Genomic DNA, 115343 nt, shown 5'->3' with positions numbered 1-115343 from the left:
ATCAGCTCGTGCTGCGGCTCGTCGGGGGAGCCAGGCCGGCCGCGCCAGGTGACGAAGAGCAGGACCGGGAGCCGAAGGGTGTGGCACAGCGAGGTCAGCGGGTTGACGGCGTTGCCGAGTCCGGAATTCTGCAATATCACCACCGGCGTGCGCCCGGCGAGCCGCGCACCAGCGGCCACGGCCACCGCCTCGCCCTCATTCGCGGCGATGAGGTACTCCTGCGGATACCGGTCCTGAAGACAGCTGATGACCGGGCCGAGGTACGAGCAGGGCACGCCGGTGAACGGCCCGAATCCACGCTCGCGCACCAGGTCGACCACGGTCGGCGCGTCGAGGCCGAGAACCGTGGGTGCGCTCATCGCTGCGCCGCCCGCTCGGAGCCGACCGGCGTGAGGTCCTCCTCGTGCCCGGTCTCGTAGGCGGCGATGAAGCGGGCCTCGTTCCGCTTCTGCTCGCTCATCCCCTGAAGCTCGAAGACGGTGGCGAGCGGTGCGATCCGCTCCTCGAGCCCAGTGGTGCGACCGTCCTTGAGGATGGTCCTGAAGGTGTTGCTGACTGCGGTGATCCCGGCTCGCAGGCCGTGGTTGGCGTAGATGACCATCTTGGCCCCCGCAGCGCCGAGTTCGTCGGCCGTGATGGTGTGGTAGGTGGTCGGCACGACCACCACGGGCGTGGGCTGCTGCCACGAGTTGAGGAACTCCAGCACCGGCTCCGGCGAGTCGCTCTTCGCGTGGATCAACACCGCGTCGGCGCCGGCCTGGACGTATGCCTCACCGCGCCGCAGGGCTTCGTCCATGCCCTGCCCGGCGATGAGCGCCTCGATCCGCGCGATCACCACGAAGTCCGGGTCGCGCTGAGCTTCCTTGGCTGCGGCCAGCTTGCCGCAGAACTCGCCGATGGGGGCGAGCTCCTGTCGGCCGGGGATGAAGCTGTTGACCTTCGGGAAACGCTTGTCCTCGATCGATATGCCGGCGATGCCGGCTGCCTCGTAACGGCGGACCATGTTCATCACGTTGTGCGCGTTGCCGTAGCCGGCGTCGGCGTCGGCGATGACGGGGGCGTTGACGGTCGCCGCCATCGACCCGGCCACCGAGAGCAGTTCGCTCATCGTGAGGATGTCGGTGTCCGGTACGCCCTGCGATGCCGAGATCTCCAGACCGCTCGACCAGACGCCGTCGAAACCGGCCCGTTCGGCGAGGCGTGCGCCCAGCGGATTGTGGGCGCCAACGATCCGTACCACACCCGGGCGTTCCAGGAGAGCGCGAAGGCGGGCGGCACCGCCAAGGCCGCCGTAGCCGGCCCTGCCGCCGTTCTGGTGATCGATCCCTACTGTTTCATTCATAACGGTTCTCCCGCTGCGCGAGTTATCGAAGAGGGGCCGCAACGACATTGTGAGTCGACGCGCGACGAGCAATGCCCGGACGATTATCTGTGACCGACCGCGAAGGACTACAGGGGCTGAAACCTTGCGTTCGCATCACATGGCCCGATCGTGGGATCTTTCGGGTTCGGTCGATGGGAGAGCCGCTGGGTCCTTGCCTGGCGAGAGCTTACGACCAGTCACCCCACCGGGAAAACGAGAACAAGGCCCCACGCCATCAGGTCTTAAGTGAGGGTTTAGCAGAACCCCAGCACAGCACGTAGGAGTGACTTAAGGCCGTTGTGTAAATATGACCGAGGAGCCGCTTCACAGGGTTTATCCGGGCGGTGGCAGGCGATTGAAGGGATGGCGATGTTCGACCAAATAGTGGAGCGATTGCACGACCCGGCCGTGTATTCCATACCGGCAGTGGCCCTGCTGATCCTGATCGAACTGGTGGCCATCAAGTTCAGCGACGACGAGGAACTGACGGGCTACGACCTGAAGGACCACGCCGCCAGCATCACGACCGGACTGGGAGCGCTGGGGTGGTCCACCCTCATGCGTGTCGTGGCGCTGGCGCTGTACGTGCCGGTCTACGAGTACGTGGCGCCCTTCCACATGTCGCCGTCCTTCTGGGGCACCTGGGTGGTGCTGTTCTTCGGGGTGGACTTCCTCCTCTACTGGAATCACCGGGCGTCCCACGCGGTCCGGTTGATCTGGGCGGGGCACCAGGTCCACCACTCCAGCCGGTACTTCAACCTCTCCACGGCACTGCGCCGAAAGTGGGCGCAGTGGTTCGAGAAGATGATCTGGCTGCCGCTTCCGCTGCTCGGGGTGCACCCGGCGCTCGTCTTCGCCACGCAGTCCGTCCACCTCCTTTACGGGCTCTTCGCCCACACCGAGAAGATCCGCAAGCTCCCCAGGCCGATCGAGTTCCTCCTGGTGACGCCGTCGCATCACCGCGTCCACCACGGCATCGAGCCGGAGTACCTCGACAAGAACTTCTCCAGCATCCTGATCATCTGGGACCGGATGTTCGGCACCTTCCAGCCCGAACTTCGACGGCCCACCTATGGGCTGACGAAGCAGATCGATACGTACAACATCTGGAAGATCCAGGTGCACGAGTTCGCCAACATGATCCGGGACGTCCGTCAGGCGCGCACCTGGCGCCACCGCCTCGGCTACGTCTTCGGCCCCCCGGGGTGGCGCCCCAGCGAGACGCGACGGAACGCCGTGGCCCCGTCCGCCTCCGGTACGGCAACGCTGGCCGACTGACCCCGCCCCGGCAGACCTCGTTCGTCACGGCATGACGCAGCACAAGACTCAGGGGGACCGATGTTCCGTTCGATGTTGAGGGCCGTACTCGCCCTGCTCCTACGCCTGGTGTTCCGGCCGCGCATCAGCGGCCTCGGGAACATCCCGGCCTCCGGTCCCTGCATCATTGCGGCCAACCATCTCTCCTTCTGCGACCACGTTCTGATCTCCCTCATGGCCAACCGCCCCGTCTGGTTCATCGGGAAGGCCGAGCGGCTCGACGGCACGGGGCTGCGGCACCGCCTGCGCGTCAAGCTCCTCTTCACCCTCGGCTTCGTCCCGGTGAAGCGTGACGGTGGAGCGGGTGGCGTGGACGCCCTCAAGCGTGCCGAAGAGGTGCTGCGTGAAGGACGCATCTTCGGGATCCACCCCGAGGGCACCCGCTCTCCCGACGGGCGCGTCTACCGCGGCCGTGCCGGGGTGGGCTGGCTGGCGCTCGCTACCGGCGCGCCGGTGATCCCCTGCGGCCTGGCCGGAACCGACCGCGTGCAGCCGCTGGGCAGGCTGATGTGGCGCGTCACTCGGTTCGACATGCACTTCGGCTCGCCCATGACCTTCCCCGAGTTCGCCGGGCGCGAGGGTGACTACAAGGTCCGCCGGCTGGTCACCGACTCCGTCATGGAACAGGTGCACACGCTCGCCGGCCTCGACTACGTGCACCGGTACGCCCCCAGGAGCACGCCCGCCGCCGAAGCGATCGCGGGCGGCTGATGGACATGGAGGTCTTCGTCACCGGCCTCGGTGCCATCAGCTGCCTCGGCGACGGCCCCGAGGCCTTTTGGAAGGGCCTGCAGGCCGGCCGGAGCAGCCCCACGCCAGTGGAGTCGCTGGCCGGACATGTCCGCGCTCCCCTCGCCTACCAGGTCCCGCCCGGCACGGACGCATCGGCGCACGCCGAGGACGACGCCACCTGGGGCCGAGCATCGAGGTTCGCCCTGCACGCCGCCCGCCAGGCGGTCGTGGACGCGGGCCTGACCGACGAAGAGGTCGCCGGAATGGCCGTGGTCATCGCCACCGCCATAGGGATGTGCGAGGAACGTGAGGACGCCTTCCGCGCGGGTGTGCCCGATGACGCGGTATGGACGTCGTCCTTCTCCGTCGCCTCGGCTGTCGGCGGTGCGCTGGGCTCCTTCGGGGCGAACATCAGCGTGAGCAACGCCTGCGCCGCCAGCGGCTACGCCCTGAGCGTCGCGATGGACCTCATCCGGCGCGGTGAGGCGGAGACCGTGCTCGTCGGCGGGGCCGAAGGAAGCGCCGGTGTACCGATCGCCGCCTTCAATCGGCTGGGAGCGATCGATCCGGACGGCTGCCGTCCCTTCGAAGCCGACCGCAAGGGGACCGTCTTCGGCGAGGGCGCGGCCATGCTCGTCGTGCAGTCCGCTCGGGCGGCGGCGCGCCGCCGTAGCTACGGCAGGCTGTCCGGCACCGCGTGGAGTTGCGACGCTTACCACACGACCGCGCCCGACCCGGGCCGCCGCCAGTGGCTGCGTGCGGCGCGTGAGGCGATGCGGGACGCGGGGTGCGGGCCCGAGACGATCGGCTGCGTGATCCCGCACGGCACCGGGACCCAGCAGAACGACCTGCTGGAGTCGGAGACGCTGCGCGAAGTGCTGGGGCAGCAGTGCGATACCACGCCGCTGTTCAGCCTCAAGGCCTACATCGGGCACACAGCCGGTGCCGCGGCCGCCTTCAGCGCGGTCTCCGCGGCCCTCGTCCTGTGGCATGGGCAGGTGCCGCCGAACATCGCCCTGGCGCGGCAGGACCCGGCGTGCGACGTGTGGCTTCCGCAGGGCGGCCCGACGCCGCTGCCCCGGCCCGGTGTGCTGATCAATTCCTACGCCTTCGGAGGCAGCAACGTGTCGCTCGTGCTCGACGGAGGAGTCCCGTGATCGCGCGGCCCCAGGTCGCCGAGGCGGCGGTGAGCGGCGTCGGGGTCACCGAGCCGCCCGTCGGCATCGCGCCCGGTGAGGCCTGGTTCGACCACAGATCGCAGTTGGGCCCGCGCGGCTACAAATACCTGCCCGAGGCATGCCAGTACCTGCTGGCGGCGGCCAGGGCGGCGGTCGCGGGCAGCGACGGCCTGCTGGAGCGGTGCCCCGAGGAGCGGCGCGGCGCCGTGGTCGGGACGAACAGCGCCGTGGCGGAGTTGCACTCCGTCATCGACCGGACGACTCGGACCGAGGGGGCTGACTTCATCAGCCCCATGACGGCGCCCTTCTTCTCGGTGAATCTGGTCGGCGCCCGGCTCTCCACCGAGCACCTGCTCAAGGGCTTCAACCTGACAGTCACCTCACCACGAGTGGCCGGCGTGGAGGCGCTGCACCTGGCGGCCCACGAAGTGGCGGGCGGGCGGGCGGAGGTCGTACTCGCCGGCGCGACCGAGGCGCCGGATCCCTATGCCGCGGATGCGCTGCCCGAAACCGGCGCCGCCGTCCTCGTACTGCGCCCTCGCGCATCGGCCGGACCGGGGACGACGCTGTTGCGGTCGTGCCTGCTGTTCCTGCCGCCGCGTGCGCTGTCGACGGCCGCAGGCCGCGAGCGGGCGGAGCGGATCGTGGTCTCGGCCCTCGACGCCGTCACGGCGGGGCTCGACGGGGACGACGCGATCGACGTCCGCCTGGTGGCGGACGGATCGCCGGTCGCACGGGCCGTCTCGGACGCGGTCCGCGGTCGGAGGGGGCCTGACGTGCCGCCGGCGACGGAAGTACCGCGCGCCGGGTCACTGCAGGCCGTGGCACTGCTCGCCGAGGGCGTCCGGTCCGGTTGCGGGCGAGCCCGGCTGGTGGTCACAGCGGCCAGGGAAGGCAACGTCGCCATCGCCATGACGACCACCAAGCCGCAGCCCGGCCAACTACCGCACGTCGGCTGAAGGTTGAGGGCGTACCGCCCTTAGCGCCGCAGGGCGGACCGCCCGAACATACCGTCCCGCGGCACCCCATCACGCAGCACACGATATGAGAAAGAGAGACGACATGGTGCAGCAATCCCTCGCACTGGACATCGAGGACCTCCGCGAGACGATCGCGAACATCCTCGATATCGACACCGCCGAGGTGACCGACGACGCCGACTTCGTCGAAGAGCTGGACATGGACTCCCTGCTGGCACTGGAGATCCTGGTCTCCCTGGAGCGCAAGTACCAGGTCAAGATCGGGGAGGAGCACATGAAGGAGGTCCGCTCCCTGCGGAGCACCTACAGCCTGCTCGCGGCCAAGCTCGAAAGCGCTTGAGCCATGGCTGAGGACACCACCCGTGTCGCCGTCGTCACCGGCGGGTCCCGAGGCATCGGACGGGCCGTGGTGGAACGGCTGCTGGCCGACGGCTACCACGTCAGCTACTGCTTCCAGACGGCGTCGAACGCGGCCGCGGAGATGGAGAGCCTTGCCAAGGAGCACGGTGTCCGGGTGTCGGCCGCCCGGGTCGACGTGGCCGACGGGGCGGCGGTACGCGCGTACCTGAGGCAGACCGAGGAAACCCTGGGGCCGATCGACGTCCTGGTTTCCAACGCCGGGGTCATCCGTGACGCTCCGCTGCTGAGGATGGAGGCGGACGACTGGCACACCGTCATCCAGACGAACCTGACGGGTACCTACAACGTGTGCCGCGCGGCGATCTTCGAGTTCATGAAGCGGGGTACCGGCAGCATCGTCACCATCTCCTCGGTGACGGGCGTGTACGGCAATGCGGCGCAGACGAACTACGCCGCGTCAAAGGCCGGGATCATCGGGTTCACCAAGTCGCTGGCCAAGGAGGTGGGCCGGTTCGGCGTGCGCGCCAATGTCGTGGCGCCCGGATTCATCGCGACGGACATGACCGACTCGGTGAGCGAGGCGGTTCGCGACAGCACGGTGAAGAAGATCCCGGTCGGGAGACTGGGGACCGCGCAGGAGGTGGCGGAGGCCGTGGCGTTCCTGGCGTCGCCCCGCTCCTCGTACATCACCGGGCACGTACTGCACGTCGACGGCGGAATCCCCGACTGACGTATGGCAAAGGGCCCGCGGCCTCACGGCACGCGGGCCCTTTGCCATATGGGTCAGCCCTGCTCCTTCGCCTTCGCCGCGTAGACGGGCACGTACTCCTGGCCGGAGACCTCTGCGATGCGCTGGGTGATCAGGTCGGAGACGGCCCTGCGGGCACGGGCGTCACCGGCGGAACCCTCGTACGCGGACAGGTCGACGGGCTTGCCGAAGGTGACCTTGACCTTGGCCGGACGGGGAAGTGCGCGCCCGGGCGGCAGGACGCGGTCGGTGCCGCTCATGGCCACCGGCACCACGGGCGCGCCGGATGTGAGAGCCAGCCATGCCACGCCTGTCTTGGCCCGGTAGAGCCGGCCGTCCGGGGAGCGTGTGCCCTCGGGGTAGATGCAGAAGACGCCGCCGTCCTTCACCACCCGAAGACACGCGTCAAGCGAGGCCACGGCCGCCCGTTGGTTCTCGCGGTCGACCGGAACCTGCCCGCTGCCCTGCATGAAGGACGAGACGATCCGCATCGGCCAGGGGCCTCCCGCAAAGTACTCCGACTTCGCCATGAAGGTCACCTGCCGGTCCAGCACCAGCGGCAGGAATGTGGAGTCGACGATGGACAGGTGGTTGGACGCGAGTATGACGCCGTTCGACCGCGGCATGTTCTCCAGGCCCACGGCTTCGAGTCGTACGGCGGTACGCAGTACCGGTCCGGTCAGCCGCTTCAGGTGCTCATAAATCATCGCCTTGTTCCTCTATGACTCGTCTGATCTGCGCGGCACTCGCTCCGCGGCGGCTCACAGCCGGTACCACCGCCGTGAGCCGCCGCTTGCGCGCCGTGACAGCGCACTTACCCTTCGTCCACCGCCGAACGGCGGACTCTACCCGTAGTCGAAGGTGTCGGGATCGGGTCCTCGCCGCTGACCGGTGTCGAGCGAGGTGATTCTGGCCATCTCGTGTTCATCCAGGGAAAAGTCGAAGACGTCGAAGTTCTCCTTGATCCTGGTGGCCGCGGAGGATCTGGGGATCACGAGGTTGCCGAGTTGCAGATGCCAGCGGATCACCACCTGTGCCGGCGAGCGCCCGTGTGCCCGGCCGATCTCGCCCAGTACCGGCAGGTCGAGCAGGCCCTGCCCTGAACCGAGCGGGCTCCAGGCCTGTGTGGCGATGCCGTGCGCGGCGTGGAACTCACGCAGCTGCGCCTGCTGGAAGCCGGGGTGCAGCTCGACCTGGTTGACGGCGGGGATGATGTCGCAGCAGTCCATGAGCCGGCGGAGCTGGCCGGCCGTGAAGTTGGAGACGCCGATCGCGCGTATCCGTCCCTCGGCGTGGAGCTTCTCCAGGACACGCCAGGTCTCCAGGTACCGGTCCCGCAGCGGAAGCGGCCAGTGGATGAGGTAGATGTCGACCCGGTCCATGCCAAGCCGTTCGAGGCTGGCATCGAAGGCCCGCAGCGCCTCGTCGGTGCCGTGGTCGCTGTTCCAGAGCTTGGTCGTGACGACGATCTCGTCGCGCGCAATGCCGGACGCGGCCACGGCGGCGCCGACGCCGCGTTCGTTGCGATAGCTGGTAGCGGTGTCGATGCCGCGATACCCGGCCTCCAGCGCGGTGCCCACGACGGACTCGGCGTCACCGTCCGGGATCTGCCACATGCCCAGACCGAGTCGGGGAACGTCCAGACCCTGGTTGAGGGTCACGGTGGGCTTCACGCACCGGCCTCCAGCCCGAGGTCCACGGGCAGCGAATAGCAGCCATGGAGATGGGTCGTGGTCCGGAACCGGATCTCCTCTTCCGGGATGGCCAGCTTCATGTTCGGGTAGCGCGTGACGAGTTCCTCCAGGACCACTTCGAGCTCGAGCTTGGCGAGGGTCGCCCCCAGGCACACGTGGATCCCGTGGCCGAAGGCGAGGTGCCGCGGCGTCCGGGGCCGGTCGAGGTCGATGGTGTCCGGATCGGCGAACGCGGTCCCGTCCCAGTTGGCTGCCTGGACCGAGGCGATGACGCCCTCGCCCGCCCGGATCGTGACCCCGCCCAGTTCGATGTCCTCGAGCGCCGCCCTCCTCGGCGAGTCCCGGGCGATCGAGTGGTAGCGCAGCAACTCATCCACCAGAGCCGGGATGACGGACAGGTCGTTGCGCGCCCGCTCCGCGAGGTCCGGGCGCTGGATCAGCGTCAGAGCGCTGAGCTCGATCATGTGCGCGGTGGTGGAGAACCCGGCGAACAGCAGCAGTGCCACGAACGACACCAACTCCATGTCGCTCATGTCCGGGTTCTCGGTGATCAGTTTGCTCAGCAGGTTGTCGTCCGCCTGGGCGCGCTTGTCCGCGATCAGCTTTGTCACGGCGGACAGCAGTTCGAGCTTGGCCTGGTCGCGCTCGCTCGACTCCAGGTCGTCGTGGGCGAGAACGAGGCGGATGTTCCGCTCGAAGTCGGCCAGGTCGTCGGCGGGCACGCCGAGCAGCAGACTGATCGCCAGAGCCGGGATGGGGGTGGCGAACTCGGTGACAAGGTCGACGGGTTGGGGCAGCGCCTCGATGGCGGCACAACGCTCAAGGGTGATGCGCTCGATGTCAGGGCGGAGCCGGCGGATGCGCCGGGGGGTGAACTCGCCCGAGACCGGCGCGCGCAGCCGGGTGTGCACCGGTGGATCGGCGTGCGTCATGCTCATCGGCAGGTCGGTGCCTCCCGGCAGGTTCCACCGCGGAAAGCCATCAGCTTTCGGGTTGGCGCTGAATCCCGGGTGGGTGAGGACCTCCCGTACGAGTTCGTAGCTCGTAGCGAGCCAGGCCGGCTCACCGTCGGGGAGCACCACCCGCGTCAGCGGAGCGGTTTCCCGAAGCGACGCCACCGACTCCGGCGGGGCGTAGGGACACCCTGAGGGCGCTCCCTGCGGCAGTCGCGGAAGGTCGGTCGGGCCGGCGCCCATGTCGATCGTCATTAGCCTCACCTTGAGTTCTGGCCGCCGCCGAGGGGACGGCACACGCGGTGACGCGGGCCGACGGCCGCGGCAGCCGTGCTTTCCGTAGATACCTGCCGGTTCACCACGTGACCACCGTGGCGCAGGCCGCGGTCCCCCCGCCGAGTCCGGCGATCATCACGCGGTCGCCCCTCGTGATGCGTCCCGCTCCGGCTTCGATGGCGAGCGTCAAGGGGATCGTGGCGGCACCGGTGTTGCCGAACCGGTCCGCCGTCACCGCGACCTTGTCCATGGGCACATCGAGCCACTTGGCGCAGAACTCCACCATCCGGCCGCTGCCTTGGTGAAATACGAACCGGTCTATGTCCGCCAGCGCCACGCCGGCCTCGTCGCACGCCTGGGCCGCCACCGGTGGGAGTGCGGACTCCGCCCAGGCAACGACCCCCCGCCCGTCCATCTCGAACCGGTCCGCCAGGGGGTCGTGCGTGTGCCGGAGCGGCAGGTTGCTGCCGCCGCCGCGTACGCGCACCAGGTTCACGTGCTCGGCCTGACACCTCGCCACCACGCTGACCCCCTCGGAGTCGGCGGGCAGGGCGTCGAGGATGACCGCGCCCGCCCCGTCGCCGAAGAGGCTCACGGTCCTGCGATCCCGCGGGTTGAGGATGGTCGAGTACTTGTCGGCGCCGATGAGGGCCACCGGTCCGCGCCTGCGCCATCCGTCGGCAGCGCCCAGGCCGTAGAGGAACCCGGCGCACACCCCGTTGACGTCGAAGGCCGGTATGTCCGACAGCTTGAGTTCGGCGAGGACGAACGCCGCTGTGGGCGGCTGCGGCTGGTCTGGGGTCGAGGTGCAGACGATGACGGCGGCCAGGTCGCTGCCGTGAAGTCCGGCGTCCTCCAGGGCCATGGCGAGAGCCCGGGCCGCCATCGTGGAGGTCGGCTCTCCAACGTCGGCGTACCGGCGCTCCTCCACCCCGGTGCGCCCGGTGATCCACTCCGGGGTCACGTCGCACCATCGTGAGACCGTCTCATTGTCGATGCGCCGATCGGGCACGTACCAGCCCAGCCCGACGCCACCCAGTTTCCCCGGCCTTGTCTTCATCGGTATGCCTCGTAGACTTTCCGTAGAGTGCGGGCGGTGATCCGGCGTCCGGCGACCTCCGGTCCCGCGAGATCCGGAGGCGCGGCGGAACGGGAGCGTGACCTCGGCAGGCTGCGCACGACTGCTGCGGCCTGGACTTCGGCGCACGCGACCGCCGAGTCACCGCAGCGGAAGCGGTTGAGCAGGTACAACCCCGGCGACCCTGGTGCCTCCAGGGACAAGCCGAGCCGGCGCCGACTGAGCGTGTCGCGCACACCGGCGGGCAGGTGCGGGGAGGCGTCCTGGAACCCCGTCGCCGCGATAACCGCGTCAAACGTGCCTTCGGTGCCGTCGGCGAAGCGGACGGAGTCCTGTTCGAGGGCAACGACCCCGGCGCGCGTGTGCAGACGGCCGTGGCTGATATGGGGGAGAAAGTGGTCGCTCAACACCGGCGTCGAAACGGCGAGCGGGCTCTTCGGGGCCTCCAGTCCGAAGGACTCGTAGGAGCCCACCACGCGGCGGACGACCGACTCCCCCACTCTGGCGATCACGCGGCCCAGCAGCGGGGCGTGGCTCAACCCGCCACCCGAGTGGTCGATCGGCTTGCCCAGCAGCACCTTGGGCAGGTACCACTTCGGGGTCCTGATGCTGATCTCCACCCGCGATGCGGCGGCGATGAGCTCGCACGCGATGTCCACGGCCGAGGCGCCGTTGCCGATGACGAGGACTCTCTTCCCGCGGTACGGCTCGGCGTTCTTGTACTCGGCGGAATGGCTGAGCGCGTACGTCGGTTCGGCCGCACGCGGCACGTCGGGCCACACGGCGTCGACGTTGTGGCCGGTGGCGTCGACGACGGCGTCGAACTCCTCCTCCGCCTCGGCTCCGGCAAGGTCATGCCACCGCACGAGCCAGCCACCGCCCTCCTGGGCGGACACCGAGTCGACTCGGCACTCCCAGTGGCGCTGCGTGCCCTGACACTCGGCGGCCACTTGGGCGAGGTAGGCCGAGTAGAGCGAGTGGTGGACGAAGTGCACCGACGGCTCGGCCGGGATCGCCGTGTCGGTGAAGGCGCTGCGCTGCCGTGAGGTGTTGAGGAACAGCGCGTCGTACACACGGCTCCGCTTGGAGGTGGTGTTCCACAGGCCGCCGGCCTCGGGGTCCTCCGACACCCAGTGCACGGACCACTCCGGAAGGTGCCGTGAGATTTCCCGGACGGCCGCGATGCCGAAGATCCCGGAGCCGATCACGCAGACCTTCACAGGCTCGGCTTTCCCGCGGACTCCGGTGCGGCGAACATCGGCGAACCCTTCCGGGACCGATACAGCCGCTTGGCGAAGTCGTAAGCCGGAACCTCGATGTACCGGTAGATCGGCACCGACAGGAGAATCACGAGACCGAAGTAGGCGATCATGATCAGCACCTTCCACGCCGGCTCGCCGAGCGAGGACGTCGGGACCCCGAACAGGGACGACAACCAGCGCATGACGAACGGCTCGGACGGCAGGACCACCAGGAGCTGGATCGCGTACATGCCGTAGGACAGCTTCCCCAGCCCCACGAAGACCTTGCCGCGCAGCAGCGACCAGCGGCCCGCGAGATCGGCCTGCGCCAGGGCGACCACCAGGAAGGGCAGCGCGACGAAGCCCACCGCCGTCCGCTGGAGCGGACCATCACTGTACGTACCGATCACATAGGCGACGGCGCACCAGGCCCACGCCCATCTCTGCCGGATGGTCGGAAGCACGCCCCGGTTGAGGAGGATGCAGCACACCATCCCGACGAGGAACTCGAGGAAGCGGTAGGGCGGGAAGGGCAGGGTGAGCCAGTAGACCAGGTCGCCGCCCTGGGACCCGGTGCTGAAGTACTCCAGGTGGCCGCCCGACGTCTTCACCGTGAAGTAGTGCATCACGTACAGCGGCAGCGCGAACTCGAGGAAGACGGCGGCACCGAGGACCCAGTACAGGGCCCGCGAGGTCAGACGCTGCACGACGAACAGCGCGAGCGGGAACAGGAGATAGAAGAAGGCTTCGGTGCTCAGCGACCAGGTGACCGGGTTGACGCCGGTGTAGATCTCCTGGAAGGGGACCCACGACTGCAGCAGTGTCAGGTGCAGGATGATGTTTTCCGCGGTGATCGGCATCCCGAGCACCACGATGGCACCGATGGCCAGCGCGGTCGTAACGAAGTAGACCGGATACAGCTTCCCGACGCGCTTGGCGCAGAAGTTGGCGAGGCTCGTCCCCTCACGTGTGGTGAGGGCCAGGACGAAGCCGCTGAGGATGAAGAAGCTGCCCACCGCGAAGTTCCCGCTCATGGTGAGGAAGCGGGGGCGCGTCAGCGGGGCGAACTCCAGGCCGCCCGTCGGGCCGAAGACGAACTGGAAGGTCGTGAAGTGAAAGCCGAACACCAGGATCGCGGCCAGGCCACGCAGCCCGGTCAATGAGTCCAGCAGCGGCGGTGCGTGCGGTCGCCGGGCAGGACGCGATTCGGCCGTCGCCTCTGCAGAGGTCAGCATATTCACCCACGTATCTCTATCGGTTGTCTCTCGTGCGCCGGCGATCGCGCGCCCGGTACAGCACGTGGCTGATGAGTCGCGACGACACGCTCCCACGCCGGGCGACCACTATGACCAATGATTCGGGACTGTTTCAAGGCGCCCGGGCTTGGCTTTATCGGCCTTCTTGGTCGGCTTTAGTGAGAGGCGTAGTCTGCCATTAGTCCGGTCTTTCGAGGCCTTCCCGCCTTGCCGTCGTCCGGGCTTCAAAGGCCGCTGCGGCAAGGCTCCGACGCAGGCCGTGGCGGACGACGCCATGCCTGGTAGGCGGCTCGTCCCGGCCGTGGAAGGCGCTCAAAGCGCTGCACGGCCGGTCGCAAAAGCGTGAGTCATAGGAAGGCTTATCACAGCTTTTAGTGCGGCGTGATAATTTTCTTTCAAGGCATTGCGGATAAGTGGCTGCGGGGTCGTCTGGAGTCGCCGCGAGACGGAAGCCCAATGAATCTGTGAACCAGGAAAAATGGAGGGGCAGGACGACAGTGTCTGGACGGCATGAGACTCCGGGGAAAAGAGACAGAAATCAGCGGAAGGGGCTGCGGACTTTTTCTATCCCCGCACTTCCGAGAATCCGCCCGGAGCGCCGCATGAGCTGGATCGTCACCGGTGTGGAGTCCCTGCGCCCCACGCGCCGGTTGGAGCAGGCCGTGGCTGCGGCGCCGCTCGTACTCCGCGCGCCTCTGTGCTCCGCAGTGGCGGCCTGATGGGTACCCAGCACGGGGAGGGTTCCTGGATCCGCCGCAATGCCGGGCCGTACGCGGACGAGGTCCTCGTTCGCAGGACACGGCAGGCGTCGGCAGGCGAGCCCGTTCGCGTTCTGGCGCTGCACGGGCTGGCCGGGACCGACACCGTATGGCGCGACTGCGCGCGGATCGCAGCGCCCGAAGTCGAGTTCTGGGCGGCGCTCATGCCCTGGGGAGCCGCCGGCAAGGAGACCTGGAGTCACCGCGGCGATCCGGCCGCGTGGATCGGACAGGCACTGGACGCGGTGCCTGGTGGGGTGGACGTGCTGATCGCACACTCCTTCTCCACCGGGCTCGCCCTGGAGTTCGTGGCCGCCATGGACCGCGTGGTGCGTCCCGCAGCAGTCGTGGTCGTCGCACCGTTCCACCGACGCAGTCCGGAGGACTTCGCCTGGCACACCGCGACCCACTACCTGAACTCGTACCACGGCTTCCTCGACGAATGCCTGCGCGTCGGCTCCCGGCGCCCCCTCGACGACGACATACGTCGCGACATGGCGCTGCGTGTCCGTGACCGTGTGGGAGCGTACGGCTTTCTGCGCTTCTTCGACACCTACCTGCGCAGTCCCTTCCTGGACACGGAAGCCCTCGATCTGCCGGTGCTCGTCGTGGCCGGTGACGGGGATCCGTTCGCGCCACTGGACGACGCACGCGGGCTCGCCGCGGCACTGCCCCACGCACGGTTGCGCGTCTTCCAGGACTGCGGCCACCTGCCGATGGAGGAGCAGCCGCAGAGGTTCGCCGACGCCGTGGACGACCTGATCCGCGAGACATTCCCTTCCGCAGGGGGAGACGGCCGGCAAGGCGCCGCGGAAGGCGGCCGGCCCGAGGGCATTCGCCCGGCACACAGTGAGAGGTACACATGTTGACTTCGACCAAGGGCACTTGGTGTCTGATTCTCGGCGCGTCGAGCGGGATGGGTCGGGCCACCGCGCTGGCGATGGCGCAAGAGGGCGCGAACATCTTCGGCGTGCACTTCGACTCCGCGGCCCGGCTGGAAGCGATCGACGAACTCACTGATGAGCTACGTGAGTTGGGGGCCGAGGTCTCCTTCCACAACGCCAACGCCGCCAGCAGGACGACGCGGGCGGAGCTGGTGGAGAAGCTGACGGAGGTCACCGGCGGCGCCGGTGTGCGGGTAGTGCTTCACTCCCTTGCCTTCGGTAGCCTCCTGCCGTTCATCCCGAGCAACGGCGAGCCGAGCGTCATCACCGCCCGCCAGATGGACATGACCAGCGACGTGATGGCGCACAGCCTCGTCTACTGGGTCAGGGACCTCCACACCGCGGGGCTGCTGCAACGGGGCGCCAAGGTCTTCACCCTGACCAGCCACGGTGACAACCGGGTCATCTCGCACTACGGAGCCGTGTCGGCGGCCAAGTCCGCACTCGTCTCGCATGTGCGGCAGCTGGCGGTCGAACTCGCCCCTTCCGGCATCGCGGTCAACGCGCTACGGGCGGGCGTCACCCAGACGCCCGCGCTGGAGCGCATCCCCGGTTGCGACGACCTGATCCAGCGGGCCACGCAGGCCAATCCGCACGGCCGGGCCACCGTCCCGGAGGACATCGCCGAAGCCGTCGTGCTGCTGTCGGCGAGCGACTCGTCGTGGCTCACCGGAAACGTCATCAGCGTGGACGGCGGCGAAGGGCTGGTCTAGGAGGACGAGGGCCACCACACGAGGGGAACCACAGAAATTGGTTGCACACGGGCAGTCCGCAGCGGTCGTAGTGACAGGGGTCGGCGCCCTCACGCCGATCGGCACCACGGCCGGGGAGTTTTGGCAGGCGGCGGTGAAGGGGACGGTCGGCACCGGACCCATCACGCTGTGCGACGTCACCGGCTTTCCCCACCGGATGGGGGGTGAGGTCGAGGGGTTCGGCGACGCGCGATCGGCCCTTCCGCGCAGCACACAGCTGGCCGTCGCCGCGAGCCTGGCAGCGGCCGCCGATGCAGGTGTGCGGCCGTGGGCCTCGGACCCGGCCCGCGCCGGCGTCTGCATGGGTACCCTGCTCGGCAATCGCGCGGCGGTGGAGGCGGGCGTCATGCGGTTCCACCGCGGTGTGCCGCCGTCCGGCACGGGCGGACTGGACTCGGCCCCCCCGTTGGTGGACCTCGCCGACGCCGTATCCCGGGAACTGGGCTTCACGGGTCCGAGCTCGGTGGTCAGCAGCGCCTGTGCCTCCGGGAACAGCGCGCTGGCGTACGCCGCCGACACCATCAGGGCCAACCGTGCCGATCTCGTGATCGCCGGCGGTGTGGACGAGATGTCGTCCGCGCTCCTCATGCTGTTCACCAGCCTGCGATCGCTCGCGCCGGACGTGGCCCGGCCGTTCGACCGCAACCGTGCGGGATTGCTCGTAGCCGAGGGCTCGGCCGCGCTGGTGCTGGAGTCGTACGAACACGCCCGCCGCCGCGGTGCACGCATCTACGCGGAGCTCGCCGGCTGGTCCAGTGCCTCCGACGCCTACCACATGACTGCGCCACACCCCGAGGGGCGCGGTGCGCGGCGCTCGATGGAGCGGGCTCTGGCGCAGGCCGGCGTCCCGGTCGACCAGGTCGACTACATCAGCGCGCACGGCACGGGCACTCCGTCCAACGACCGGGTCGAAGCCCGCGCGATCCGGGATGTCTTCGGTGCCCGTACCCCAGCGGTCTCGTCTCTGAAAGGGGCGCTCGGGCACGCCCAGGGCGCAGCGAGCGCCATCGAGGCGGTCGGCTGCGTACTGGCGATCCGTGACGGGGTGATCCCGCCGACGGCCAACCTGGCCGACGTGGACCCGGAGTGCGCAATGGACCTCGTGTCCGTCGAGGCCCGTGAGGCGCGCGTCGACGTGGCCGTCAACAACGCCTTCGGATTCGGTGGCAACACAGGGTGCACCGTCTTCACCCGACTCGGTACCAGGAGGGCTCGATGACCCGTTCCGTGGCCATCACCGGAATGGCTGTCGCCGGCTCGCTGGGTGCCGGACTGGACGCGACGTGGGAGGCTCTGCTCGGCGGCAGCACGGCCGTCACCACCACGACCTACGGCGACGGCCCCTTCCGCGGGGCCGGCTTCGCCGCGGTTCTTTCCTCCGATCTGCCGGAGGTACCGGCGTTCGAGAGAAAACGGCTCCGCGCGCTGAGCCGGGAATCCCTGCTCGTCTCCCGGGTAGGGGCGCTCGCCTGGCGGGATGCCGGCTTCGACGTCGGCGGTGCGCCGATGCCGGCCGACGTGGGCGTCGTCCTCGGGACCACCACCGCCGGCCTCGACGACTATCTGCGGGTGCTGCACGACGGCGTGACCTACGGCCCGGCACTCGTGAGTCCGTCATCCGGCCCCCAAGCGAGTCTCAACGCCGTGGCCTCCGAACTCTCGGTCTCCGCACGGGCGGAGGGCAGCATTGTGACGGTCACCGCAGGACGCTGCTCGGGCAGCCACGCGTTGGCCGTGGGTGCCGATCAGGTGCTTACGGGCGCGGCGGAGGTCGTTCTCGTCGCCGCTGTCGAAACTCTGGACCCCACAGCCGTCCGGGTGGACCGGCCGGGGCCGGGGCCTTTCTCCGCGGAGCGCGGCGACGCCGTGCCGGGCGAGGCCGTAGTCGTGCTGGTGCTCGAAAGCCTCCGCAGGGTGCGCGACCGCGGTGCGCGGGTGCTTGCCGAGGTGTCGGGCTGGAGCACGGTCAGAGGCGACTCCGGGCAGGACACGGCGATGCGTGCCGCGCTCGCGGCGCTACGAGAGGCTGGGCTCGACGCCGACGACATCGGCCTCGTCTGCTCCTCGGCCACGGGCGGCCCAGGCGTCGACGGTCCGGAAGCGCGCGCCCTGCACGAGCTGATGGGCCCGTCCGTTCCCGTCTTCAGCCCCTTCGGGGTGCTCGGCGACTGTGCGGGCGCCAGCGGCCTGGTGCAGCTCGTGCTGACGGCGCGCGCTCTGGAGGCCGGCCTGGCGCCGCCGACCGGCGGGTTCACCCGATGGGATCCGTGCTTGCCAACGATCGGCGTCGCTGCTCGGACGCAGAAGCTGCGTCCCGCTCCCGCACTGGTGCTCACCACCGATGCCGGGGGTCAGGCGGCGGCCCTGGTGCTCCATCCCCCAGCGGCCGGGGGCGGGGCGTGAACACGTGCTGCGCACGCCGAATCATCTGAACCGGCTCATGGAATCGAACAGGAAACCTTGAATGGACATATCCGGAACACCGCTGGCGCGGTCCTGGGGCGTGGGAATTCGGGCGGTCGGCGGATATCTCCCCGAAAAGGTGGTCAGCAATACCGACCTGGAGGAAATCCTCCTCACCCGGGACGACTGGATCAGGGAAAACATCGGCGTGGAGACCCGCCGGATGGCCGCCGAGGACGAGTGGACCTCGGACCTCGGGGCCGCCGCGTTCAAGGACGCGTGCGCCCGGGCGGGCGTCAGCCCGTCCGAGGTGGATCTCGTCATCTGCGGAACCTACACACCGGACAACATGGCACCGCCCACGGCGATGCGGGTGATCGAGAAGGTCGGCGCGCACGGAGCCACCGGCTTCGACATCAACAGCGGAGCCTGCCCTGGAGGAGTGTTCGCGCTGGACGTCGGCGCCAAGTACCTCGCCTCCGGGGAGTACCGCCGGGTCGCCGTAGTGCTCGCCGACGTCAACACCCGGACCATGGACTGGAAGGACCCAGGCCCGGCAGTGATCTTCGGCGACGGCGCGGCCTGCTACCTGCTGGAGCGCTGCCGTCCCGACCGAGGGGTGGGCCCCACGCTGCTGCACAGCGACCCGTCCCGCTACGAGGCGGTCTGGGTGGCGCGCGAGAAGCGGACGCTGCGCGACGGCCGCCGGCTGACCAGTGCCTTCGGCGACAACTTCGCCACGCTCTCGGGCAAGGCCGTGCACGACTTCGCGGTCGGTGAAGTGCCCAAGATCATTCAGGAGCTGCTCGCGCGGGCAGGACAGGACGTGTCGGACGTCGGCCTGTTCGCCCTGCACCAGGCCAACCTCTACATCGTCCGCGGCATCATGGCCGCCCTTGGCGTACCGGACGACCGCACGGTCACCAACGTCCAGAAGTACGGCAACACTTCGGGTGCCAGCGTTCCGTTGGTACTGCGGGAGGCGGATGACCTCGGCCGGCTCTCCCCGGGTGACCAGGTGGTGCTCGCCGCGTTCGGTTCGGGCCTGAGTATCGGCGCGGCGCTGGTCCGCTGGTGTGGGCCTGCGGACTTCGAGGGGGTGGCGACCGCGTGAACACCCGACTGTCAGAACACGGTTCGGCGTTCCGGGGAGCCCTGACGGGTCTGCTCGGCATCGGCACCTACCTGCCGTCGCGGCAGGTCACCAACGAGATGATCTGCGAGCGGATCGAGACTTCGGACGAGTGGATTCGCAGCCGCTCCGGGATCCGGTTCCGCTACTGGGCCGAGCCGACGGAGACGGTGGAGTTCATGGCCGCCACGGCCGCCGAGCGGGCCTTGGAACACGCCGGGATCGCCGCCTCCGAGGTTGGTTGCGTGATCGTGTCCACCGTCTCCCACCTGCACCAGTTCCCCTCACTTGCGGCCGGTGTCGCGCACCGGATCGGCGCCGCCGCACCGGGCGCATTCGACATCTCGGCCGGATGCGCCGGCTTCTGCTACGGGCTGTCGCTGGCGTCCGACATGGTGGCCGCGGGGAGCGCCCGGTACGTACTGGTGATCGCCGTGGAGCGGCTCTCCGAACTGCTCGACCAGGAGGACAGCGGCACCGCATTCCTCTTCGGTGACGGAGCAGGCGCCGCCGTGGTCGGCCCCTGCGACCAGCCGGGTGTGGGCCCGGTGGTCTGGGGTTCCGACGGCTCGCACAAGGAGACCATCCGGCAGAGCCACTCCTGGGCGGCGCTGCGCGACGCGCCCGCCCCCGAGTGGCCAGTGATCACCATGGACGGCCGGGAGGTGTTCCGGTGGGCCGCGTATCAGCTCGGCCCCATCGCCGCCCAGACGTTGGAGCAGGCCGGTGTGACCGTCCGGGACCTCGACTCCTTCATCCCGCACCAGGCCAACATGCGGATCATCGATGAACTGGTCAAAGAGCTCGGGATCCCCGACCACGTGGCGGTGGCCCGCAGCGTCGAGATCCACGGCAACACCTCCGCGGTGTCGATTCCGCTCGCCATCCAGGAGCTGCTCGCCTCGGGCAAAGCCAGGCCGGGCGGGCTCGCCCTGCTGCTTTCCTTCGGCACCGGCCTCGTCTGGGGCGGTCAGGTCGTCCGACTGCCACCGGCGCCCACCGGACCGCCCGTACAGGCCACCACCGCGCCGGCCCATCCGACCAAGGAGAACTGATCATGACCGTTGTTCAGAGCGACACCCTGCAGGTCCTCAAGGAAATCCTCGACGAGGTCGCCGGTGTTCCGGCCGAGGACGTCACGCTGGAGAGCTCGTTCATCGACGACCTGGGCATGGACTCGCTGGCCATCGTCTCGCTGTTCGTCCTGATCCAGCGCCGCCTCGGCACCGATGTGCCCAACGCCGTCTTCGACCGTCTCACCACCGTCGGAGAGACCGTCGCCTACCTCGAGCACGGTGAGACTCCGGCCTGACCGGCCACCCTCCGTCCCGACTCAGAGAGCCGGAAAGGCAGTTCATGCATCTCATGGTCAGGCCGACCAGAAAGCCGCTGCGCGGCGAGCTGCTGGTCCCCACCTCCAAGTACCACGTGCACCGCGCGCTGATCCTCGCCTCGCTCGCCGAAGGCACCAGCCGGATCAAGGGCGTCTCGGACGCCCGCCACGTGCAGTACACCGTCCGCCTGCTGCGCGACCTCGGTACCCGGATCAGCGTCGAGGGCGACACGTACGTGGTGCAGGGCGGCCGCTACCGGCCGCGTCGGCAGACCGTCTCGGCCGGCAGCTCCGGCACCACGCTGTACCTCATGCTCGGCCTCGCCTCACTGGCGGAGTCCCCGGTCACCGTGACCGGACAGAAGTACTTCCGCCGCAGGCCGGTCGGACCGCTGCTCGACGCGCTGCGCCGGCTGGGGGTCGAACTGGACTCGGCCGACGGCTGCCCGCCCGTCCATCTGACCCCGGGCCGGCCCACCGGAGGCCGGGTGGTGATACCCGGCACGCTGTCGCAGTGGATCTCGGGGCTGCTCCTGCTCGCCCCCTTCGCCTCCGGCCCCACCGTCGTGGAGGTGTCCGGCGAGCTGAACGAGCGCCCGTACGTGGAGCTGACGGTGGCCATGATGCGCCGCTTCGGTCTCCAGGTGACCGTGTCCGACGACTGGCGGCGGTTCGACATCGCTCCCGGACAGAGCGCCCGGCCGACCGACTTGACGCTTCCGCCGGACCTCGGCTCCGCCGCGTTCGGGATCGCGGCCGCCGCCATCCACCCCTCCGACGTACTGCTGCGCGGGATCACACGGCTCGACGGCGACCCGGCCGACCACCCGGAGATCGGTTTCCTCGACGTCGTCCGGCGCATGGGGGTGCCGATGACGGTCGAGGGAGAGGCCGACGGTGTCCGCATCCGCCACGACGGCATCCGGCTGCGCGGCACGACCGTGGACTGCCGGGAAGTCCCGGACATGCTCCCGGTGCTCTGCACCCTGGCCGGCCTGGCCGACGGGGAGACGGTCTTCGAGCACATCGGGCACGTTCGGTTGAAGGAGTCCGACCGGGTCGCCGCGATGCTCCAGCTGAACGCCATGGGCGCGGACCTCACTGTCGAGGGTGACCGGCTGCGCGTGCGTGGGGTCATCGCCTTCAGAGGCGCGCGCGTCTCCTCGTACAACGACCACCGGATCCTGATGTCGCTCGCCCTGGCCGGCACGAAGGCACACGGTGTCACCACCCTCACCTACCCGAACGCCTACCAGATCTCGTACCCGGGATTCCTGGAAGACCTGACCGGCCTGGGGCTGCGGCTGTCCGTCGAGCCGGGCCCTGCTGCCACTCCGCCCGCCTCGCTTCCCGAGCAGCTGCGCCACTGGGCCGAGCACCGACCGGACGGCACCGCCCTGGTGGATGTGCGGGACGGGTACGACGCCGAGATAACCTGGCGAGAGCTCGATGAGCGGGTCGATCGCGCGGCCGCAACCCTGCTGGCCCTCGGCGTGCAGCCCGGCGAAGCGGTCGCGTATCAGCTTCCCAACTGGCACGAGTTCGTGGAAATCTCGCTCGCCACCCTGCGAATCGGCGCCGTCTGCTGCCCGCTCATGCCCATCCTCCGGCAGCGGGAGATGGCCTTCGCGCTGCGCCGCTCCGGTGCGCGCGTCCTGCTGATCGCGGACAGGTTCAGGAACCGGGACCACCGGGGGGAAACCGCGTCCTGGTTCGCCGAGGACCCGGTAGGCCGGGCCCAGGTCCGTCATGTGGCCGTGGTTTCGGCCGACGGGGGAGTGGTGGAACTCCCCGCCGACGACGCGGGACTGACCTGGTCCGACTGGGGCGCCGCGACAGCCGCCACGCCCGTCGACACCGGGGCGCTCGCCGCACGGCAGCCGGCTCCCGACGCCCTGGCGCAGTTGCTCTTCACCTCAGGGACCACTGGTGAGCCGAAGGGTGTCCTGCATCGGCACGACACCCTCGGTCACGCCGTCCGGCTGCAGGCCGAACGGCTCGGACTGGACGACCGCGACGTGGTCTTCATTCCGTCGCCGCTGGCACACCAGACGGGTTTCCTCTACGGGATGTGGCTGGCTGTCACCCTTGGGGTGCCCCAGTTGGTCCAGGCGCACTGGAACCCGGGCACCGCCCTGCAGGCGGTCGTCAAACACGGAGCCACCTTCGTCCAGGCGGCGACGCCGTTCCTGGCCGACCTGCTCAAAGAGGTCGAGGCGGGGGGCCGGGCCCCGGAGACGCTGCGGACGATCGTCGTGGCCGGAGCAGCCCTGCCGCGGAGCCTGGCCGAGCGGGCCACCACCGTCCTCGGCACCACGGTCTGTGGCGCCTTCGGCACCACGGAGACCTGTTTGGGATCGCTCTCCGCGCCGAACGATCCACCCGAGAAGGTGTGGGGCACCGACGGCCGTGCCATGCCCGGGGTGGGGCTCAGGGTGACCGACGACGCGGGAGGGACGCTGCCGGTCGGGCGTGAGGGCAACTTCGAGGTCCGATCCCCGACCTGTTTCGTGGGCTACCTGGACCGTCCCGACCTGACGGCCGAAGCCTGGACGAGCGACGGCTGGTACCGCACCGGGGACCTCGCCGTCATCGATTCCGGCGGCTACGTCCGAATCACCGGCCGGGTCAAGGACGTGATCAACCGTGGTGGGGAGAAGGTCCCCGTCGCTGAGATCGAGGAACTGCTGCATCAGCATCCGTCGGTGGACGAGGTCGCGGTCGTCGGCACACCGGACGAGCGGCTCGGCGAACGCGCCTGCGCTTTCGCGGCGCTCGTCGACGGCGCAGACCTCGACCTGGAGGCGATGCGCAAGTACCTGGACTACCACCAGGTCTCCAAGCACTACTGGCCGGAACGTCTCGAGCTGGTCGACCGGCTGCCTCGCAATCCGGCCGGCAAGGTCCAGAAGTTCGTTCTCAGGCAGCGGGCCGAGGCCCTCTGCCCGGCACCACTCGAGGAGCAGAAGGCATGAGCATCACCGACGTCGCACCGGCGGAGCCGGGCATCGCACCGGCCGAGTTCGAGCAACTGAGGGCCGAAGTCGCCACATACGTTGCAGGACCCGCCGAGGAGTGGGCCCACCGGATCGAGAGCACGGGTACGGTCCCCGAGGAACTCTGGACCGAGCTGCGTGAGCGCGGCTACCTGTCGCTTGCCGCTCCCTGCGAGTACGGCGGGCGTGGCCTGTCTTTCCCGCAGTGGATGGACGTGATGGAACTGTTCTCCCGCTGCCATGGCTCCCTGCGCATGGTGGTGCACGTGGTCAACGGGACCTGGCGGGCCATGGACCAGTTCGCCACCCCTGAACAGCGCGAGCGGTTCGTTCTGCCTTCCGTCGCCGGCCGGCTCAAGGTCGCCTTCACGCTGACCGAGCCGAACGCCGGATCCGGCGCCGACATCCGTTCCAGCGTCGTCCGGGAAGGCGACACGTACTACCTGACCGGCACCAAGCACCTCATCACCTTCGGCGTGCGGTGCGACTACTGGCTGCTGGCCGCGAGGCTGGCCGGCAGCACCGGACACGAGGGCACCGTCGCCCTCATGGTGCCGCGGGACGCGGCTGGGGTGACCGTCGAGGACACCTCACAGACCATGGGGGTCACCGGCACGGACCACGCCCGCCTGACCTTCGACCGGACGCCGGTCCCGGTGGCGAACAGGCTCGGTGCTGAAGGGGACGGCCTGGCCGTCGCGTTGGGCGGATTCCTGACACCTTCACGAATCTCGGTGGCGATGAGCTGCGTGGGGCTGGCCCGCCGCGCCCAGGAGCTGGCGCTGGAGTACGCCCGGAACCGGGTGACCTTCGGCCGGCCGCTGACCTCACGGCAGGCGCTCCAGTTCATGCTGGCAGAGAACGAGGCGGACATCGAGGCGGCGAAGCAGCTCACCCTGCACGCGGCTCGCCGCTGGGAGGCCGGGGCAGACGACGCCGCGATGCTCTCGTCGATGGCCAAGTTGACGGCGGTCGACATGCTCGGGCGGGTCACCGACAAGGCCCTGCAGGTGCACGGCGGTTCCGGTTACTGGAAGTCCAGCCCGATCGAGCGGGTCTACCGGGACGCCCGAGCTCAGCGCTTCGAGGAAGGCACCAACGAGATCCAGAAGGCCGTTGTCTTCCGCGAGCTCCTGAACCGTACGGAGGCAGACCGATGAACGCGCGGGAGAAGAAGTCCCAGGACCATGTGGCGCTGATCACCGGCGCCTCTCGAGGCATCGGGCGGGCGCTCGCGCTCACCCTCGGCCGGGACGGCGCCACAGTGGTGGTGAACTACAAGAAGAACGCCGACCTCGCCGAGAAGACAGTGGCCGAACTGGAGGAGGCGGGTGGCCGGGGCCTGGCGGTACAGGCCGACGTCGAGACGGTCGAGGGCGTGGAGAGTCTCTTCGCCACGGTGAAGAAGGAGTTCGGGCGGCTCGACTACTTCGTCTCCAATGCCGCGGCCGGCGTCTTCAAGAAAATCCTCGACCTGGAGCCGCACCATCTGGACCGTACTCACGCCATGAACCTGCGGTCCTTCGTGCTGGGTGCGCAGCAGGCGGTCCGGCTGATGGACGAAGGCGGGCGGATCGTGGCCCTGTCGAGCTACGGCAGCATCCGCGCCTACCCGACGTACGCCGCCCTCGGTTCGATGAAGGCCGCCATTGAGTCCTGGGTCCGTTACATGGCCGTTGAGTTCGCCCCGTACGGCATCAATGTGAACGCCGTCAACGGTGGCCTGATCGACTCCGACTCCCTGGAGTTCTTCTACGGGGTGCCGGGGATGGCGGACATGGCCACGGTGCTCGAACGCATCCCGAAGGGACGGCCCGGCTCGGTCCAGGAGGTGGCCGACACCATCGCCTTCCTCCTCTCGCCGGGGGCCGAGTACATCACGGGCCAGACCTTGGCGGTGGACGGCGGGCTGAGCGTGGTCGCCCCGCCGTTCTTCGCCGACACCTCGGCGCCGCTCATCCTGGGCGAGCGACCCACAGACAAGGGGTAGGTGCTGGAAGGCGTCTTCCGCCCGTGCCCAGGGGGCCGGCTGCGGGTCGCCCACCGCATGGACCGCGGTACCGGTGGGCCGTACCAGCCGAGCTTCACCGGCAAGGGGCCCAGTGGCCGACCAGCGTGCGGAACCTGGCGCCGCTGCCGCAGGGGGTCCTGCTGCGGGTCGCCGACGGGGGGAAGCGGCTCGCCCTGACCGACCCGGTGGTGGTCGCGGCCGGGCGCTCACACGCTCACCGGTGAACGCGCTCCGTCCGGTGCTGAAACGTGGCGAGCGTCGCGCACCGATCGTCGGGCGGCGCAGCCGACTCCCACGGCCTTGACGCGGGGCGCGCGGCGGAAAAGGCGTGCGCAGGGCGTTCGGCAGCCCGCTTGCCAGCCGGGGATCCGCTTCGTCCGTCTGTGCCGCGACCTCGTCCGCGAGCAACTCCACGTGACGGAAGAGGTCGACATCTCGGTCGGCTTCCGGCCGCACACCACTCATCTTCACCCGGTGCCGCCGAACAGGGGCGCCACCGCTACCACACCAACCTTCATGGGGGGGTCCACATGGACCTTGCTGTAAACGTGCTGGACGCCCAGTCGGTGATCACGGCGTTCGGGCTCATAGGCATCCTGGCCATCATCTTCATCGAGACCGGACTGCTGATGGGCTTCTTTCTGCCCGGCGACTCGCTGCTCTTCCTCGCCGGGGTCGGTGCCTCGGGAGCGGCGGCAGAGGTCTTCGGCCGCCCCGACTTCCACCTCTCGCTGCCCGCGCTGTTGATCGGGGCGCCCGTGGCTGCGGTCTGTGGCGCACAACTCGGTCACCTGATGGGCGCGCGGCTCGGACCCAAGCTGTTCGCACGCCCCAACTCGCGCATGTTCAAGCAGGCTCACGTCGTGCAGGCAGAGGCGTACTTCAGCCGGTACGGCGCCGGGAAGGCCATCGTGCTCGCCCGCTTCGTGCCGATCGTGCGCACCTTCCTCAACCCCGTGGCCGGACTTCTGGGCGTGCGGGGAGGCACCTTCTTCGTGTGGAACGTGATCGGCGGAATCGTGTGGACGGTGGGGATCATCCTGCTCGGCTACCGACTCGGCCACTCGCTCGAGGGCAGCATCGACGACTACATGCTCCCGGTGATCGCGCTGATCATGATCGTCTCGTTCTCGCCCGTGCTGATCGAGGTGATCCGTTCTCGCCGAGCCGCTCGCTGACGCACCACCAGACGCCTGGCCAACCATGTGCCGACCAGGGGTGATTCCAGGCCGCGCAGCGGCCGATCACACCTGGGTGACAGCGCCACTCCACGAGCAGGAGTGGCGCTTTCGCCTGCTCGTCGAGCCGGCCCAGGCCGCCTCGAACGATCCGTCGAGATCGCCGACCACCTGGCCCACGCACCCGTCGCCACGAGCGTCGAGTAGCTGTCACCACCTCCATCGACCGCGGTGTGCTGCGTGCGCAGCGGGTGGACATCGCACGCCGCACAGGCACTCGGTGGCTTCTGATGAGACGTCCGCTCTCCTCGGAGCGCACCAGGGTTTTGATGTGTCGTGTGTGGGCGCCGGACGGACGGCTTACATCACCTCCCTCCCCGCACAGACCGACGCGCGACGACCGGCTCAACCAGCGTGGCGGCTTGGCCTGAACGCCTGAGCCGTCGGCCACGCTCGCCGGCGCGCCTTCCTCGCCGCCATGGATCCATGAGGGGTCGCCCAGTCCGAACTTCTCGGGCCGGGCGATCTCCGCTGTGCGAAGTACATGGATCAGTTCGCCACTTCCATGGTGCGGGACGCTCTCGAGGGGAGCCGCCACCCCGGCAGCGCGGCCAGGGCGGCGATCGCGGCCAGAACGAGCAGCGTGTGCCCCAGTCCGAAGGAGGCCGCCGGGCTCGAGGCCGTTGCCGGCACCCCGCCGTAGGAGGGCTTCACCACCATCATGGTTGCGGCGACGGTGATACCGAGGGTCGGCCCGATGTTCATCGCCGTCTGCTTGAGTCCGCCGACGACCCCGGCGTAGCCGGCAGGCGCATCGCCGACGACGGTGCCGGTGGCGGTGACCATCACGGTGGCGAACCCCGCGCCGAGCACGGCGAAGGAGAGGCCGGTGATCCACCACGTGCCCGCCGATTCGATCTGGACCAGACCCACGATGCCGAAGGCGACGAGGAGCGTACCTGTGATCGCGCAGCGGCGTGCACCGTAGCGGCTCAACGCCCCGGCGGCGGCAGGGGCACCGACGACCATCAGTACGGTCATCGGAAGCACCCGCAGTCCGGCCGCGAACGGGTCGAGCCCGAGGACGTCTTGGAGGGAGAACGTGCTCACGAACAGGGCGCCGAACATGCCGCTGGTGGTGAGGAGCAGGATCACCATGGACGCCGTCACGGGTACGGACCGCAGCACGGCAGGGGGCACGATCGGGTTCGCGGTGCGGCGTTCGTGCATGACGAGGGCGACGGCAAATCCCGCGGTGGCGACGAACCCCAGGAGCGTCGACGATGAGCTCCACCCGCCGCGGGGAATGGCGCCAATGGTGTGGACGAAAACCGTGAGCATGGCCGCGAGCAGGGCCGAACCCAGCAGATCGAGCCGTTGGCGATCGCGGCCGGACGGCGCCGGAACCCGGACGAACAGGATGAAGACAGCGATCACCATCGCGATGGGCACGTTCACTGTGAACACCGCACGCCAACCGAAATGGGCGACGAGGAAGCCGCCGAGGACCGGACCGGTGGCCGCGGCCACCCCGATCGAACTGGTGCGGATGGCGACCGGCGTGTTGAGCTTGTCCGCCGGGTAGGCGAGTCTCAGCAGGGCGAGCGTTGCCGGTTGCAGGAGGGCGCCGAACACGCCCTGCAGGGCGCGCATTCCGATCACCCAGCCGATGTCGGGGGCGAGCATGATGCCGCCTGAAGTGGCCCCGAAGCCCAGCACGCCGAAGAGCAGCAGCCGCTTGTGCCCGTACCGGTCACCGAGGCGTCCGGCGATGACGAGGAGCGCTGCCACTGCGAGCATGTAGCCGGTGCTGGTCCACTGGACTTGCTCGACACTGGAGCCGAAGTCGCGTTGCAGCTCGGGCTGCGCCACGGTCAGCACCGTTCCGTCAAGTGCGACGATCATCGCGCCGGCGACACTCACTACGAGTGCGAGGCGCTGCCGTACGGTCTCGGTCAAGGGTTCACCGGTCCAAGGTGGGTGTCCGTGGCGGCAGCGACGAGCGTGTGGAGCACGTCGCTCTCGGCACCGCCGGTCCCGGCGGTGCCGAGAGCCAGGGGCAGGCTGCCCCAGGCCCACAGCTGGGCGATGCCGTGCAGCTGGGACCAGAGCAGCCCAGCCGCGACGGCAGGCGGGGGCATGTCCCTCGTCGTGCCGAGGGGGCGCGTCCCCTTCTCCTCCTCGCGGTGCCGGGCAACGAGTTCGACGATGATCCCGAAGAGTGGCAGGGTCAGCTCCCGCAGCCGAGGCTCGTCCGATGTATGCCGCCGGCTGTCGAGCAGGTCGTGGCGGAGCAGGAGTTCGAACATGCCGCGGCATTCCAGCGCGTACCCGATGTACGACTTGCCGAGCGTCTCCAACTGGCCACGCGCTGACGGAATGCCCCTCGTCACGGCGGCGAACCGGTCCTTGAGGTCCGCGAGGCCTCGGTGGGCGATGGCGGAGAGCAGGGCATGGTGAGTCGGGAAGTACCGGCGCGGCGCGCCATGCGACACCTCCGCCCGGCGGGCGATCTCCCGAAGCCCTAACGAGCTCGTCCCCTCGGTCATCACAAGGTCCACCCCGACATCGATGAGCCGATCCCGGAGGGAGGTCTGACGTTCCATGGACAGTTTCTACATCACAGGCGTAGACAGTGTCTACCGGCGAGGGTTCCCGAGTTCGCGACCAACCCCAATGTCGTCAGGCCCTGCGGCGGTTCTCATCATGCAGGGGTGACGCGGCGGTGGAATCAACTCCCGGAGCAAGCCGCTTCTCCCCTCGGATCTCCTCCAGCAGCTCCGTCACAGCGCCCATGATCCGTTCGCTGGCCTGGCGCAGCACCGGCGTCGTAAGTTCGGCGCCGTGGAAGTCGGAAAGGTCGACGGGAGGTCCCGCGGCGACGACCAACGTGGGGCGCGGCAGCAGACGCCGCCTGCCGTTGCCATAAGGGGGAAGGATCTTGTGCGCACCCCACTGCGCCACCGGGATGACCGGCGCTCCGGTGCTCAACGCCAGCCTGGCCGCACCGGTTTTGGGCCGCCCCGGCCATAGATCGGGGTCGGAGGTGAGGGTTCCCTCCGGGTAGATGGCCACGCATCGCCCGCCTTCGAGCGCTGCGACGGCAGCGTGCAGCGCGTCCGCCGCTCGGTGGCTGTTGCGCTCCACGGGGATCTGACCGGTGGCCCGCAGGAAGGCTCCGACCACCGGCACCCTGAAGACCGAGGACTTGACCAGGAATCTGGGCGGCAAGCCGTTCTTGTACTGGAAGTGTCCATAGGCGAACGGATCCACGTGTGATATGTGGTTGATCGCTACGATGTATCCGCCCTGACCGGGGAGATGGTGGGCACCCCGCCATTCCCTGCGTGCGACAAGCCGCAAGAGCGTACGCACGATCACGGCGCCGAACGCATACGTACGACCGGGTCCGGCCTCGGCTGAAGTCGACGACGAGCCTTTTCTCCGCATGGACCCGTTCTACACGAGGACTAATGTCGGTCAGCACGAAATAAGCGGGGCTTTAGCGGCACGCTCCCAGCCGGTTAAGTCGACGTGCTTCAAAGAGGGCTGTCCAGCCCTGGGTCTTTGACACTGATCGCGGTGTGAAACTAGGACTTCTCACGGGAGCCGAGGTCTGACTGGGCCCGGAAGCCGAGGTCGACGGGCTGACCGATCAGACTCGCTCCGTCCTGCCCGCTGATGAGCGTGCGCGCCGGACCAGACGACGATCGGAAGCAGCACGGCGTCGTCATCGAGCGGGCTGCGCTTCGACCTGAGCCGCACCGATGGACTCATCGTCTGCGTGGTGTCCGATGGGCTGCTGTGTGGCGTGGACCTCGAGTGGTGTGGGGTACGCAATGGCTGGAAGCTGCTTGACGTCTGGGTACTCAAGAAGGCCTATACGAAAGCGTCGACCACTCCAGCCAGGAGTTCGTTCGGATGACCGAAACCAGCCCGCCAAAAGGTGAAGAGTCCCATGAAAGTCGTCGAACGTCCTGCCGCCGGCGATGCTGTGAAAGCACTGCTCGATGAGGCCTGGAGAGGTAGTGGGCGTGCGGCACTCGTCGTTGGCGCACCAGGAATGGGAAAAACCAGTCTGCTCGAGGTCGTGCACCGGCACGCGAAGGAGACCGGGGCGCTGGTACTCGGTGCGCTGGCCTCGCGAGCCGAGCGAGGTGTACCGATGGGCGTGGTCCGGCAGCTGTTCGGCACCGCGCACTGGAATCTGAAGCCTCGGCAGCCGGAGCGGCTCACCAAGTTCGTCGACGCTGCTGCGCGGCTGCAGGTCGACGCCGAATGGGCAGGCTGGGCCGAGATGCCACGAGACGCGGCCGAAGAAGCACACGGCGTGATCCAAGAGCTGATCGAGCTGGGCCCGCTGGTTCTGACCGTGGACGATGTGCACAACGCGGACCATCCCTCTTTGCAGTGCCTGCTCTACCTGGTGAGGAGGGTCGCGCCGAGCAGAATGCTGCTGGTCCTCGCCGGCCGGATGGGCAGCGGGCACACCATGTCGCAGCTGTTCGCGGAATTCGTGAGAAATCCGGCCTGTACGCTGATCCGGCTTGCCCCGCTGTCCGACAGTGCCCCACTGCTCGGGGACGGGCCGGGTGCGGTGCCGAGCCGGACCATGGGCGAGGCCTGGTTGCGCGAAGCCGGTGGTAGCCCACTGTTGTTGCACGCCCTGGCCTCCGACCGTAGGGGTGTGGGCCAGAAGTCACAGCGAGCGGGAGAGACGTTCCGTCTCGCCGTGCAGTATCTACTGGACCAGCTCTCCGAAGCCGAGTTGGAAACCGCCAAGGCGCTCGCGATACTTGGCTGCGAGGCAACACCGAGCCGGCTCGACCGGCTGACCCGGAGCACGTCCGGAGCGAGCGCTTCTCACTGCACCACGCTGGAAGAGCTGGGTCTCGTGAAGGAATTCCGTTACCGCAGTTCCGCAGCGGCCGCGGTGGCACTGGACCGGATGTCGCCCACGGAGCGTGCCGCCGCTCACCGCCGTGCCGCCCGGGTCGTACACGACGACGGTGCCCATGCCTCTGTCGTGGCCCGGCATCTGATAGCGGGCGGGCCCGAAGGCGGTGCGTGGGGCCGGGACGTGCTGCGCCGCGCCGCCCAGCAGGAACTGGGCAACGGCGCCCCGCACGAGGCAATATCCTGGTTGCGCGCGGCCGAGGCCTACCCCGAGGCAGTGGAGCGGGCCAATGTGCAGGTCGAACTGCTCAGTGCAGAATGGGAATTGAATCCAGCAGCGGCTCACCGTCATTTGGACCCGCTGCTCAACGAGCACCGGCGGGGCAACCTCACTCCGCACAATTCGGTCCGCCTCGTTGCCTATCTGATGTGGCACGGACGCCCCGCGGAGGCTGCCGAGATCCTGACCGATCTGGGACAGCGGACCGACGAGTTCCCCATGGGCCTGCGCATGCGTCTGGAGAGCGGCCTCGCCTGGTTCCGGCACGTCTACCCTCTCGACAGCGATGCGTGGTACAGGCCGGACGAGGACGTCTCCGAGCGCCACCGCGCCGCAGCCTTGCACGACCCGACGCTTGCGCCCTCCGTCTCCGCGATGGCGATGCTCCTGCACCGGCAACCGCACCACGCTCTCGAGCGACAGCTGCTGCAGTTCCCCCGTCGGTCTCATACTGCGCGCGCGGTACTCGCCGCGGCCAGTGCTGCCCTGGACTTACAGCGCGGTCAGTACACGCTCGCCCTCGCCGGGGTGGATCAGGCTCTCTCGCTGATCCCGCCGGATGCCTGGGGTATCACCGTGGGCGTCCCGCTCGCTGCGAAGATCCTCTCCTGCACCGCATTGGGCGACGGTGACGGCGCCGCCGCGTGTGCGCAACTCCCGGTCCCTGACGCGATGTTCGAAACTCTGCCGGGTGCGCACTACCTCTATGCCCGCGGCACCCACCACCTACAGGAGGGGCGCCGCCACGCCGGACTCGGCGACCTCTATGCCTGCCGCGACCTGCTTGCGCACTGGCGAGTCGACCTCTCGGACTTGATCCCCTGGCGATCCGCCCTCGCCGCAGTGGACCGGAAGCCCGGTCGCAGCCGGGAGGGGGGCGACGTGCCGGCCCCGAAACCCTCCGCCAGGAGCACCACGGCCTCCATCACCGAAGCTGAGCGCCGGGTGGCCACGCTCGCCATGCACGGCTCCACCAACCGTGAGATCGCCGTCCACTTACACCTGACGGTCAGCACGGTGGAACAACATCTCACCAGGGTCTACCGCAAATTGGGAATAAGCGGACGCCTCGACCTGTCTGCCGCCCTGAGAATGTAACCGCCAGGCAAAATATCCCCCAAGGCTCCCCTAAACGTCCTTCAAGCGTCCCGGACTCACAGTTCCAGGTACCCCTTAGGGGGTGATCAGGGTAGGGGTTGTCTGGGATGGGACCCGCGTGAAGGATCGAGAGTCGAGCGCTCGTCAAGGCAGCTGAAGAGAAAACGGGGAGTCAGCAAACATGACGCTGTATTTCCAGGTACTCGGCCCACTCGAGGCCCGCAGGAATGCCGAGAGCATCACACCGCAGCCGACGAAGATCCGTGCACTGACCGCCCTGCTCTGCGTCAAGGCCGGGTCCGTGGTGTCACGTGATTTCCTCCTCGACGCGCTGTGGGCCGAGCACCCGCCACGCACCGCCCGTACCGCTCTGCAGGTCTACATCTCAAGGCTGCGCAAGCACCTGGACGTGCACGGCGGTTTCGCCCATCGGCTGGTGACGAAGCCGCACGGCTACGTGCTCGAACTGAAACCAGAGGAACTGGATCTGCACCGGTTCGAGCTGTACGTCGGCCAGGCCAAGGCAGCGCAGGCCATGGGGCACGAGGTGGAGGCCCTGCGCTGTTGGCAGGCCGCGTGCGCCCTGTGGCGGGGGCCCGCTCTGGCCGACCTTCGAGGGCTGCCGATCTTCGACAACCTGGCGCGGCAGTTGGACGAACGGCGGCTCAACGCGCTCGAGCAGCGGATCGCGCTCGAGGTGTTGCTGGGCCACGGCAACGGAATCATCGGCGAGCTGTACGGACTGGTGGCCGAGTACCCGCTGTGGGAGAACCTGCACTGCCAACTGATGATCGCGCTCTACCGCAACGGCCGCGTGGCGGAAGCATTGCAGGTCTACCAGAAAATCCGTGAGTCCCTCGTACGGGAACTGGGCCTGGAGCCCGGCGAACAGATTCGGCGCTTGCACGGCTCGGTCCTGGCCCGTGACCCGAGGCTGGGATCACGGTACCTGGATGCCCGGGCCGCCTAGCAGACCGCCACAGGACGCCGTACCGCGCGCCGGCCTCTCCATCGCGCCGACCGATTGGTCCCACGGAGAGAAACAGCGCGGTCCGGCGCCTCGCCGATGGGCTCTGATGCGGACCTCACCCTGTCCACGCCCGGCGGGAGTTAGCTGCGCTTTAGCGGAGCGTTTGTCGACGAACCTAGGGTGACCGCTATGACCCGCCTCATCGATCTCACGTCAGACGCAGCCGAGTTCAACGCGGATCCCTACCCGCTCTACGCCAAACTTCGCGCGCAGGGTCCCGTGCATCGCGTGCGGAGCGAGGCCGGTGAACAGTGGCTCGTCGTCGGGTACGAGGCGGCCAAGGAAGCCCTCACCGACCCCAGGTTCCGCAAGAACCGGCCCCGTCCGAGCGCCACGGACAGCGGGATCTCGCCCATCGACAAGAACCTGCTGGAAACCGACCCTCCGGACCACACCCGACTGCGGAAGCTTGTCACCCGGGAGTTCACCGGACGGCGCATCGCCGCCCTCGAACCACGGATCCAGGAGCTGACGGACGAGCTGGTGGACGAGCTGACGGCGAAGTCCGCAGGGCGAGCCGATCTCGTGGACGCGCTGGCCTTCCCGCTGCCGATGACGGTCATCTGCGAACTGCTCGGCGTCCCCGATCTGGACCGGGACGCCTTCCGCGGCTGGTCCAACGACTTCGTCGCCCCTGAGGGCCCGGACTCGATGACGAAGGCGATCCATGCGATCGAGGCCTATCTGATCGAGCTGATCGCCGCCAAGGCCAAGACGCCGGGTGACGACCTGATGAGCGCGCTGATCAGGACCCGTGACGAGGAGGGCGACCGGCTCTCGCGCGACGAACTGATCGCCATGGCCTTCCTGTTGCTGGTCGCGGGGCAGGAGACCACAGCGAACCTGATATCCGGAGGGCTGCTCTGCTTGCTCCGCCACCCCGACCAACTTGCGGCACTGCGAGCCGATATGCGCCTGTTGGACAGCGCCATCGAGGAGATACTGCGCTACGAAGGACCGGTGGAGAACTCCACCTTCCGTTACACCGCCACCGACACCTCTTTCCGGGGCACCGTGATCCCCGCGGACTCGACGGTGCGGGTGGTGTTCGCGTCCGCCGACCGGGACCCGGCCAAGTTCGCCGCGCCTGACACCTTCGACATCCGGCGGTCCACTCAGGGACACCTGGCCTTCGGCCACGGGGTGCACTACTGCATCGGCGCACCACTGGGCCGGCTCGAGGCCAAGGTCGCCATCGGTACACTCCTGCGCCGATGCCCGAAGCTGGCACTGGACACCGCCCCGGAAGCACTGGAGTGGCGCCCCGGACTGCTCATCCGCGGAGTGCGCAGGCTCCCCGTCCGCTGGTGATCACCGCAGACGCAACAGTTTGAGCGTCCGCATCACCCGTACCATGAGCTCCTCGTAGCGTTCGCCCTGGAATTGCACCGGACCAAGGGCGAACGGGCCCATGGGCACCAACCGTTGCTCGGCCACGGTCTGCGGCTCGGTGAAGCGGAGGATGCCTTCCGACGAGTGCCGTGCCCCGACCCCGGAATCGCCGCGGCCGCCCATAGGGGCGTCCACGCTGCCGAAAGCGGAGCCGTATGCCTCGTTGATGTTGACCTGGCCAGTGCGCAGCCGGGCGGCGAGGCCACGCGCACGGGCGGGACGGCGCGTCCACAAGGAGACGTTGAGTCCGTACGCGGTGTCATTGACCAAGTGGGCAGGGTCGCCGGTGAACACGTGCACGGCGACCACCGGGCCGAAGGTCTCCTCGGCGTACAGGCGCATCTCCGGTGTGACCCCGGACAGCACCGTGGGCTCGTAGAAGAGGTCGTGCGACCGGCCCCCGGTCAGGACGGTGGCGCCCTTGGCCACGGCGTCCTCGACATGCGCTTCGACCTTGGCGAGCTGATCAGCGGAGATCAACGGGCCGATGTCGCGGCCCAAGGTCAGCTCGCCGGCGCGGTCGACGAACGCCTTCAGGAAGTGGTCCGCCACATCGGCATGTGCGTATATCCGCTCGATCGACATGCACAGCTGCCCCGTGGAGGTGAAGCAGCCGCGGACAGCGCCCTCCACCGCACGTTCCAGGTTCGCGTCGTCGAGGACGACAAGCGCGTTCTTGCCGCCCAGTTCGAGGGAGCACCCCACGAGACGCTCGCCGGCCCGGCGGCCGACCTCGCGACCGGTGCGGGTCGATCCGGTGAAACAGACGTAGTCCGCTTGGTCCACCAGCGCCGCGCCGACGACAGGGCCATCACCGGTCACCAGCTGCCATGCCTGCTCGGGCAGGCCGGCCTCGACCATGAGGTCGCGGATCCAGCGAGTGGTTCCGGCAGTGCGGCTGTCCGGCTTGGTGACCAGCGAGTTTCCTGCGGCGAGCGCAGGGAGGGCATCGCTGACGACGAGCGCCAAAGGGTAGTTCCAGGGGACGATCTGGCCCACGACACCGACCGGATGGCGTAGTTCCGTGGTGCGGGTGAGTACCGGCACCACGCCGCGGCGCCTGCGCGGGCGCAGCTGATGAGGGGCTCGGCGTCCGTAGTAGCGGGCCACGACAGAGGCAGCCAGCACCTCCTCTACCGCGTGCGGGCGCACTTTCCCGGTCTCCTGGCGAACCAGTGCCAGGATCTCCTCTCTGCGCGTGAGCAAGAGGTCGTGGAAGCGGAGCAGCACCGCGGCGCGACGTCGCGCTGAGGTTCGGGCCCACCCGGGCTGGGCGGCGCGTGCTCGGTCGAATGCCTGGATCACGTCCATGGCACGGCACGTTAGCGGCGCGAGCGCCTCGTGGCTTCCCCCGATGCCCCCGGCTTCAGTCGGGCTTTAGCAGCTGTTTTGTCCTGACGCCTAGCATCGCGGTTCGGTGTGCGACACATCCCCAGGAGGCTTTGAGTGAGCATCGCGATCGTGGGAATGGCGGGCCGATTCCCAGGGGCACCCGACCTTGAATCGTTCTGGGATCTGCTGGACCACGGCCGCGACGCCATCACCCCGGTACCCGCCGACCGCTGGGACCCGGACGAGGTCGCCGACCCCACGAAGGAGATTCAGGCTGTCGGCGGATTTCTGGCCGACGTCGACCTCTTCGACGCCGGCTTCTTCGGTATTTCCCCGCGCGAGGCTGAGGTTCTCGACCCGCAGCAGCGGCTGCTCCTCGAAACGGTCTGGCGCGCCTTGGAGGACGCCGACACTCCGGCGGCCACGCTGCGCGGCACCCGTACCGGAGTCTACATCGGTGGCCTGTGGCACGATCACGAGTTGCTGCGGAAGGACCGAGGCGCCCCGCCCACCCAGCACTCCATCGTCGGCAACTCTCTCGACATCCTCTCCTCCCGTATCTCGTACACCCTGGGGCTGACCGGACCAAGCCTCACCATCGAGTCCAGCTGCTCCTCCTCGCTGGTCGCGCTGCACCAGGCGTGCCAGGCGATCCGCTCGGGAGAGGTGGACGCGGCCATCGTCGGTGGCTCCAATCTGATGCTCACTCCCGAAGTGACGGTGGGACTGACCCACTTCGGCGGTCTCTCGCCCACCGGGCGCTGCCACGCCTTCGGGGCGGGAGCCGATGGCTTCGTGCGCGGCGAAGGGGTAGCCGTTGTCTATCTGAAGGCCGCGGACCGCGCGGCCCGGGACCGAGACCGGATCCGGGCGGTCGTATGCGCCAGCGCCGTCAACAACGACGGCGGCGGCGACAGCTTGGTCACCCCCAATCCAGCGGCCCAGATGGACCTGTTGCGCCGCGTCTACGGCCCCGACGGCATCGATCCCGCCTCGGTCGCCTACGTGGAGGCGCACGGCACCGGCACTGTGCGCGGCGATTCCGCCGAGGCGTCCGCCCTGGGCGAAGTGCTCGGCTCCGCCCTCCCCACCCGGCCTCTGCGCATCGGATCGGTCAAGACCAACATCGGACATCTGGAGGCTGCCGCAGGCCTCGCCGGTATCGTCAAAGCGGTCCTCGCGTTGGAGCACGCGCGGGTTCCACGCAGTCTGCACGCCGACGAACTCAGCCCGTCGATCGACTTCGACGGCCTCAACCTGGAGGTCGTACGGGAAGCGCTGGCACTGCGGCCCGGCGACCGGATCGGCGTCAACTCCTTCGGCTGGGGCGGAACCAACGCGCACGTGGTGGTGGAGCTGGGGGATTCGGTGGCGTTCGCGCCCGATGACGTACCCGTGACCGCCGACGAGGTCTTCGTCGTGCCGCTGAGCGGGCATACCCCGCAAGGACTCGACGCGCGCACGGCCGCGGTACGGCACCTCGTGGCCGGCGGGGCTGACGCGCGTGCGGTGGGACAGAAGCTCGGGCACCACCGGGACCATTTCGCCGAGCGGCGCGCACTCGTGGGGCGTGAGCTGCGTGAAGTCGCCGCGGGCCGGGCCCGTGAAGTCGGCAAGGTCGCTTTCGTGTTTCCAGGGCAGGGCGCCCAATGGGCTGGCATGGGTGCCGAGTTGTACGGGGCAGAGGACGCCTTCACCGACACCCTTGATCGCTGCGCCGAGGCGCTCGGCGCCCATGTGCCGTGGGACGTCCGTGATTTGGTGACGGGACGTGAGCCGCTGACCGGTGTGGAGCGTGTGCAGCCGGCGCTGTGGGCCATGTCCGTCTCGCTCGCCGCTGCCTGGGCGCGGGCCGGCGTCCGTCCCGATGTAGTGGTCGGTCACAGCCAGGGCGAGATCGCCGCCGCCACCGTCGCAGGAGCGCTGTCCATCGAAGACGGCGCACTCGCCGTGACCCGGCGCAGCGCGTCGCTGCGCAAGGTCGCCGGGCACGGCCGGATGCTGGCGGTGGACCTCGACGCCGACAGCGCGCTCGCGGCTCTCGCGGGCTTCGAGGGCCTGGTGGAACTGGCGGTGGAGAACGGGCCGCGTTCCTGCGTGCTGGCCGGAGAGAGCGACCCCGTCCTCCTGTTGAAGGAGATCCTGGAGGCGGAGGACGTCTTCTGCCGTTTGGTGGACGTGGACTACGGCTCGCACAGCCCGCAGATGGACCCCATCCTCGATGAAATCCGCACCGCCCTGGCCCCGGTCTCACCCCGGGAGGGGCACACCCCGCTGCTTTCCACCGTGGACCTGCGGTGGAAGACGGGCGATGAGCTGGACGCCACCCATTGGGCCGCCAACTTGCGCAGCCGGGTCCGGTTCGCCGAGGCGGTACGCCTGCTGCTGGACAACGGCGTGACCCATGTGGTCGAGATCAGCCCACACCCTGGCCTCGGCACAGCGCTGCGTCAGCTCGGCGACGAGCGGGACGATCCGCCTGTGGTCTTGGGTACGCTGCGCCGCGACGAAGGTTCGCCCGAGCATCTGGCCGCGGCCTTCGGTGCGGCATACGTCTCGGGGCTGCCCGCCTACGGGCTCGCCGGCACGGGCCGTCCCGTCGAGGGCCTGCCTCCCTACCCCTTCCAGCGCGAGCGCTACGCCTTCGCCGCGGGACGCACCGCAAGCCGCGGCCGACTGGAGCTGGCGCTGAGGCCCTCCACCGCGAACGGCCGGTGGGAGGGCGCGCTGGAGCTGTCCCTCGCCGGCCACCCATGGCTCGCTGATCACCGGCTGCACGACGTCGCCGTCTTCCCTGGCGGCGGCCAGCTGGCTCTTCTGCAACACGCGTTGCGCGAGCGTACGGACGGCCCCATAACCATCCGCGACGTCCGGCTGATGGAAGCGCTGCCGCTCACCGACGAACCCGTACGTCTCGCCGCGATCTGGCAACCGGGGGCGGGTCCGCATGGAACGGCCGCAGTGGCCTCCGGCGGGGAGACGGGCTGGACGGTGCACTGCCAGGCCGTGGCCTCTTGGGACAAGAAGGCGGAACTCCCGCTGTTTCCTGTGCACCTGGCCGCCTCAGGCAGATCGGTCGATGCCTCGGACTTCTATCGCCGCTGTGCCTCCCGCGGTCTGCCGTACGGCCCCGCCTTCCAGACGGTCAACGAGGCACGGCTGGGGGACGGCGAGGCGCTGGTCAGCGTGGCGCTGCCGGCCGGCAGCCGGTCGGGGCGGCTCGCCGGAGCCGTGCACCCCGTGCTGTGGGACGGCGTGCTTCAGGCTGCGCTGGTGGTGACCGAGGGCCCCTGTCTGCCGGTCGCGGTGGCGACCGCCGTTCTGCCGGCCCAGGTGCCAGACCGGCTTCTCGTCCACGCCCGGCGAGGCGAACACGGTGTGGACATCGCAGTGTTCACCGAGGACGGGATACCGCTCGGACGTCTGGACGGAGTGGTGCTCGCCGGATTGCCGCAGAGCGCGGGACAGACGGGCGACGCGGACCGGTTGGTGTTCCGCACGGTCATGGAGGCCCAGGAGCGCACGCCCGGTCAGCCCGGGTCGGTGTACTGGCACGGTGATCCGGCACGACTGCCAGGGCCGGTGCCCGAGGGCGTGGCACTCGACCGGGCCGACGTGATTGTCTTCATCGCCCCTGATGATGCCCGCGATGGATTGGCCGAACTGGCCAGTCTCGTACGCCGCACGCTCGCAGCGAACCCAGCCGCACGGCTGGCAGTCGTGGCGCGGGAGGCCGGCCCCTACGAAGGGTTCGTCTCCGTGGTGCAGGCCGAGCATCCCCAGTTGGGAGCGCGCCTGATCACCGGAGAGTTCGACGCCGACGAGCTGGCCGCGACCGACGACCGCGTTGCGCTGCACGACGGGCAACGGCTGGTCGGACGGCGAACGCGCGGGGGCGGCCCCACACTGCCGCCTGCCACCCGAAGCGGCGGTGAGCGGCCGTTCCGGCTCACTGTTGCCCGTCCCGGTAGTTTCGAGACGCTTGCTGCGCGGCCCCTGGAGACGACGACACCGCGGGCCGGTCAGGTCACCGTCCGCACCTCGGCCTCAGCCCTCAACTTCATCGATGTGATGAAGGCCCTCGGCGTCTACCCGGACGCCTCATGGGACCGTTCGCTCCTGGGGCTGGAGTGCGCCGGCGTGGTCACCGCCGTCGGGGCCGACGTGACCGGTATCGCCCCTGGCGACCAGGTGGTGGCCTGCGCGTTCGGGGCGCTCGGCTCCGAGGTGACCGCGGACGCACGGCACGTGGTACCCGTGCCCGAAGGGCTGACCGACGCGCAGGCGGCAGCGCTGCCCATGGTGCTGGTCACCGCCTGGTACGCGCTGATCGACCGGGCCCGGCTCAGCCCGGGCGAGACCGTCCTCGTGCACTCCGCCACCGGCGGGCTCGGGCTGGCCGCGCTCCAGGTGGCACGCAGGGCAGGTGCCGAGGTCATCGCCACCGCCGGCACAGAGGAGAAGCGGGCCTACCTGCGCGGCCTCGGCATCCGACACGTCTTCGACTCGCGCTCACTCGACTGGGCGGGGCAGGTGCGCGAGGCGACGGGCGGGCGAGGTGTGGACGTTGTGCTCAACTCGCTGTCCGGCGCCGCCCTTACGCTGGGCCTCGATGTGCTGGCCGAAGACGGTCGCTTCATCGAGGTCGGCAAGCGGGACATCTACGCCGAGAGCACGATCGGGCTCGGCGCCTTCCGCAAGGCGGTCACCGTGTCCGCGGTGGACATCGCCGGGCTGCTGCGTCGCCACCCCGAGCGGTTCGCAAGCGTCCTGGGGACCGTATGGCGTCTGCTGGCGGCCGGCGAATTCACGCCGCTGCCGGTGCGGGAGTTCCGCTTCGCGGACGCCGAGGGAGCGTTCCGCACGATGGCCCGCGGCGAGCACATCGGCAAACTGGTGATCACGTCGTCACCAGTGGAGGTGGCTCCCGAGCCACTGCCCGGTGACCGGTTCCGCCCGGGCGGCACCTATCTGATCACCGGAGGGCTCGGCGCCCTCGGTCTCTCTCTGTCCGAACACCTCGCCGCCCATGGCGCCGGCGCGCTTGCCCTCCTCAGCCGCGGCGGGCCGAGGAGTCCTGAGGACATGGCCCGTATCGATGCCATTCGGCGCGGCGGCACCCAGGTGGAGATCTGGTCCGCGGACGTCGCGGATCCGGTCCGGATGCGTGTGGTGCTGGACGAGATCCGCTCCGGGCTGCCGCCGCTGCGCGGTGTCTTCCACGCCGCGGGAGTGCTCGCCGACGCCACCCTGGCCAACGTGGACTCCGCCCTGATCGACCGGGCGCTGCGCCCCAAGGCAGACGGGGCCCGGGTACTGCACGAGCTCACCGCGGCGGACGGACTCGACCTGTTCGTCTTGTTCTCCTCGGCCGCCGCCTACGTCGGTACCGCGGGTCAGGCGGCCTATGCGGCGGCCAACTCCGCCCTGGACTCGCTCGCCCGCGAACGCCGTGCCGCCGGCCTGCCCGCGCTGAGCGTCCAATGGGGCCCGGTTTCCGGGGGCGGACTGGCCGCGGAGGGGTCTGACCGGCTCGCAGCGCGTGGACTGGGATCCATCACGCCCGCAGAGTGCTGGAGCGCCCTCCATCGGTTCCTCGCAGCCGATGAGGACGTGGTCGGCTGCCTCGCACTGGACCCTGCGCGCTGGTTGGAGATGTATCCGGCTGCTGCGGCTCTGCCGAGCTGGCAGCCACTCGCCGCCACCGGAGCCGCCACAGTGCCGGCCGGGCCGGGCAACCTCTCGGCCGAGCAGGTCGCTGCCCTCACCCGTGACGAGGCGGCGCTGGTGCTCCGGCTCGCCCCTGAGAAGATCACTCCCGATGTGCCACTGCGCTCGCTCGGCATGGACTCCCTGATGTCCCTGGAGCTGCGCTCCCGGCTGGAGACGGCTCTGGGACTGCGGCTCAGCCCGACCCTGCTGTGGAAGCACGGGACGCTGGCGCGGCTGGTACCCGCGCTCACCGCGCTGGTCGGCGCGAACGACTGAGCGGACTCGACCGCCTGACGTACGGTTGGGCGTACGTCAGGCGGTCGGCCGATGCATCAGGAGAGCGGCTGCAGACTGAAGGGGCGGCGCTGCCAGGGATAGCCGGGTACCGTCACCACCATGCGGCCCGGGTGCGGTTCGGGCAGGGCGTCGTCATCGGTCAGCGGCTGGACACGGGCATCCGGCACACCGGCAGCGAGCGCCCGCAGCGCCTCGCGGGCTTGTGCGGGAGTGCCGGCCTTGGCCCACACGGCCTTGCGCAGCCGAGTGCGGCCGCGAGTCACGGTACTGGCGAAGGCCGCGAAGGCCGCGTCGTCATCCGGGAGCGCGGCGGCGTAGCGGTCGGCCAGCGCCCGCAGGGCCTCGTCCGTATGGGCCGAGACCAGGAACCCGTCCGTCGGCTCCACTCTCCGGGCCGCCGGCACCGGGCCTGAGAGGAGCGCATGTGCGTTGGTGCCGCTCATGCCGAACGAGCTGACCGCCGCGAGGCGCCCCGCCGCGGCGTCCAGGGGCACGGCGGAACGCGGTACCACGAAACCCCCGCGCTCCTCGATCCGCGGGTTGAGCTTGCCGAAACCGCCTTGCGGCGGCACCGTGGAGTGCTCGAGCACCAGCAACACTTTGAGCAGGCCGAGCACCCCGGCGGCCGCCTCGGTGTGCCCGATGACGGACTTGACCGAGCCGACATGCCAGGTGCGGTTCCCGCCCAGCGCCTCTGCTGCGGCGGACAGTTCGATCGGATCGCCGAGCGCCGTCCCGGTCCCGTGCGCCTCCAGGTAGCCGACGTCGGAGCAGGTACGGCCGGAAGTGGCCAAGACCGACTCGATCAGCCGGCGCTGAGCATCGACATCTGGCGCGGTGAAGCCGGTGGAGTTGCCGTCATGGTTGATGCCGACTCCTTCGATGACGCCGAGCACCCGGTCACCGTCGCGTTCCGCGTCGGGAAGGCGCTTGAGGATCAGCATCCCGCACCCTTCCCCGCGAACGAACCCGTTGGCGCTCGCGTCGAAGGGGCGGCAACGGCCGTCGGGAGACAGTGCCGAAGTGCGGCTGATGTCCATGGTGGAGCGCGGGCCGAGAATCAGATTGACGCCGCCGGCCAGCGCCACGTCGCAGTCGCCGGCGGTGAGCGCGCGGGCGGCCTGGTGGATGGCGACCAGTGAGGAAGAGCACGCCGTGTCGATCGCAAGCGCGGGCCCGCCCAGGCCCAGGGTGTGCGCGAGGCGTCCCGCAGCGAAGCAGTGCCCGTTGCCGATCAGCCAGGACGGGCTCGGGTCCTCCTCAGCCCAGGACCGGTGGTCCTGACCGGTGATGCCGACGTATACGCCGGCTGACCCGGCAACCGTCTCAGGCGGAATCGCAGCGTCCTCGAAAGCCTCCCAGGCCACTTCGAGCAGCAGCCGGTGCTGCGGATCCAGGTTCCGTGCCTCCCTCGGTGAGATGCCGAAGAAGTCCGCGTCAAAAGCGAGTGCGTCGGTCAGGTACCCGCCGCGTTCGGCCGGTCCCGGCTTCGGCCGGTCTGCGGGATAGTTCCCGGTCAGGTCATCCGCAGCCATCAGGGCCGCCCAGTAGCCCGCCCGGTCCTTGATGCCACCGGGCGCGCGCAGCGCCGCCCCCACCACGGCGATGCGCCGGGTGCCACGGGCCGCGTTCAACTCGGCGCGCAGTGAGCGGATGGTCTCCATCGCCCGGCGGAGCGGGCCGGCGCTGTCCTCAGGCATGGTTGAGCCTTTCTTCGTACGGGAGCTGAACAGACCCCACGGCGACCGCGGCACGGTATCCAGGCGGGGCCACCAGGTCGTGCACCGGCTCTCGCAGCGTGCACACCGTGTCGAGCAGAGCGGGAAAGCCCTCGCCTCGGACCTTGAGGATTGCCTCCTTGCGAGCCCACAGACGGGTGAAGCGGGCGGCTGTGGGCCGCTGTTGCCAGTATGCGAGTTCCCCCGGGGTAAGGCAGGATGTGGCCAGTTCGGGAAGGTTGCGGCGCGACCGGACACGCTCCACGTCCACACCGATCGGGGTTTCCCAGGAGAACGCGAGCACGGCCACCGCGTCCGAATGGCTCCAGCTGACGAACAGTTCGCGGCCGTCGCAGGAGGCATGCGGTTTTCCATTGCTGTCCGGCCGCACCGTCACCGGCCGGCCGCCACATGCGCGTACGAGAGATTCCTGGACCCAGGCTCGGGTCTGCGACCTGACATGCCGCTTCTGCGCCTGCGGCATCCGGCCCGCGCAGTCGTCTGCGAACCGTGCGAACCGGACCGTGGAGTCAGCGGCCCCGGAACTCAGGGGTCTCTCCCGCCAGCAACGCACCGATCCCGGCGCGCAGGTCCGCGGAGACGGCGCCGTCGGCGAAGAGGGCGTGTTCGGCGACGAGATGCTCCTCCAAGGGTGTATGCAGTGCGATATCCAGCAGGCGCTTCGCGCTGCGGGCAGTGTGCGGGGCCACGCGGGACAGCGTTTGGAGTCGGCGCAACGCGTGCTCTCGCAGTTCCTCCGGGGGAACGACCTCGGTGACCAGGCCCAGTTCGGCGGCGCGTGGCGCGCGCAGAATGGGCTGTTCCAGGAGAAGCTCCACGGCACGGCCGTGCCCGACCAAGCGGGGCAGGAACCAGGACATACCTCCGTCGGTGGAGGCGCCCAGCGCGCCGTAGGCGATGTGGAGCGCCGCGCGACGTGAGGCGATCCGCAGATCGCAGGCGAGGGCGAGGGACATGCCGGCCCCTGCAGCCTGTCCGTTGACGGCGGCGACAACGGGGCAGGGAAGCGCCCTGATGTTGCGGATCGCCGCTGCCAGCAGGTCGGTCAGCTCATAGCTGTACGCACGCGAGTCGACTGCCGGATCGTTCAGCCGCTCGTTCATCTCCCGCAGATCACCGCCGCGGGAGAAGTCCCGACCTGCGCCGGTGACGAGCACTCCCTTGCGCCCGGACAGTTCCTTCGTCTTCGCCGCCAGTTCCGTCAGGAGGGCATGGTTCATCGCGTTGCCCGCATCAGGGCGGTTCAGCGTCAGGATTGCGTTGTCGCCCGATTTCCCGATGTCCTCCACGAGCACCAGAGGGTCCATCACAGCACCCTGAGCAATTTGTCGGCGTTCTCGTAGCCGGCACGGAAGCATGCCTCGATGGACGCACCGCGGCGGTAGTCGCCTGTCAGCTCCAGCTTGTCCAGACTGTTCACGGCCCGGTCGATGCGAGCGAGCCGTGCGCTGTGGTGACGGCTGTAGCCGCAGTAGGCATGCTCCCAGCGCTTCACGACCATGGCGATCCGCCGGGCGCCCACCCGGCCGGTCTGCTTGCCGAGCTGGGCCTCGGCGAGCTCGATCAGCTCTTCATCGGAACGTTCAGCGGCGCGGTGAGCCCGACCCGAGAAGGTGTAGCGCACGATGTGGCGGTCACTGACACCGTAGGCGCCGATGTTGCTCAACGGTGAACCGGCCGGCTGCACGAACGCGCGTTCCCGCGCCCCGAAGGCCGGGCGGTCGTACTCGGCGAGGATCACGGCGGCCGGGAAATAGCGGACTCCGCGCAGCTCTTCCGCCAGACCCTGAGCCGCAGGATCCAGGAGTGAGGCGGCCGCGTGCGCGGGCAGAGCGACGACCACCGCGTCGTGCTGCCCGCGCAGGGCCTCCAGGTCCGTGACCCGCGTGCCGCCGCGGAAGGAGACGTACTTCCCGAACTGTTCGAAGAGTTCCCCGAAACCGCTGCTGAGCTGCTCGAAGGTATCCATCACCATGCCGAGATGGGTGCCGAAGCACTCCAGGTGCACCTCATCGTCCTCAGCGCCGTTCATCCGCACCGTCAACGACCGGATCAGCTTTTTGCGCAGGGTCGGACCGAAGTACTCGGCGAGGGTGGGGTCGCCGTGCTTCGCGGCCATAGCCGTCAGGCCGGGTCCTCCGAGGAAGCGGTTCTCGTCCCGGGTACGGACCGCCCGCACGACCCTCAGGCCGCGGCCCAAGTCCCGGGCAGGGATGTCCTTCAGCAGGTGAAAGAGCGAAGAGAGCTTCCTGGTGGAATCGATGGTCCGGTCCCGGCCACCGTCGCTGCGGGTAGAGTTGATGCCGAAGAACTCCCAGTCGGTACAACCCAGTTCGGCGGCAAACGAGCGGAATGCGGAATACTTCCGCCCGATGTTCTTGCCTCCTGCGGTCAGCATGCGGTCGCCCAGTTGCACACTGGCCGAACGACCGCCGAGCCGGTCCTGCTCGTCGTAGAGCGAGACCATGTGGCCGGCCCGCTGCAGTCGCCAAGCCGCAGCCATTCCCGACCAGCCTCCGCCGATCACCGCTATGTCCGCTGCCATGTCAGCCGCCTCCTTCGAGCGTCTTGCCGGTCCAGTCCTCGATGTGTGCGGCGAGTGCCTCACTGTGCCGGACCCAGCGGAAGTGATCCAGCCTCTTGCCCCCGGCCATGTCGTCCGTGAATGTCCAGCGGTCCACGGTCGCGGCGGGGAGTTTGCCGAGCAGGTGTTGCACGGCTCCGGGCGGAGCAAGCACATCGTGCTCCACATCGATGGCGAGCACCGGAAGCTCGAGGCCCGCCAGCGCCGCCTCGTAGTCGATGTCGCTGTTTTCCAGGCGGTAGCGGCCGCTGCGCCCCTGGCGGGCCCAGTCACGCATCACACCTGGATACTGGCGCCCTCCGAAGCCCAGCTTGTCTCCCGGCCAGTGGCCGAGCAGGGTGGCGGCGACGGCGAAGAGCTGACCGCCGACCAGATTCCGGACCCCGTGCAGGGCACCGAAGCCGCGCCACCACACCGAGCCCGAGGCAACAAGCACCACGGCGCGCACGCCGTCCATCGGGACCGCGGCCGCTGCGAGCAGGGCGACTTGACCGCCGAGACTGTGCCCGACGAGTACGACGGGCGCCTGTGGAAGTTCGGTGCGCAGGGCCCTGACGGCAGCAGGGAGATCGTCCTCGGCCAGTTCGCGATAGCCCGCGCCCACCCCGCGGCGAGGCCGCGGAGTCGACTCGCCCTGGCCTCTCAGGTCGAGTACGGCGGCGTGCAGCCCGGTGGCGTGCAGCCGCTTCGCGAGCGGCCCGTAGAAGGCACCCCGCGCTCCCATCGCCGGCACCACGAGCGCCACCGGGGCATCGACACGATCGCCGCGCCACAGTTTCAGCACGAGTTGCGCACCGCCCGTCGACGGGACACTGACAGTGATCTCCCTCATCCTCGCCTCACTTCATGAGCTTGGGATACAGGTCGTCGTTCTCCTTGATGAACGTCGTCTGCTCGTTGATCCCGAAGCGGTCCTCCCTGTCGAAGTCCTCCTTCGCCTCCGTGAGGTGTTCGATGAGGACCTCGCCCTCGGTGTTGAGTGCGTGGCGCAGGTAGTCCGTCTGCAGATTGCCGTGCCAGATGACACCGAGCTTGGTGACGCGGAAGTGATCGCCTTCGTCCTCGACGGTGCCGTTCTCCAGGTGCCCGTCGATGACGTTCAGCACCCGCTCGAAGACCTCCGAATCGACCTTCTCCCCGAAGTCGCCGAGCAGCGACTTGTCGAGGTGCTTGTAGCGCGGGAACATGACCATGATCCGGTCGAGTACGCCCTCGTACCCGATGGACTGAAGGGTCTCGGTGGAGGCACCGTGCTCGTCGACGTTCTTCTGCCAGTCGTCGACCTTCTCCGGGTTGATGGACACCATGTCCTTGACGTTGCCGCGGGCCGCGCAGCCGATGCCGATGATGTCCTGCCGTGCACAGTGCGCGGTCTGGTACTGGCTCCGCTCATTGCGCTTGGACCAGGTCTCCGCGATCGTGTTGTGGTAGCCCTTCTCGGACAGGAAGTCGTAGAGGTGCTCACGCATCGCCAGCAACTGCCACGGGCTGCCCGGCTGGGCGACCCGCCCGTCCAGGATCATCTTGTGCAGCGGCCGATAGGGCAGGTAGATCGTCGTGAACAGGTCGATCTCGGTGGGGTCGTAGCTGTCCACCAACTCGGTCAGCTCGTCCTGGAAGCCGAACAGCGACTGCCCGGGCAGGTCGTACATCATGTCGACGCACGTGTCGGCCTTGTAGTTGAGATCCCGCATCCGGTCGAAGATCGCATCGACGTCCTCGCGGGTGTCCAGGCGGCCGATCTTGCGGTGGATCTCCGGGTTGAGGGTCTCCACGCCGAACGTGATGCGGTCCCAGCCCTGGTCCCTGAGCACTTCGAGCAGGCCGGGCCGACGCAGAGTGCGGGGCTCGCCAGTGAAGCTCTTCTCGATGGAGTCGTAGTTCGGTATGACCTTGGCGAGGTGTGAGCTGAGCCGCTCGATGGCCGAGGTGGGCAGCGTCGACGGGCTTCCGCCGCCGATGTAGATGCCGGTGAACTTGCGCGCCTGGACATACGGCTGGCGCATGTACCAGTCGATTTCCTTGATCAGGTAGTCCGTGTACTTCTCCAGCCGCTCCGAGTCCTGCTTGGGGTAGTGAAAGCGGTTGAAGTTGCAGTAGTGGCAGAAGCTTTTGCAGTACGGGACGTGGATGTACATCATGATCTCGTCGTTGAGATTGCCGCCCGGATCCTGCAGGCCGGCGATGTTCTCGACGACCTTCTCCCGCGGGACCTGGTCCCAGTCCATGGTCGCGAAGAGCGGAACGACGTAGTGCGACGCGGTGATCACACCGTCGAACGGCACGGGCTTGGACGGGTTGTCACCCAGGTAATAGGGCTCAGCAGGCACGGTCACTCCTCAATCGGTGATGATCTTGCCGGTGGCGATGATCTCCTCGCCCTGCACGATCTCCAGGGCGACAGAGTCTTCGCGGGGGGTGACCCGATAGGTCACCGGGGTTCCGAACTCGGCGAACCTTTCGAATGCGAAGGTGTATGAGGTGATGGTCCTGGCGCCGGGAAACGCGGCCAACGCGGCCTGGCGGGCGCCTTCCCCGAGAAGCATCGCGGGGTAGTGGTCGAGTTCGTGGTCGAAGAAGACCGGGTCGTGGACATTGGCATCAAGACGGGCTGTCAGTTCCGTGCCCTCACGGCGCAGATCGCTGATCACGACGTTGCGCGGGTCGGTACGACCGACCTCGGCCGGACTCGGCCGCACGCCACCCGGGCTGACCACTGCCGGTCCGGCGCCCTCGCGCAGTGCTCGGTAGGAGGCCTGCTCGACCAGCATCAGCGTCCCGCTGAACTCGGCGGCGGGAACACCTTTCAGCCGGCATGTCACGGAGGCTCGCAGCTGTCGGAGCGTTCCGTCCGGGCGTCTCTTCGCTTTGTGCACCACCAACTCGACGAGCACGTCCTCGCTCGCAGGACCCGCGGTCATGGCCTTTCTGTCGAGGACCGCGATCTTCATGAGACCGATGACGAACTGGCGGTCCAGCGGTACACCCATCAGCTGATGCGCGATCGCCTCGGAGGACTGCCGTGCGACTTCGCCGAGCAGCAGAAGGTCGTGCCACGCCTCGGGTCCGTCGCAAGGGACGTCGTTGTAGAGCCGGTGCGTGCGAGGCAGTTGTGCCATGGCGAGCAGCCGCCCGTCCTGCTCGGCGACGCTGGTGACGAACACCTGTTCCACGGCCCGCTTGTGTACCCAGGAGCACGGAACGGTGCGTTCCGTGTTCAGCACGGCGTGCCCCCCTTCAGGACGAGAACCGCGTTATGGCCGCCGAAGCCGAAGGACGTGGACAGGGCGACCGGCTTTTCCAGCGCACACGCCTTCAACACGTGGCGGACGCCGTCGAGCTGCGGGTCCGGATCGGCAAGGCCCACCGTCGGCGGCACCACCCGATGGCGCAGCGCCTGCACTGCGGCGACCGCCTCCACGGCGCCCGCGGCACCCAGCAGATGTCCGATCGATGCCTTCGTCGAGGACATCGGGATACGGCTCAGCTCGTCTCCGAGTACGGACGCCATCGCCGTGGCCTCCGCCAGGTCGTTCAGTACCGTGCCGGTACCGTGAGCGTTGATGTAGCCGATGTCGCTCGGTGCCAGTCCCGCGTCGTCGAGCGCCTTGCGCACCGCAAGGGCCGCGGTGGTCCCGGAGGGCTCCGGCGCCGTGACGTGGTGGGCGTCGGTGGTGGAGCCGTAGCCGACGAGCTCGGCAAGCACCGTGGCGCCGCGGCGCTCAGCCGACTCCAGGTCCTCCAGGACCAGGATCCCGGCTCCCTCGCCCATGATGAAGCCGTCGCGGTCCTTGGCGAACGGTGTGGACGTACCGGTCGGCGAGAGCGCTCCCGCGTTCAGAAACGCGGCATGCATGAATTCCGAAAGCCCGGCCTCGGTGCCGCCAACCACCGCGGCGTCAGCCTCGCCGGCGCGGATCAGCCGTACCCCGGAGCCGATAGCCTGGGCCCCCGCGGCGCAGGCCGACATCACTGTCCAACTCTCGCCCCGGAAACCGTACTTCAACGAGAGCTGTGCCGGAGTGGCGTTGGCCATCATCATCGGGATGGTCAGCCCCGACACCGCGTCCGGACCGTCCTCGCGCAGGACGTCCAGCTGAGTCCTGAGGGTGTGGAAGCCGCCGATCCCGGTGCCGACGACACACGCCACTCGCCCTCCGTCGTATGGCATCTGCTCGGTCCACCCCGCCTGTGCCATCGCTTCCTGGCAGGCGGCCATGGCCAGTTGGGTACAACGATCGGTCCGGCGCTTCTCCTTGCGGTTGAGCGCATGCTCGGGCACGAATTCACGGCAGCGCCCCACACCGTCGGCCAGCCCACTGTGACCGGCGACCACCCTGGCGTGCAGGACGTCCGCACCGTTACCGAGTGCCGTCACCGCACCGGTTCCGGTGACGGCGATACGGCGGCTCACTTAGCTCCGGCGACAGCGCAGATGACGTCCAGCGCCTCACCCACGGACTTCACATCGTCCAGATCCTTGGGGCGAAGCTTGATCTGGAACTCTTTGCTCACCGACTGGCCAAGGTCCACCAGGTCCAGGGAATCGATCTCCAGCTCGTCGAATGTGGCGTCCGTGTGGATCTCGTCCCGCTCGGCGCCGCAGTCCACCAGGGTCTCGACGACGAACCGCTCGACTTGGTCGCGCGTGGGCTGCGCAGGCACATGGACCTCCTACTGTGGAAGGTGATTGACCAGTGCATACAAGCAGGGCGGTCTAAAGGCTGAATTACCGACCACTAAATTCCGCCGCCCCTCCCACGGCACCGATCCACCGCGTGACAGTCGTGCCGTAGACGATGACATGCGAGGAAGTTCCCGCTGACCTGGGATGATGGGAGCGCCTACGTCATCGTCAGTCACACAGGGCAAGGCGCGACGGCCGTGGCTTCCAGGTGGGTCACTCGATATGCGTCTCGTCATCCGAGGGTGCGCGGCGCTCCCAGGCCGTGAGGCGTGGTCCGCGGAAGCGATGCCGGGGACCGCACAGTCCGCCTGCGGACGCCGTCCGGAACAACCGGCCGGAACGAGCTGCCGTCGAGTACGCCCAGGACGTGCTGGAGGTGTGCGAGGCGCTCGATCCGGCTGTCGCGCCGCCCTTCCCGAGGCCGCACTTGCGCAGCGGGCTTCCGTGACGCACGGCACCCCCGCGCGGCTGACCGGCGGGACACGCGGAGCCGAACACAGAACACAGGGCTCTACCGGCACGCCGGTAGAGCCCTCATTGCGTGCCGCCCGCTCCCGGCGCGGTGGTGCGTCAGTGGTCCGAGTAGCTGAAGTCGCCCACGGTCCAGGCGCTGACGTCCTCGATCGCGATGCGGTACATCCCGCCCGTCTCCGGGATCCCCACCGTGCCCTGCAGGATCCGCGCGACGTGGAAGTGCAGATGTGTGGGCGGCCCGTCCTTCTTCGCGGGGGTGTCGAAGACGGCGGAGAAATCGCCCAGGTGCGCGGAGTCCGTCAGCACCTCCGACACCCTCTGCCGCCATACGGCTTCGGGAGCCAGGCGGCCGGTGATGACAGCACCACCGGTGACCACTGTCAGGGACATCTGATTGCTTTGCCCGGACTCCACGAGGGCAGCGATGTCAACGATCAGATCGTCAGGCTTCGGCATGAGAGCGAATTCTATGCGTCGTCCCGTCCGGGCGCTCGGGCAGTGGCACCACTGGTCCGGACAGGCGCACACGGATCGCCCGGTGCCGTACTCCGGGGCAGGGGGGCATATGCGCGGCGACTGCGTCATCGGCGACCATCCCGGTCCTGGTGAGAGCTGCCCGTGACAGCTTCTTCGGAGGCGCAGCAGGTGTGGGTGCCCCGGACTGCCGGGCGGAAGAGACCGCACGGGCGATGGATCATGCCGTCCCACTCTCCGGGTACCGTGAAGGCATGAGCCATCCGCACCCCGAACTGAAAGCCGCCCCGCCCCTTCCCAAGGGAGGGCTGCGGGTCATCGCCCTGGGCGGTCTGGGTGAGATCGGCCGCAACATGACCGTCTTCGAGCACGCCGGCAAGTTGCTCATCGTGGACTGCGGCGTGCTGTTCCCCGAGGAGACGCAGCCCGGTGTGGATGTGATCCTGCCGGACTTCACCTCCATCCGGGACCGGCTGGACGATGTCGTGGCCGTGGTACTCACCCACGGCCACGAGGACCACATCGGCGGCGTGCCGTATTTGTTGCGCGAGCGGTCCGACATTCCCGTTGTCGGCTCCAAGCTGACACTGGCGTTCCTGGAGGCCAAGCTCAAGGAGCACGGCATCCGGCCGCGCACCGTTCGGGTGCGGGAGGGCGACCGGCGCGGTTTCGGGCCCTTCGACTGTGAGTTCGTGGCGGTCAACCACTCCATCCCCGACAGCCTCGCGGTCGCGATCCGCACCCAGGCCGGGATGGTGCTGCACACCGGCGACTTCAAGATGGACCAGTTCCCCCTCGACGACCGCATCACCGATCTGCGCGCCTTCGCCCGCCTCGGCGAGGAGGGCGTGGACCTGTTCCTCACCGACTCCACCAATGCCGAAGTACCCGGCTTCACCACCTCCGAGCGTGAGCTGAACCCGGCGATCGAGCAGGTGATGCGCACCGCGCCGCGTCGGGTCATCGTCTCCAGCTTCGCCAGCCATGTGCACCGCATCCAGCAGGTCCTGGACGCCGCCCACCAGCACGGCCGCAAGGTCGCCTTCGTCGGCCGGTCGATGGTCCGCAACATGGGCATCGCCCGTGATCTGGGCTATCTGAAGGTCCCCTCCGGTCTGGTCGTGAGCACGAAGGAGCTGGAGAAGCTCCCGGACCACAAGGTGACCTTGGTGTGCACCGGCTCGCAGGGCGAACCGATGGCCGCGCTGTCGCGGATGGCCAACCGCGACCACATGATCCGCATTGGCGAGGGCGACACCGTCCTGCTCGCCAGCTCCCTCATCCCCGGCAACGAGAACGCCATCTACCGGGTGATCAACGGACTCACCCGGTGGGGTGCCCACGTGGTGCACAAGGGCAACGCCAAGGTGCACGTCTCAGGGCACGCGAGCGCCGGCGAACTCGTCTACTGCTACAACATCGTCAAACCGCGCAACGTCATGCCGGTGCACGGTGAATGGCGCCACCTGCGGGCCAACGGCGACCTCGCCATCCGTACCGGCGTCGACCCCGACCGGGTCGTCATCGCCGAGGACGGCGTCGTCGTCGACCTCGTCGGCGGGCGCGCGTCCATCACCGGCAAGGTCCCCGCCGGCAACGTCTACGTGGACGGCATGGCAGTCGGCGGCGCCACCGAAGCGTCCCTCAAGGACCGCCTCACCCTCGCGGAGGAAGGCGTCGTCACGGTGGTGGCGATCGTCGACGCGGACACCGGTACCCTCACCGAGGCCCCCGACTTCCTGGCACGCGGCTTCGTCCATGACGACGCCACCTTCGAACCGGTCATCCCCGTCATCGAGAAGGCCCTGGGCACCGCGGCCGAGGAAGGCGTCGGGGACGCGCGGCAGCTCGAACAGCTCATCGCCCGTGCCGTGGCGAACTGGGCGTTCCGCACCCACCGCCGCAAGCCCCTCATCATCCCCGTCGTCATCGACGCCTGAGCCACAGCCCGCCCGGGTCGGCTACCGGGCCCTGACCAGCACACCGACCGAATGTGTCACTCACCGACCGGGAAATGAAGCTCTCCTCAGCCTCGGGGCGGTGGTGTCAGCCGAAGCGCCACTGCTGGTTGGTGCCGCCGTTGCAGTCCCACAGTGTGACCGGTGCGCCGTTGGCGGTGGAGGCACCGGCCACATCCAGGCACAGGCCTGACCGGACGCCGGTGATGGTGCCGTTGGGGTTGAGGTTCCATTGCTGGTTGGTGCCGCCGTTGCAGTCCCAGATCGCGACTTTCGCACCGGCCGCGGTGCCGGTCGCGTCGAGGCACTTCGCACCGCCGTAGACGGTGAGCTGCTTGGCCGGCGTACTGGTCCAGGACTGGTTCGTCTGGCCGTTGCAGTCCCAGATCTGCGTCTGGGCGCCATTGGTCTGCGTAAAGCCGGGGACGTCCAGGCACTTGCCCGAACCGGTGGCGTGGACAGGACCTGTGGTGCCTCCGGAGCCGCCCGAGCCGTCGAGTCCGAAGAAGGCAATGGCCCGGGCCGCCATACCGCTGGAGGGCAGGGCGTGTCCCACACCCTGGACGCTGATCGCCTCGACCGGTGCCTGTGCGGTGGTGGAGCCGTAGCGGGTGCGGGTCCAGCCGGTCTGCGGGGAGTCGGTGCGGGCCGGTGTCCGGCTCACCCCGAGCACATCGGTCCACTGCTTGATCTCTTCACCGAAGTTCGCGTAGTGCAGCGCTTCGTCCTCGGTGCCGTGCCACAGCTGCATCCGCGGCCGCGGGCCGGTGTACCCGGGGTAGGCGGCCCGGACGAGGTCGCCCCACGCCTGCGGGGTCCTGGTGATCTGGCCGGTGGCGCAGGCGCTGTTCCAGCCGGAGCCGTCGGTGGTGGCGAAACAGCCGAACGGCACGCCCATGAACGCCGCACCCGCCTTGAACAAGTCGGGGTACGCGCCGAGCATGACATTGGTCGTCATCGCGCCGGACGAGGCACCGGTGACGTAGACCCGGTCGGCGTCGGCGTTCATGTTCCGCACGGTGTACCGGACCATCGAGGCGATGCTCATGGGATCACTGCCCCCGTCATGCTTGAGCGCCTGGGGCGAGGAGACGTCGAAGCACTGCCCGCTGACGTTCGCGTCCGGGTAGACGACGATGAACCCGTACTGGTCGGCAAGGCGGGCGAACTCCGTGCCGGAGTGGAAGGCGGGCCCCGTGCCGGTGCAATAGTGCACCGCCACCAGCACCGCCGGGCGTGCCGGGGCGCTGTCGGGCACGTAGGTGTACATCCGCAGGTTGCCCGGGTTGCTGCCGAAGTCCGTCACCTCCTTCAGTGACGCGGCCGACGCGGCCGACGCGGTGGTGGCAGAGCTGCCCGTCAGTACGAGCGCCGCGATCAGCGGCGAGATCCCCAAAAGCAGGGCGGCCAGCACATCCTTGACGGTTCTCTTCCTGGACTTCGGGGACATGACGCTGTCCTTCCTGGATCCGGCGCGGCCGGGATCGGCCCGGTCCGGCGGTGGGTCGCTCCGGGCTCTGGCATCAGGCCCGGCGGATATGGGCGAGGGCGGCCGGCTCTGACGAGGGCCCGGGACGCCGCACCGCGTCGTGGCGGCGGTGAAGTGAACACGCTCCTGGCCGGCGTGTGCCCCGTCGACGCTCAGGCGATCGAAGGCGGGCGTGAGCTGGTGCAGGGATCCCATCTTTCCGGCGAGGCGGAGCCGCGACGGAGGGTTGTCGACGCGCTTCGGCAGGCGTCGTCGCGGCCGCGCAACGACGGTGGTGGGTGCGGCGCGTGGGCAGACGCATGAGATTCCCCCGAGGTGGCCGGAGAAGGAAAGTGAAGCGCTTCGATGCTCGTCAGAGGTCCGGGGCAGTGTCAAGAGATCGCCCTCGATGCGTTGAGCAGAGCGCAGGGGCGCGGTTGTTGCATCTTTGAGTAATCTTCGAGTGCGCCCTTGTGTGCTCTCAGGCCCTCACTTAACCTCCCAGCAACGTCGAAGCGCTTCGACGGTGCATCACGCAGCAGTAATGGGATGTCTGCTTTCAGCTCTGCCGATTCCGGTCACGACACCGCAGCCGACGGCCCTCCGCCGGGTGTCCTGATGCGCCAAGAAGGGTTGACGCGATGACGCCGAATGCCGCCTCCGCCTGCTCCGGACCAAAGCCGCAAAGGCTTCCTCGTCCCCACGGCGTTCGCCACCGCAGCGGTGGAGGCGGGCCGGCACGGCGCCGCTCGTGTTCGGCGATCCGCACGCCGAGCGGATCGCCGTGACGCACCGCACCCCGATGCCCGCCGGGCGGCGGTCGGCCCGCTGGACAACAATCACTCGCCGAAGAGAAGGAACTCCATGAAAAAGTCCCGCATCCTCCCCCTGGTCACGCTCGTCTCCGCCGTGCTCGGGCTGACAGCGGCAGGTGTGACCCCCGCCTCCGCCGCCCCCGACACGCCTTTGCGGGTCATGCCGTTGGGCGACTCCATCACCTGGGGTGTGGGAAGCAGTACGGGCAACGGCTACCGGGCGGCGTTGTGGGACAGACTCGCTGCGGACGGCCACCCGCTGGACTTCGTGGGCACCGGACGGGCCGGTTCGATGTCCGATCCCGACAACGAGGGCCACTCGGGGTACCGCATCGACCAGATCGCCGCACTCGCCGACGCCTCGCTCACCCGCTACCGGCCCAATGTCGTCACGCTGCACATCGGCACCAACGACCTCCAGGGGGCCTCCGAGGTCGACACCGCCATCGCCCGGCTGAAGTCGCTGGTCAACCAGATCACCGCCGACGTCCCCGACGCCACGGTCCTCGTCGCCTCCCTGGTCGTGTCGACCAGCAGCTCCGAGGAGCGGTTCCGGGGCGCGTACAACCAGGCCACCCGCCAGATCGTCAGCGACGCACAAGCGGCGGGCAAACACGTCGCCCACGTCGACATGAGCAGCCTCACCACGGCCGACCTGGCCGACCCCCTGCACCCCAACGACTCGGGCTACCAGAAGATGGCCGACGCCTTCCACCGGGGCGTCCGGGCCGCGGACAGCGCCGGATGGCTGAAGAACCCCGCCCCAGCCCCCGCACGCGTGCAGTCCGGCATCGCCGGCAAGTGCATGGACGTCAAAGGCGCCGCCACAGCCGACGGGACCGCCGTCCAGACGTGGAGCTGTGGCGGCGGTGCCAACCAGTTGTGGTCCGCCTACACCGACGGCACGCTGCGCTCCATGGGCAAGTGCCTCGACGCCGCCGGCTATGGCACCGCGAACGGAACCAAGGTGCAGCTCTGGTCCTGTCACGGCGGCGCCAACCAGGTATGGCAGCCCTACAACGGCGGCTACCGAAACCCCGCTTCGGGCCGCTGCCTCGACGTTCCGGGCTCCTCCACGGCCGACGCCACGCAACTCCACCTGTGGGACTGCAACGGCGGCTCCAACCAGAAGTGGACCACTCTGACCGCCGGATGACCCCCTGCTCCGGGGATCTGGGCAACCCTTTGCGCAGCCTGTGACCACAAGGAATCGGATCCGGCCAGTTCGGTGGCCGGTATCCGGATTTCCGTGTGTACAGCATGCAAGGAGAACGCCTCCCCATGAACCACCTCACGGACGGTGGGCGCCGTGGGCGTCACCGCCGCCGTCGGACCGCCACTGGTCTGGTGCTCGGTGTGCCCGCCGTCCTCGTGCCGTACCTCCTGTTCGCGCAGGAGGACTCGCAGGCCGCGACGGTCGACGGCGATGCCTGCTACCGGCTGGTTTCCGTGCGCAGCGGCAAGGTGCTGGACGTCGACGGCTTCTCCACCGCCGACGGCACCCGCATCCAGCAGTGGCCCGACGAGAACACCGCCAACCAGCAGTGGAGGCTGCGGCCCACCGGTGACGGCTACTACGAGCTGGTGAACCGCAACAGCGGCAAGGTGCTGGGCATAGCGGGCAATTCAAAAGCCCGCTCGGTGTGGATCGCCGGCAGCACCAAGGGGCTGCTGCACTCCACCGACGGCGGTCGCACCTTCACCACGCTCAAGACGGTGCGGTCCGCCTCCGCCCTCGGCTTCGGCAAGGCCAAGCCGGGCGCCCGCTACCAGGCCCTGTACCTGATCGGCACCGTCAAGGACGTCACGGGCGTCTTCCGCTCCACCGACAAGGGCGCCACCTGGCTCCGCGTCAACGACAAGGCCCATCAGTGGGGCGCCATCGGCGGCGTCATCACCGGCGATCCCGACGCCTATGGCCGCGTCTACGTCGGCACCAACGGACGCGGCCTGCAGTACGGCGACCCGTCCTGACCTCGACACCCGAGCGGGGCCGCGGGCGCTACCGCCTGCGGCCCCGCGATGGCTGGCGTATTCCGTGGACCTCGGATCAGCGTCGCAGAGTGAGAAGACCCGGCCGGTACGGCAGTTTCAGGTAGTCCGTGCCGTCCGAGGCGGGGGTCCTGCCCTGGTAGAGGAACTGCAGGTTGCAGGGGTCGACGGTCATGGTCTGGTCGGCGTTGGTGCGCACCAGGTCACCGTGGCTGATGTCGTTGGTCCAGGTGGCACCGCTGTTGGCCTTGCCGGCGAAGGGACTGCTCTCGCTGCCGGCCTGCACGGTCCACGGGCCGTTCAGGCTGGAGGCGGTGAAGGAGCGGAAATAGCGGCCGTTCGCGCCCATCGCTTCGACGATCATCAGGTACTGGTTCTGGCCCTTGACCTTGTAGACCTCCGGCGCCTCGAACAGCTTCTCCTTCGTGTCGCTCATGACCGTGGTGTACGACGAGCCGAAGCTGCCCGGGAAGTTCCCGATCGGCATCGTCGACTTGTAGATCTTGCCGTTGTCGTCGGCGAAGAACATGTACATGTTCTGGTCGTCGGCGATCATGGTCGGGTCGATCGGGCCGCTTTCGGGGAGGCCGCCGGTGAACAGCGGCTGCGGGGCGGACCAGCCGTTGGGGTTGGTGGGGTCGCTGGACGTGCGGTAGGTGAAGGGCCAGGCGGTACCCCACCCGTTGGACGTCAGCACCCAGATGTTCTTGGGCGCGAAGTAGAACAGTTTGGGCGCCACCGCCAAGCCCGGGCTCATCCCGGTCTGGGTGGCCGTCGCCATGTCCGACCAGTTCGTGAAGGGACGGAACGCCATCGTGCCCCACGACGACCCGTCGGAGGTGGTCGCGTAGACCAGCTGCTTGCCGTTGTACGGCACGGTGGTGAAGTCCTTCAGCGCGACCCAGCCGTTCGACGGCTGAGCCAACGGGCCGGTCGAGGTCCACCGGTACGCCGACGGAAGAGCACACGTGTCGCCCGGCGGCGCGGACAGACCCGTCCACTTCTGGTTGCTGCCGCCGTTGCAGTTCCAGAGCTGCACCGCCGTGCCGTTGCCCGTGGCGCCGCCGCTGACGTCCAGGCAGAGCCCGGACTCCACTCCGACGATCGTGCCGTCGGAGTTCACCCGCCACTGCTGGTTCGCATCGCCGTGGCAGGCCCAGATCTGCACCCGCGTACCGGCCGTGGTGGCGTGGCCGGGCACATCCAGGCACTTGGTGCCGTACACGGTCAGCCGGCCGTCGTCCGTCAGTGTCCACTGCTGGTTGGTCCCGCCCGTGCAGTCCCAGATCTGCAGATTCGTGCCGTCCGTCTGGCCGGCGTTCGGCACGTCGAGACACCGGCCGGAACCGGTGCCGCGCAACGCGCCGCTGGTGGCCGCCTGAGCCGGGTTGGCGACGAGTGTCGCCGCCGCAGCGACCAGGGCCGCGAGCACCACAGACAGATGCCTGAGGCTTGAACCACGTCTGCGCATGGGGATCTCATTCCTTGAGTGAGCGGTGTTCGAGATGACGAACAATGGTCGAAGTGTCGCGCGGGGGAGTGGGGAGAGTGATCACAATGTGCTTCCCCTGGAGGCGTCAGTTCCGCACGATGCGCCAGCGGTTGTCGGCGGTGCCGTCGTCCGGATCCTGCACCGCGAACGCGCCGACGGCGGCGGAGTTGTTCGCGATGGCGAGCAACTTGCCACTGTGCACGTTGCGGATCTTGTAGGAGCCGTCGCCCTGGTCGAGCAGCGTCCAACGATGGTCGGCGGTGCCGTTGTCCGCCCACTGCAGGACGGTCGCGCCGTCCGCCGTGGACATGTCCTGGACACCGAGCACCTTGCCGCTGTGGGCGTTGCGGAAGCGGAACCCGTTTCCGTCGGGGATCATGTGCCAGTCGTGGTCGGCGGTCCCCGAGTCGTTCCACTGGAGAGCGCGGCCACCGTCGGCCGTGGACATGTTCTGAATGCCCAGCACGAGACCGCTGCCCACGTTGGCGAGACGGACGGTGCCGGTACCGCCGGTGTTCCAGTAGACGGTGTAGTTGTGGCCGTGCGCGTCGTGGAACGGGCCCAGGGCGACGGTGGATCCGTTGGCGGTGGCGGTGAAGGCGAGCGATGTGCCGCCGGTCCGTCTGATCGAGGAAGGGTCGAGCCTCGGAAGGGAGTTGAGCGCGGAGTCGCCGTAGTTGCCGGAAAGGACCACCGGGCCGTAGGTGATCGCGGCGACGTTCGCGTCGTCGTTCGCCGCTCGCATGACGACCCGCATGGGCAGACGGACGGTGACCGTGTCGCCGGAGGTCCAGGAGCGGGTCAAGGTGGCGTAGCCGCCGGGCGTGGTGGTGATGTTCTGCGCCGCGCCGTTGACGCTGACGGTGGCCCCGGAGGTCCAGCTCGGGATGCGTATGCGCATCGCCCAGGTTCCGCCGGCGTCCCCGGTGACCCGCAGGGCCGTGGTGTCGCTCACGGGATAGGCCGTCGTCTGGGTGACGGTGATGCCGCGCTCCGGCCAGGTGAGCACCGAGGGCACGAACAGGTTCACGATCAGCGTGGTGTCACTGTGGAAGTAGATCGAGTCCATCAGCCTGGTGTGCATCTCCAGGCCGGTGCCCTGGCAGCACCAGAAGGTGCCGTAGTCGGTGCTCCAGGTGCCGCCGCCCCACGCCGGGCCGACACCGCGCCGGCCTCCAGGATCGAGCGGGGTGAAGTAGGTGACGTGGCCGTGGTCGTCTGCCGGGTTCTGCTGGCCGATCATCTGGTTCAGCCACGCCTGCTCGTAGTAGTCGAACAGGGCGGCCCGATTCGGGTCCAGCGCGAACAGCTCCCGGGTGAGGGTGAGCATGTTGAAGGTGTTGCAGCTTTCGCACGTGTCCTTGTTCAGGTAGCCGGCGATGGCGTTCGGGGCGCGGAAGTGCTCCGCCTGGCTGTTGCCGCCGATGGCATAAGTGTGGTTGCCGACGCAGAAGTTCCAGGCATGGGTGGCGATGTCCCGGTACCGAGGGGTGCCGGTGGCCTTGAACTCCCGGGCGGCCCCGATCCACTTGGGCACCTGCGTGTTGGCGTGCAGTCCGCTGAGCCGGTCCTGGCCGGCCGCCAGAGGGTCGAGCACCGCGGCGTGATCGAACCGTTGGGCGACGGTGAGCCACCGCGCCTCGCCCGTCTGCTGATAGAGATCGGTCAGCACCGTGTTCATGCCGCCGAACTCCGTCTGCAGCATGGCCTGCATCTGCTGACCGCTCAGCCGGCCGGTGCGCCGGTCGACCCACCCCGCCAAGGAGAGCAGGACGTCACGGGCTTGTGTGCTGCCGATGAGGCGCCACACGTCCAGCAGGCCGGCCAGGGTCTTGTGGATGGTGTAGTACGGCACGTTGCCGTTGCTCAGGGTGCGCTGCTCGAGGGCGGTGAAGTCGGACTCGGGGTAGCCGGAGAGATACCCGGCGCCGAAACCGGCGGCACTGTTGTTGGCCTGGCACGCGGCCAACTCCGCGACCATATGGGTTGCCTTGTCCCGGCAGACGGTGTCCCCGGTGACCGCGTAGAGCTGTGCCCACGCGGTGAGGAAGTGCCCCTGGGCGTGAGTGCGGAAGGGGAACGTCGGCGCGTCCCAACCGCCGTTCGCCGTCGCGCCGTTGGTGGACAGGCGGTGATTGGCGCGGAAGTTGTACAGCAGCCGGTCGACATCGACGAACCGAAGGTAGTTGCGCGTTCGGTCCTGGTTGTCCAGCCAGCGGCTCGCGGTCAGCCGGACCTGGCCGAGGGCGAAGGGATGCGCGGACACCCCGATATCGGGCCTCGCGGGAGGGGCGGCCGCTCGGGCAGGCGCTGCGCCGGTGAAGGAACCGGTGGCAGCGGCGGCGGCCGTGGCCCCGGCTGCTTGCAGGAGACGCCGTCTGCTGACGGAGGAAGACATCTCGCACCCTTCGGTGGGGGGAAGGTGACTGCTTGGTCTTCGGTGCGTGCGCTCACAGGTCGGGTGGTCGGTCGGTCGGGTGCGACGCCGTCACGTGCTCATGCGTCGGGGTCTCGGTTCGATCAACCCTCTTGAGTGATACATGGGATGGATTAACGGATACGGACGTTGCTCCTGTCTAGTCTCGCGACACGGAAGACTTGGCTACTTGCGGGTTTCGTCCGGCTCACGCCCCTGACGTCACGTCATATATGGGAGCACCGGGCCGGCCAGTGGGGTATGCGCCGGGTGTATTCACGCCAGGTGCTCCCGCGTCCAAGCGGAACCCGATGCACACGAGTTCCTGGTCGGGCCGCAGGACCACTCGAGCTCTTTGCCATCGTCCAGGCCGGGGCGGAGTGTCAAGCCGTTCCACCCCGGTCCGGTTTCATCGGATGTGCTTCGCCGGCCTGGTGGCGGTGTTGAGCAGGTATTCCAGAGGGCCGCGGCGGAAGAAGCGGGACCAGATCGCGGCGAACAGGGTGGCTCCGAGGACGAACATGAGCAGCGGTCCCCATGATCGCTGGGTGTCGGTCCCGGCCGACAGGGACAGCGCGGACTGTGCGAGGAAGTGGCCGACGTAGGCCGTCAGCGACATGGTGCCCACGGCGATGACCGGCTTCGCCAGGCGGCGCAGACGCGGCAGGCGGTCCATCAGCGCCGTCGCGCCCACGATCACGAGGATCGCGACTCCGACACTGCCGATGATGTCGAACGTGGTGCCGCTGTGCGGCCCCGCCGTCAGCAGTGACGACGCCGGCAGGTCGGGGAACGACCCACCGTCGAGAGACACCGACCCGCTGTCCGGGGGCATCGAACCGGAGCTCGCGGACGACGACCCGTCCTCCGCCATGCTCCGCAACGCGCCCTTGCCGGCGAGCAGCAGCGACATGCCGTACGCGGCCACGGTGAGGGAGGCACCCAGCGCGGCCAGGCGCCGCCGGACGGTGCCGGAGGACAGGTCCAGGCGGCCCAGCGCCATGCCCGCCGTCACGAACGACATCCACGTGAGCGCCGGGTAGAAACCGGTGAGCAGCAGATCGAGCAGTCCTACGTCGCTGAGGCGGTGGAGCGGGTCGTAGGCGTTGATGCTCTGCTGGACCGACGGCGTCAGCAGCGCGTTCAGGGCGAACGCCAGCTGCGGTGTGACGAGGGCCAGAGCCGCCGCGATGATCGCGAGCGTCCTGGCACGCAGGCGCACCAGGGGCAGGGCCAGCAGGAAGTAGACCCCGTAGAAGCCGAGGATGATCACGCCCCCGTACTCCATCGCCATCACGGTGCCCAGCGCCAGCAGGACCACGGCGCGGATCGCGATGCGGGCCTTCGCCTGCCGGCCGGCCACGCCGGTCTTCGGCTCACGGCGGCCGGCGAGCAGCATCAGCGAGAACCCGGCGAGGGTGGCGAACAGGACCGATGAATGACCGTCCGCCACGTACCGGATCCAGGAGGCGACGCCGGTCGTGGCCGACAGCGGGGGACCGATGTGCACGACGTACATGCCGAACACCGCCAGCGCGCGGGCCAGATCCACCCCGACGAGGCGGCCCATCGACGGACCGGGCGAGTCCGGCACGGCGGACTCGGGCGAAGTGCGGGGCGGCGAAGGCGAGTTCTCCTGCGGAGCCTGCGTCGCCTGTGGCGGCTGTGTCTGTGTCATACGGACAACCTCGCGTGGGCGCCGTGCGGGGGACCATCCGGCAGCCGTCGGTGGTGTCCCCGCCGATCGGCGGGGACCGCCCTCCCGGTCGGCGGGAGGTCCTCCCCCGCCCGGCCCGGTGGGACCGGGCGGCTGGCCTTTCCCACCACCCCGGGGGGGGGGCCCTCCCGGGGGCCGGGGTGGGTCCCCCCGCCGATCGGCGGGGACCGCCCTGCCGGTCGGCGGAGTCTCCTCTCCGGCCCGGCCCGGTGCGACCGGACGGCTGTCCTCTCCAGCCACTCGGCGGGGGTGCACCCGACAGGTGCCGGATGGGCGCGGGGCAAACGGGCTCAGAGGCTGGAGGCATGACACATCGTGCGCGACGCAACGACCGCGAGGGCTTCCTGGGAACACCGGTCGACGTACCGGACCGTGACGCCGTCCCGGGCAGGGGCGAACTCCTGGAGTTCCTCGGCCTGACGGTGGCGGCGGGTGCGTTCGTTCTGTTCGTCCTGCGCCCCGAGTTCCCCGAAGGGCTGGCGCACGCCCTCGCCGCGAGGGCGGCCGTATTCGCCGGCTAGCCGGCACCTGCTCACGCCCGTGGTGAGCCGACACCTGATCACACCCGCGGTGCGCCGGACCGCCCATGCCGTGCCCGGCAGACCGCAGAGGAAAGGAACTTCGTGAACACCGCATCCGCCCTGACGACGGATGAGACGTCCCCGTCCGTCCGGGAGACGGTCAAGGCACTGGGCGCCTACGTCCGGCCGCACCGGTGGGCCGTCGCCCTGGGCCTGCTGTGTGCCCTGGCCGGGGCAGCCGGGGGACTGCTGCAGCCACTGGCCACGAAGGCCCTGGTGGACCGGCTCGCCTCCGGTGAGACCATCGCCGGCATCCTTGTCGCGCTCACCGTGCTGGTGCTGCTGGGCACCGCTGTCGAGGCGTTCGGCGCGTACGTGCTGGAGCGGACGGCGGAATCGGTGGTCCTGGCCGCGCGGCGCACCCTGGCGGGGCGGTTGATGCGGCTGCGGATCGCGGAGTGGGAGCGGATACCGCCGGGCGATCTGATGTCCAGGGTCACCTCGGACACCACGCTGTTGCGGGCCGTCAGCACCCACGCGGTCGTCTCCGCCGCCACCGGAGCGGTGTCTTTCGTGGCGGCGATCGTGATGATGGCGTACCTGGACGTCGTGCTGCTGGGTGTGACGCTCGGTGTGGTCGCGGTGGTCGGCGGGGCCGTCATGCTGGTGATGCCGAGGATCGCGCGGGCCACCGAGCGGTCGCAGGAGGCGGTCGGGGACATCTCGATCGTGCTGGAACGGGCGCTCGGGGCGTTCCGTACGGTGAAGGCGTCCGGTGCCGAGGAGCGGGAGACCGCCCGGGTGGAGGCGGCGGCACAGCGGGCGTGGCGGCACGGTGTGAAGAGCGCGAAGTGGGAGGCCGTCGCCGGCTCGGCCGACGAACTCGCGGTTCAGCTGGCCTTCCTGGCAGTGCTCGGCGTCGGTGGGGCGCGGGTGGCGTCCGGGGAGATTCCCGTGTCGACCCTCATCGCCTTCCTGCTGTACCTCTTCTACCTGATCGAGCCGGTGTCCAAGCTGATCGACGCCGTGACCTCTTATCAGGAGGGGGCGGCCGCGATCTCCCGGATCGCGCAGGTGGAACACCTGGCGACGGAACCGACCGCCCGGCGGCAGGCCCTGCCCGGGCAGGCCCGGCCCACCCGGCCGGCAGCGGTGCCGGGTCCGGTGTCGGTCCGCTTCGAGGACGTGTCCTTCCGTTACCGCCCGGGCCTGCCGTACACCCATCGGCAGGTGAGCTTCGACGTGCCGCGCACCGGCATGACGGCCTTCGTCGGACCGTCCGGTGCGGGCAAGTCGACGGTGTTCGCGCTCATCGAGCGGTTCTACGACGCCACGGACGGCCGGGTCCTCGTCGACGGCACGGACGTACAGGACTGGCCTCTGCCCGAGTTGCGATCTGTCATCGGCCATGTGGAGCAGGACGCGCCGGTGCTCGCCGGCACGCTGCGGGAGAACCTGGTCTTCGCGGCGCCCGGAGCGACGGACGACGACATCCGCGACGCCCTGGCCCGGACGCGACTCGACACCCTCGTCGAGCGCCTGCCCCACGGTCTGGACACCCCGGTCGGACACCGTGGCTCGAAGCTGTCGGGCGGCGAGCGGCAGCGCATCGCCCTGGCCCGCGCCCTGCTTCGCAAGCCCAGGCTGCTTCTGCTGGACGAGGCGACGTCGCAACTCGACGCCGTCAACGAGCGGGCGGTGCGGGACGCCATCACGGAGGTGGCCCGCGAGACCACCGTGCTGGTGGTGGCGCACCGTCTGTCGACGGTGACGGGCGCCGACCGGATCGTCGTCATGGACGGGGGACACGTCCGGTCCGTGGGCACGCACGAGGAACTGGTGACCCTGGACCGGCTGTACGCGCAACTGGCGGCCACCCAGCTCCTGACGCCCGCGACATGACGACGAACCAGGGTGAGGGGGGTCAGCTCGCGCTGAGGGGAATCCGCAGCCGTACCCGGTAGCCGCCCTCCGCGGTCGGACCCGCGTCGAGGGTGCCGTGCAGGATGTCGGCCCGTTCGCGCAGACCGACCAGGCCCTGCCGGGAGCCGGGCAGGGAGAGGGAAGGGCGGGTCGGTGCGGAGTTGGTGACGGTCACTCCGATGCCCTCGCCGTCCTGCCACAGCTCGACGCGTGCTCCGGCACCGGGGGCGTGCTTGCGGACGTTGGTCAGCGCTTCCTGGACCGTACGGTAGAGGGCCCGTTGCGCGGGGGTGCCCACGGCGGGCGGAAGCTCACCCGACAACTCCGCGTGGATGCCGCTGGACTCCACCAGTTTGCGCAGGTCGGCCAGGGTGGGCTGAGGGGTCAGCTCGGTGGCGTGGCCGCCGGAGGCGCGCAGCAGGGTGACCATGGTGCGCAGTTCGTCGAGGGTGGTGACGCTCAGCGTACGGATCGTGCGGGCGGCCTCCTCGGCGTCCGCGTCCTTGGCGGCGACCTGAAGGGCTCCGGCCCGTACGGCGATCAGGCTGACCTGGTGGGAGACCACGTCATGCATCTCGCGGGCCAACTGGGCGCGCTCGCGGGCGAGCACGGCCTGTGCGTGCAGGGTCCGCTCGTGCTCCCTGGCCTCCTCGATCTCGGCCAGCCGCCGCGCCAAGTCCCGTTGTGCCTGGAGAAGCTGGCCGCAGAGGACCGGCGCGGCGCTCGTCGCCAGGCCGTACACGAAGAAGACCAGTGTCATGGTGCGGTCGACCTCGGCCAGAGGCCACGGAGTGCTGCTCGCGACGGCGGCCAGGGCGACGCACACCGCGAGGAGAGGGCGGTTACGGGAGCGTTCGGCCAGCGTGAACAGCGCCACCAGCACAGCGACGGCGACGTCCTGCATCAGAGCGATGGGCAGGGTGAGCAGGAAGACGCCGAGCGGGAACCTGCGCCGGAACGCCAACGCGGCGCAGCCGACCGAGGCCAGTGCCACCCCGAGAGGCGTGTGCCCCCACATGCTCACCACGCCTACGTCCACCGCCGCCACCGCCACCACAGCGATGTCGACGACCGGCGCTGGGACCCGCTGCCACAGGGCACGTGCACGGCTCATCGGCCGGCCTCCGACCGCGGGTGCTCGCCGAGCAGACCGGCACGCTGCGCCAGCAGCGCGGCCTGCACCCGGCTCGCCACACGGAGCTTGGTGAGGATGGCGCTGACGTGATCCTTGACCGTGCCGGCACCCAGGTGGAGGCGGGCCCCGATGTCGGCGTTCGACAGACCCTCCGCCACCAGCAGCAGCACGTCGCGCTCGCGGGCGGTGAGGAGCCGCACCCGGGCCGCCTCCTCGTCGACGGCCGTCTGGGTGCCGGGGTGGCTGTGCAGCAGGGTCCGCGACGCCTTCGGGGAGAGCACCACACCGCCGGCGGCCAGAGTGCGCACCAGTTGGGCGAGTTGCTCCGGCTCGGTGTCCTTGAGCAGGAAACCGGCCGCGCCCGAGTGCAGCGCGGTCAGGATGTACTCGTCGGCGTCGAACGTGGTGAGCATCGCCACGACCGGAGCATCCGGCATCGTACGAACCTCGCGCAGCACGGTGAGCCCGTCGACGTCCGGCATCCGGATGTCCAGCAGGACCACGTCGGGCCGCTCGCGGCGGACGGTATCCACTGCTTCACCACCGCTCGCGGTGGCGACGACCTCGATGTCGTCGGAGGCGCTCAGGATGAGCCCGAACCCCGAGCGGACCAGCGCCTCGTCGTCCACCACCACCACTCGGATCACGTGTTCTCCGCCTCACCTTCGTCCGTGCCACCCGCCGATGTCCGCCTCGACTCTAGAACCCGGAGGGAGGCCCGGCGTCCCTTCGCACGGCAGCTCCAGCCGCACGGCGGGGTAGCACCCTCCGGTCGGCGGGGGCAAGGTGCGCCGAGCACCGCGCCCCGGTCGGCCACGACAGGGTGCGGCCATTCCTGCGGGTGATGCCCGGTGACCGGATCGTTCCACAGCGGTCCGGATCGTGTGCGGCCGGCCCGTCACCGGCCCGGATCACGTGCGACCGGGCCGTCACCGGCCCGCGCGTCGGATGCGGAGGGGGCCGCGCGCCTCGGACTCCGCGACGGGCCGGCCTGCCTGGGTCACCTCGACCTTTCCGGCCGCCACCAGACGCCAGGCGGCTCGGCGGGCCGGTTCCATCAAGGCCCGCCAGCCTTCGTCGTCGCCTTCGTAGGCCTCCCGGGCCGCGTCGGAAGGACAGATGGAAGAAGTGGGCGCACGCCGCTCCAGCAGGTCCATGATGACCTGCTCCAGCCGCCGGGTGGGCTGCCGATCCGCCTGTGCCACGCCATCCAGTCTGGCACCGTTCGCGCGAGGGTGACTGTCACGCACGCCGGTCGCGGTGCAGGCCGGGGCGGGCATCCGCGACGATCACGAGCTGCCCGGGGGAGGCGGCGGCGGAGGGCTGCCGGCTCACGGTGTCGGCGGGTGTCCCTCCGCCAGGACCTCCGCCTCATGGCCGCGCCGGGTCCCCTCGGTGAACTCGCTCGCGTATGTCTCCTCGTCCAGCGCGGCGCGCAGCCGGGCCGCGATGCGCTCCACGTCCCCCCGCTCCGCCGGAGGGTGCGGGGCGCCGGCCCGTTCGCGGGTCGCCGCTGCCGTCCCGATGAGGCGGGCCGCCCGTCGCGTCGCCCCGGACAGGGAGTACGCGCCCGCCAGGCCCTCGAGGGCCAGGGCGATCGAGCGGGGGTCCTTGGTCGTCGCGGCGGCCGCGAGGCCGTCCCGGTGACAGGCCAGGGCGCGGTCGGCGTCGCCGCGCTGCTCGGCGATGAAGCCCAGTTCGGCCAGGACCAGCGCGAGACCGGGGGCGTCCCCGCGGCGGCGGTTCCAGGCGAGCCAGGGCCGCAGCCTCTCCTCGGCGGCGTCCAGCCGGCCCTGGCGGCGCGCGCTGAGCGCGAGGCCCAGCGCGGCGAACTGCTCGGCCGGCCGGTTGCCCTGCCCGACCGCGATCCGCAGCGCGCGCGTGTGCAGCTCGTCCGCCTCGTCGTAGCGCTGGGTGAGCAGGGCGATCCGGCCGAGTCCCGACAGCTTCGCGGACATCTCCGGCCAGGTCTCCAGGGCCTGGGCGATCCGCAGGCTCTCCCGGTGCAGGCGGTCCGCCAGGTCGTAGTCGCCGTTGATCTCGGCGAGCCTGCCGAGCACGTCGGTCGTCTTCAGCCGGCCCCACAGGTCGCCCAGCTCCGCGAAGTGGGCGCGGGCCTCCTCGGCGTCGCCGCGCAGCGTCTCGAGGTCGCCGCGGGCCAGGGCGAAGCACGCGCGCGTGGTCAGGGCGGCGGCGGTGCCCCACGCGTCACGCAGGGTGCGGAAGCGGACCAGGACCCGCTCGACCCGCTGTTCCCCCTCGGCCAGCGCCCCCACCGTCCACTGGGCGTGCGCCAGGAACCACTGGGCCCTGGTCGACTCCAGGGTCGACTCCGGCGGGTACTCCTGCGGGGCGTCGCACTCCCCGTCGTGCTCGCCGAGCAGCAGACGGATGCCCGTGTACCAGAACTCCGCCTCCAGGCGCTCCGCGGGCGCGGCCTCGCCCGGCGTGTCCAGGGCCGTCGCCAGCGCCCTGCGGGCCTCGCCCAGCCGACCTCGGACGTACCAGTACCAGGTCAGCGAGTTGACCAGGCGCAGCGCCTCCTGCGCGGCCCCTGACCGGTCGGCCTCGGCCAGCGCGCGTTGCACGTTCGCCGCCTCCAGGTCCAGGTACCGCAGCCAGCGGGACTGCTCCCGCTCGTGCAGACGCGGCCGGGCCCGCTCGGCGAGGCGGACGCAGTGGCGCAGGTGCCGGGCGGCGGTCTCGGCGTGCTCACCGGACTCGGCGAGCCTGTCACGCGCGTAGACCGCGACCGACTCCAGCAGCCGGTAGCGCGGACCCCGCGGCCCTTCCGTGCGGACGGCCAGGGAGCGCTCCACGAGCAGGCTCAGCGCGTCGAGGACGTCGGCGGGGGACACGCCGCCGCCGGAGCACACGTCCTCGGCGGCCCGCAGCCCGCACCCCTCGCCGAACACCGACAGCCTGCGCAGCACGGTCCGTTCCCGGTCGTCGAGCAGGCTCCAGCTCCAGTCGAGCGTGGCCTGCAGCGTCCGGTGGCGCGAAGGGGCGTCACGGTAACCGCTGTTGAGTACCTCGAAGCGGTCGTCGAGCCGGTCGTGCAGCTCCGCGATGCCCAGCGACCGCACGCGTGTGGCGGCCAGTTCCAGGGCGAGCGGGATGCCGTCGAGGCGTCGGCAGACATCCGCGACGAGCGGGGCGGTGGTGGCGTCCAGCACGAAGTCCGGGTCCGTCGCCCTGGTCCTGTCCACGAAGAGACGTACGGCCCCCGCGCTCGTCAGGGCGTCGAGATCCGGGTCGTTCTCCGGGGGGAGCGACAGCGGCGCCACCGGGTACACCGTCTCGTCACGGGTCCGCAGGGGTTCCTGGCTGGTCGTCAGGATGTGCAGGTGCGGGGCCCGGCTGAGCAGCAGGCCGGTCAGGTGCGCGACGGCCTCCACGACGTGTTCGCAGTTGTCCAGCACGAGCAGCAGCCGCCGCCCGGCCAGCGCGTTCGCCAGCCGGTCCGCCGGGCCCTCGGCGTCGTCGGAGGCGTTCTCCCGGATGCCCAGCGCCGCCATCACCTGTTCGGCCAGCGCCTCCGCGCCGGCGAACCGCTCCAGGCCCCCGGCGTCCGCGAGCTCCACCAGCCGGATGCCCTCGCCGAACGCGCCCGCCAGATTCTCCGCGGCGGCCTGGGCCAGACGCGTCTTGCCGACCCCTCCCGGGCCGGTGAGCGTCACCAGGCGGCGCTGTAAGAGCAGGGCCCGGATCGCCGGGACGTCCTGCTCGCGGCCCACCAGGGGTGTGGCCGAACCTGTCGGCGCCGGGCCCGCCCGCATCACCGCATGGGACGGCGCGGGCGGCTCCGGCCGGGCCAGAACCGGGTCATGGCGCAGGATCGCCTGCTGCAGCGCCTCCAGGGACGGTCCCGGTGTCAGCCCCAGCTCCTCGTCGAGCCGGCGACGCAGGTCGTTGAAGCAGTCGAGGGCATCGGAGGAGCGTCCCGCCCGGTACAGCGCCCACATCAGCGCACCCCGCAGGCCCTCGCGCAGCGGATGCTGCTCGACCAGCTCTGTCAACTCGCCGACCAGCAGGCTGTGTTCACCCAACTCCAGCCGCACCGCGGTGTGTTCCTCCACGGCCGTCAGGCGCTCCTCCTCCAGGCTCGCCGCCGTCGGCCGTACCGACGGCTGGTCCGTGAACTCGGCGAACGCGGGGCCGCGCCACAGGGCCAGCGCCTCGGTGTACAGCGCCGCCCGCGTCACGGGGTCCGCGCCGGACCTGGCCCGGGCGACCAGTTCGCGGAACCGTCCGGCGTCGAGCGCACCGGCCGGGATGCCCAGGGCGTATCCGGGCGGCCGGTGCGCGATCAGTTCCCGGCTCCCCGCCTCCGCGTCCTCCAACGCGCGCCGCAGCTGGGAGACTTTGGCCTGGAGCGACGCCGTCGGCCGGGCCGTGAAGGTCGAGCCGCCCCACAGGTCCTCGATGAGCCGCGCCGCCGGGACGACCTGCCCGTGGTGGGCGAGCAGATCGGCGAGGAGCATGCGCACCTTGACTTCGGGGACCCGCACGAGACGACCCTCGTCCGTGCGCACCTCCAGCGGCCCCAGCACCCCGAATTCCATGATCTCAGCGTAACCGGCCGACGACCGGCGCCGACGTGCGGCGAAAGGGCTCCGCCACCGTCCCTTCGGGCTTTCCCGCAGCGTTTCCGAAGTCGTCCGAAGCAGATCCGAAGGGGCAGACGCCAGGGTTCCTGGAGGAGAAGCGGTTCGGCGTCGGCGCGGGAGGCGGGGGCAGGTGGCCGGGAAGGAACGACTGCGGCCGGTCATCATCATCGGCAGTCTCAGGAAGGGCCGGTTCGGGCCCCTCGCGGGCAAAACGCGCGACGTCCACCCGCAGCGCTGCCACCGCGACGTCCAGGGCTTCTCGCTGCACGCGCCGGCCGACATCGACGTCGGTCTCGCGCCTCGGGGCCGCGCCCTGGCCGGCCCGGAGCCCGGCACCGTCTTTCTCTGAGACGACGCCCCGGACCGCTCTCTCACCGGCGCGCTCAGCGTGCCGGTTCGCTCAGCACACCCACTTCGTACCTGGAGGAACTGATTCATGGGTGACAACCACACCTCGGTGTCGGTGCTCGGCCTCGGCCTGATGGGGCAGGCCCTGGCCGCCGCCTTCCTGAAGGCGGGTCACGCCACCACCGTGTGGAACCGTTCGGCGGACAAGGCCGACGGCCTCGTCGAGGACGGCGCGGTCCTCGCCGCGACCCCCGCCGACGCCGTCGCCGCGAGCGACCTGGTGGTCGTGTGCGTCTCGACGTACGACGTGGTGCACGACGTCATCGGCTCGCTCGGCGACGCCGTGCGCGGCAGGACCGTCGTCAATCTGACCACGGGCTCCTCCGAGCAGGCCCGCCGGACCGCCGCGTGGGCGGAGAAGAACGGCGCGCAGTACCTCGACGGCGCCATCATGATCACCCCGCCCGGCATCGGCGCCGAGACCTCCGTCCTCTTCTACGCGGGTGACCAGGCCGTCTTCGACGCCCACGAGCCCGTGCTGAAGCTCCTCGGCGGCGGCACCACCTACCTCGGTACCGACCACGGCAAGCCCGCCCTGTTCGACGTGTCGCTGCTCGGTCTGATGTGGGGGGCCCTCAACAGCTTCCTGCACGGCGTGGCCATCGTGGAGACCGGCGGCGTCAAAGCGCAGGAGTTCCTGCCCTGGGCCCACATGTGGCTCGACGCCATCAAGATGTTCACGGCCGACTACGCCGCGCAGATCGACGCCGGCGACGAGAAGTACCCGGCCAACGACGCCACCCTGGAGACGCACCTCGGCGCGCTCAAGCACCTCGTCGAGGAGTCCGAGGCCCTCGGCGTCGACACCGAACTGCCCAAGTACTCCGAGTCGCTGATGGAGGGGGTCATCGCCCAGGGCCACGCCAGGAACAGCTACGCAAGCGTCGTGAAGGCGTACCGCCGCCCCAGCCGGTAGGCAGCGGGTCCGGTAGCGCTTCACCCCTTGACGAAGGGCCGGTCCCGGCCTCACCGCCGGAACCGGCCCCTTCCCATGCCCGAACCTCCGGCGTCCCGGAATCGCGCTGATGACGCACCCCCCACATTGCCCAGCCCTCCCGGGATGCGGTTGGATCACCGAACCGGCCGAGCGAGGCAGCGAACGGAGGAGAGTCGATGGCAGCAGAGGGGGAGCGGCCGGAGAGCACGTCCACGGGTCACACCGATGAGTCCGCGCACATCACGATCGGTGGTGGCGCGTGGCAGCCCATACCCGCTCCGCGCACGGACGAGGCCGCCGGCGCACTCCTCGACGTGCTCACAAAGGTGCGGTCCGACCTCACACTGCTGCGGGACTCGGATGAGCTCATCGCGTTGAGAGACCAGTGCGACGCGGCCGTGGACGAGATCTCCCGGACCGGTCACGTCACGCTCGACCTCGTCGCCCTGCTCCGGGACCGTCTCGCGGCAGCCGAGCCGGTCCGGGCCCTGGCCTCCGGTGCCGCTCTCGCCCTGGCCCTCGACCGGGTGGAGGACGGCCTGCGCACGCTGCGCCCCGCCGAGAAGCCGAAGCGGACCTGGCCCGCCGGTCACGCACGCCCCGGCGGGTACGGAACCCCGGCCGGCCACACCCCACCCGGACCCAGCACCGGCTCCGACGACGACGAATGGCCCGACCCCGCCGATGGGTGACATCGCCAAGGGGGTGCTGGGCGGGGCCTGGACCCTGCTCGTGGGCTGGATCCTGCCCACCGCGCTGAACCTGGCCGTCTTCCTGCTCGCCGTCGCCCCGAGCCTTCGCGGCCTCGGCCCGTTCGAACGGCTGCGCGGCGCGAACGCACCCGGCACCGGCCTCACCCTGCTGACCGGGGCGCTGCTGCTCGGCCTCGTCGCCAACGCCTGCCAGAACGCGCTCTACCGGGTCCTGGAGGGGTACCTGCTGTGGCCGGCCCGGGCCTTCGAAGCGGGCTGCCGCCGCAGCCGTCGGACCAGGGCGTTCCTCGCGGACCGGCTGACCGTGCTCCGTCTGGAACGCCGCGCGGCCGATCAGGGAACGCTGGGGCCCGGGGACGCGCAGGAGCTCGCCCGGCTGCTGGCCGACCCGCGGCTCGCCCGGGCCGCCAGGCGGGACCGGCGCCGCACCGCTGTGCAGCGCGGGCTGCTGCGCGAGCGGTTCGCCCGGTTCCCGATCGCCGACGACCAGATCGCCCCGACCCGGCTCGGGAACGCCATCCGCCGCTTCGAGGAGTACGGCTGGGACCGCTACCGCCTCGACACCCAATTGCTGTGGAACGAACTCACCGGCTGCGTCCCGGACCAGATCCGCCGCCAGAGCGAACTGGCCCGCGCCAGCGTCGACTTCTTCGTGGCCCTGCTGTCCGGCCACGTCGCCGTCGCCCTGGCGGCGGCTCTCGCGCTGGCGGCCGGGGACCGGCCGGACCGTCTCGCCCTGGTGAGCGCCCTCGTCGTCCTCACCGGGCTCGTTCCCGTCTGGTACCGGTCGGCGGTCACCGCCACCGACGAGTGGGCGGCGGCCGTCCGCGCCCTGGTCAACACCGGCCGCAGACCCCTCGCGGCCTCTCTCGGCCTCGCCCTCCCGCAGACCCTCGCCGCGGAACGCGACATGTGGACGATGGTGTCCCGGCTCTCCCGCATCCCCTACCACGAACGCGCCGCGGCACTGGACCCCTACCGCGCCGAACCCGCCACGGACCCGCTCTGACAGGCCCTGCCCCGGCTCGCGGACGGTCGGAATCCGGTACCGGGACGTCGTAATCGCGCCGTTTTCGGTGCGGGGCGTACGGCGAGGTGAGCGGCGGGTCGAACGGCGGAAGAATGATAGGGGCCTGACAACTGCAGTGCAGGATCAGGCACGCTGCGAAATTCAGCATGCCCCGAGATCAGCCACTCTTCGGGACCAGGCCGCTCCCCACATGTGATCGACCGTCTTCAGACCGGCACGCACGCGCCGGAACGGAGGACTGACTCATGGCCACCCCGCTCACCGCCGCCCGGCTCGTCGCCGCGTTGAAGGCCGAGGGCTGCACCGTTCACGAAGTCGCCGGCTGGCGCACCAACAACCGCAACCACAAAGGACCTTGGGGCCCCGTGCACGGCGTGGTGGTCCATCACACCGTCACCGGCCCCGGCACGGACGTCGTCGGGCTGATCTTCCACGGCCACAGTGCTCTGCCCGGTCCGCTCGCCACCGGGTGCATCACCAAGGACGGCGTCGTCCACCTCACCGGCAACGGCCGGGCCAACCACGCCGGCGGCGGGGACGGCGACGTCCTCGACGCCGTCATCGGCGAGTCGTACGGAACGTATCCGCCCCCGACGCACGAGCACGACGGCTCGGCGGGCTCGGTCGACGGCAACGCCCGCTTCTACGGCTGGGAGTGCGAGAACAAGGGCGACGGCAGGGATCCGTGGCCGCCCGCCCAGTACCTCGCGATGGTCAAGGCGACCGCCGCGGTCTGCCGCGCGCACGGCTGGGGCTCCAAGAGCGCCATCGGCCACCTGGAATGGAGCGACTGGAAGGTCGACCCGCGCGGATTCGACATGGCCGGCTTCCGCCGCGACGTCGCCGATGCCCTGGCCCTCCCGGCGGGCCGGTGGGAAGGAGAGGACCCCATGCCCCAGTACGTCAACCTCGGTGCCGCCGAGCCGTACGACCTCGCGCCCGGCGCGTGGGACTCGGTCGAGTTCACCGCGGAATGGACCGACGAGACCGGCGACCACGCCACCGGGGGAAGCGTCTTCGCCCGCGGCCCGGCCCGCTTCGGCGGAACCCTCAGCCTGCACATCGACGGACTGCCGGCGGGCGCCGTCGTCCAGGCGCGCATGACGGAGTACGAGGACGACGAGCAGCGCGTGGACCACCCGATCCACGAGATCGTCGGGACGGGCGGCGGCACCTTCGTGGTCGTGCCCGTCACGAAGCGGGTCGCGTCGGGCCGGAGCATGCGGGTGCGGCTGCTGAACCAGGGCGCCGTACCGGTCACCGTCGTCAGCGCCGTACTGACCGTGCTGGTGTGGAAGGAGACCTGAGCGGCGGAGGGTCGTGACGAGGGCGAGGGGCTGTGGAAGCCCCTCGCCCTCGACGCGTTCGGCGGGCGGTGAAGCGGAGAGGTGAGGGCGCCTCGGCCGCCGGGGCGGGATTCGCGGGTTCTCGGGAAGATCTTTCGCTCGATCAGATGACAATGAAAATGATTATCGGTAGCGTCTCCGACGGTATCCCGCGCCCTCCTCGCCGAGGCCCCGCCGGGCTGCCCGCATGCCTCGAACTCATCGTGAAGAAAGGGGAGTCGTGGCTCATCTGTTGGTGGTCGAGAGCTGGGTCGGGTCCATGAGCCGACTGCTGCCGAGGGCGATCCGGGAGAACGGGCACGCGTTCACGCTCCTCACCCGCGATCTGCACCACTACCTGCGCTCGGCACCGGAGGGGACGGCCCATCCGCTGCTCGGGGCCCGCCACATCATCACGGCCGACACCAACGACATCGAGGCGCTGCTCCCGGAGGCCGAGCGGCTGCACGGCGTGCTCGGCTTCGACGGGGTCATCACCTCCTGCGACTACTACCTGCCCGCCGTGGCGCGGATCGCGGAGCGGCTGGGCCTGCCCGGCCCGGGGGCCGAGGCGGTCGGCGACGCCTGCCGCAAGGACGCCACCCGCCACGTCCTGGAGGACGCCGGGGTGCCCGGACCGCGCTTCGCCGTGGAGGAGGAGTGGGCCGACATCGCCCGGGCCGCACACGGCATCGGATATCCGCTGGTCGTCAAGCCGGTCGACCTGTGCGCGGGCATGTACGTGCGCCGGGTGGACGACGAGGCCGGACTGTCCGCCGCCTGCCGCGAGTTGGCCGACTTCCCTCTCAACGCCCGCGGCCAGCGGCGCACCCCCGTGGTGCTGCTGGAAGAGCTGCTGGACGGGCCCGAGGTGAGTGTCGAGACGGTGTCGTACGCCGGCGCGGTCCATGTGGTGGGCGTGACCGACAAGAGCGTCGCCGGGGCACCCGCCTTCGTCGAGACCGGGCACATGTTCCCGGCCGCCCTCACCTCCGCCGACGCCGAGGCCGCCGAGCAGACCGCCCTGGCCGCGCTCAAGGCCCTCGGGCTGACCGACGGGGTCGTGGCGCACACGGAGATCAAACTGACCTCCGCCGGACCACGCGTGGTCGAGGTCAACCCCCGGCCGGCCGGGAACCGCATCACCGAACTGGTGCGGCACGTCACCGGAATCGACCTCGCCGCCGCCTGCGTGGACGTCGCCCTGGGCCGCGCGCCCGACCTGCGGCACACGGACACCGGGCTGCGCAGTGCCGCCATCGGCTTCCTGGTGCCGGGATCGTCGGGCACCCTCGAAGCACTCGACGGCCGCGGGACCGAAGACCTGCCCGGGGTTCTGGAAGTGCAACTTGCCGAGCCGGGACGGACGGTGAAGGCCGCGGGCAGCAACAACGAGTACCTGGGCCACGTCATGGCCGGCGACCCCGACGGGCTCGGGGCCCGCGCCCGCGTCGAGACCCTGCTGGACGGACTGCGGGCCGGGCTGGTGATCCGGTGACCACCGCCCTCACCGGCACCTGCCGGACGTACGAGGACCTGGTGGGCCTGGTGCGCGCCGGGGCCTTCGGGCCCGACCCGGGCACCCTGCGCATCGCCGTCGCCTTCACCACCCGCCAGGCCGTCCGGCACGACGGGCGCGGCACCGGCTACCGCAACGAGGTCCTCAGCCTGCGCCTGGCCGCAGCCGTCGGCTCCTGCGCGGTCGAGCCCGGGACACTGCCGGACAGCGCCGTCGAGGAGTGCGTGGGCGCGGACGTGGCCGGGCTGCTGGAGCACCCGCTGCCGCCGGTACGGGTGGCGGCCCTCGACGCCTACCTGATGCACGTCTCGCCGCACACCCCGGAGCACGGGGCCACGCCGGTCGCGCTGCCGGGCGGGTCGTCGCTGGAGAAGTCCCGGGCCCGGGCGAACGCCGTCGCAGATCTGCTGGACCTGCCGCCGGGCGCCACCGTCCTCGTGGTCGGGGTGGTCAACTCCCTGCTGGAAGCGCTGCGTTCGCGCCAACTGCGCTACGTACCCTGCGACCTCAAGGGCGACCGCACCGAGTGGGGCGAGCCGGTCGTCACGGACGCGCTCGCCGCAGCGGGGCGGTGTGACGCCCTGCTCGTCTCCGGCATGACCCTGGGCAACGGAACCTTCGAACCGCTGCGGCGGCACGCGCTCGCCCACGGCAAGCAGCTGGTGATGTTCGCCCAGACCGGGAGCGCCGTGCTGCCCCGCCTCCTCGGGCAGGGCGTCACCGCGGTGTGCGCGGAGCCGTACCCGTTCTTCTGGCTGGACGGCGGCCCCGGTGTCCTCCACCGCTACGACGGTTCCCGTCCGGGAGGCCGGCGATGACCACGACCGCCGTCCTGCCCGACGCCCGCCGCGAGCTGCTGTCCCTGGTCGGCAGAACCCCGCTGGCCCGGATCGCCGCCGGCCTGCCGGGCCCGCACCCCGGTTTCTGGGCCAAGCTCGAAGGGCTCGCGGTGGGCGGGATGAAGGCCCGGGCCGCCGTGTCCATGCTGCTGGGCGCGCGTGACCGCGGCGAACTGCTGCCCGGCGCACCGGTCGTGGAATCCACCTCCGGCACGCTCGGCATCGGCCTGGCCTTCGCCGGACAGGCACTCGGCCATCCCATCGTGCTGGTCGGCGACCGTGAACTGGAACCGTCCATGCGGCAGTTGCTGCTCTCGCACGGGGTGCGGCTGGAGATCGCCGACCGTCCGGCGGAGCGGGGCGGCTGGCAGGCCGCCCGCCTCGCCCTGCTGCGCGGCCTGCTCGCCGAACTGCCCGGCGCCTACTGGCCCGACCAGTACAACAACCCCGACAACACCGCCGGCTACGCCTCCCTGGCCGCCGAACTCGCCGTGCAGCTCGACCACCTCGACATCCTGGTGTGCAGCGTCGGCACAGGCGGGCACAGCGCCGGCATCATCGGCCCCCTGCGCCGGCACTGGCCCGCCCTGCGGCTCATCGGCGTCGACGCCACCGGCTCCACCATCTTCGGCCAGCCCGCCAGGCCCCGGCTGATGCGCGGCCTGGGCAGCAGCATCCACCCGCGCAACGTCGCCTACGACGCCTTCGACGAGGTCCACTGGGTCGGCCCCGCCGAGGCCGTCGACAGCTGCCGGCGGCTGGCGCGGGGCGCCTTCGTCAGCGGCGGCTGGAGCACGGGAGCCGCGGCCCGGGTCGCCGCCTGGGCGGCCCGCGTCCACCCCGGGGCGGTCGTCGCCACCGTCTTCCCCGACGGCCCGCACCGTTACCTCGGCACGGTCTACGACGACGACTTCACCACCGCCCACGGCCTCGAGCCGTCGACCGCGGCCACCCGGCCCGTCGAGATCCCGCACCCGTACGCGGCCGAGGCCGCCGGCTGGGTCCGCTGCACCAGGGTCACCGACCCGCTCGCCGCCCCCGCCCTCCGGAACGAGCGCCCGTGAAGTCCCGTCTGCGCACCGTGCGCCTCGAACTCGCCGAACCCCTGCGCATCTCCCGTTCCGTCATGGCCGCACGCGACGCCGTCTGGCTGACCGTCGAGCACGACGGACTGCGCGGCCACGGCGAGGCCGTCACCAGCGTCTACTACGGACTCGGCACCGACCGGCTGATACGACTCCTCACCGCGGCGGACCCCGGCCGCTTCGCCGATCCGGAGAGCGCCCTGGAGGCCCTGCGAGCGGGGGAGTGGCCCGGCGTGGACGTGCCGGCCGCCGTGACCGCCGCCGTCGAGTCGGCGCTGCTCGACCTGGCCGGCAAGCGGGCGGGCGTCCCCGTGCACCGCCTCCTCGGAGCCGCCGAACCGCCCGTCGCGGCCACCGCACGCACCATCGGCATCACGACCCCCGGCCGGGCGGCGGCGCAAGCACGCCGTCTCGCCGCGAGCGGCTTCGAGATCATCAAGGTCAAAGCCGGCGCCCCCGACCCTCAGGACGACATCGAACGGGTCCGCTCCGTCCGCCGCGCCGCCCCCCGGGCCCGGCTGCTCCTCGACCCCAACGGCGCCTGGTCCATGGCGCAGGCGGCCGCCCTGCTGCCGCGTTTCGCCGACCTCGGGGTGGAAGCCGTGGAGCAGCCCGTCGCCCCCGGCGACCCGGACGCCCTGGGCGCCCTCGCGGAACGCGCACCGCTGCCCGTCATCGCCGACGAGGACGCCGTGGACCTGGACGATGTCCGCCGCCTCGCCGGACGCGTCCAGGGCGTCAACGTCAAGCTCGCCAAGTGCGGCGGCGTGCACACCGCCCTGCGCATCGCCGAGTCGATCGAGGGCAGCGGCACCGCACTCATGCTGGGCTGCCTCACCGCCAGCACGCTCGGCCTGGCTCCCGCCGTCCACCTGGCCGGCCGCGCCCGCTGGGCCGACCTCGACGGACACCTGCTGCTCGCCCACGACCCGTGGACCGGTATCGGCGGAGGCGACGGCGTCGTACGGGCGAGTGGCTCTCCGGGGCTGGGCGTCGAGGAGGTGGCGGCACGTGAGGACGTGGCATGAGATACGGCGCTTCCCGCCCGCCGTGCGGCTGCTGCTGGTCAACCAGTTCGGCGTCAACACCGGCTTCTACCTGCTCATCCCCTACCTCGCCACCCACCTCACCGAGAACCTCGGCCTGTCGGCGGCGGCCGTCGGCATCGTCCTCGGCGTGCGCAACCTCAGCCAGCAGGGCCTGTTCATCATCGGCGGCTCCGCCTCCGACCGGCTGGGCGCGCGCGGCGTCATCATCGCCGGATGCGCCCTGCGCACCCTCGGGTTCGCGCTGTTCGCGCTCGGCGACGGGCTCGCGGTGCTGCTCGCCGCCGCCGTGCTCAGCGGCGTCGCCGGGGCGCTGTTCAACCCGGCCGTGCGGGCGTATCTCGCGCAGGAGGCGGGGGAGCGCAGGGCCGAGGCGTTCGCCCTGTTCAACGTGTTCGCCACGTCCGGCGCGCTCGTCGGGCCGCTGCTGGGCAGTGTGCTGCTCCTCGTCGACTTCCGTACGTCCGCTCTGACCGCCGCCGGGATCTTCGCGGTGCTCACCGCGGCCCAGGCCCTCGTCCTGCCCGTGCGCAAGGCCGAGCCGAGTGCGGGTGGCGTCCTCGGGGACTGGCGGGAGGTGCTCGGCAACCGGGCGTTCCTGGCCTTCTCGTTCGCCGTCGTCGGCCTGTTCACCCTCGAGAGTCAGCTGTATCTGCTGCTGCCGGACGGAGCGAGGCGGGCCACCGGCTGGGACGGGGCGGCCGGCCTCGTCTTCCTCGTCGGTACGGTGGCGAACCTGGCGCTCCAGCTGAGGATCACCCGGGCCCTCAAGTCCCTTGGCAACAGGGCTGGTTGGATCACCGGCGGACTCGCGATGATGGGGCTGTCCTTCGTGCTGCCGGCCTTCAGCCCCGGCCTGCTGCCACTCCTGGCCTGCGCCCTGCTGCTCTACCTCGGCCTCATGGTCGCCCAGCCCTTCGTCATGGAGCTGATCCCCGGCTTCGGCCGCCCCGAGCTGACCGGCACGTACTTCGGGATCTTCTACGCCGTCTCCGGCGTCGCCGCCGCTCTCGGCAACGCCGCCGTCGGCTGGGCCATGGACAGCGGAGCGCGGAACGCCGTATGGCTGCCCTGGGTGAGCTGCGCGCTCTGCGGCCTTCTCTCCGCGCTCGGCGTGGCCTGGCTGCACCGGCTGGGTGCCCTGCCCGCCCGCAGCGCCCCCCAGTCCGCCGTCCCGGTCGGGGAGAGGAGCACGGCATGACGAGCGGCAACCTGCTCACCGACCACCCCGCGCTGTACGAGGCCCGCTTCCCCGACGCCGAACGACGGGCCGCCCGCTGGACGGAGGACCGCCTGCGCCACCACGGAGCCGGGGCGCGCGTGCTGGACATGGGCTGCGGTACCGGCCGGGACGCCGCCGGACTGCACCGGGCCGGCCGGACCGTCACCGGCGCCGACCTCTCCGAGGCGATGCTCGCCCATGCCCGCGCCCACCAACCCGGGCCCCGGTACGTCCGGGCCGACCTGCACGGCTTCGACCTCGGCCGGTCGGCGTTCGACGCCGTCGTCTGCCTGGACAGCTCCCTGCTGTACTGCCACACCAACGACCAGCTCGACGGCTTCCTCGCCTCCTGCCGCCACGCCCTCGCCCCGGGCGGACTGCTCGTCGCGGAGATGCGCAACGGCGCGTACTTCCTGGGCCGGACCGACCTGCTGGAGCGGCCCGTCGTCGACGCGTTCACCTGGCAGGGCATCACCTACCGGTCCACGACGACCCTCACCCTGGACCGCGCCGCCCAGCTCCTGCGCCGGACCCGCGTATGGACCACCGGCGACTCCTCCCCGCCCGTCACGCAGCACTCCGCCTGGCGCCTGCTGTTCCCGCACGAACTGCGGCACTTCCTCGCCGCGCACGGATTCGAGGTGCTCGAACTCCACGACGGCCCCGGCCCGCGCACCGAACCCCCCTGGCCGGAGGCCACCTCACCCGGCACGGCCACCGACGGCGACCGGCTGCACCTCGTCGCGCGGCTGCACACCCCCTGACACGAAGGACCAGGCATGTACGACAGACCCCTTTCCGGCCTGCACCGCCGCGGCTTCCTCGCCGCCACCACCGGCGCCGCCGCCCTCGCCCTCACCGGCTGCGGCGGCACGGACGACAAGGCAACCGGCAGCGGCGACGGACCGCCGAAGCGGGGCGGACGCCTGCGCGCGGCCTTCGCCGGCGGCGGCGCGAGCGAAACCCTCGACCCGCACCTGGCCAACCTGTTCGCCGACGTCGCCCGCGCCAAGGCCCTCTTTGACAAGCTCGCCGACTACGGCGCGGATCTCTCCGCCCGGCCCCGCCTCGCCGAGAAGTGGGAGTCCGACAAGAACCTGGCGCGCTGGCGGGTGACGCTGCGTCAGGCCACCTTCCACGACGGGAAGCCGGTCACCGCCGAGGACGTCCTGTACAGCTACCGCCGTATCGCCGACCCCGAGAAGGCCTTCCGCGCCAAGGCGTCCCTGGAGCCCATCGACCTCGACGCCAGCCGTGCCGCGGACGAGCGAACCGTCGAGTTCGTCTGCAAGCGCCCCACGGCCGAATTCCCCAACATTCTCGCCGCGTTCGGGGCGTACATCGTCCCCCGGCACGCCACCGGCTTCGACGACAAGCCCATCGGCTCCGGCCCCTTCCGGTTCGTCTCCTTCACACCCGGCCGCTCCGCCGTCTTCCGCCGCTACGAGGACTACTGGGACGGCGCCCCGCACCTCGACGAGATCGAGTTCGTCGTCGCCAACGAGGAGTCCGCGCGCGTCAACGCCCTCCTTGCGGGACAGGTCGAGTACGCGCACGAACTGAACCCCACCACCGCCCGCGCCCACGAAGGCGGGGGACGGATCGAGATCGTGCGGCTGCGCAACAGCGCCATGCAGGCGTTCTGCATGAAGACCGACCGGCCGCCCTTCGACGACAAACGGGTGCGCGAGGCCTTCTTCCTCATCGCCGACCGGCAGGAACTCGTCGACGGCGCCCTGTCCGGTGCGGGCGAGGTCGGCAACGACCTGTTCGGCAAGGGCTACGAGTACTACGCCTCCGCACTGCCGCAGCGCGAGCGGGACCTCGACCACGCCCGGGCCCTGCTCAAGCAGGCCGGTGCCGAGAAGCTGAAGGTCACCCTGGACACCTCGGCCGTCGCCGCGGGGTTCACCGAGGCCGCGAGCATCTTCCGCGACCAGGCCGCCGAGGCCGGCGTCACCATCGACGTGAAGACGGGCAGCAAGGACTCCTACTGGAGCGACATCCTCGACGGCGGCACCCTGTGCTGCTACCGCTCCGGTGCCATGCCCATCGAGGCCCACATCTCCCAGCGCCTGCTCACCGACTCCACGACCAACGCCACCAAGTGGCACCACAAGGACTTCGACGCCCTCTACCAGCAGGCCCAGTCCACCCGGGACAAGACCGAACGGGCCGCTGTCTACACGCGGATGCAGCGCCGCCTGTACACCGAGGGCGGCTTCCTGATCTGGGGCTTCGCGGACTGGATCATCGGAACGGCACGCAACGTCAGGGGAGTGGAGACCAAGGCCCCCGCCAACACCCTCGACTGGGCCCGCTTCGACAAGGTATGGCTGGCGTGAAGCGGAGCGGTCTGCGCTCGTTCGTCGCCCGGCGGCTGGTGCTCGGTGCCGTGCAGACCGTGGCCGTCGTGCTGCTGGTCTTCGCGCTCACCGAGGCGCTGCCGGGCGACGCCGCGGTCGCCCTCGCGGGCGACCAGCCCGACCCCGCCCGCATCGCCGCGATCCGCGCGTCCATGGACCTGGACCGGCCCGCCCACGAACGGCTCGCGGACTGGGCGACGGGCATGCTGCATGGCGACTTCGGCACCTCCCTGACCTCCGGCCGCCCGGTCACCGGATACATCGCCGACGGTTTCGGCCCGAGCCTGCTGCCGGCCGCCCTCACCCTCGCCCTGCTCGTCCCCCTCGGGTTCGGGCTCGGTGTGCTCGCCGCCCGCCACGAGGGGCGGCTCGTCGACCGGCTGATCAGCTCGGCGACGCTCGCCGTGTACGCCGTCCCCGAGTTCGCACTCGGAGTGCTGCTGGTGACGGTTTTCGCACTGAAACTGACCTGGCTGCCGCCGACGGCGGTCGGCTTCGGCACGGACCTGCTCGGTCACCCCGCCGTGCTGGTGCTTCCCGTGCTGGTCCTGTTGTCCCGCCCGGTCTGTTCCCTGTCCCGGCTGGTCCGCGCCGGCATGGTCGACGCCCTCGCCTCGCCGTACGCGGCCCATGCCCGCCGCTACGGTGTCTCCGGCGCCCGCGTCCGCTACACCCACGCGCTCCTCAACGCCCTCGCTCCTGCCGCCCAGCAACTCGCCCGCACCATCGACTGGTTGCTGTGCGGGGTCATCGTCGTGGAGGCGCTGTTCGTGATCCCCGGCCTGGGGACGGTCCTCCTGAACGCCGTCGCCGAGCGGGACGTGCCCGTGGTGCAGGGGCTGGCGGTGGTGTTCGGCGTGCTGACCGTCGTACTGAACCTGGGCGCGGACGCTCTGGCGTACCGGCTGACGCCCCGGGCGGGGGTGGCGGCGTGAGGGCTGACGCGCCGGGCGGGCGTGGCGGCGTGAGGGTGTCGCGCCGGTTCCTTCTCGGCCTCGTGATCGTCGCCGTCCCTGTCCTGCTAGCCCTCCTGGGGCCCCTGTTCGCCGGTGCGCCCGGCCCCCGCTCCGCCTCCTTCACCCTCGGCGGCGGCCACTGGCTCGGCACCGACTTCGTCGGTCGCGACGTGTGGCGGCAGGTGCTGCACGGCGGCCGCACGGTCGTGCTGACCGCGCTCGCCGCGACGGCCCTCGCCTACCTCGTCGCGCTGCCGGTCGGACTCGCCGGCGCGCTCACCCCCGCGCGACGCCTGGAGGACCTGCTGATGCGCCCCTTGGACGTGCTGCTCGCCGTACCGTCGCTGCTGCTGATCCTGCTGGTGGCGTCCGTGTTCTCGCCGGGCGCCACGGGCCTGGCACTGCTCGTCGCGCTGGTGAACGTGCCCGACGCCGCCCGGATCGTCCGCGCCGCCGCGGCCGAGGCCGCCTCCCGGCCCGCCGTGGAGGCGCTGCGCATGCAGGGCGAGACATGGTGGCGCGTCGCCTTCGGCTACGTCGGCCGCTCGGCCCTGCGTACCCTGGCCGCCGACGCCGGCATCCGGCTGACGGGTGTGCTGTACCTGGTGTCGACCGCCGCGTTCCTCGGTGTGGGAGTCGCCCCGGACGCCGCCGACTGGGCGGTCATGGTCGACCGCAACCGAACCGGGCTCTTCGTGCAGCCCTGGGCGGTCGTCGTCCCCGCGCTGCTGATCGTCGCCCTGACGACGGGCACCAACCTGCTCTTCGACGCCGCGCTGGAGAAGAGCCCCAGAAGGAAGGGACGGCGGCCGTGAACCACGCCACGGGCCCGGCGGAACCCGCCGCCGAGATCAGCGAGCTGCGGGTGGAGATCGACGGCCGGGCGATCGTCGACGGAGTGCGCCTGCGGGTGCTGCCCGGCCGGGTGACCGCCCTGGTCGGTGCCTCCGGCAGCGGCAAGACCACCATCGGGCTGGCGCTGCTGGGGGAGTATCCGGCCGGTGCCCGCGTCACGGGGGAGGTGCGCCGGCCGGGAGACGGCCCGGTGGGCTACGTTCCCCAGCACCCGGCCACCGTGCTCAACCCGGCCCGTCGCATCAGCGCCCTGCTCGACGACATCGCCCGCCCGCAGGTGCGCCGTCTGCCCCGCCCCGAACGCCGTGGCGCGGCTCGGCGACTGGTTCTGCGAGCCCTTTCGGAGGCACAACTCCCCGACGCAGAGGCCTTGTTGCGACGGTACCCGCACCAGCTCTCCGGTGGCCAGCAGCAGCGTGTCGTCCTCGCTCAGGCCCTCCTCCTCGGCGCCCGGGTCATCGTCGCCGACGAGCCCACCACCGGCCAGGACGTGCTCACCAAGAGGGCCGTCGTCGACCGGCTGGCGGCGGTCGCCGCGCGCGGCATCGCGGTCGTCCTGCTCAGTCACGACCTCGACGTCGTCCGCGCGCTCGCCGACGACGTCCTCGTCCTGCGCGCCGGCCAGGTCGTGGAGTCGGGCCCCGCGGAGCGGCTGTGGAAGGCACCCCGCCACGACTGGACCCGCCGGCTGCTGGAGGCACAGCGCCCGGCACCGCGTGCCGACACACCCGTCGATCCCGGCCAACCCGTCCTGGAGGTACGGCATCTGAACGCCGTGCACGACCCCGGGACCACCGTCCTGCGCGTCCCGCACCTCGCCCTGCATCCCGGCACATGTCTGGCCGTCGTCGGCCGCTCCGGCAGCGGCAAGACCACCCTCGCCCGCTGCCTGGCCGGTCTGCACCGAGACCACGACGGTGAGATCCTGCTCGACGGCACCGCACTGCCGCGCAGCCTGCGCCGCCGCAGCCGGGCGCAACTCGCCGCCGTGCAGTACGTGTTCCAGGACGCCCTGGCCTCCTTCGACGAGCACCGGCCCGTCCTCGCCCAGGTCGCCCGCACCGCCGTCCGGCTGCGCGGCACCGCCGAGGACACGGCGACGGACGAGGCCCGCGCCACCCTCGCCCGCCTCGGCCTCCCGGACGAGCTCACCCGCCGCCGCCCCGGCGAGCTCTCCGGCGGCGAACTCCAGCGCGCCGCACTCGCCCGCGCCCTCCTCGCCCGGCCCCGGGTCCTGGTGTGCGACGAGATCACCTCCGGCCTGGACGCCGTGAGCCGCCGCGGCCTCCTCGACCTGCTCGCCGGCCTGGCCCGCGACCGCGGCGACCTCGCCCTCGTCCTGATCACCCACGACCTGGACACGGCGGCCCCCGCCCACCGCATCGCCGTACTGGACGCCGGTGAACTCGTCGAACAGGGACCCGCCCAGCAGGTCCTCACCGCACCACGGCACCCCCTCACCACGGCCCTGCGGGAGACGATCGCCCGTCCCGGTACGTACACCCGGGCATGAACCGAAGCGAGCCATGTCCGTTACGAGTTGAACGAACGCACGGCCCTGTGATCAGGTTGCGGGCGATGTTCTGCGCACACTCCCTTCCTTCACTCCCTGCCGGAAGAGGCGACCACGCCTCGAGCCGCTTCGGGAGGGCCCGTGAGTGACACGATGACCGCGCTCCGCCCGGGCGCGGAAACGACCCCGAGTGCGCGCACGGAGGAGCCCGCCGCCGCGAACCGCCCGGCCCGGCAGCGGGACGCGTTCTTCGACAACGCCAAGTACCTCGCGATCGTCCTCGTGGCGGTGGGGCACGCCTGGGAGCCGCTGCGCCAGGACAGCAGGACCGTCACCGCCCTCTACACCCTCGTCTACGCCTTCCACATGCCGGCGTTCATCATCATCTCCGGCTACTTCTCGCGTACGTTCGACGGCAGCCCGGCCCGGCTCCGGCGTCTGGTCACCGGCGTCGCCGTCCCGTACGTGGTGTTCGAGACGGCGTACACCTTCTTCACCCGCTGGTCCAGCCAGGACCCCGACCGCCCGGTCAGCCTGCTGGACCCCCTCTACCTCACCTGGTTCCTCGCGGCCCTGTTCGTCTGGCGGCTGACCACGCCGCTGTGGCGGCTGGTGCGGTGGCCGCTCCCGCTCGCCCTGGCCATCGCGATGGCTGCCACGACCGCGCCGTCCATCGGGCGCGACCTCGATCTGCAGCGCGTCCTGCAGTTCCTGCCGTACTTCGTGTTCGGTCTGCTGCTGCGGCCGGAGCACTTCCGGCTGGTGCGACGGCGGGCGGCGCGGGTACTCGCCGTTCCGGTGGCCGCCTGCGCCCTGGGCCTGGCGTACTTCGCGGTGCCGCGGATGGACTACGCCTGGTTCTTCCACGCGGACAGCGCCCCGGAACTGGGCGTCCCCGTCTGGTACGGGCCCCTGATGACCCTGGCCGTCTTCGGCTGCTCCCTCGTCCTGGTCGGCTGCTTCCTCGCCTGGGTGCCCGGGCGGCGGACCTGGTTCACGGTGCTGGGCGCCGGGACCCTGTCCGGTTACCTGCTGCACGGTTTCGTCGCGCAGGCCGCGAAGCACTGGGGCTGGTACGAGCCGGTCCGGGGCGGCCCCATCGGCGTGATCGCCGCCACCCTGGTCGCGGCCGTGGCCGTCACCGCGCTGTGCGCACCGCCCGTACGGCGCGCCTTCCGCCGGGTGACGGAGCCCCGGATGGCGTGGGCCTTCCGCGACACGGCCAACGGCCGGGCCGGAGCCCGCCGAGCTGCGTCCTGACCGCCCGGCCCGCACGCTGGAAGGACAGCACACGTCTCGGCTAGGGAGTACCGGCATGGCGAAGGGCCGCAGCGAGGGCGGGAAGCCGAAGAAGGGCGACAAGGTCACCTGGAGCAGTCACGGCAGCCGCACCGAGGGCGAGGTGGAACGGGAGATCACCGAACGGACGGAGGCGTCCGGCCGCACGGTCGACGCCTCGCCGGACGACCCGCAGTACGAGGTGCGCAGCGACAAGTCCGGCAGGACCGCGGTGCACAAGCCGTCCGCGCTCAAGAAGAAGAAGTGAGGCGGCGTGGACGCCGGGGAACGCGAGGAGACCTGGAGCGACTTCCGTGAGCTGGTGAACATGACACCGGCCGGTCTGGAGAAGTGGCTGGAGTCCGACGACTCGCAGAACGCGGGGCAGCACCAGGACGGGGGCGAGTCCACCGGACACGCCTCCGGCCGTCGGATCGTGGAGATCCTGCGGACCAGGAAGGGCGACCTCACGGACGACGACTACCGGCACATGCGCAAGGTCGTCGGCTATGTCCGCCGTCACCTGGCCCAGCGGCCCTCCGGGGACGTACGGGACTCACGGTGGCGGTACTCCCTGATGAACTGGGGCCACGACCCGCTCGAGGGGTGACGGCCCGGCGGGGGAGCGCCCGCGCGGATCCCCGGGAGGCGCGATGCCCCCCGGGGGTCACGCCGCGCCGGTCTCCTGCGGGGCCACCGCGACCCCGTTCAGCGCCTGGCTCATCTGATGCTGGGTCTCTTCGGCGACCACACGGGCCTCCTCCACGACGTCACCGCGTTCGCGTATGAGGCTCTCGTAGATCGGCAGCTCTCCGGTCGAGATCGAGTCAGGTTTCACGGTGCTGTTCCTCTCGCTTTGCAGACGGGATCTGAGGGGTCCGAGTAAGTCTGCGCCACGCCCTCTCACCGTGTTACCCACCCCCGGGGTGTCCAGGTTTCCGTCACGTGTTTCGCAAATTCTGCACGTTTGCTGCCGCTGCCCCCGGGAGGTTCCCGCTGCCGTGGACCCGCGCGCCCCGCACGCGAAAGGGCCCCGGGAATCGCTTCCCGGGGCCCTTCACGCGACTGGCGTCAGAGCGACGTCGTGTGGATGCCCGCGTGGCCGCCCGCGGCCGCGCCCTGCGGCGAGACGGCCGCCTGCACCGCGGCGCAGGCCTCGCCGGCCAGGGGGCCGACCAGGCCGGCGGAGAGGCCGCCCACGAGGCCCGCGGAGACATCGACGCCGCCCGCGTTGCCGCCGGCGACGGCGTCCAGGTCGGCGTCGGTGAGCTCGGCGGTGTCGACCCGAGAGGTGAGGTTCATGGGGGTGTTTCCCTTCGCGTGAATGTCTCGCAGGGGCGGTGAGCGCGGGTGCCCGCGGGATTCCGGAGACCGGGATTCCGCCCCGGCCGCTCCCGCCGTGCGCAGGATCAAAGCACTCCCCGGAGCAGAGATCCAACTGCCCGCCGAAGCCGCGCACCTCCGTGCGGCCACCGCCTTCACGGCTGTGACCTCCGGGTCACGGGATGCGCCCAATCCTTCACACAGCCCGTCGCCCGACCGCGCGCGGGACTCTTGCGCCCCGATGCCCGAAGCGGGCACTTCACCCCCAAAACCCCAGGTCGCGAAGGGGACGCGGCGGAGACCCGGGCGCCGCGCGACCGCCCGGCGCACGGTGTGCAGATGTGCTGGATGTTCGGACCCGGTCCGCGTAAGACCACGGGCTCGGCCCGCCGGCAGGCCACGGCCCCCGGGCCCCCAGGCCCCCGGACTCCGTCTCGTGCCGGGCGTCGGGCCCTGCCCTGCCGCGAGCCCGTCCCCTCGGGACGGCGGACCCGCCCCTCTGCAGCAGGCCCCGCCCCCTCAGGCCACCTCGGCCGGCTGCAGCAGCCGGGCCAGCAGGTCGTCCAGGGTGACCAGGCCGGAGAGCCGGCCGGCGTCGTCGCGGACCACGGCCAGGGACGAGCGGCGGCGGCGCAGTACCTCGATGGCGTCGGCGACCGTGGCGGTCTCCGCCAGCTCGGGCACCGGACGGGCGAGGTCCCGCGCGGTCGTGGCCCGGCCCCGGGCCCGGGCCACCAGGGCGTCCCGGGCGTGCACCGAGCCGAGGACCGTGCCGTTCTCCCGGACGAGCAGCCGGGTGCGGTCGTGCTCGGCGGCGAAACGCAGCAGCGCGTCGAGGCCGGCGTCCCCCTCGACCCAGGTGATCTCGGCGGACGGGATCCGCAGCGCGGCGACCGGCGTCTCCGGCTCGGTCAGCGAACGGGTCAGCAGCTCCGAGTCGGTCGAGCTGATCAGACCGAGCCGCTCCGACTCCTCCACCAGGTGCGTCAGCTGCTCCCGGTTGTGCACCGAGGCCAGCTCGTCGCGCGGGGCCACCCGGCACAGCCGTACCAGGGCGTTGCTCACCCGGTTGAGCAGCCGGATCAGCGGACGTACAGCCCGTACCACCGCCCGGAAGGGCGGGGACAGCAGCATCGCCGACCGCTCGGGGTGGGCGATCGCCCACGACTTGGGCGCCATCTCGCCGACCACCATGTGCAGGAACACCACCACGACCATCGCCACGGCGAAGGCCACGCCGTAGCTCACGGCACTGGGCAGGCCCAGGGTGCGCAGCAGCGGGTCGAGTTCGTGCGAGATCGCCGGCTTGGACACCGAGCCCAGGCCCAGCGTGCACACGGTGATGCCCAGCTGGGCGCCCGCCAGCATCAGCGACAGCTCGCGCATCCCGGCCAGCGCCGCTCCGGCACCGCGCCGTCCCTCCGCGGCCGCCTTCTCCATGCGGTGCCGTTTGGCGGCGACGAGGGCGAACTCGGCCGCGACGAAGAAGCCGCTTCCGATCAGCAGCAGCACGGTCACGAAGACCGCCATGGGGAAACTCACGCCATCTCCTCGGCTTCCGCGGCCTCCACGAGCAGGCCGATCCGGACGCGGTCGGCCACGTGCCGGTCCAGCGTGCGGACGTCGATCACGGCCCGGCCGCCCTCGGGCAGCTCGACCGTGACGCGGTCGCCGACCGTCGGGAAGCGGCCGAGCCGGTCCACGACCAGGCCGGCCACGGTGTCGTAGTCGTCGTCCTCCGGCAGCCGGACACCGGTCGCCTCGGCCACCTCGTCCACCCGGCGGCCGGCGTCCACCAGCCAGCCGTCGCCGTCCGCGAGGGCGAGCAGGGTGACCTTGTCGGACTCGTCGGCGATGTCACCGACGAGTTCCTCGGCGATGTCCTCGTAGGTGACGACGCCCGCCACGCCGCCGTGCTCGTCCAGGACGACCGCGAACTCGTCGTCGTGCTCCCGCATCCGCGTCACCGCGTCGGGCAGTGGCAGCGTGTCCGGCAGCAGCAGCGGTCGCCGGGCGACCTCACCGGCACGCGCCCCGGCCAGTCGGGCGGCGGGCAGCGCCATCAGCTCGCGCACGCCCAGCACGCCCACGATGTCGTCCGGGTGGTCGCCGAGCACCGGATAGTTGGAGTGGCCGTGCCGGGCGATCAGGCCGATGGCCTCCTCGGCGCCGGCGTCCTTGCGGACGAACACGGCGTCGGCGCGCGGCACCATCACCTCGTGCAGGGTGCGCTCGGAGAACTCCAGCGCGTGGTCCAGCAGCGCGGCGGTGTCCTCCGGCAGCTCTCCCCGCTCGTGGGACTCGCCGATCAGATGGCCGAGCTCCTCCAGCGTGGCGCCGTGGTGCAGCTCCTCGACGGGCTCGATCCCCACCTTGCGCAGCAGCCGGTCGGCCGCGCCGTCGAAGATCCGCACGACGGGGCCGACGACCCTCAGATACGCCAGGGTGGACGGGGCCAGCGCCTTCGCCAGCCGTTCGGGCACGGCGATGGCGAGGTTCTTCGGGGCCAGTTCGCCCAGCACCATCTGCACGACCGTGGCCAGCACGAAGGCGAGCACGACGGCGACGGTGCCGACGGCCGCGTCGGGCAGGCCGAGACCCGACAGGGCCGGCCTGAGCAGCGCCGACACCGACGGCTCGGCGATGAAGCCGACCACCAGGCCGGTGACGGTGATGCCGAGCTGCGCGCCGGACAGCATGAACGACAGCCGCTCCAGCACCGTGAGGGCACGGGCCGCCCTGTGGTCCCCGGCCTCGGCCTCACGCGCGAGGGTGAGCCGGTCGGCGGAGACGTAGGCGAACTCCTGGGCGACGAAGTAGCCGGTGCCGGCGGTCAGCACGAACACGGCGAGCAGGCCCAGCAGGGCCTCCGCGGCACTCATCCGACACCACCCCGCCGTGTGCCGCGATCACTGGTGCCGAGGCGGGATGGTCGGGGACTGTGCCCCGGAGGGTCCGTCGGTCTGGCGGACAAGAACGTGCTCCTTAGACGTGTGATGTGTCGTCCGGTTCAACGCTCTCCGCCGCCCCGGTGTTCCCGGATTCTACGGCCGTGTAGATGATGTCGCCCGGGATCGTGGGGGCGGCGGTGGCCGCCGCTCAGCGGCGCAGCGCTGACAACGGCATGGCGGCCACCCCCAACGGCCGTCAGCCGGACACTGTTGTCGACGGCCTTGCCGTGCGCCTGGGCGGTGGCGAGTGAACTGCCCGGCTCACTCGGCGCCGGCGTCCCCCGCCACATCCGGCACCAGCCCCCGCATCGCCGCGCACTGCTCCGGTCCCATGAACCGTGCCAGGGACTCGGTGACCGTCGTGGCGAGCGGGGCCGAGGCCTCCTTGAGGAGGTGGCGGGCCTTGTCCGTGAGGGCGACCTCGATGCCCCGCTTGTCGCCGCAGACCGACCTGCGGGTGACGAGGCCGCCGTGCTGGAGGCAGGCGATCTGGTAGGTGAGGCGGGTCTTGGGGCGGCCCAGGAGCTCCGCGACGCGCGTCATGCGCAGGCCGCCCTCGGGCTGCTCCGCGAGCAGGCACAGGACGAGAAACTCGTCGTGCGAGACATCGAGCGTCTCCTTCACGACCGCGCGCAGCCGCTGCTCCACCGCTCCCGTCGCGGCCAGCAGCAGCATCCAGGCGCGCAGCTCCGCGGGCAGCAGCCCGCCGCCGCCGAGGGACGGGCATTCGGGCTGGTCGGTGGGGTGCTCCTCGGGGTCGGCCATGCCGTCGAGTCTACCCGTCGTCCAAATTTGAAGGAGGGGGTTGTTCAATTTTGGATTAGCGACTAGCGTGCGTGCAGTATTCCAAATTTGAATGATCTAGCAGGGAGAACGATCATGACCGTCACCGTGGAAACCGGACAGTGGCAACTCGACGCGACCGCCTCGACCGTCGGCATCCGGCACAGGACCATGTGGGGCCTGGTCACCGTGAAGGGCACCTTCGGCACGGTCGGCGGCACCGGCGAGGTCCGGTCCGACGGGTCGGCCATCGGCACCCTGACCTTCGACGCCGCCTCCCTGGACACCCAGAACGCCAAGCGCGACACCCACCTCAGGTCCGAGCACTTCTTCGACGCCGACCAGCACCCCGAGATCACCTTCGCGGCCCGCAGCGCCGAACTCCGTGACGGGGACCAGGTGCACGTGGTCGGCCAGCTCACGGTGCGGGGCATCAGCAGGCCGGTCTCCCTGACCGCGCGTGTGACGGACAGGGACGCCGCGGGCCTCACCCTGGACACCGAGTTCACCGTGGACCGCGAGCAGTTCGGCATGGGCTGGAACCAGCTGGGCATGATCCGCGGCCGCACCACGGTCACCGCCACCCTCCGCTTCACCCGGGCCACGGCCTGACGCTCCCGGGCGCAGCGGCGCCGCCGTCAGCCCGCCCCGCGCACCGCCTCCTGCACATCCGCGCTCGACAGGGTCTGTGGCGACGCCGTGAACGCGCGCAGGCGGATGCGGACCCCCGGGAGGGGCAGGGGGAAGCGGCCTGTGGGCGGCCGGAGCTCGTAGGGGGCGGTGCCGTGCGCGCGCAGGGTGCGCGGGCCCCGGACGACCCGCCAGTACGCGGCCATGCCCTGACCGGTGGTCAGCATGAAGTGAGGGGTGAGCGCGGTGTCGCCGGTGTTGGTGACCCGCAGGGCGAGGCGGGAGACGGTGGCCGCGGTGGGGTGCTGGACCGCCGTGACCCGCATCCGCAGGGGCGGTGTGCCCGTCGCCGCCACGGCGGCGCAGGCGAGGGCCGGTGCCAGCAGCAGGATCGTCGCGGCGATCCGCGCGGGGCCGCCGTGCGTCCGTGACAGCGGACCGGGACGCGGCTGCCAGGCCCGGACGAACGCCGACGCCGGAGCGGTCACCGCCGCCGCCAGCCACAGCGGCGTCATCAGCAGGTAGTAGCCGTCCTGCGACCGGGTCGCCAGGTAGAACACGCACCACGGCAGCACGGTCGCGGCGGGCCCCAGCCGCCGCACGAACAGCGCGAACAGCGCGAGCAGCCCGGCGAAGAGCAGCAGGCTCGCGTGGGAGTACCAGCCGATCCGGTCGCTGCCGTCGGTGAGGTACAGCGAGATGCCCACCACGCCCTGACCGTGCAGCACGGCGCCCTGGGTGAGCGGCAGGGCGATCCCCGTGAGCCAGCGTCCGGGCTCGCTCACGGCGAAGTAGGCGTTGATCAGCAGCCACCCGCCGGCCGCGGCCCCGGCGAACCGCAGCACCACCAGCGCCGCCGCCCGGCCGCCCAGCTCACCGCGCCGCACCGCGAAGATCCCGGCCAGCAGGAACGGCGCCAGGAACCAGGGGAGTTGCTGCGCCGCGCACGCAGCACCCAGGCAGACCGCCCGCCCCAGTCCCACGGCCCCGAGCCGTCCGCCCTCCCCGGTACGGGGCCAGCGCACCACCACCGGCACCAGCAGCGCCAGCGCCACGACCGCCGGGTAGCCGAGCCGCCCGTACGACGGCAGCATCCCGAAGCCCAGGCACACCAGGGTCGCCGCCGACCGCCACGGCGCCGGCAGCATCCGCCACAACACGACCGTCCCGGTGATCAGCGCGCCGGTGCTCACCGCCGTCGCCGGAGTGCCGGCGTGGCCCAGCCACAGCAGCGGCACCGTCAGCAGCGGGGCGAGCGGCGGATAGCCGTAGGTGAAGTCGTAGCCGCCGGTCACCGTCGGGGTGAGGGCCACGCCGTGGCCGAAGAGCCAGGGCCAGGGCTGCCCGTACACCGGGCGCCCCGCGGCCAGGTCCCGTGCCGCCTGGGTGGTGAGCAGGGCCTCGTCGGAGCCGTTGTGCAGCATGATCCACGCGCACAGGGTGAGCGTCACACCCGTCACCAGCACACATACGTCCACCCGGGCCAGCGACCGGACCCGCCGGACGACCAGGGCCAGCACCCCGCACGTCAGGATCGACGCGTAGCACAGCGAGATCACGGCGGCCACCGCAGGACGGTGACCGGCCGCCGACGTCCACACCGCACGCGTGCCGATCAACAGCCCGATGTCGGCGAGCAGGGTCAGGACGCGGTGCCACTGGGCCGGGGCGGCCGGCGGCGTGGAGAGCGCCGACTGGGTGCGCGGGCCGGGCACCACCAGCGTCGTTTCTGCCGAATACACGCCGCCGGACGCTAATCGCCGCCGGTGAGCGGAACCCGGAGGGAGGTGAAGATTCCGGTGTGCTCCGGGTAAGGGGCCTGTTCGGTCGGACCCGGCTCGGTTCGGTACGCGGGTTCAGTACGCGTTGCCGGTGCCGTACATGGCTCAGTACACGTCGCGCACGTACCGCTTGTCCGCCGCGAGCTGCTTCACGTACGCGGCGGCTTCCGCCTCGCCCAGCCCGCCGTGCGCCATCGCGATGTCCCGCAGCGCCCGGTCCACGTCCTTCGCCATCCGGGAGGCGTCGCCGCAGACGTAGAAGCGGGCCCCGTCGCGCAGCCAGTGCCACAGCTCCGGCCCGTGCTCGCGCATCCGGTCCTGTACGTACACCTTGTTGCGCTGGTCCCGGGAGAAGGCGGTGTCCAGCCGCGTGAGGCTGCCCTCGTCGAGCAGCGCCGTCAGCTCCTCCTCGTAGTAGAAGTCCGTCGCCCGGTGCTGCTCGCCGAAGAACAGCCAGGAGGGGGCCCGGTGGCCGAGCGCCCGCCGCTCCTCGAGGAAACCGACGAAGGGCGCCACACCGGTGCCCGGGCCGACCATGATCATCGGCGTCGAGGCGTCGGCGGGGGGCCGGAAGTGCGGTGAGCGCTGCACGAACACCGGTACCTCCGTGTCCGGTTCGGCGTCGGCGAGGTACGGCGAGCAGACCCCGCCGCGCGCCCGGCCGTGCAGGTTCTCGTACCGGACCACGGACACCGTCAGCGACACCCGGTGCGGGTCGGCCAGCGGGCTCGACGATATGGAGTACAGCCGCGGCTGGAGCCTGCGCAGCACTCCGGCCCACTCCTCGGCACCCGCGCGCACCGCGTACTCGGCGAGCACGTCCACCGCCTGCCGCCCCCAGCTCCACTGCGCCAGCCCGTCCTTGTTGTCCGGTCGCAGCAGCCTGCGCAACTCGTGCTTGTCCCGTGCGCGTTCGGCGACGAAGCGGAGCAGGTCGGGGGTGATCCGGGTGATGTCGAGATGCCGGTGCAGCGCCTCCCCGAACGGCACCTCGCCCACACCGTCGACCGTCACGGCCGTCCCGGCGTCCACCCCGGTCACCGCCAGCCACTCCTCCACCAGCGAGGGCGCGTTGACCGGCCGCACACCGAGCGCGTCCCCGGCCTCGTACGCCAGGTCCGTCCCGCTCGTGTCGAAGGTGAACCGCCGGACCTCCTTGCCCGCCCCGGCCCGGCTGAGCAGCCGGTTGCCGACGAGCCGGGCCGTGGTGACCGGCTTGGCCGTAGCCGTGGGCTTCGCGGCCGGCGCCGCGGACTTCTCAGCCGGCGCCGCGGCTTTCTCGCCCAGCGCCGAAAGCACCTGATCCAGCCACTGCCCGGCGGACGGCTCGAAGTCCGGCTCGCAGTCCGTGCGCGGGGCCAGCCGCACCCCGCCCAGTTCACCGAGGCGCGCGTCCAGCCGCCGCCCGTGGCCGCAGAAGTCGTCGTACGAGGAGTCGCCGAAGGCGAGCACCGCGTACCGCACCCCGTCCAGCCGCGGGGCCAGCTCGCCGGAGAGCGCGTCCCACAAGCCGGAGCCGTTGTCGGGCGCGTCGCCGTCCCCGAAAGTGCTGGTGATGAACAGCAGGTCGGCCGTGCGGGCGAGCGCGCCGACATCGGCGTCGTCCATGCCGACGAGGGTCGTACGGTGCCCCGTCGAGGTCAGCCGCTCGGCGGTGGCGGTGGCGAACTCCTCCGCGTTCCCGGTCTGCGAGGCCCACAGCACGACGACCTCACGGCCGGGCCGGTCCTGCGGCGCGGTCTCCCCGGTGCGTGAGTACATCCCGGCCAGCACCCCGTTGACCCACAGCGCGTGCTCGGGCGAGAAGGGCGCGTCGGGCGGCAGTACCGGCACCCCGGGGGCGCCCGAACCGAGCCCGGCGAGGAAACCGGTCAGGTACTGCCGCTCCTGGGCGGAGAGCACCGGGGGAGGGGAGGGTTCGAGGCCGAAGGGGTTCGCGGTGCCCGGTGTCACCGTCGTGGGCATCAGGGGCGGTGCCTCCGGCGCGGGCGTCGCTGCCTGACGTGCGGGCGCGGCCACCCTCGCCAGCGACACCGCGCACGCCTTGAACTCCGGCTGGAACGACAGCGGATCCACCGCGTCGCTGGTCACCGCGTTGATGCTCAGGTACTCGCCGAACAGGTCGTTCCAGTGGAACGGCGCGAAGCAGCACCCCGGCCGCACCCGGTCCGTCACCACGGCCGGCAGCACGGCCCGACCGCGCCGGGAGGCCACCTCGACGAGGTCGTCCTCGTCCACCCCGAGCGCGGCGGCGTCGTCCGGATGCAGCTCCACGAACGGCCCCGGATTCAGCTTGTTGAGCTTGGCGACCTTCCCGGTCTTGGTGAGGGTGTGCCACTGGTGCTGCACTCGCCCGGTGTTGAGCACGAACGGGTAGTCGTCGTCCGGGAGTTCGGCGGCGGGCAGATGCGGCCGCGCGAAGAACACGGCCCGCCCGGAAGCCGTGGGGAAGCGCAGCCCCTCGTCACCCACGTACCGGACCGGATTGCGCTCCGGCCCGTCCTCCCGCGCGGCCGGCCACTGCACGGGCGTCTCGCGCAGCCGCTCGTAGGTCACCCCACGCAGGTCCCAGCCGGTCTTCGGGTTCCAGAACCGCCGGATCTCCTCGAAGACCTGCTCGGCGCTGTCGTACGAGAACCCCTTCTCGTACCCCATCGCACACGCCACCCCGGCGATGATCCGCCAGTCGGCCATCGCCTCCCCGGGCGGGTCCGCCGCCTGCCGGGTCAGGGTGAGGTTCCGCTCGCTGTTGACGAACACCCCCTCGGCCTCGGTCCACATCGCGCCGGGCAGGACGACGTCGGCGTACGCGTTGGTCTCGGTGTCCGTGAACACGTCCTGCGTGACGACGAACTCGGCGGCTTCCAGACCCTCGATGACCGTGCGGCGGTTGGCGACCGAGGCGACCGGGTTGGTGCAGATGATCCAGCAGGCCTTGATCTCACCGTCGGCCATCCGCCGGAACATGTCGACGGTGCCCTGCCCGGCTCCGTCGGCGCGCAGGGTGCCCGGCGGCAGCTCCCACACCTCCTCGGTGAACGCCCGCTCCTCGTCGACGAGCACCGACCGCTGCCCCGGCAGCCCCGGCCCCATGTAACCCATCTCGCGCCCGCCCATGGCGTTGGGCTGCCCGGTCAGGGAGAACGGCCCGGCGCCCGGACGGCAGATCGCCCCGGTCGCCAGGTGCAGGTTGACCAGGGCGTTGGTGTTCCACGTGCCGTGCGTGGACTGGTTCAGCCCCATGGTCCAGCAGCTCATCCACCGCGTGCCCGCCGCGCCGATGATCCGGGCCGCCTCGCGCAGGTCGTCCTCTGTCAGGCCGGTGATCCCGGCGACGGCCGCCGGGTGGTAGTCGGCGAGGAACCCGGGCATCGCCTCCCACCCCTCGGTGTGGCCGGCGACGAACTCCGGGTCGGTGTGCCCTCCCTCGTGCAGCAGATGCAGCAGGCCGTTCAGCAGCGCGAGGTCGGTTCCCGGCCTGACCTGCAGGAACAGATCCGCCTTGGCGGCGGTCGCGGTCCGCCGGGGGTCGACGACGATCAGCTTGGCGCCCGCCTTGACCCGCTCCATCATCCGCAGGAAGAGGATCGGATGGCAGTCGGCCATGTTCGACCCGATGACCAGGAAGGCGTCCGCCCGGTCGAAGTCCTCGTACGACCCGGGCGGCCCGTCAGCGCCCAGCGACAGCTTGTAGCCGGTGCCCGCGCTCGCCATGCACAGCCGCGAGTTCGACTCGATCAGATTCGTGCCCACGAAGCCCTTGGCCAGCTTGTTCGCCAGGTACTGCGCCTCCAGGCTCATCTGCCCGGACACATAGAAGGCGACCGCGTCCGGCCCGTGCTCGTCGACGATCGTCCGCAGCCGGGCCGCGGTCTCGGCGATCGCGTCGGCGACGGGGGCGGGGGCCGCCTCCTCGCCCCGGCCGTCCCGCACCAGCGCGCCGGTCAGCCGCCCGGGCGCGGCGAGCAGGTCGGCGGTGGTCGCGCCCTTGGTGCACAACCGCCCCGCGTTCGCCGGATGCGCCTTGTCACCGGACGCCTTCAGCACCGTGCGCCGCCCGTCCGGGCCGGTCCCCACATCGAGCACGAGGCCGCAGCCGACACCGCAGTACGAGCAGACGGTGCGCACCTGCCGCGTGTCCGGCCGGTCCGAGGGGGTCGTGGTCATGCCTACGACGGTACGAATCGCCCGTTACGCCTCTGTCACACGGCTTGATCATCGGGGGTTACGCCCGTCACACAGCCGCCTTCCGGCCGTTGTGAGGTGCAATGAGGTCGCGGAGCGTGTCGCATTGGGCCGAACGGGTGACTCTGCGCAAGAATTGCCCGATGCAGACAGCTAGTGCGAGCCAGGACGGAGCATGCCGGTGAACAGCCACGATGTCACCGACGAACAGTGGGAGGGGCTCGCCCAGGTCGTGCCGCTGCGAGGCCGGGACGCCTGGCCGTCCGCCGTCGGCCACCGGTCCATACCCGAGGCCGAGACGGAGACCCGCCGCCGCTTCGTCGTCCTGCGGGTGAACGTCTTCGCCGACGCCCGGGACGTCGCCGAGCGGCTGATGGCGGGCGTCCCCGTCCTCCTCGACCTCACCGGGGCGGAGACGGAGGTCGCCAAGCGGGTCCTCGACTTCAGCACGGGCGTGGTCTTCGGCCTGGCGAGCGGGATGCACCGCGTGGACCGCAACGTGTTCCTGCTGACACCTGCGGGGACCGAGGTGACGGGGCTGATGGAAGGCGCGGGGCTCCCCGGGGTGTGACGGTAGCTCGTTCGTAGGAAGCCCTCGGAGACGGAACGGTTCGTCCCCTCGGCGGAGCCCTACCGTCCGGCTATGACCCAGCCCGCCCTCCCCGACCGGCCCGCTCCTTCCGGCCGGCCGGCTTCCCCCGACCGGTCCGCTCCCTCGGGCCGTCCGGCTCTCTCCGACCGGTCCGCCGCCCCCGCCCCGCCCGCTCGCCCCGGCCATCCCGACCGCCCGAGGGTCACCGAACTGCGCCTGGCCGCCTTCAGCACCCACCGCCGCGCCGCGTTCCCGCTCGGACCCCTCACCCTGCTCGCCGGCCGAAGCGGCTGCGGCAAGACCAGCGTGCTGCGGGCGTACGAGGCCCTCGCCCGGCTCGGGGGCGGCGCCGAGCTCGGTGAGGCGTTCCCCGACCCGGTCGCCTGTGTGCCGGAGCGTGCCCGGCCCGACGCGCAGCGCCGCCGCGGATTCCGCATCGGCTGCACCGCCGACGGCCCCACCGGCCCGGTCCGTCTCGACGTGGCCGTACAGGCCGAGCCGGAGCTGCGTGTCGTGGGCGAGCGGTTGACGTCCGACGGGCTCGTCCTCCTGGAGACCGCCCTGCGCGACCCGGGCAAGCGGGCCGTGCAGGCCGCCTGGCACACGGCCGGGCCGACTCCCGTGACCCGGGGTCCGCTCCCGGACGACCGGCTCGGCACCGCCCTGCTGCCCCTGCGCGTCGCCGGCAAGACACCGGGGCAGCGCAGGGTGCTGGCGGCGGCCGAGCAGATGGTCGTCGCCCTGCGCTCGGCCTTCGCCTGCGACCCCGAACCCGCCCGTATGCGCGGCCCCGTGACGGCCGGTTCCGGCCGCCTCCGGGGCGGCTGCGGCAATCTCGCCGACGTCCTGTGGCGTACCCGGGCCGAGTGCGGGCGCCGGCACGCGCAGCTCGTGGCGGCGGTGCGGGCCGGTTGCAGCGGGCCGGTGGAGGACGTGGTCGCCCGGCTGGAGGGCGACGGAACGGTCGCCGCCGCCCTCGACCGGGGCGACGGCTTGCACACGGACCTGGGCCGGCTCGGCCACGGCGAACTGCGCTACCTGGCCTTCGCGTTGGTCCTCCTCACCGGCCCCGGAGTGCTGGAGGTCGACCCGGCCGGCGAGGTGCCCGCCGCCCTCCAGTCGCTCACGATCCTCGCCGACGGCTTCGACCGGGGCCTGGACCCGCGGCAACGGCGGGAACTGCTGAGCCTCGCGGCCCGGATGTGCGAGCGGGGGCACATCCGGCTCGTCGGCGCGGTCAGCGACGGTGCATGGGCCACCGGGACGGAGGGAGCCACGGTGGTACACCTGGACCGTGACTGATCACCTGGACGTGGCCGGACTGCAACGTCGCCTGGCCGATTTCGCGGCCGCGCGGAACTGGCAGCAGTACCACACCCCCAAGAACCTGGTCGCCGCGCTCAGCGTGGAGGCCTCCGAACTGGTCGAGATCTTCCAGTGGCTGACCCCCGAGGAGTCGTCCCGGGTCATGGCCGACCCGGACACCGCGCACCGCGTCACCGACGAGGTCGCCGACGTGCTCGCCTATCTGCTCCAGCTGTGCGAGGTGCTCGGCATCGACCCGCTCGCCGCACTGAACGCGAAGATCGACCGGAACGAGCGGAGGTTCCCGGCCTGACGTCCGTACGGTCGCCTGGAGGGTGGGCATCCACTTGTACTCTGCGTAATCGCATAGCGGCCCGAATCCGAATCGTTGTCCGCAATTTTCCGCCTTCCTCTGGCTTTTCGTCTCACGCCCCCTCACGCTGGGTAGTGAACAAGGGAGTGTGGGCAGACGGACGCGCGCAGCGCGTCGGACAAGACGGGGGCAGCGCATGGACGCGGTGCGGCTCATCGTGACGAGCAGGCGGTCCCTGGCGGCGGGCGGCGACACGCGGGAGACCCTGGCAGAGGTGTGGCAGGCCCAGGCCCTCGCGCAAGCCATCGGCAGCCGCCTCGCGGTCGCCGGACCACCGGAACTGCGCGGTGAGGCACTGGGGTTGACGGAGCTGGCGGGCCGGGGCTGCGGTGTCCTCGACCCACCGGTGCTGGCCCCCGGCGAGCTGCTGGCGGGTCAGCTCACCGAGTTGGGTGACGCCCGCCACACCCTGATGTACCTCGGCGGCCTCCTCGGCGAGGTCGGCATCGCCCTGGTCGCCCTGGCCAGCGCCGCCGACGACGAGGGCACGTACTGGCAGTGCATGGAGGCCATCGACGCGGCGGACGAGTCCCGCGACCGCGTCCTGGAGATGCTCCGCAGACTCGCCGACCGGGAACTGGCGCTGCCGGAGAGGGAAGCGGGGTAGGGGACGGGGCCGGCGGGCGCGGGACTGTCCGGGGCCGCCTCCATCGCAGTGGCGCCGAACGGCCGGGCCCCGCCGCCTTCCCCGGACGGCCCGTTCCGAGCCGAGTGGGAGGAGCTGCGCCCCGCTCGGCCGCGTCTGCGAGACCCTAGCCCGCCGGCCCCTCCTCGACGAGCCTCCGTTCGGCGTCCCCCGCCGCCTGAAGATCCGCGTCCAACGCCGACAGATCCGCGTTCAACGCCGCCATCAGCTCCTCCATCTGCTGCAACAGCCCTTTCGGCTGCCCGGCCCCGCCCTGCTGCGGCACGGTCTCTTCGGACATGACGGCCTCCTCGGCCCCCGGCCCCCGGGGAGGCCGGCGCGGGTGACGCCCCGGCGGTCCACCCCCCGGTGCGGAAGCCGGGGGCTCCGGCTCCGCCCGAGCCAACGATCACCATCGGGGCCGGTCACTGGCCCGGTCACCCGGGCCCCGCGGTATGGACGTAATTTCACCCGACCGGGGACCGGACGGTACGGGGGACCGACGGCGTGATCACGCGCCCCGGCGTGCAGGATGGAAGCATGGATCTGCGCATCTTCACCGAGCCCCAGCAGGGGGCCACCTACGACACTCTGCTCACCGTCGCCAAGGCCACCGAGGATCTCGGCTTCGACGCCTTCTTCCGCTCCGACCACTACCTCCGCATGGGCAACGTGGACGGCCTGCCCGGCCCCACCGACGCCTGGATCACCCTCGCCGGACTCGCCCGCGAGACCAAGCGCATCCGGCTCGGCACCCTGATGACCGCCGGCACCTTCCGGCTGCCCGGCGTGCTCGCCATCCAGGTCGCCCAGGTCGACCAGATGTCCGGCGGCCGTGTCGAACTCGGCCTCGGCGCCGGCTGGTTCGAGGAGGAGCACAAGGCCTACGGCATCCCCTTCCCCAAGGAGAAGTTCGCCCGCCTCGAGGAGCAGCTGGAGGTCGTCACCGGCCTGTGGGGGACGGACCCGGGCAAGACGTTCGACTTCCACGGCACCTACTACGACCTCACGGACTCTCCCGCCCTGCCCAAGCCGGCGCAAGCGAAGATCCCCGTGCTCGTCGGCGGCCACGGCCCGTCCCGCACCCCGCGGCTGGCCGCCAAGTACGCCGACGAGTTCAACATGCCCTTCGGCTCCGTCGAGGACAGCGAGCGCCAGTTCGCCCGGGTCCGCGCCGCCGCCGAGGAGGCGGGCCGCGGCGACGAGCTGACGTACTCCAACGCCCTCGTCGTCTGCGTCGGCCGGGACGACGCGGAGGTCGCCCGCAGGGCCGCCGCGATCGGCCGTGAGGTCGACGAGCTGAAGCTCAACGGCCTGGCCGGCTCCCCGGCCGAGGTCGTCGACAAGATCGGCCGCTACGCCGAGACCGGCTCGAGCCGCATCTACCTCCAGGTCCTCGACCTCGACGACCTCGACCACCTGGAGCTGATCTCCGCGCAGGTGCAGTCGCAACTGGCGTAGTCCGCCCCACCGAGCCGCCCTCGATAACCGAAGGCGCTGGTGGGCACAGGTGTGCGAAGCTGTGGACGTCGTCCTGCCGAGCCCCCAGGATCACCCTTCCTGGGGGCTCTCGCGCGTACGGCACCGAACCGTCCACCCAGCCGGAGAGGCCCTCCGCATGTTCCTGACGATCACGACCACCGGCACGCCGGAACGCCCCGCCACCGACCTCGGCTACCTGCTGCACAAGCATCCCGACAAGGCGCAGGCGTTCTCCACCTCCTACGGCACGGCCCACGTCCTCTACCCCGAGGCCGAGGCCGGGCGCTGCACGGCGGCGCTGCTGCTGGAGGTCGACGCGGTGGCACTGGTCAGGCGCGGCAAGGGCAAGGGTCGAGGCGGTGCCCCCGACGCGGCACTCGCGCAGTACGTCAACGACCGCCCCTACGCGGCCTCCTCGCTGCTCGCCGTGGCGTTGAGCAGCGTTTTCTCCAGCGCGATGAAGGGCGTCTGCAACGCCCGGCCGGAGCTGCCCGGCCAGGTCAGGCCGTTGCGGGTCGAGGTGCCCGCGCTGCCCGCCCGGGGTGGCCCGGACCTCGTACGGAAGCTCTTCGAGCCGCTCGGCTGGACCGTCACCGCCGAACCGGTGGCACTGGACACCGAGTTCCCCGAGTGGGGCGACTCGCGGTACGTGAGCCTCGTGCTGGAGTCGGACGCGCTCACCCTCGCCGAGGCCCTGCGCCACCTCTACGTCCTGCTCCCCGTCCTGGACGACGCCAAGCACTACTGGGTCGCCCCCGACGAGGTCGACAAGCTGCTGCGCGTCGGAGAGGGCTGGCTGCCCGGCCACCCGGAGCAGCGGCTGATCACCAGCCGCTACCTCTCGCGCCGCTGGGCGCTGACCCGGCAGGCCACCGAGCGTCTGGAGCTGGTGCGTCTCGCGGAGACCGACGACAGTGACGTCGAGGAGATCGACAACGCGGTCGAGTCGGAGACGGAGGCGGAGGAGAAGCCGACCCCGCTGGCCGTGCAGCGCCGCGAGGCGATCGTCACGGCACTGCGGCAGTCCGGAGCCGCCCGGGTCCTCGACCTCGGCTGCGGACAGGGCCAGTTGGTGCAGACGCTGCTCAAGGACCCGGTGTTCACGGAGATCGTGGGCGTGGACGTGTCGATGCGGGCGCTCACCATCGCCTCCCGGCGGCTCAAGCTGGACCGCATGGGCGAGCGGCAGGCCTCGCGCGTCCAGCTCTTCCAGGGCTCCCTCGCGTACACCGACGTCCGGCTCAAGGGCTACGACGCCGCCGTGCTCAGCGAGGTGATCGAGCACCTCGACCTGCCCCGGCTGCCCGCCCTGGAGTACGCGGTGTTCGGTTCCGCGCGTCCGAGGACGGTCCTCGTGACCACCCCGAACGTCGAGTACAACGTGCGCTGGGAGTCCCTCCCGGCCGGCCACGTCCGGCACGGCGACCACCGCTTCGAGTGGACCCGCGCCGAATTCCGCGCCTGGGCCGAGACGGTGGCCGAACGGCACGGCTACGGCGTCGAGTTCCTCGCCGTGGGTCCCGACGACCCCGAGGTGGGCCCGCCCACCCAGATGGCCGTGTTCACGATGACCAGCCCGAAGGAGGCGAAGGCGGCATGACCGACGAGACACAGGGGCGCGTGCTGCCCGTCACCGACCTGTCCCTGGTGGTGCTGGTCGGGGCGTCCGGCTCCGGCAAGTCCACCTTCGCCCGCAGGCACTTCAAGCCCACCGAGGTCATCTCCTCCGACTTCTGCCGCGGCCTCGTCTCGGACGACGAGAACGACCAGAGCGCCACCAAGGACGCCTTCGACGTCCTGCACTACATCGCGGGCAAGCGCCTGGCCGCCGGACGCCGCACCGTCGTGGACGCGACCAGTGTGCAGTCCGACGCCCGCCGTCAGCTGATCGACCTGGCCAAGAGGTACGACGTGCTGCCGATCGCGATCGTGCTCGACGTGCCCGAGGAGGTGTGCGCCGAACGCAACGCGACCCGCACCGACCGTGCCGACATGCCCCGACGGGTCATCCACCGCCACACCCGCGAACTGCGCCGCTCCCTGAGGCACCTGGAGCGCGAGGGCTTCCGCAAGGTGCACATCCTGCGGGGCGTGGACGAGGTCGAGCACGCCAGGGTCGTCACCGAGAAGCGCTTCAACGACCTGACCCACCTGACCGGCCCGTTCGACATCATCGGCGACATCCACGGCTGCGCCGCCGAACTGGAGGCGCTGCTGGCCAAGCTGGGCTACGTCGACGGCGTCCACCCCGAGGGCCGCACGGCCGTCTTCGTCGGCGACCTGGTCGACCGCGGCCCGGACAGCCCCGGCGTGCTGCGGCGCGTGATGGCGATGGTGAAGTCCGGCAACGCCCTGTGCGTGCCCGGCAACCACGAGAACAAGTACGGCCGCCACCTGCGCGGCCGCAACGTCCAGCACACCCACGGCCTCGCCGAGACCATCGAGCAGATGGCGGGCGAGAGCGAGGAGTTCGTCGCCGAGGTACGGGAGTTCCTCGACGGTCTGGTCAGCCACTACGTCCTCGACGGCGGCCGGCTGGTCGTCTGCCACGCCGGTCTGCCCGAGAAGTACCACGGCCGCACCTCCGGCAGGGTCCGCAGCCACGCCCTGTACGGCGACACCACCGGGGAGACCGACGAGTTCGGGCTGCCGGTGCGCTACCCGTGGGCGGAGGACTACCGGGGCCGGGCCGCGGTCGTCTACGGCCACACGCCCGTACCGGAGGCGACCTGGCTCAACAACACCATCTGCCTGGACACCGGCGCGGTCTTCGGCGGCAAGCTCACCGCGCTGCGCTGGCCGGAGCGCGAGCTGGCCGACGTCCCGGCGGAGCAGGTCTGGTACGAGCCGGCGAAGCCGCTGCGCTCCGAGGCGCCCGGCGGGCAGGACGGCCGCCCGCTGGACCTGGCGGACGTGCGGGGCCGCCGGGTCGTGGAGACCCGGCACCAGGGCCGCGTCGCGGTCCGCGAGGAGAACGCGGCGGCGGCTCTTGAGGTCATGAGCCGCTTCGCGGTGGACCCGCGTCTGCTGCCGTACCTCCCGCCGACCATGGCCCCGACCGCCACGTCCCACGTGGAGGGCTACCTGGAGCACCCGGCGGAGGCGTTCGCCCAGTACGAGGAGGACGGTGTCGCGCGGGTCGTGTGCGAGGAGAAGCACATGGGGTCGCGGGCGGTGGCCCTGGTGTGCCGGGACGCGGAGGCGGCGCGCAGGCGCTTCGGAGTGGACGGTCCCACGGGTTCCCTCTACACCCGCACCGGACGTCCCTTCCTGGACGACGCCGCCCTCACCGAGGAGATCCTCGACCGGGTGCGCTCGTCGATCGGCGAGGCCGGTCTCTGGGACGAGCTGGAGACGGACTGGCTGCTGCTGGACGCCGAGCTGATGCCCTGGTCGCTGAAGGCGTCCGGGCTGCTGCGGTCGCAGTACGCCGCGGTGGGCGCCGCGTCCGGCGCGGTGCTCCCGCGGGCGCTGGCCGCCCTCCAGGGTGCGGCGGCGCGCGGCGTGGACGTGGCAGGACTCCTGTCCCGCACCGGTGAACGCGCCACGGACGCCGCCGCGTTCACCGAGGCGTACCGCCGCTACTGCTGGACCACCGACGGCCTGGACGGCGTGCGCCTGGCGCCGTTCCAGATCCTCGCCGTGCAGGGACGCAACCTCGCCGGACTGCCGCACGACGAGCAGCTCGCCCTGCTCGACCGGCTCGTCGAGCACGACGGCAGCGGCCTGCTGCAGACCACCCGCCGGCTCTACGTCGACACCGCCGACCCGGAGTCGGTCCGGGCCGGCATCGACTGGTGGCTGGAGATGACCGGCCGCGGCGGCGAGGGCATGGTCGTCAAGCCCGTCGGCGCGGTGGCCCGCGACAGCCAGGGCCGGCTGGTGCAGCCGGGCATCAAGTGCCGCGGCCGCGAGTACCTGCGGATCATCTACGGTCCGGAGTACACGCGCCCGGAGAACCTCGCCCGGCTGCGCTCGCGGTTCCTCAACCACAAGCGGTCCCTGGCGATCCGCGAGTACGCCCTGGGCCTGGAGGCCCTGGACCGGCTGGCCGGGGGCGAGCCGCTGTGGCGGGTGCACGAGGCGGTGTTCGGGGTGCTGGCACTGGAGTCGGAGCCGGTGGACCCGCGGCTGTGAACGGGTGGGCGACGGTGTGGCCGTCGCCCACTCCCACTCGCCACCGCGCACCCCGCCCCGCCCGTTGTCGTCATCCGGACACGAACAGAAGTGCGCCGAAACATGCGGGGTGCGCGTCAACCCGGGCCCGGGCGGTCAGGATGGAGGCATGGCATACCACGTCCACTCCGAGGCCGGGCGGCTGCGCCGCGTCATCCTGCACCGGCCCGATCTCGAGCTCAAAAGGCTCACCCCCAGCAACAAGACCTCGCTGCTCTTCGACGACGTGCTGTGGGTGCGCAGGGCCCGCGCCGAGCACGACGGGTTCGCCGACGTCCTGCGGGACCGCGGTGTCGCCGTCCACCTCTTCGGTGACCTGCTGGCCGAGACGCTCGAGGTCCCGGCGGCCAGATCCCTCGTCCTGGACAGAGTCTTCGACGAGAAGGAGTACGGCCCGCTGGCCACCGACCCGCTCAGAGCCGCCTTCGAGAACCTGCCCGCGCCCGACCTGGCCGAGGTCCTGATCGGCGGCATGACCAAACGCGAGTTCCTGGACCAGAACCCCGAGCCGACCTCGGTGCGCTTCCACGTCATGGAGCTGGACGACTTCCTGCTGGGCCCGCTGCCCAACCACCTCTTCACCCGCGACACCTCCGCCTGGATCTACGACGGGGTGTCCATCAACGCGATGCGCTGGCCGGCCCGGCAGCGCGAGACCGTGCACTTCGAGGCGATCTACCGGCACCACCCGCTGTTCCGCGACGAGACGTTCCACGAGTGGTCCAAGGGGCAGGCCGACTACCCGTCGACCATCGAGGGCGGGGACGTGCTGGTCATCGGCAACGGGGCCGTGCTCATCGGCATGAGCGAGCGCACCACCCCGCAGGCCGTGGAGATGCTCGCGCACAAGCTGTTCGCCGCCGGGTCCGCCGAGACGATCGTGGCCCTCGACATGCCCAAGCGGCGTGCCTTCATGCACCTCGACACCGTGATGACGATGGTCGACGGCGACACCTTCACCCAGTACGCGGGCCTCGGCATGCTCCGCTCGTACACCATCGAGCCGGGTGTCGGCGAGAAGGAGCTGAAGGTCACCGACCACCCGCCGGAGCACATGCACCGCGCGATCGCCGCGGCCCTCGGTCTGAACGAGATCCGTGTGCTGACCGCCACCCAGGACGTGCACGCGGCCGAACGCGAGCAGTGGGACGACGGCTGCAACGTGCTCGCCGTCGAACCCGGGGTCGTGGTCGCCTACGAGCGGAACTCCACCACCAACACCCACCTGCGCAAACAGGGCATCGAGGTGATAGAGATCCCGGGGAGCGAGCTGGGCCGGGGCCGGGGTGGGCCGCGGTGCATGAGCTGCCCGGTCGAACGTGACCCCGTGTAGCAGGCCCCTGGGGCCCGTGCCCTGAACCCCGCTCCGACAGGCCCTCGTATATACATGCTGAGGTTCGTATAGTATTCCAGAAGTTCTGTGTCCCCGTATCCCTGGAGCGCCCCCATGGCGACTGTCCCGACCGCCCTCGCCGGCCGCCATCTCCTCAAAGAGCTGGACTTCACCGAGGACGAGTTCCGCGCTCTGGTCGAGCTGGCCGCCGACCTCAAGGCCGCCAAGAAGGGCGGCATCGAACCCCGGTACCTCCAGGGCCGGAACATCGCGCTGATCTTCGAGAAGACCTCCACCCGCACCCGCTGCGCGTTCGAGGTCGCGGCCGCCGACCAGGGCGCCTCGACCACGTACCTCGACCCCTTCGGCTCCCAGATCGGGCACAAGGAGTCGGTCAAGGACACCGCGCGGGTGCTGGGCCGGATGTACGACGCGATCGAGTACCGGGGCGACAGTCAGCGGAAGGTGGAGGAGCTGGCGGCGCACGCCGGTGTCCCCGTCTACAACGGACTCACCGACGACTGGCACCCCACCCAGATGCTCGCCGACGTGCTGACCATGACCGAGCACTGCGCCAAGCCGCTGGGCGAGGTCTCCTTCGCCTACCTCGGCGACGCCCGTTTCAACATGGGCAACTCCTACCTGGTCACCGGTGCCCTGCTCGGCATGGACGTACGGCTCGTCGCGCCGAAGGAGTACTGGCCGGCCGAGGAGATCGTCGACCGGGCCCGCGCGCTCGCCGTGACCAGCGGCGCCCGCATCACGCTCACCGAGACCGTGGACGAGGGTGTCCGTGGCGCCGACTTCGTCGCCACGGACGTCTGGGTCTCCATGGGTGAGCCGAAGGAGGTCTGGGCCGAGCGCATCACCGCGCTCGCTCCCTATGCCGTGACCATGGACGTCCTGCGCGCCACCGGCAACCCGGACGTGAAGTTCCTGCACTGCCTGCCCGCCTTCCACGACCTCGGCACCAGGGTCGGGCAGGAGATCCACGCGGCCTACGGTCTGGAGTACCTGGAGGTCTCCGACGAGGTCTTCGAGTCGGCCCACTCGGTCGTCTTCGACGAGGCGGAGAACCGGATGCACACCATCAAGGCGGTCATGGTGGCCACCCTGGCCTGAACGGGCCCGGTGGCGAGTGTCACACCGACCGGCGCCGCTGAGCCGGCACCGCGGACAGCCTGAACCAGACCGCCTTGCCCGACTCGGTCGGCCGGTGCCCGCAGGAGGAGCTCAGGGCGCGGATCAGCAGCAGCCCGCGTCCGTGCTCCTGCCAGGGGTCGGGTGGTCCACCGGCCGGACACGTGAGGTCGCCGGGCGGGGCCGGGTCGGTGTCGTGCACCTCCACCTGGCAGCCCGACGGCATCAGCTCCACGACCAGCTCTATCGGCGTCTCGCCCGTGGTGTGCTCCACGGCGTTGGCCACGAGCTCCGCCGTCAGCAGCTCCGCGGTGTCGCAGTCCGCCCCGTGGTCCAGCTCGGTCAGCGCCGTACGGACCAGGGCGCGAGCCACGGGCACCGCCGCTGCGGTGTGCGGCAGCGCGATGCGCCAGGAGGCGGGGGCTGAGGGGAGTTCGTACAAGGCGGGTCCGTTCATGGAGCAGGACATCCTGCTTTCAACCTGATGAATGGTACGGCGCCGCTCTCCGGAGGCGTCCGAGGGGCACCGTCGGAGGCGCCCTTGCCCCCGTGCCGGACGGCTTACCCAGGTGAACGCGCCGCCGCGCACCGCTGCTCCCGCCGTTACGCCGGTGTGGACGATCTGTGACGGATGTGACCGGGCCGGGTCGCGCCGGGCCGGTCACCGAAGTCCTACCCGTACGGTCTATCGCGCACTCATGACGGCAGTCACGGATGAGTGATAACTTCGTGGGGTAGAGCTCAGTGAGGCAGTGCCCGCCCGAGGAGGCCGCACGTCATGAGTCCCTTCACCGGCTCCGCCGCCCGCACCTCCGGCTGGGAGCATCTGCGCGTCGAGACCGACGACGGCGTCGCGACCGTCACCCTCGCCCGCCCCGAGAAGCTCAACGCGCTCACCTTCGGCGCCTACGCCGACCTGCGCGACCTGCTCGCGGAACTGTCCCGTGAGCGGTCCGTACGGGCTCTGGTGCTGGCCGGCGAGGGCCGCGGCTTCTGCTCCGGCGGCGACGTCGACGAGATCATCGGCGCGACGCTCGGCATGGACACCGCGCGACTGCTGGACTTCAACCGGATGACCGGCCAGGTGGTCCGCGCGATCCGGGAGTGCCCGTTCCCGGTGATCGCGTCACTCCACGGTGTGGCGGCGGGCGCCGGAGCGGTCCTCGCCCTGGCCGCGGACTTTCGGGTCGCCGACCCCACCGCCCGCTTCGCGTTCCTCTTCACGCGCGTCGGCCTCTCCGGCGGTGACATGGGCGCGGCCTACCTCCTGCCCCGGGTCGTCGGCCTGGGTCACGCGACCCGTCTGCTGATGCTGGGCGACCCGGTCCGCGCCCTGGAGGCGGAGCGCATCGGCCTGATCAGCGAACTGACGGAGGAAGGCGCCTCCGACAAGGCCGCACAACAGCTGGCCCGCCGCCTGGCAGAGGGCCCGGCCCTCGCGTACGCCCAGACCAAGGCACTCCTGACGGCCGAGCTGGACATGCCCCTGGCCGCCTCGGTGGAACTCGACGCCTCCACACAGGCGCTCTTGATGACCGGCGAGGACTACGCCGAGTTCCATGCCGCGTTCACGGAAAAGCGCCCTCCCAAATGGAGCGGACGGTGAGCGTGACGCGTTCGGGGGCGCGGGGAACTGCGCGAACGGCCACCGACGACCCGCACCGGCACACCGAGCCGGATGAACCACTGCGCGTCGCGATCATCGGCGGCGGCCCCGGCGGCCTCTACGCCGCCGCCCTCCTCAAACGCCTCGACCCGCAACGGCACATCACCGTCTGGGAACGCAACGCCCCCGACGACACCTTCGGCTTCGGCGTGGTCCTCTCCGACGAAACCCTCGGCGGCATCGAGCACGCCGACCCGAAGGTCTACGAGGCCCTCCGGCACGACTTCGTACGCTGGGACGACATCGACATCGTCCACCGCGGCAACCGCCACACCTCCTCAGGACACGGCTTCGCCGCCCTGGGGCGCAAGCGGCTGCTCGAGATCCTCCACACCCGCTGTCGCGACCTCGGCGTCGACCTCCGCTTCCACACCGAGGCCCCGCAGGACCTGCCGCACACCCACGACCTGGTCATCGCCGCCGACGGCGTCCACAGCACCACCCGCGAGAAGCACGCGGACGTCTTCCGCCCTCGGGTGACGACCCACCGCTGCCGCTACATCTGGCTCGCCGCCGACTTCCCCTTCGACTCCTTCCGCTTCGAGATCGCCGAGACCGAGCACGGCGTCATGCAGCTCCACGGCTACCCCTACGCCACCGACGCCTCGACGGTGATCATCGAGATGCGCGAAGAGGTCTGGCACGCGGCCGGATTCGACGAACTCGGCGAGGCGGAGTCGATCGGGCGTTGCGCCAAGATCTTCGCGGAGGCGCTCCGCGGCCGTCCCCTGAAGTCGAACAACTCCACCTGGACGACGTTCCGCACGGTGGTCGGCGACCGCTGGTCGCACGGCAACGTCGTCCTCCTCGGGGACGCCGCCCACACCGCCCACTTCTCCATCGGCTCCGGCACCAAACTCGCCGTCGAGGACGCGCTCGCCCTGGCCGCCTGCCTGGAGGAGCGGGGCTCGCTGCCCGAGGCCCTGGCCGCCTACGAGGCGGAGCGGCGACCGGTCGTCGCCTCCACGCAGCGCGCGGCCCGGGCCAGCCTGGAGTGGTTCGAGAACCTCCCCCTGTACGTGGACCAACCGCCCCGTCAGTTCGCCTTCAACCTGCTCACCCGCAGCCGCCGCGTCACGCACGACAACCTGCGGCTGCGCGACCCACGCTTCACACAGAAGGTGGAACACGAGTTCGGCTGCCCGCCCGGCACGCCTCCCATGTTCACGCCGTTCCGGCTG

96 protein-coding genes (2 of these 96 only partly in view) are annotated in these 115343 nt (G+C 70.6%); 57 read left to right on the top strand and 39 right to left on the bottom strand.

The features are described from left to right. Together aepY and ADK65_RS01930 are read right to left on the bottom strand one after the other, a co-directional pair. Positions 1-359, bottom strand: the 5' end (the start) of a protein-coding gene (aepY, locus tag ADK65_RS01935; RefSeq protein ID WP_063787982.1) for a phosphonopyruvate decarboxylase. It extends 766 nt beyond the left edge of the window; 359 of the gene's 1125 nt are visible here — the first part of the coding sequence; the start codon lies at positions 357-359; its stop codon lies beyond the left edge, outside the window. Beyond that, on the bottom strand, positions 356-1342 hold the full coding sequence (locus ADK65_RS01930; protein WP_053667989.1) for an isocitrate lyase/phosphoenolpyruvate mutase family protein: 987 nt from the start codon (positions 1340-1342) through the stop codon (positions 356-358). The genes aepY and ADK65_RS01930 overlap by 4 nt, the downstream gene beginning before the upstream one ends. Before the next feature lie 390 nt (positions 1343-1732). Here ADK65_RS01930 and ADK65_RS01925 point away from each other — a divergent pair, with 390 nt between their 5' ends. From ADK65_RS01925 to fabG, 6 genes are all read left to right on the top strand, one after another. Next, the gene (locus tag ADK65_RS01925) at positions 1733-2641 is read left to right on the top strand and encodes a sterol desaturase family protein (protein WP_053668018.1); all 909 of its coding nucleotides are present in this window, start codon (positions 1733-1735) and stop codon (positions 2639-2641) included. Between the two features lie 60 nt (positions 2642-2701). Continuing rightward, complete coding sequence (locus tag ADK65_RS01920) at positions 2702-3391, top strand: lysophospholipid acyltransferase family protein (RefSeq protein ID WP_053667988.1); 690 nt, start codon at positions 2702-2704, stop codon at positions 3389-3391. A 5-nt stretch (positions 3392-3396) separates the two neighbouring features. Continuing rightward, positions 3397-4569, top strand: a complete 1173-nt coding sequence (locus ADK65_RS01915; protein WP_234352769.1) for a beta-ketoacyl-[acyl-carrier-protein] synthase family protein — start codon at positions 3397-3399, stop codon at positions 4567-4569. Further along, positions 4566-5549, top strand: coding sequence for a beta-ketoacyl synthase N-terminal-like domain-containing protein (locus ADK65_RS37840; protein ID WP_053667986.1), 984 nt, complete (start codon positions 4566-4568; stop codon positions 5547-5549). Before ADK65_RS01915 ends, ADK65_RS37840 begins: the two co-directional genes overlap by 4 nt. Positions 5550-5652: 103 nt before the next feature. Continuing rightward, positions 5653-5910, top strand: coding sequence for an acyl carrier protein (locus ADK65_RS01905; RefSeq protein WP_053667985.1), 258 nt, complete (start codon positions 5653-5655; stop codon positions 5908-5910). Between the two features lie 3 nt (positions 5911-5913). Further along, the gene (gene fabG / locus ADK65_RS01900; protein WP_053667984.1) at positions 5914-6660 is read left to right on the top strand and encodes a 3-oxoacyl-[acyl-carrier-protein] reductase; all 747 of its coding nucleotides are present in this window, start codon (positions 5914-5916) and stop codon (positions 6658-6660) included. Positions 6661-6713: 53 nt separating this feature from the next. Here fabG and ADK65_RS01895 read toward each other — a convergent pair whose 3' ends face one another. The 6 genes from ADK65_RS01895 to ADK65_RS01870 form a co-directional block, all read right to left on the bottom strand. Continuing rightward, the gene (locus tag ADK65_RS01895; protein ID WP_053667983.1) at positions 6714-7385 is read right to left on the bottom strand and encodes a lysophospholipid acyltransferase family protein; all 672 of its coding nucleotides are present in this window, start codon (positions 7383-7385) and stop codon (positions 6714-6716) included. Between the two features lie 138 nt (positions 7386-7523). Then, on the bottom strand, positions 7524-8294 hold the full coding sequence (locus tag ADK65_RS01890) for an aldo/keto reductase (protein ID WP_078955768.1): 771 nt from the start codon (positions 8292-8294) through the stop codon (positions 7524-7526). Between the two features lie 53 nt (positions 8295-8347). Beyond that, complete coding sequence (locus tag ADK65_RS01885; protein WP_053667981.1) at positions 8348-9580, bottom strand: cytochrome P450; 1233 nt, start codon at positions 9578-9580, stop codon at positions 8348-8350. Positions 9581-9680: 100 nt separating this feature from the next. Continuing rightward, entirely contained in the window at positions 9681-10661 is a 981-nt protein-coding gene (locus ADK65_RS01880; protein ID WP_063787980.1) for a 3-oxoacyl-ACP synthase III family protein, read from the bottom strand. Beyond that, on the bottom strand, positions 10658-11887 hold the full coding sequence (locus tag ADK65_RS01875) for a flavin-containing monooxygenase (protein ID WP_159038704.1): 1230 nt from the start codon (positions 11885-11887) through the stop codon (positions 10658-10660). Before ADK65_RS01875 ends, ADK65_RS01880 begins: the two co-directional genes overlap by 4 nt. Positions 11888-11895: 8 nt before the next feature. Beyond that, positions 11896-13155, bottom strand: a complete 1260-nt coding sequence (locus tag ADK65_RS01870; protein ID WP_078955759.1) for an acyltransferase family protein — start codon at positions 13153-13155, stop codon at positions 11896-11898. A gap of 739 nt (positions 13156-13894) precedes the next feature. On the opposite strand from ADK65_RS01870, the gene ADK65_RS01865 reads away from it, so the two are divergent. The 11 genes from ADK65_RS01865 to ADK65_RS01815 all read left to right on the top strand — a co-directional run bounded on the left by ADK65_RS01865 (position 13895) and on the right by ADK65_RS01815 (position 26683). Further along, the gene (locus tag ADK65_RS01865) at positions 13895-14803 is read left to right on the top strand and encodes an alpha/beta fold hydrolase (RefSeq protein WP_053667977.1); all 909 of its coding nucleotides are present in this window, start codon (positions 13895-13897) and stop codon (positions 14801-14803) included. After that, positions 14797-15591 (top strand): SDR family oxidoreductase, encoded by a 795-nt coding sequence (locus ADK65_RS01860; protein WP_053667976.1) that lies wholly within the window; start codon positions 14797-14799, stop codon positions 15589-15591. Before ADK65_RS01865 ends, ADK65_RS01860 begins: the two co-directional genes overlap by 7 nt. Before the next feature lie 37 nt (positions 15592-15628). After that, positions 15629-16849: a beta-ketoacyl-[acyl-carrier-protein] synthase family protein gene (locus ADK65_RS01855; RefSeq protein WP_063787979.1), complete on the top strand. Its 1221-nt coding sequence runs from the start codon at positions 15629-15631 to the stop codon at positions 16847-16849. Further along, positions 16846-18033, top strand: a complete 1188-nt coding sequence (locus ADK65_RS01850) for a beta-ketoacyl synthase N-terminal-like domain-containing protein (RefSeq protein ID WP_053667974.1) — start codon at positions 16846-16848, stop codon at positions 18031-18033. The genes ADK65_RS01855 and ADK65_RS01850 overlap by 4 nt, the downstream gene beginning before the upstream one ends. A gap of 61 nt (positions 18034-18094) precedes the next feature. After that, on the top strand, positions 18095-19147 hold the full coding sequence (locus ADK65_RS01845) for a 3-oxoacyl-ACP synthase III family protein (protein ID WP_053667973.1): 1053 nt from the start codon (positions 18095-18097) through the stop codon (positions 19145-19147). After that, entirely contained in the window at positions 19144-20220 is a 1077-nt protein-coding gene (locus ADK65_RS01840) for a beta-ketoacyl-ACP synthase III (protein WP_234352768.1), read from the top strand. Before ADK65_RS01845 ends, ADK65_RS01840 begins: the two co-directional genes overlap by 4 nt. A gap of 2 nt (positions 20221-20222) precedes the next feature. Next, the gene (locus ADK65_RS01835) at positions 20223-20477 is read left to right on the top strand and encodes an acyl carrier protein (protein ID WP_053667972.1); all 255 of its coding nucleotides are present in this window, start codon (positions 20223-20225) and stop codon (positions 20475-20477) included. 44 nt (positions 20478-20521) lie between these two features. Continuing rightward, positions 20522-23473 carry a 3-phosphoshikimate 1-carboxyvinyltransferase gene (aroA, locus tag ADK65_RS01830; RefSeq protein ID WP_053667971.1) on the top strand — a complete coding sequence of 984 codons (2952 nt, stop codon included), beginning with the start codon at positions 20522-20524 and terminating at the stop codon, positions 23471-23473. Next, on the top strand, positions 23470-24654 hold the full coding sequence (locus tag ADK65_RS01825) for an acyl-CoA dehydrogenase family protein (protein WP_053667970.1): 1185 nt from the start codon (positions 23470-23472) through the stop codon (positions 24652-24654). The genes aroA and ADK65_RS01825 overlap by 4 nt, the downstream gene beginning before the upstream one ends. Continuing rightward, positions 24651-25484 carry an SDR family oxidoreductase gene (locus ADK65_RS01820; protein WP_053667969.1) on the top strand — a complete coding sequence of 278 codons (834 nt, stop codon included), beginning with the start codon at positions 24651-24653 and terminating at the stop codon, positions 25482-25484. Before ADK65_RS01825 ends, ADK65_RS01820 begins: the two co-directional genes overlap by 4 nt. 551 nt (positions 25485-26035) lie before the next feature. Further along, positions 26036-26683 carry a DedA family protein gene (locus ADK65_RS01815; RefSeq protein ID WP_053667968.1) on the top strand — a complete coding sequence of 216 codons (648 nt, stop codon included), beginning with the start codon at positions 26036-26038 and terminating at the stop codon, positions 26681-26683. A 549-nt stretch (positions 26684-27232) separates the two neighbouring features. Here ADK65_RS01815 and ADK65_RS01810 read toward each other — a convergent pair. The 3 genes from ADK65_RS01810 to ADK65_RS01800 form a co-directional block, all read right to left on the bottom strand. Beyond that, positions 27233-28642, bottom strand: a complete 1410-nt coding sequence (locus ADK65_RS01810; RefSeq protein WP_234352767.1) for an MFS transporter — start codon at positions 28640-28642, stop codon at positions 27233-27235. Further along, positions 28639-29289: a TetR/AcrR family transcriptional regulator gene (locus ADK65_RS01805; RefSeq protein WP_053667967.1), complete on the bottom strand. Its 651-nt coding sequence runs from the start codon at positions 29287-29289 to the stop codon at positions 28639-28641. Before ADK65_RS01805 ends, ADK65_RS01810 begins: the two co-directional genes overlap by 4 nt. A 76-nt stretch (positions 29290-29365) precedes the next feature. Next, a complete protein-coding gene (locus ADK65_RS01800; RefSeq protein ID WP_078955758.1) occupies positions 29366-30133 on the bottom strand; it encodes a lysophospholipid acyltransferase family protein in 768 nt (255 codons plus the stop codon). A 508-nt stretch (positions 30134-30641) separates the two neighbouring features. Here ADK65_RS01800 and ADK65_RS01795 point away from each other — a divergent pair. The 3 genes from ADK65_RS01795 to ADK65_RS01785 all read left to right on the top strand — a co-directional run bounded on the left by ADK65_RS01795 (position 30642) and on the right by ADK65_RS01785 (position 35298). Further along, positions 30642-32957 carry an AAA family ATPase gene (locus tag ADK65_RS01795; protein WP_078955757.1) on the top strand — a complete coding sequence of 772 codons (2316 nt, stop codon included), beginning with the start codon at positions 30642-30644 and terminating at the stop codon, positions 32955-32957. Positions 32958-33138: 181 nt separating this feature from the next. After that, positions 33139-33927: an AfsR/SARP family transcriptional regulator gene (locus ADK65_RS01790; protein ID WP_053667964.1), complete on the top strand. Its 789-nt coding sequence runs from the start codon at positions 33139-33141 to the stop codon at positions 33925-33927. Positions 33928-34116: 189 nt separating this feature from the next. After that, positions 34117-35298, top strand: a complete 1182-nt coding sequence (locus tag ADK65_RS01785) for a cytochrome P450 family protein (RefSeq protein WP_053667963.1) — start codon at positions 34117-34119, stop codon at positions 35296-35298. On the opposite strand, the gene ADK65_RS01780 is transcribed toward ADK65_RS01785, so the two are convergent. Continuing rightward, positions 35299-36690, bottom strand: a complete 1392-nt coding sequence (locus ADK65_RS01780) for a succinic semialdehyde dehydrogenase (protein WP_078955756.1) — start codon at positions 36688-36690, stop codon at positions 35299-35301. It abuts the gene before it with no gap. Positions 36691-36825: 135 nt separating this feature from the next. On the opposite strand from ADK65_RS01780, the gene ADK65_RS01775 reads away from it, so the two are divergent. Further along, entirely contained in the window at positions 36826-42699 is a 5874-nt protein-coding gene (locus ADK65_RS01775) for a type I polyketide synthase (RefSeq protein WP_199825551.1), read from the top strand. A gap of 56 nt (positions 42700-42755) precedes the next feature. Here the strand turns inward: ADK65_RS01775 and ADK65_RS01770 are convergent, their stop codons facing one another. The 10 genes from ADK65_RS01770 to ADK65_RS01725 all read right to left on the bottom strand — a co-directional run bounded on the left by ADK65_RS01770 (position 42756) and on the right by ADK65_RS01725 (position 52660). Next, positions 42756-44384 carry a polyketide synthase gene (locus ADK65_RS01770; RefSeq protein WP_078955766.1) on the bottom strand — a complete coding sequence of 543 codons (1629 nt, stop codon included), beginning with the start codon at positions 44382-44384 and terminating at the stop codon, positions 42756-42758. A gap of 28 nt (positions 44385-44412) precedes the next feature. Continuing rightward, positions 44413-44835 (bottom strand): 4'-phosphopantetheinyl transferase family protein, encoded by a 423-nt coding sequence (locus tag ADK65_RS01765; RefSeq protein WP_159038703.1) that lies wholly within the window; start codon positions 44833-44835, stop codon positions 44413-44415. A 133-nt stretch (positions 44836-44968) separates the two neighbouring features. After that, entirely contained in the window at positions 44969-45766 is a 798-nt protein-coding gene (locus ADK65_RS01760) for an enoyl-CoA hydratase/isomerase family protein (protein ID WP_053667960.1), read from the bottom strand. Beyond that, the gene (locus tag ADK65_RS01755) at positions 45766-46986 is read right to left on the bottom strand and encodes a protoporphyrinogen/coproporphyrinogen oxidase (protein WP_159038702.1); all 1221 of its coding nucleotides are present in this window, start codon (positions 46984-46986) and stop codon (positions 45766-45768) included. Before ADK65_RS01755 ends, ADK65_RS01760 begins: the two co-directional genes overlap by 1 nt. Positions 46987-47005: 19 nt before the next feature. Next, positions 47006-47875 carry an alpha/beta fold hydrolase gene (locus ADK65_RS01750; RefSeq protein ID WP_053667958.1) on the bottom strand — a complete coding sequence of 290 codons (870 nt, stop codon included), beginning with the start codon at positions 47873-47875 and terminating at the stop codon, positions 47006-47008. A 7-nt stretch (positions 47876-47882) separates the two neighbouring features. Beyond that, positions 47883-49373: a coproporphyrinogen-III oxidase family protein gene (locus ADK65_RS01745; RefSeq protein WP_053667957.1), complete on the bottom strand. Its 1491-nt coding sequence runs from the start codon at positions 49371-49373 to the stop codon at positions 47883-47885. Positions 49374-49382: 9 nt separating this feature from the next. Further along, positions 49383-50267: an AfsA-related hotdog domain-containing protein gene (locus tag ADK65_RS01740; RefSeq protein WP_053667956.1), complete on the bottom strand. Its 885-nt coding sequence runs from the start codon at positions 50265-50267 to the stop codon at positions 49383-49385. Continuing rightward, entirely contained in the window at positions 50261-51457 is a 1197-nt protein-coding gene (locus ADK65_RS01735; RefSeq protein ID WP_053667955.1) for a beta-ketoacyl-[acyl-carrier-protein] synthase family protein, read from the bottom strand. The genes ADK65_RS01740 and ADK65_RS01735 overlap by 7 nt, the downstream gene beginning before the upstream one ends. Continuing rightward, positions 51454-51708, bottom strand: a complete 255-nt coding sequence (locus ADK65_RS01730; RefSeq protein WP_053667954.1) for an acyl carrier protein — start codon at positions 51706-51708, stop codon at positions 51454-51456. Before ADK65_RS01730 ends, ADK65_RS01735 begins: the two co-directional genes overlap by 4 nt. A 592-nt stretch (positions 51709-52300) precedes the next feature. Continuing rightward, entirely contained in the window at positions 52301-52660 is a 360-nt protein-coding gene (locus ADK65_RS01725; protein ID WP_053667953.1) for a hypothetical protein, read from the bottom strand. Positions 52661-52932: 272 nt separating this feature from the next. Here ADK65_RS01725 and ADK65_RS01720 point away from each other — a divergent pair, with 272 nt between their 5' ends. Next, positions 52933-54618 (top strand): ribonuclease J, encoded by a 1686-nt coding sequence (locus ADK65_RS01720; protein ID WP_053667952.1) that lies wholly within the window; start codon positions 52933-52935, stop codon positions 54616-54618. A 106-nt stretch (positions 54619-54724) separates the two neighbouring features. Here ADK65_RS01720 and ADK65_RS01715 read toward each other — a convergent pair whose 3' ends face one another. Continuing rightward, the gene (locus ADK65_RS01715; protein ID WP_053667951.1) at positions 54725-56086 is read right to left on the bottom strand and encodes a PHB depolymerase family esterase; all 1362 of its coding nucleotides are present in this window, start codon (positions 56084-56086) and stop codon (positions 54725-54727) included. An 882-nt stretch (positions 56087-56968) separates the two neighbouring features. Between ADK65_RS01715 and ADK65_RS01710 the strand changes: the two genes are divergently transcribed. Then, positions 56969-58075, top strand: a complete 1107-nt coding sequence (locus ADK65_RS01710; RefSeq protein WP_053667950.1) for a ricin-type beta-trefoil lectin domain protein — start codon at positions 56969-56971, stop codon at positions 58073-58075. Positions 58076-58200: 125 nt separating this feature from the next. Next, on the top strand, positions 58201-58893 hold the full coding sequence (locus ADK65_RS39550; RefSeq protein ID WP_053667949.1) for an RICIN domain-containing protein: 693 nt from the start codon (positions 58201-58203) through the stop codon (positions 58891-58893). A 76-nt stretch (positions 58894-58969) separates the two neighbouring features. On the opposite strand, the gene ADK65_RS01700 is transcribed toward ADK65_RS39550, so the two are convergent. The 3 genes from ADK65_RS01700 to ADK65_RS01690 all read right to left on the bottom strand — a co-directional run bounded on the left by ADK65_RS01700 (position 58970) and on the right by ADK65_RS01690 (position 64497). Further along, complete coding sequence (locus ADK65_RS01700; protein ID WP_053667948.1) at positions 58970-60382, bottom strand: non-reducing end alpha-L-arabinofuranosidase family hydrolase; 1413 nt, start codon at positions 60380-60382, stop codon at positions 58970-58972. A gap of 106 nt (positions 60383-60488) precedes the next feature. Continuing rightward, the gene (locus ADK65_RS01695; protein ID WP_053667947.1) at positions 60489-62801 is read right to left on the bottom strand and encodes a beta-L-arabinofuranosidase domain-containing protein; all 2313 of its coding nucleotides are present in this window, start codon (positions 62799-62801) and stop codon (positions 60489-60491) included. Between the two features lie 427 nt (positions 62802-63228). After that, positions 63229-64497, bottom strand: coding sequence for a DUF418 domain-containing protein (locus tag ADK65_RS01690; RefSeq protein ID WP_199825550.1), 1269 nt, complete (start codon positions 64495-64497; stop codon positions 63229-63231). Between the two features lie 344 nt (positions 64498-64841). On the opposite strand from ADK65_RS01690, the gene ADK65_RS01685 reads away from it, so the two are divergent. Further along, positions 64842-65057, top strand: a complete 216-nt coding sequence (locus tag ADK65_RS01685; RefSeq protein WP_053667946.1) for a hypothetical protein — start codon at positions 64842-64844, stop codon at positions 65055-65057. A 102-nt stretch (positions 65058-65159) separates the two neighbouring features. Continuing rightward, positions 65160-66959, top strand: a complete 1800-nt coding sequence (locus tag ADK65_RS01680) for an ABC transporter ATP-binding protein (protein ID WP_053667945.1) — start codon at positions 65160-65162, stop codon at positions 66957-66959. Between the two features lie 22 nt (positions 66960-66981). Here ADK65_RS01680 and ADK65_RS01675 read toward each other — a convergent pair whose 3' ends face one another. From ADK65_RS01675 to ADK65_RS01660, 4 genes are all read right to left on the bottom strand, one after another. Beyond that, positions 66982-68094 (bottom strand): sensor histidine kinase, encoded by a 1113-nt coding sequence (locus tag ADK65_RS01675; protein ID WP_053667944.1) that lies wholly within the window; start codon positions 68092-68094, stop codon positions 66982-66984. Continuing rightward, positions 68091-68750 carry a response regulator gene (locus ADK65_RS01670; protein WP_053668012.1) on the bottom strand — a complete coding sequence of 220 codons (660 nt, stop codon included), beginning with the start codon at positions 68748-68750 and terminating at the stop codon, positions 68091-68093. Before ADK65_RS01670 ends, ADK65_RS01675 begins: the two co-directional genes overlap by 4 nt. A 294-nt stretch (positions 68751-69044) precedes the next feature. Then, complete coding sequence (locus tag ADK65_RS36685; protein ID WP_234352765.1) at positions 69045-69320, bottom strand: DUF3253 domain-containing protein; 276 nt, start codon at positions 69318-69320, stop codon at positions 69045-69047. A gap of 126 nt (positions 69321-69446) precedes the next feature. Continuing rightward, positions 69447-72680: a BTAD domain-containing putative transcriptional regulator gene (locus ADK65_RS01660; protein WP_053667943.1), complete on the bottom strand. Its 3234-nt coding sequence runs from the start codon at positions 72678-72680 to the stop codon at positions 69447-69449. A 175-nt stretch (positions 72681-72855) separates the two neighbouring features. On the opposite strand from ADK65_RS01660, the gene ADK65_RS38735 reads away from it, so the two are divergent. From ADK65_RS38735 to ADK65_RS01570, 18 genes are all read left to right on the top strand, one after another. Next, positions 72856-73074 carry a hypothetical protein gene (locus tag ADK65_RS38735; RefSeq protein WP_053667942.1) on the top strand — a complete coding sequence of 73 codons (219 nt, stop codon included), beginning with the start codon at positions 72856-72858 and terminating at the stop codon, positions 73072-73074. Positions 73075-73161: 87 nt separating this feature from the next. Next, a complete protein-coding gene (locus ADK65_RS01650; RefSeq protein ID WP_053667941.1) occupies positions 73162-74049 on the top strand; it encodes an NAD(P)-dependent oxidoreductase in 888 nt (295 codons plus the stop codon). 197 nt (positions 74050-74246) lie between these two features. Continuing rightward, complete coding sequence (locus tag ADK65_RS01645; protein ID WP_053667940.1) at positions 74247-74762, top strand: hypothetical protein; 516 nt, start codon at positions 74247-74249, stop codon at positions 74760-74762. Further along, positions 74755-75792 carry a hypothetical protein gene (locus ADK65_RS01640; protein WP_053667939.1) on the top strand — a complete coding sequence of 346 codons (1038 nt, stop codon included), beginning with the start codon at positions 74755-74757 and terminating at the stop codon, positions 75790-75792. The genes ADK65_RS01645 and ADK65_RS01640 overlap by 8 nt, the downstream gene beginning before the upstream one ends. A 266-nt stretch (positions 75793-76058) precedes the next feature. Next, on the top strand, positions 76059-77120 hold the full coding sequence (locus ADK65_RS01635) for an N-acetylmuramoyl-L-alanine amidase (RefSeq protein WP_053667938.1): 1062 nt from the start codon (positions 76059-76061) through the stop codon (positions 77118-77120). A gap of 259 nt (positions 77121-77379) precedes the next feature. Next, positions 77380-78636, top strand: coding sequence for an ATP-grasp domain-containing protein (locus ADK65_RS01630; RefSeq protein ID WP_199825549.1), 1257 nt, complete (start codon positions 77380-77382; stop codon positions 78634-78636). After that, a complete protein-coding gene (locus ADK65_RS01625; RefSeq protein ID WP_053667936.1) occupies positions 78633-79475 on the top strand; it encodes a Rossmann-like domain-containing protein in 843 nt (280 codons plus the stop codon). Before ADK65_RS01630 ends, ADK65_RS01625 begins: the two co-directional genes overlap by 4 nt. Continuing rightward, positions 79472-80560, top strand: coding sequence for a PLP-dependent cysteine synthase family protein (locus ADK65_RS01620; RefSeq protein ID WP_053667935.1), 1089 nt, complete (start codon positions 79472-79474; stop codon positions 80558-80560). The genes ADK65_RS01625 and ADK65_RS01620 overlap by 4 nt, the downstream gene beginning before the upstream one ends. Continuing rightward, positions 80557-81609, top strand: a complete 1053-nt coding sequence (locus ADK65_RS01615; protein ID WP_053667934.1) for a mandelate racemase/muconate lactonizing enzyme family protein — start codon at positions 80557-80559, stop codon at positions 81607-81609. The genes ADK65_RS01620 and ADK65_RS01615 overlap by 4 nt, the downstream gene beginning before the upstream one ends. Next, positions 81593-82828 (top strand): MFS transporter, encoded by a 1236-nt coding sequence (locus tag ADK65_RS01610; RefSeq protein WP_053667933.1) that lies wholly within the window; start codon positions 81593-81595, stop codon positions 82826-82828. Before ADK65_RS01615 ends, ADK65_RS01610 begins: the two co-directional genes overlap by 17 nt. Continuing rightward, positions 82825-83613, top strand: a complete 789-nt coding sequence (locus ADK65_RS01605) for a class I SAM-dependent methyltransferase (protein WP_053667932.1) — start codon at positions 82825-82827, stop codon at positions 83611-83613. The genes ADK65_RS01610 and ADK65_RS01605 overlap by 4 nt, the downstream gene beginning before the upstream one ends. A 15-nt stretch (positions 83614-83628) precedes the next feature. Beyond that, positions 83629-85194, top strand: coding sequence for an ABC transporter substrate-binding protein (locus ADK65_RS01600; RefSeq protein ID WP_053667931.1), 1566 nt, complete (start codon positions 83629-83631; stop codon positions 85192-85194). Then, positions 85191-86150, top strand: a complete 960-nt coding sequence (locus ADK65_RS01595) for an ABC transporter permease (RefSeq protein ID WP_234352764.1) — start codon at positions 85191-85193, stop codon at positions 86148-86150. Before ADK65_RS01600 ends, ADK65_RS01595 begins: the two co-directional genes overlap by 4 nt. After that, on the top strand, positions 86147-86986 hold the full coding sequence (locus ADK65_RS01590) for an ABC transporter permease (protein ID WP_078955751.1): 840 nt from the start codon (positions 86147-86149) through the stop codon (positions 86984-86986). Before ADK65_RS01595 ends, ADK65_RS01590 begins: the two co-directional genes overlap by 4 nt. Next, complete coding sequence (locus ADK65_RS01585; protein WP_053667928.1) at positions 86983-88539, top strand: ABC transporter ATP-binding protein; 1557 nt, start codon at positions 86983-86985, stop codon at positions 88537-88539. Before ADK65_RS01590 ends, ADK65_RS01585 begins: the two co-directional genes overlap by 4 nt. A gap of 141 nt (positions 88540-88680) precedes the next feature. Beyond that, on the top strand, positions 88681-89799 hold the full coding sequence (locus ADK65_RS01580; RefSeq protein ID WP_053667927.1) for an acyltransferase family protein: 1119 nt from the start codon (positions 88681-88683) through the stop codon (positions 89797-89799). 55 nt (positions 89800-89854) lie between these two features. Then, positions 89855-90085 carry a DUF2945 domain-containing protein gene (locus ADK65_RS01575; RefSeq protein WP_053667926.1) on the top strand — a complete coding sequence of 77 codons (231 nt, stop codon included), beginning with the start codon at positions 89855-89857 and terminating at the stop codon, positions 90083-90085. Positions 90086-90091: 6 nt separating this feature from the next. After that, on the top strand, positions 90092-90427 hold the full coding sequence (locus ADK65_RS01570) for a DUF3140 domain-containing protein (protein ID WP_053667925.1): 336 nt from the start codon (positions 90092-90094) through the stop codon (positions 90425-90427). Between the two features lie 57 nt (positions 90428-90484). Here ADK65_RS01570 and ADK65_RS38400 read toward each other — a convergent pair whose 3' ends face one another. The 4 genes from ADK65_RS38400 to ADK65_RS01555 form a co-directional block, all read right to left on the bottom strand. Further along, positions 90485-90655, bottom strand: coding sequence for a hypothetical protein (locus ADK65_RS38400; RefSeq protein ID WP_159038700.1), 171 nt, complete (start codon positions 90653-90655; stop codon positions 90485-90487). 233 nt (positions 90656-90888) lie between these two features. Further along, positions 90889-91119: a hypothetical protein gene (locus tag ADK65_RS01565; RefSeq protein ID WP_053667924.1), complete on the bottom strand. Its 231-nt coding sequence runs from the start codon at positions 91117-91119 to the stop codon at positions 90889-90891. Between the two features lie 540 nt (positions 91120-91659). Further along, on the bottom strand, positions 91660-92682 hold the full coding sequence (locus tag ADK65_RS01560; RefSeq protein ID WP_053667923.1) for a hemolysin family protein: 1023 nt from the start codon (positions 92680-92682) through the stop codon (positions 91660-91662). After that, the gene (locus ADK65_RS01555) at positions 92679-94022 is read right to left on the bottom strand and encodes a hemolysin family protein (RefSeq protein ID WP_053667922.1); all 1344 of its coding nucleotides are present in this window, start codon (positions 94020-94022) and stop codon (positions 92679-92681) included. The genes ADK65_RS01560 and ADK65_RS01555 overlap by 4 nt, the downstream gene beginning before the upstream one ends. A 176-nt stretch (positions 94023-94198) precedes the next feature. Here ADK65_RS01555 and ADK65_RS38395 point away from each other — a divergent pair, with 176 nt between their 5' ends. Next, positions 94199-94342, top strand: coding sequence for a hypothetical protein (locus ADK65_RS38395; protein WP_159038699.1), 144 nt, complete (start codon positions 94199-94201; stop codon positions 94340-94342). A gap of 10 nt (positions 94343-94352) precedes the next feature. Here ADK65_RS38395 and ADK65_RS01550 read toward each other — a convergent pair whose 3' ends face one another. Beyond that, a complete protein-coding gene (locus tag ADK65_RS01550) occupies positions 94353-94856 on the bottom strand; it encodes a MarR family winged helix-turn-helix transcriptional regulator (protein ID WP_053667921.1) in 504 nt (167 codons plus the stop codon). A gap of 114 nt (positions 94857-94970) precedes the next feature. On the opposite strand from ADK65_RS01550, the gene ADK65_RS01545 reads away from it, so the two are divergent. After that, entirely contained in the window at positions 94971-95486 is a 516-nt protein-coding gene (locus ADK65_RS01545) for a YceI family protein (RefSeq protein WP_053667920.1), read from the top strand. A gap of 26 nt (positions 95487-95512) precedes the next feature. On the opposite strand, the gene ADK65_RS01540 is transcribed toward ADK65_RS01545, so the two are convergent. Then, positions 95513-97222, bottom strand: a complete 1710-nt coding sequence (locus ADK65_RS01540; protein WP_053667919.1) for a hypothetical protein — start codon at positions 97220-97222, stop codon at positions 95513-95515. 168 nt (positions 97223-97390) lie between these two features. Further along, positions 97391-101452, bottom strand: coding sequence for a bifunctional nitrate reductase/sulfite reductase flavoprotein subunit alpha (locus tag ADK65_RS01535; protein WP_053667918.1), 4062 nt, complete (start codon positions 101450-101452; stop codon positions 97391-97393). 193 nt (positions 101453-101645) lie between these two features. Here ADK65_RS01535 and ADK65_RS01530 point away from each other — a divergent pair, with 193 nt between their 5' ends. The 4 genes from ADK65_RS01530 (at position 101646) to ADK65_RS01515 (ending at position 104347) form a co-directional block, all read left to right on the top strand. Continuing rightward, entirely contained in the window at positions 101646-102041 is a 396-nt protein-coding gene (locus ADK65_RS01530) for a cell division protein SepF (protein WP_030838486.1), read from the top strand. Positions 102042-102113: 72 nt separating this feature from the next. Next, the gene (locus ADK65_RS01525) at positions 102114-103364 is read left to right on the top strand and encodes a biotin transporter BioY (protein ID WP_078955750.1); all 1251 of its coding nucleotides are present in this window, start codon (positions 102114-102116) and stop codon (positions 103362-103364) included. Continuing rightward, positions 103357-103680 carry a nucleotide pyrophosphohydrolase gene (locus tag ADK65_RS01520; RefSeq protein WP_053667917.1) on the top strand — a complete coding sequence of 108 codons (324 nt, stop codon included), beginning with the start codon at positions 103357-103359 and terminating at the stop codon, positions 103678-103680. Before ADK65_RS01525 ends, ADK65_RS01520 begins: the two co-directional genes overlap by 8 nt. A 196-nt stretch (positions 103681-103876) precedes the next feature. Further along, positions 103877-104347: a DUF6099 family protein gene (locus ADK65_RS01515; protein WP_053667916.1), complete on the top strand. Its 471-nt coding sequence runs from the start codon at positions 103877-103879 to the stop codon at positions 104345-104347. Positions 104348-104492: 145 nt separating this feature from the next. On the opposite strand, the gene ADK65_RS38730 is transcribed toward ADK65_RS01515, so the two are convergent. Further along, a complete protein-coding gene (locus ADK65_RS38730) occupies positions 104493-104666 on the bottom strand; it encodes a hypothetical protein (RefSeq protein ID WP_199825548.1) in 174 nt (57 codons plus the stop codon). 239 nt (positions 104667-104905) lie between these two features. Between ADK65_RS38730 and ADK65_RS01510 the strand changes: the two genes are divergently transcribed. From ADK65_RS01510 to argF, 5 genes are all read left to right on the top strand, one after another. Beyond that, positions 104906-105826 (top strand): LLM class F420-dependent oxidoreductase, encoded by a 921-nt coding sequence (locus ADK65_RS01510; protein ID WP_053667915.1) that lies wholly within the window; start codon positions 104906-104908, stop codon positions 105824-105826. A 157-nt stretch (positions 105827-105983) separates the two neighbouring features. Continuing rightward, positions 105984-107447: a 3' terminal RNA ribose 2'-O-methyltransferase Hen1 gene (locus ADK65_RS01505; RefSeq protein ID WP_053667914.1), complete on the top strand. Its 1464-nt coding sequence runs from the start codon at positions 105984-105986 to the stop codon at positions 107445-107447. Then, entirely contained in the window at positions 107444-109984 is a 2541-nt protein-coding gene (locus ADK65_RS01500) for a polynucleotide kinase-phosphatase (RefSeq protein ID WP_053667913.1), read from the top strand. Before ADK65_RS01505 ends, ADK65_RS01500 begins: the two co-directional genes overlap by 4 nt. A 148-nt stretch (positions 109985-110132) precedes the next feature. Continuing rightward, a complete protein-coding gene (locus ADK65_RS01495; RefSeq protein ID WP_053667912.1) occupies positions 110133-111356 on the top strand; it encodes an arginine deiminase in 1224 nt (407 codons plus the stop codon). Positions 111357-111470: 114 nt separating this feature from the next. Then, positions 111471-112478, top strand: coding sequence for an ornithine carbamoyltransferase (gene argF / locus ADK65_RS01490; protein WP_053667911.1), 1008 nt, complete (start codon positions 111471-111473; stop codon positions 112476-112478). Between the two features lie 19 nt (positions 112479-112497). Here the strand turns inward: argF and ADK65_RS01485 are convergent, their stop codons facing one another. Then, a complete protein-coding gene (locus tag ADK65_RS01485) occupies positions 112498-112965 on the bottom strand; it encodes an ATP-binding protein (RefSeq protein ID WP_053667910.1) in 468 nt (155 codons plus the stop codon). Between the two features lie 309 nt (positions 112966-113274). On the opposite strand from ADK65_RS01485, the gene ADK65_RS01480 reads away from it, so the two are divergent. Continuing rightward, a complete protein-coding gene (locus tag ADK65_RS01480) occupies positions 113275-114102 on the top strand; it encodes an enoyl-CoA hydratase family protein (protein WP_053667909.1) in 828 nt (275 codons plus the stop codon). Further along, positions 114087-115343: the 5' portion of a bifunctional salicylyl-CoA 5-hydroxylase/oxidoreductase gene (locus ADK65_RS01475; RefSeq protein WP_053667908.1), read on the top strand. Its footprint extends 1119 nt past the window's final position; only the first 1257 of its 2376 coding nucleotides appear in the window; it begins with the start codon at positions 114087-114089; its stop codon lies beyond the right edge, outside the window. The genes ADK65_RS01480 and ADK65_RS01475 overlap by 16 nt, the downstream gene beginning before the upstream one ends.

It is taken from the genome of Streptomyces sp. NRRL B-1140, from assembly GCF_001280065.1.
Classification (GTDB): Bacteria; Actinomycetota; Actinomycetes; order Streptomycetales; family Streptomycetaceae; genus Streptomyces.
The sequence above is the reverse complement of the archived record's forward strand: the minus strand, read 5'-3'. Positions and strand labels throughout refer to the sequence as shown.

What these genes read in the sequence shown, in the direction of transcription:
- ADK65_RS01930 (WP_053667989.1), bottom strand. Translation starts at nt 1,342, where the DNA reads ATGAATGAAACAGTAGGGATCGATCACCAGAACGGCGGCAGGGCCGGC.
- ADK65_RS01925 (WP_053668018.1), top strand. Translation starts at nt 1,733, where the DNA reads ATGTTCGACCAAATAGTGGAGCGATTGCACGACCCGGCCGTGTATTCC.
- ADK65_RS01920 (WP_053667988.1), top strand. Translation starts at nt 2,702, where the DNA reads ATGTTCCGTTCGATGTTGAGGGCCGTACTCGCCCTGCTCCTACGCCTG.
- ADK65_RS01915 (WP_234352769.1), top strand. Translation starts at nt 3,397, where the DNA reads ATGGAGGTCTTCGTCACCGGCCTCGGTGCCATCAGCTGCCTCGGCGAC.
- ADK65_RS01905 (WP_053667985.1), top strand. Translation starts at nt 5,653, where the DNA reads ATGGTGCAGCAATCCCTCGCACTGGACATCGAGGACCTCCGCGAGACG.
- fabG (WP_053667984.1), top strand. Translation starts at nt 5,914, where the DNA reads ATGGCTGAGGACACCACCCGTGTCGCCGTCGTCACCGGCGGGTCCCGA.
- ADK65_RS01895 (WP_053667983.1), bottom strand. Translation starts at nt 7,385, where the DNA reads ATGATTTATGAGCACCTGAAGCGGCTGACCGGACCGGTACTGCGTACC.
- ADK65_RS01890 (WP_078955768.1), bottom strand. Translation starts at nt 8,294, where the DNA reads ATGTGGCAGATCCCGGACGGTGACGCCGAGTCCGTCGTGGGCACCGCG.
- ADK65_RS01885 (WP_053667981.1), bottom strand. Translation starts at nt 9,580, where the DNA reads ATGACGATCGACATGGGCGCCGGCCCGACCGACCTTCCGCGACTGCCG.
- ADK65_RS01880 (WP_063787980.1), bottom strand. Translation starts at nt 10,661, where the DNA reads ATGAAGACAAGGCCGGGGAAACTGGGTGGCGTCGGGCTGGGCTGGTAC.
- ADK65_RS01870 (WP_078955759.1), bottom strand. Translation starts at nt 13,155, where the DNA reads ATGCTGACCTCTGCAGAGGCGACGGCCGAATCGCGTCCTGCCCGGCGA.
- ADK65_RS01865 (WP_053667977.1), top strand. Translation starts at nt 13,895, where the DNA reads ATGGGTACCCAGCACGGGGAGGGTTCCTGGATCCGCCGCAATGCCGGG.
- ADK65_RS01860 (WP_053667976.1), top strand. Translation starts at nt 14,797, where the DNA reads ATGTTGACTTCGACCAAGGGCACTTGGTGTCTGATTCTCGGCGCGTCG.
- ADK65_RS01850 (WP_053667974.1), top strand. Translation starts at nt 16,846, where the DNA reads ATGACCCGTTCCGTGGCCATCACCGGAATGGCTGTCGCCGGCTCGCTG.
- ADK65_RS01845 (WP_053667973.1), top strand. Translation starts at nt 18,095, where the DNA reads ATGGACATATCCGGAACACCGCTGGCGCGGTCCTGGGGCGTGGGAATT.
- ADK65_RS01835 (WP_053667972.1), top strand. Translation starts at nt 20,223, where the DNA reads ATGACCGTTGTTCAGAGCGACACCCTGCAGGTCCTCAAGGAAATCCTC.
- aroA (WP_053667971.1), top strand. Translation starts at nt 20,522, where the DNA reads ATGCATCTCATGGTCAGGCCGACCAGAAAGCCGCTGCGCGGCGAGCTG.
- ADK65_RS01825 (WP_053667970.1), top strand. Translation starts at nt 23,470, where the DNA reads ATGAGCATCACCGACGTCGCACCGGCGGAGCCGGGCATCGCACCGGCC.
- ADK65_RS01820 (WP_053667969.1), top strand. Translation starts at nt 24,651, where the DNA reads ATGAACGCGCGGGAGAAGAAGTCCCAGGACCATGTGGCGCTGATCACC.
- ADK65_RS01815 (WP_053667968.1), top strand. Translation starts at nt 26,036, where the DNA reads ATGGACCTTGCTGTAAACGTGCTGGACGCCCAGTCGGTGATCACGGCG.
- ADK65_RS01805 (WP_053667967.1), bottom strand. Translation starts at nt 29,289, where the DNA reads ATGGAACGTCAGACCTCCCTCCGGGATCGGCTCATCGATGTCGGGGTG.
- ADK65_RS01800 (WP_078955758.1), bottom strand. Translation starts at nt 30,133, where the DNA reads ATGCGGAGAAAAGGCTCGTCGTCGACTTCAGCCGAGGCCGGACCCGGT.
- ADK65_RS01795 (WP_078955757.1), top strand. Translation starts at nt 30,642, where the DNA reads ATGAAAGTCGTCGAACGTCCTGCCGCCGGCGATGCTGTGAAAGCACTG.
- ADK65_RS01790 (WP_053667964.1), top strand. Translation starts at nt 33,139, where the DNA reads ATGACGCTGTATTTCCAGGTACTCGGCCCACTCGAGGCCCGCAGGAAT.
- ADK65_RS01785 (WP_053667963.1), top strand. Translation starts at nt 34,117, where the DNA reads ATGACCCGCCTCATCGATCTCACGTCAGACGCAGCCGAGTTCAACGCG.
- ADK65_RS01780 (WP_078955756.1), bottom strand. Translation starts at nt 36,690, where the DNA reads ATGGACGTGATCCAGGCATTCGACCGAGCACGCGCCGCCCAGCCCGGG.
- ADK65_RS01770 (WP_078955766.1), bottom strand. Translation starts at nt 44,384, where the DNA reads ATGGAGACCATCCGCTCACTGCGCGCCGAGTTGAACGCGGCCCGTGGC.
- ADK65_RS01760 (WP_053667960.1), bottom strand. Translation starts at nt 45,766, where the DNA reads ATGGACCCTCTGGTGCTCGTGGAGGACATCGGGAAATCGGGCGACAAC.
- ADK65_RS01750 (WP_053667958.1), bottom strand. Translation starts at nt 47,875, where the DNA reads ATGAGGGAGATCACTGTCAGTGTCCCGTCGACGGGCGGTGCGCAACTC.
- ADK65_RS01725 (WP_053667953.1), bottom strand. Translation starts at nt 52,660, where the DNA reads ATGCCGAAGCCTGACGATCTGATCGTTGACATCGCTGCCCTCGTGGAG.
- ADK65_RS01720 (WP_053667952.1), top strand. Translation starts at nt 52,933, where the DNA reads ATGAGCCATCCGCACCCCGAACTGAAAGCCGCCCCGCCCCTTCCCAAG.
- ADK65_RS01715 (WP_053667951.1), bottom strand. Translation starts at nt 56,086, where the DNA reads ATGTCCCCGAAGTCCAGGAAGAGAACCGTCAAGGATGTGCTGGCCGCC.
- ADK65_RS01710 (WP_053667950.1), top strand. Translation starts at nt 56,969, where the DNA reads ATGAAAAAGTCCCGCATCCTCCCCCTGGTCACGCTCGTCTCCGCCGTG.
- ADK65_RS39550 (WP_053667949.1), top strand. Translation starts at nt 58,201, where the DNA reads ATGAACCACCTCACGGACGGTGGGCGCCGTGGGCGTCACCGCCGCCGT.
- ADK65_RS01700 (WP_053667948.1), bottom strand. Translation starts at nt 60,382, where the DNA reads ATGCGCAGACGTGGTTCAAGCCTCAGGCATCTGTCTGTGGTGCTCGCG.
- ADK65_RS01695 (WP_053667947.1), bottom strand. Translation starts at nt 62,801, where the DNA reads ATGTCTTCCTCCGTCAGCAGACGGCGTCTCCTGCAAGCAGCCGGGGCC.
- ADK65_RS01690 (WP_199825550.1), bottom strand. Translation starts at nt 64,497, where the DNA reads ATGACACAGACACAGCCGCCACAGGCGACGCAGGCTCCGCAGGAGAAC.
- ADK65_RS01685 (WP_053667946.1), top strand. Translation starts at nt 64,842, where the DNA reads ATGACACATCGTGCGCGACGCAACGACCGCGAGGGCTTCCTGGGAACA.
- ADK65_RS01675 (WP_053667944.1), bottom strand. Translation starts at nt 68,094, where the DNA reads ATGAGCCGTGCACGTGCCCTGTGGCAGCGGGTCCCAGCGCCGGTCGTC.
- ADK65_RS01660 (WP_053667943.1), bottom strand. Translation starts at nt 72,680, where the DNA reads ATGGAATTCGGGGTGCTGGGGCCGCTGGAGGTGCGCACGGACGAGGGT.
- ADK65_RS01650 (WP_053667941.1), top strand. Translation starts at nt 73,162, where the DNA reads ATGGGTGACAACCACACCTCGGTGTCGGTGCTCGGCCTCGGCCTGATG.
- ADK65_RS01645 (WP_053667940.1), top strand. Translation starts at nt 74,247, where the DNA reads ATGGCAGCAGAGGGGGAGCGGCCGGAGAGCACGTCCACGGGTCACACC.
- ADK65_RS01640 (WP_053667939.1), top strand. Translation starts at nt 74,755, where the DNA reads ATGGGTGACATCGCCAAGGGGGTGCTGGGCGGGGCCTGGACCCTGCTC.
- ADK65_RS01635 (WP_053667938.1), top strand. Translation starts at nt 76,059, where the DNA reads ATGGCCACCCCGCTCACCGCCGCCCGGCTCGTCGCCGCGTTGAAGGCC.
- ADK65_RS01620 (WP_053667935.1), top strand. Translation starts at nt 79,472, where the DNA reads ATGACCACGACCGCCGTCCTGCCCGACGCCCGCCGCGAGCTGCTGTCC.
- ADK65_RS01605 (WP_053667932.1), top strand. Translation starts at nt 82,825, where the DNA reads ATGACGAGCGGCAACCTGCTCACCGACCACCCCGCGCTGTACGAGGCC.
- ADK65_RS01600 (WP_053667931.1), top strand. Translation starts at nt 83,629, where the DNA reads ATGTACGACAGACCCCTTTCCGGCCTGCACCGCCGCGGCTTCCTCGCC.
- ADK65_RS01575 (WP_053667926.1), top strand. Translation starts at nt 89,855, where the DNA reads ATGGCGAAGGGCCGCAGCGAGGGCGGGAAGCCGAAGAAGGGCGACAAG.
- ADK65_RS01565 (WP_053667924.1), bottom strand. Translation starts at nt 91,119, where the DNA reads ATGAACCTCACCTCTCGGGTCGACACCGCCGAGCTCACCGACGCCGAC.
- ADK65_RS01555 (WP_053667922.1), bottom strand. Translation starts at nt 94,022, where the DNA reads ATGAGTGCCGCGGAGGCCCTGCTGGGCCTGCTCGCCGTGTTCGTGCTG.
- ADK65_RS38395 (WP_159038699.1), top strand. Translation starts at nt 94,199, where the DNA reads ATGATGTCGCCCGGGATCGTGGGGGCGGCGGTGGCCGCCGCTCAGCGG.
- ADK65_RS01550 (WP_053667921.1), bottom strand. Translation starts at nt 94,856, where the DNA reads ATGGCCGACCCCGAGGAGCACCCCACCGACCAGCCCGAATGCCCGTCC.
- ADK65_RS01545 (WP_053667920.1), top strand. Translation starts at nt 94,971, where the DNA reads ATGACCGTCACCGTGGAAACCGGACAGTGGCAACTCGACGCGACCGCC.
- ADK65_RS01535 (WP_053667918.1), bottom strand. Translation starts at nt 101,452, where the DNA reads ATGACCACGACCCCCTCGGACCGGCCGGACACGCGGCAGGTGCGCACC.
- ADK65_RS01530 (WP_030838486.1), top strand. Translation starts at nt 101,646, where the DNA reads ATGCCGGTGAACAGCCACGATGTCACCGACGAACAGTGGGAGGGGCTC.
- ADK65_RS01525 (WP_078955750.1), top strand. Translation starts at nt 102,114, where the DNA reads ATGACCCAGCCCGCCCTCCCCGACCGGCCCGCTCCTTCCGGCCGGCCG.
- ADK65_RS01515 (WP_053667916.1), top strand. Translation starts at nt 103,877, where the DNA reads ATGGACGCGGTGCGGCTCATCGTGACGAGCAGGCGGTCCCTGGCGGCG.
- ADK65_RS38730 (WP_199825548.1), bottom strand. Translation starts at nt 104,666, where the DNA reads ATGTCCGAAGAGACCGTGCCGCAGCAGGGCGGGGCCGGGCAGCCGAAA.
- ADK65_RS01510 (WP_053667915.1), top strand. Translation starts at nt 104,906, where the DNA reads ATGGATCTGCGCATCTTCACCGAGCCCCAGCAGGGGGCCACCTACGAC.
- ADK65_RS01505 (WP_053667914.1), top strand. Translation starts at nt 105,984, where the DNA reads ATGTTCCTGACGATCACGACCACCGGCACGCCGGAACGCCCCGCCACC.
- ADK65_RS01500 (WP_053667913.1), top strand. Translation starts at nt 107,444, where the DNA reads ATGACCGACGAGACACAGGGGCGCGTGCTGCCCGTCACCGACCTGTCC.
- ADK65_RS01495 (WP_053667912.1), top strand. Translation starts at nt 110,133, where the DNA reads ATGGCATACCACGTCCACTCCGAGGCCGGGCGGCTGCGCCGCGTCATC.
- argF (WP_053667911.1), top strand. Translation starts at nt 111,471, where the DNA reads ATGGCGACTGTCCCGACCGCCCTCGCCGGCCGCCATCTCCTCAAAGAG.
- ADK65_RS01485 (WP_053667910.1), bottom strand. Translation starts at nt 112,965, where the DNA reads ATGTCCTGCTCCATGAACGGACCCGCCTTGTACGAACTCCCCTCAGCC.
- ADK65_RS01480 (WP_053667909.1), top strand. Translation starts at nt 113,275, where the DNA reads ATGAGTCCCTTCACCGGCTCCGCCGCCCGCACCTCCGGCTGGGAGCAT.